This is a genomic window from Microcoleus sp. BROC3 (assembly GCF_036702515.1).
Lineage (GTDB): Bacteria > Cyanobacteriota > Cyanobacteriia > Cyanobacteriales > Microcoleaceae > Microcoleus.
On record NZ_JAUBTQ010000013.1, the window covers coordinates 1 to 115,343 of the forward strand.

102 protein-coding genes, 1 tRNA gene and 1 other RNA gene (1 of these 104 running past the window's edge) are annotated in these 115,343 nt (G+C 46.5%); 53 read left to right on the plus strand and 51 right to left on the minus strand.

Going from position 1 to position 115,343, the window contains the following annotated elements; translation table 11 throughout:
- Window positions 1-95: 95 nt before the first annotated feature.
- The 9 genes from QUB30_RS10555 to QUB30_RS10595 all read right to left on the minus strand — a co-directional run bounded on the left by QUB30_RS10555 (window position 96) and on the right by QUB30_RS10595 (window position 6,417).
- A complete protein-coding gene (locus QUB30_RS10555) occupies window positions 96-326 on the minus strand; it encodes a hypothetical protein (RefSeq protein WP_333332923.1) in 231 nt (76 codons plus the stop codon).
- Window positions 327-641: 315 nt separating this feature from the next.
- Window positions 642-983: a DUF6283 family protein gene (locus QUB30_RS10560; RefSeq protein WP_333332925.1), complete on the minus strand. Its 342-nt coding sequence runs from the start codon at window positions 981-983 to the stop codon at window positions 642-644.
- 144 nt (window positions 984-1,127) lie between these two features.
- Window positions 1,128-1,502: a hypothetical protein gene (locus QUB30_RS10565; RefSeq protein WP_333332927.1), complete on the minus strand. Its 375-nt coding sequence runs from the start codon at window positions 1,500-1,502 to the stop codon at window positions 1,128-1,130.
- Window positions 1,503-1,590: 88 nt separating this feature from the next.
- Window positions 1,591-2,004: a DUF6876 family protein gene (locus QUB30_RS10570; protein ID WP_333332929.1), complete on the minus strand. Its 414-nt coding sequence runs from the start codon at window positions 2,002-2,004 to the stop codon at window positions 1,591-1,593.
- A gap of 58 nt (window positions 2,005-2,062) precedes the next feature.
- Entirely contained in the window at window positions 2,063-2,383 is a 321-nt protein-coding gene (locus QUB30_RS10575; RefSeq protein WP_333332931.1) for a hypothetical protein, read from the minus strand.
- A gap of 37 nt (window positions 2,384-2,420) precedes the next feature.
- Window positions 2,421-2,771: a hypothetical protein gene (locus tag QUB30_RS10580; protein WP_333332933.1), complete on the minus strand. Its 351-nt coding sequence runs from the start codon at window positions 2,769-2,771 to the stop codon at window positions 2,421-2,423.
- A gap of 24 nt (window positions 2,772-2,795) precedes the next feature.
- Window positions 2,796-4,364, minus strand: a complete 1,569-nt coding sequence (locus QUB30_RS10585) for an AAA family ATPase (RefSeq protein WP_333332935.1) — start codon at window positions 4,362-4,364, stop codon at window positions 2,796-2,798.
- A 332-nt stretch (window positions 4,365-4,696) separates the two neighbouring features.
- Entirely contained in the window at window positions 4,697-5,899 is a 1,203-nt protein-coding gene (locus QUB30_RS10590; RefSeq protein WP_333332937.1) for a hypothetical protein, read from the minus strand.
- Window positions 5,900-6,132: 233 nt separating this feature from the next.
- Window positions 6,133-6,417 carry a helix-turn-helix transcriptional regulator gene (locus tag QUB30_RS10595; protein ID WP_333102126.1) on the minus strand — a complete coding sequence of 95 codons (285 nt, stop codon included), beginning with the start codon at window positions 6,415-6,417 and terminating at the stop codon, window positions 6,133-6,135.
- A 304-nt stretch (window positions 6,418-6,721) separates the two neighbouring features.
- On the opposite strand from QUB30_RS10595, the gene QUB30_RS10600 reads away from it, so the two are divergent.
- From QUB30_RS10600 to QUB30_RS10610, 3 genes are read left to right on the plus strand one after another with little or no spacing between them, the layout of a single operon-like run.
- Window positions 6,722-7,012: a hypothetical protein gene (locus QUB30_RS10600; protein ID WP_333332939.1), complete on the plus strand. Its 291-nt coding sequence runs from the start codon at window positions 6,722-6,724 to the stop codon at window positions 7,010-7,012.
- Complete coding sequence (locus QUB30_RS10605; RefSeq protein ID WP_333332940.1) at window positions 7,009-10,416, plus strand: virulence-associated E family protein; 3,408 nt, start codon at window positions 7,009-7,011, stop codon at window positions 10,414-10,416. Before QUB30_RS10600 ends, QUB30_RS10605 begins: the two co-directional genes overlap by 4 nt.
- Window positions 10,413-10,592 carry an NblA/ycf18 family protein gene (locus QUB30_RS10610; RefSeq protein ID WP_333041339.1) on the plus strand — a complete coding sequence of 60 codons (180 nt, stop codon included), beginning with the start codon at window positions 10,413-10,415 and terminating at the stop codon, window positions 10,590-10,592. Before QUB30_RS10605 ends, QUB30_RS10610 begins: the two co-directional genes overlap by 4 nt.
- A gap of 197 nt (window positions 10,593-10,789) precedes the next feature.
- Here QUB30_RS10610 and QUB30_RS10615 read toward each other — a convergent pair whose 3' ends face one another.
- From QUB30_RS10615 to QUB30_RS10650, 8 genes are all read right to left on the minus strand, one after another.
- Window positions 10,790-11,941 (minus strand): tyrosine-type recombinase/integrase, encoded by a 1,152-nt coding sequence (locus tag QUB30_RS10615; protein WP_333041340.1) that lies wholly within the window; start codon window positions 11,939-11,941, stop codon window positions 10,790-10,792.
- Window positions 11,942-12,064: 123 nt separating this feature from the next.
- Window positions 12,065-12,138, minus strand: a tRNA-Val gene (locus tag QUB30_RS10620).
- An 87-nt stretch (window positions 12,139-12,225) separates the two neighbouring features.
- Entirely contained in the window at window positions 12,226-14,328 is a 2,103-nt protein-coding gene (locus QUB30_RS10625) for a serine/threonine-protein kinase (protein ID WP_333332943.1), read from the minus strand.
- Window positions 14,329-14,587: 259 nt separating this feature from the next.
- A complete protein-coding gene (locus tag QUB30_RS10630) occupies window positions 14,588-15,034 on the minus strand; it encodes an SRPBCC family protein (protein WP_333332945.1) in 447 nt (148 codons plus the stop codon).
- Between the two features lie 186 nt (window positions 15,035-15,220).
- On the minus strand, window positions 15,221-16,657 hold the full coding sequence (zds, locus tag QUB30_RS10635; protein ID WP_333332947.1) for a 9,9'-di-cis-zeta-carotene desaturase: 1,437 nt from the start codon (window positions 16,655-16,657) through the stop codon (window positions 15,221-15,223).
- A 60-nt stretch (window positions 16,658-16,717) separates the two neighbouring features.
- Window positions 16,718-17,074, minus strand: a complete 357-nt coding sequence (locus tag QUB30_RS10640; protein ID WP_333332949.1) for a type II toxin-antitoxin system PemK/MazF family toxin — start codon at window positions 17,072-17,074, stop codon at window positions 16,718-16,720.
- A 4-nt stretch (window positions 17,075-17,078) separates the two neighbouring features.
- Window positions 17,079-17,333 (minus strand): hypothetical protein, encoded by a 255-nt coding sequence (locus QUB30_RS10645; RefSeq protein WP_333332951.1) that lies wholly within the window; start codon window positions 17,331-17,333, stop codon window positions 17,079-17,081.
- A 128-nt stretch (window positions 17,334-17,461) separates the two neighbouring features.
- Complete coding sequence (locus tag QUB30_RS10650) at window positions 17,462-19,105, minus strand: DUF6930 domain-containing protein (protein WP_333332953.1); 1,644 nt, start codon at window positions 19,103-19,105, stop codon at window positions 17,462-17,464.
- Between the two features lie 245 nt (window positions 19,106-19,350).
- Between QUB30_RS10650 and QUB30_RS10655 the strand changes: the two genes are divergently transcribed.
- From QUB30_RS10655 to QUB30_RS10665, 3 genes are all read left to right on the plus strand, one after another.
- Window positions 19,351-19,704 carry an iron-sulfur cluster assembly accessory protein gene (locus QUB30_RS10655; RefSeq protein ID WP_333332955.1) on the plus strand — a complete coding sequence of 118 codons (354 nt, stop codon included), beginning with the start codon at window positions 19,351-19,353 and terminating at the stop codon, window positions 19,702-19,704.
- An 87-nt stretch (window positions 19,705-19,791) separates the two neighbouring features.
- Window positions 19,792-20,208 (plus strand): tetratricopeptide repeat protein, encoded by a 417-nt coding sequence (locus QUB30_RS10660; protein WP_333332957.1) that lies wholly within the window; start codon window positions 19,792-19,794, stop codon window positions 20,206-20,208.
- Window positions 20,209-20,404: 196 nt separating this feature from the next.
- Window positions 20,405-20,602 carry a hypothetical protein gene (locus tag QUB30_RS10665; RefSeq protein ID WP_006632682.1) on the plus strand — a complete coding sequence of 66 codons (198 nt, stop codon included), beginning with the start codon at window positions 20,405-20,407 and terminating at the stop codon, window positions 20,600-20,602.
- Window positions 20,603-20,774: 172 nt separating this feature from the next.
- Here the strand turns inward: QUB30_RS10665 and QUB30_RS10670 are convergent, their stop codons facing one another.
- The gene (locus tag QUB30_RS10670) at window positions 20,775-22,409 is read right to left on the minus strand and encodes a DUF3352 domain-containing protein (RefSeq protein WP_333332959.1); all 1,635 of its coding nucleotides are present in this window, start codon (window positions 22,407-22,409) and stop codon (window positions 20,775-20,777) included.
- A gap of 148 nt (window positions 22,410-22,557) precedes the next feature.
- Between QUB30_RS10670 and thyD the strand changes: the two genes are divergently transcribed.
- Window positions 22,558-23,484 carry a thylakoid membrane protein ThyD gene (thyD, locus tag QUB30_RS10675; RefSeq protein WP_333332962.1) on the plus strand — a complete coding sequence of 309 codons (927 nt, stop codon included), beginning with the start codon at window positions 22,558-22,560 and terminating at the stop codon, window positions 23,482-23,484.
- Window positions 23,485-23,630: 146 nt separating this feature from the next.
- A complete protein-coding gene (locus tag QUB30_RS10680) occupies window positions 23,631-24,686 on the plus strand; it encodes a nucleotidyl transferase AbiEii/AbiGii toxin family protein (protein ID WP_333332964.1) in 1,056 nt (351 codons plus the stop codon).
- 111 nt (window positions 24,687-24,797) lie between these two features.
- On the opposite strand, the gene QUB30_RS10685 is transcribed toward QUB30_RS10680, so the two are convergent.
- Entirely contained in the window at window positions 24,798-27,545 is a 2,748-nt protein-coding gene (locus QUB30_RS10685; protein ID WP_333332966.1) for a COR domain-containing protein, read from the minus strand.
- Window positions 27,546-27,861: 316 nt separating this feature from the next.
- Window positions 27,862-28,803, minus strand: coding sequence for a glutathione S-transferase family protein (locus QUB30_RS10690; RefSeq protein ID WP_333333122.1), 942 nt, complete (start codon window positions 28,801-28,803; stop codon window positions 27,862-27,864).
- 235 nt (window positions 28,804-29,038) lie between these two features.
- Here QUB30_RS10690 and QUB30_RS10695 point away from each other — a divergent pair, with 235 nt between their 5' ends.
- Both QUB30_RS10695 and QUB30_RS10700 read left to right on the plus strand, forming a co-directional pair.
- Window positions 29,039-29,263, plus strand: a complete 225-nt coding sequence (locus QUB30_RS10695) for an addiction module protein (RefSeq protein WP_333143700.1) — start codon at window positions 29,039-29,041, stop codon at window positions 29,261-29,263.
- Window positions 29,264-29,266: 3 nt separating this feature from the next.
- The gene (locus tag QUB30_RS10700) at window positions 29,267-29,563 is read left to right on the plus strand and encodes a type II toxin-antitoxin system RelE/ParE family toxin (protein WP_190733283.1); all 297 of its coding nucleotides are present in this window, start codon (window positions 29,267-29,269) and stop codon (window positions 29,561-29,563) included.
- Between the two features lie 59 nt (window positions 29,564-29,622).
- Here QUB30_RS10700 and QUB30_RS10705 read toward each other — a convergent pair whose 3' ends face one another.
- Window positions 29,623-30,525: a hypothetical protein gene (locus tag QUB30_RS10705; protein ID WP_333332969.1), complete on the minus strand. Its 903-nt coding sequence runs from the start codon at window positions 30,523-30,525 to the stop codon at window positions 29,623-29,625.
- Between the two features lie 332 nt (window positions 30,526-30,857).
- Between QUB30_RS10705 and QUB30_RS10710 the strand changes: the two genes are divergently transcribed.
- From QUB30_RS10710 to QUB30_RS10725, 4 genes are all read left to right on the plus strand, one after another.
- Entirely contained in the window at window positions 30,858-31,793 is a 936-nt protein-coding gene (locus QUB30_RS10710) for a class I SAM-dependent methyltransferase (RefSeq protein WP_333332971.1), read from the plus strand.
- Between the two features lie 288 nt (window positions 31,794-32,081).
- Window positions 32,082-32,420, plus strand: a complete 339-nt coding sequence (locus tag QUB30_RS10715) for a hypothetical protein (protein WP_333332973.1) — start codon at window positions 32,082-32,084, stop codon at window positions 32,418-32,420.
- A 490-nt stretch (window positions 32,421-32,910) separates the two neighbouring features.
- Complete coding sequence (locus QUB30_RS10720) at window positions 32,911-33,294, plus strand: Mth938-like domain-containing protein (RefSeq protein ID WP_333332975.1); 384 nt, start codon at window positions 32,911-32,913, stop codon at window positions 33,292-33,294.
- A 10-nt stretch (window positions 33,295-33,304) separates the two neighbouring features.
- Window positions 33,305-33,445 carry a hypothetical protein gene (locus tag QUB30_RS10725; RefSeq protein WP_333332977.1) on the plus strand — a complete coding sequence of 47 codons (141 nt, stop codon included), beginning with the start codon at window positions 33,305-33,307 and terminating at the stop codon, window positions 33,443-33,445.
- Window positions 33,446-33,454: 9 nt separating this feature from the next.
- On the opposite strand, the gene QUB30_RS10730 is transcribed toward QUB30_RS10725, so the two are convergent.
- The 6 genes from QUB30_RS10730 to QUB30_RS10755 all read right to left on the minus strand — a co-directional run bounded on the left by QUB30_RS10730 (window position 33,455) and on the right by QUB30_RS10755 (window position 40,585).
- Complete coding sequence (locus QUB30_RS10730) at window positions 33,455-34,342, minus strand: methylated-DNA--[protein]-cysteine S-methyltransferase (protein WP_333332979.1); 888 nt, start codon at window positions 34,340-34,342, stop codon at window positions 33,455-33,457.
- A gap of 266 nt (window positions 34,343-34,608) precedes the next feature.
- Complete coding sequence (locus tag QUB30_RS10735) at window positions 34,609-35,115, minus strand: MogA/MoaB family molybdenum cofactor biosynthesis protein (RefSeq protein WP_333302386.1); 507 nt, start codon at window positions 35,113-35,115, stop codon at window positions 34,609-34,611.
- An 83-nt stretch (window positions 35,116-35,198) separates the two neighbouring features.
- Window positions 35,199-35,534 carry a photosystem II reaction center protein Psb28 gene (gene psb28 / locus QUB30_RS10740; protein WP_333332981.1) on the minus strand — a complete coding sequence of 112 codons (336 nt, stop codon included), beginning with the start codon at window positions 35,532-35,534 and terminating at the stop codon, window positions 35,199-35,201.
- 251 nt (window positions 35,535-35,785) lie between these two features.
- Complete coding sequence (locus QUB30_RS10745) at window positions 35,786-37,246, minus strand: DUF1565 domain-containing protein (RefSeq protein WP_333332984.1); 1,461 nt, start codon at window positions 37,244-37,246, stop codon at window positions 35,786-35,788.
- Window positions 37,247-37,561: 315 nt separating this feature from the next.
- On the minus strand, window positions 37,562-39,307 hold the full coding sequence (locus QUB30_RS10750; RefSeq protein ID WP_333332986.1) for a hypothetical protein: 1,746 nt from the start codon (window positions 39,305-39,307) through the stop codon (window positions 37,562-37,564).
- A gap of 252 nt (window positions 39,308-39,559) precedes the next feature.
- Window positions 39,560-40,585, minus strand: coding sequence for an SMP-30/gluconolactonase/LRE family protein (locus QUB30_RS10755; RefSeq protein WP_333332987.1), 1,026 nt, complete (start codon window positions 40,583-40,585; stop codon window positions 39,560-39,562).
- A 224-nt stretch (window positions 40,586-40,809) separates the two neighbouring features.
- Here QUB30_RS10755 and QUB30_RS10760 point away from each other — a divergent pair, with 224 nt between their 5' ends.
- The 6 genes from QUB30_RS10760 to QUB30_RS10785 all read left to right on the plus strand — a co-directional run bounded on the left by QUB30_RS10760 (window position 40,810) and on the right by QUB30_RS10785 (window position 49,022).
- Window positions 40,810-43,926, plus strand: coding sequence for a BTAD domain-containing putative transcriptional regulator (locus QUB30_RS10760; RefSeq protein WP_333332989.1), 3,117 nt, complete (start codon window positions 40,810-40,812; stop codon window positions 43,924-43,926).
- Between the two features lie 187 nt (window positions 43,927-44,113).
- On the plus strand, window positions 44,114-45,322 hold the full coding sequence (locus tag QUB30_RS10765; RefSeq protein WP_333332991.1) for a flavin monoamine oxidase family protein: 1,209 nt from the start codon (window positions 44,114-44,116) through the stop codon (window positions 45,320-45,322).
- A 245-nt stretch (window positions 45,323-45,567) separates the two neighbouring features.
- Window positions 45,568-46,089 carry a DUF4242 domain-containing protein gene (locus QUB30_RS10770; protein WP_333332994.1) on the plus strand — a complete coding sequence of 174 codons (522 nt, stop codon included), beginning with the start codon at window positions 45,568-45,570 and terminating at the stop codon, window positions 46,087-46,089.
- 151 nt (window positions 46,090-46,240) lie between these two features.
- Entirely contained in the window at window positions 46,241-46,984 is a 744-nt protein-coding gene (locus QUB30_RS10775) for a hypothetical protein (RefSeq protein WP_333332996.1), read from the plus strand.
- Between the two features lie 98 nt (window positions 46,985-47,082).
- Window positions 47,083-47,832 (plus strand): peptidylprolyl isomerase, encoded by a 750-nt coding sequence (locus QUB30_RS10780; protein WP_333332998.1) that lies wholly within the window; start codon window positions 47,083-47,085, stop codon window positions 47,830-47,832.
- Between the two features lie 116 nt (window positions 47,833-47,948).
- Window positions 47,949-49,022: a class I SAM-dependent methyltransferase gene (locus QUB30_RS10785; protein ID WP_333333000.1), complete on the plus strand. Its 1,074-nt coding sequence runs from the start codon at window positions 47,949-47,951 to the stop codon at window positions 49,020-49,022.
- A 327-nt stretch (window positions 49,023-49,349) separates the two neighbouring features.
- On the opposite strand, the gene QUB30_RS10790 is transcribed toward QUB30_RS10785, so the two are convergent.
- Window positions 49,350-51,074 carry a zinc metalloprotease HtpX gene (locus QUB30_RS10790; RefSeq protein WP_333333003.1) on the minus strand — a complete coding sequence of 575 codons (1,725 nt, stop codon included), beginning with the start codon at window positions 51,072-51,074 and terminating at the stop codon, window positions 49,350-49,352.
- A 226-nt stretch (window positions 51,075-51,300) separates the two neighbouring features.
- On the opposite strand from QUB30_RS10790, the gene QUB30_RS10795 reads away from it, so the two are divergent.
- From QUB30_RS10795 to folB, 4 genes are all read left to right on the plus strand, one after another.
- Window positions 51,301-52,584 carry a glutamate-5-semialdehyde dehydrogenase gene (locus QUB30_RS10795; RefSeq protein ID WP_333333004.1) on the plus strand — a complete coding sequence of 428 codons (1,284 nt, stop codon included), beginning with the start codon at window positions 51,301-51,303 and terminating at the stop codon, window positions 52,582-52,584.
- A gap of 130 nt (window positions 52,585-52,714) precedes the next feature.
- On the plus strand, window positions 52,715-53,833 hold the full coding sequence (locus QUB30_RS10800) for a formylglycine-generating enzyme family protein (RefSeq protein ID WP_333333006.1): 1,119 nt from the start codon (window positions 52,715-52,717) through the stop codon (window positions 53,831-53,833).
- Between the two features lie 423 nt (window positions 53,834-54,256).
- On the plus strand, window positions 54,257-55,624 hold the full coding sequence (locus QUB30_RS10805) for a serine/threonine-protein kinase (protein ID WP_333333008.1): 1,368 nt from the start codon (window positions 54,257-54,259) through the stop codon (window positions 55,622-55,624).
- A 134-nt stretch (window positions 55,625-55,758) separates the two neighbouring features.
- A complete protein-coding gene (folB, locus tag QUB30_RS10810; RefSeq protein WP_333333010.1) occupies window positions 55,759-56,115 on the plus strand; it encodes a dihydroneopterin aldolase in 357 nt (118 codons plus the stop codon).
- 98 nt (window positions 56,116-56,213) lie between these two features.
- Here the strand turns inward: folB and QUB30_RS10815 are convergent, their stop codons facing one another.
- On the minus strand, window positions 56,214-56,546 hold the full coding sequence (locus tag QUB30_RS10815; RefSeq protein WP_333333012.1) for a DUF565 domain-containing protein: 333 nt from the start codon (window positions 56,544-56,546) through the stop codon (window positions 56,214-56,216).
- A 356-nt stretch (window positions 56,547-56,902) separates the two neighbouring features.
- Between QUB30_RS10815 and QUB30_RS10820 the strand changes: the two genes are divergently transcribed.
- The 12 genes from QUB30_RS10820 (at window position 56,903) to QUB30_RS10875 (ending at window position 70,907) form a co-directional block, all read left to right on the plus strand.
- Window positions 56,903-57,481 carry a hypothetical protein gene (locus QUB30_RS10820; protein ID WP_333333015.1) on the plus strand — a complete coding sequence of 193 codons (579 nt, stop codon included), beginning with the start codon at window positions 56,903-56,905 and terminating at the stop codon, window positions 57,479-57,481.
- A 274-nt stretch (window positions 57,482-57,755) separates the two neighbouring features.
- Window positions 57,756-59,783, plus strand: a complete 2,028-nt coding sequence (locus tag QUB30_RS10825; RefSeq protein WP_333333124.1) for a glycosyltransferase family 39 protein — start codon at window positions 57,756-57,758, stop codon at window positions 59,781-59,783.
- 42 nt (window positions 59,784-59,825) lie between these two features.
- Window positions 59,826-60,353, plus strand: a complete 528-nt coding sequence (locus QUB30_RS10830; protein WP_333333017.1) for a GNAT family N-acetyltransferase — start codon at window positions 59,826-59,828, stop codon at window positions 60,351-60,353.
- Window positions 60,354-60,490: 137 nt separating this feature from the next.
- Entirely contained in the window at window positions 60,491-60,733 is a 243-nt protein-coding gene (locus QUB30_RS10835) for a hypothetical protein (RefSeq protein ID WP_333333019.1), read from the plus strand.
- Window positions 60,734-61,056: 323 nt separating this feature from the next.
- The gene (locus tag QUB30_RS10840; RefSeq protein WP_333333021.1) at window positions 61,057-63,603 is read left to right on the plus strand and encodes a DEAD/DEAH box helicase family protein; all 2,547 of its coding nucleotides are present in this window, start codon (window positions 61,057-61,059) and stop codon (window positions 63,601-63,603) included.
- A 148-nt stretch (window positions 63,604-63,751) separates the two neighbouring features.
- Window positions 63,752-65,530 (plus strand): serine/threonine-protein kinase, encoded by a 1,779-nt coding sequence (locus tag QUB30_RS10845; RefSeq protein ID WP_333333023.1) that lies wholly within the window; start codon window positions 63,752-63,754, stop codon window positions 65,528-65,530.
- 223 nt (window positions 65,531-65,753) lie between these two features.
- Window positions 65,754-66,144: a transfer-messenger RNA gene (ssrA, locus tag QUB30_RS10850) on the plus strand.
- Between the two features lie 503 nt (window positions 66,145-66,647).
- The gene (gene nuoH, locus QUB30_RS10855; RefSeq protein ID WP_333333025.1) at window positions 66,648-67,766 is read left to right on the plus strand and encodes an NADH-quinone oxidoreductase subunit NuoH; all 1,119 of its coding nucleotides are present in this window, start codon (window positions 66,648-66,650) and stop codon (window positions 67,764-67,766) included.
- Between the two features lie 103 nt (window positions 67,767-67,869).
- Window positions 67,870-68,445 carry an NAD(P)H-quinone oxidoreductase subunit I gene (gene ndhI / locus QUB30_RS10860; protein WP_333042046.1) on the plus strand — a complete coding sequence of 192 codons (576 nt, stop codon included), beginning with the start codon at window positions 67,870-67,872 and terminating at the stop codon, window positions 68,443-68,445.
- 116 nt (window positions 68,446-68,561) lie between these two features.
- The gene (locus tag QUB30_RS10865; RefSeq protein ID WP_333333027.1) at window positions 68,562-69,185 is read left to right on the plus strand and encodes an NADH-quinone oxidoreductase subunit J; all 624 of its coding nucleotides are present in this window, start codon (window positions 68,562-68,564) and stop codon (window positions 69,183-69,185) included.
- Window positions 69,186-69,308: 123 nt separating this feature from the next.
- The gene (gene nuoK, locus QUB30_RS10870; protein ID WP_333333126.1) at window positions 69,309-69,614 is read left to right on the plus strand and encodes an NADH-quinone oxidoreductase subunit NuoK; all 306 of its coding nucleotides are present in this window, start codon (window positions 69,309-69,311) and stop codon (window positions 69,612-69,614) included.
- A 129-nt stretch (window positions 69,615-69,743) separates the two neighbouring features.
- Complete coding sequence (locus QUB30_RS10875; RefSeq protein ID WP_333333128.1) at window positions 69,744-70,907, plus strand: glycerate kinase; 1,164 nt, start codon at window positions 69,744-69,746, stop codon at window positions 70,905-70,907.
- A 207-nt stretch (window positions 70,908-71,114) separates the two neighbouring features.
- Here the strand turns inward: QUB30_RS10875 and QUB30_RS10880 are convergent, their stop codons facing one another.
- Window positions 71,115-71,480, minus strand: coding sequence for a hypothetical protein (locus QUB30_RS10880; protein WP_333333029.1), 366 nt, complete (start codon window positions 71,478-71,480; stop codon window positions 71,115-71,117).
- A gap of 327 nt (window positions 71,481-71,807) precedes the next feature.
- Between QUB30_RS10880 and QUB30_RS10885 the strand changes: the two genes are divergently transcribed.
- Window positions 71,808-72,335, plus strand: a complete 528-nt coding sequence (locus QUB30_RS10885) for an orange carotenoid protein N-terminal domain-containing protein (protein ID WP_333333031.1) — start codon at window positions 71,808-71,810, stop codon at window positions 72,333-72,335.
- Between the two features lie 442 nt (window positions 72,336-72,777).
- Here the strand turns inward: QUB30_RS10885 and QUB30_RS10890 are convergent, their stop codons facing one another.
- Window positions 72,778-74,646, minus strand: coding sequence for an ATP-binding protein (locus tag QUB30_RS10890; protein ID WP_333333033.1), 1,869 nt, complete (start codon window positions 74,644-74,646; stop codon window positions 72,778-72,780).
- A gap of 398 nt (window positions 74,647-75,044) precedes the next feature.
- On the opposite strand from QUB30_RS10890, the gene QUB30_RS10895 reads away from it, so the two are divergent.
- Window positions 75,045-75,764 carry a response regulator transcription factor gene (locus QUB30_RS10895; protein ID WP_333333035.1) on the plus strand — a complete coding sequence of 240 codons (720 nt, stop codon included), beginning with the start codon at window positions 75,045-75,047 and terminating at the stop codon, window positions 75,762-75,764.
- 485 nt (window positions 75,765-76,249) lie between these two features.
- Window positions 76,250-77,902, plus strand: a complete 1,653-nt coding sequence (locus QUB30_RS10900; RefSeq protein WP_333333037.1) for an alpha-amylase family glycosyl hydrolase — start codon at window positions 76,250-76,252, stop codon at window positions 77,900-77,902.
- A gap of 187 nt (window positions 77,903-78,089) precedes the next feature.
- On the opposite strand, the gene QUB30_RS10905 is transcribed toward QUB30_RS10900, so the two are convergent.
- Window positions 78,090-80,741, minus strand: a complete 2,652-nt coding sequence (locus tag QUB30_RS10905) for an EAL domain-containing protein (protein ID WP_333333039.1) — start codon at window positions 80,739-80,741, stop codon at window positions 78,090-78,092.
- Between the two features lie 401 nt (window positions 80,742-81,142).
- Window positions 81,143-81,949 (minus strand): DUF2267 domain-containing protein, encoded by an 807-nt coding sequence (locus QUB30_RS10910; protein ID WP_333333041.1) that lies wholly within the window; start codon window positions 81,947-81,949, stop codon window positions 81,143-81,145.
- A 551-nt stretch (window positions 81,950-82,500) separates the two neighbouring features.
- Between QUB30_RS10910 and QUB30_RS10915 the strand changes: the two genes are divergently transcribed.
- Complete coding sequence (locus QUB30_RS10915) at window positions 82,501-82,959, plus strand: response regulator (RefSeq protein WP_333333043.1); 459 nt, start codon at window positions 82,501-82,503, stop codon at window positions 82,957-82,959.
- Here QUB30_RS10915 and QUB30_RS10920 read toward each other — a convergent pair.
- The 4 genes from QUB30_RS10920 to QUB30_RS10935 all read right to left on the minus strand — a co-directional run bounded on the left by QUB30_RS10920 (window position 82,928) and on the right by QUB30_RS10935 (window position 85,571).
- Window positions 82,928-83,344, minus strand: a complete 417-nt coding sequence (locus tag QUB30_RS10920; RefSeq protein WP_333333046.1) for a DUF2294 domain-containing protein — start codon at window positions 83,342-83,344, stop codon at window positions 82,928-82,930. The genes QUB30_RS10915 and QUB30_RS10920 overlap by 32 nt on opposite strands.
- A gap of 355 nt (window positions 83,345-83,699) precedes the next feature.
- Window positions 83,700-84,077 (minus strand): BON domain-containing protein, encoded by a 378-nt coding sequence (locus QUB30_RS10925; RefSeq protein WP_333333048.1) that lies wholly within the window; start codon window positions 84,075-84,077, stop codon window positions 83,700-83,702.
- 255 nt (window positions 84,078-84,332) lie between these two features.
- On the minus strand, window positions 84,333-84,569 hold the full coding sequence (locus QUB30_RS10930) for an alpha amylase C-terminal domain-containing protein (protein ID WP_333333130.1): 237 nt from the start codon (window positions 84,567-84,569) through the stop codon (window positions 84,333-84,335).
- Between the two features lie 3 nt (window positions 84,570-84,572).
- Window positions 84,573-85,571 (minus strand): alpha-amylase family glycosyl hydrolase, encoded by a 999-nt coding sequence (locus QUB30_RS10935; protein WP_333333050.1) that lies wholly within the window; start codon window positions 85,569-85,571, stop codon window positions 84,573-84,575.
- A gap of 691 nt (window positions 85,572-86,262) precedes the next feature.
- Between QUB30_RS10935 and QUB30_RS10940 the strand changes: the two genes are divergently transcribed.
- Entirely contained in the window at window positions 86,263-86,511 is a 249-nt protein-coding gene (locus QUB30_RS10940) for a hypothetical protein (RefSeq protein ID WP_333240385.1), read from the plus strand.
- A gap of 160 nt (window positions 86,512-86,671) precedes the next feature.
- Here QUB30_RS10940 and QUB30_RS10945 read toward each other — a convergent pair whose 3' ends face one another.
- Window positions 86,672-87,517 (minus strand): cyanophycinase, encoded by an 846-nt coding sequence (locus QUB30_RS10945; RefSeq protein ID WP_333333052.1) that lies wholly within the window; start codon window positions 87,515-87,517, stop codon window positions 86,672-86,674.
- A gap of 376 nt (window positions 87,518-87,893) precedes the next feature.
- Window positions 87,894-88,091 (minus strand): hypothetical protein, encoded by a 198-nt coding sequence (locus tag QUB30_RS10950; protein WP_333333054.1) that lies wholly within the window; start codon window positions 88,089-88,091, stop codon window positions 87,894-87,896.
- A gap of 351 nt (window positions 88,092-88,442) precedes the next feature.
- Here QUB30_RS10950 and QUB30_RS10955 point away from each other — a divergent pair, with 351 nt between their 5' ends.
- The 5 genes from QUB30_RS10955 (at window position 88,443) to coaBC (ending at window position 95,559) form a co-directional block, all read left to right on the plus strand.
- Window positions 88,443-90,353 (plus strand): ATP-binding protein, encoded by a 1,911-nt coding sequence (locus tag QUB30_RS10955; RefSeq protein ID WP_333333056.1) that lies wholly within the window; start codon window positions 88,443-88,445, stop codon window positions 90,351-90,353.
- A gap of 380 nt (window positions 90,354-90,733) precedes the next feature.
- Window positions 90,734-92,845, plus strand: coding sequence for a CHASE domain-containing protein (locus tag QUB30_RS10960; protein WP_333333058.1), 2,112 nt, complete (start codon window positions 90,734-90,736; stop codon window positions 92,843-92,845).
- 374 nt (window positions 92,846-93,219) lie between these two features.
- Window positions 93,220-93,846, plus strand: coding sequence for an alpha/beta hydrolase (locus QUB30_RS10965; protein WP_333333060.1), 627 nt, complete (start codon window positions 93,220-93,222; stop codon window positions 93,844-93,846).
- A gap of 45 nt (window positions 93,847-93,891) precedes the next feature.
- Window positions 93,892-94,104: a protein IsiD gene (gene isiD / locus QUB30_RS10970; protein ID WP_006632739.1), complete on the plus strand. Its 213-nt coding sequence runs from the start codon at window positions 93,892-93,894 to the stop codon at window positions 94,102-94,104.
- A gap of 255 nt (window positions 94,105-94,359) precedes the next feature.
- A complete protein-coding gene (gene coaBC / locus QUB30_RS10975; RefSeq protein WP_333333062.1) occupies window positions 94,360-95,559 on the plus strand; it encodes a bifunctional phosphopantothenoylcysteine decarboxylase/phosphopantothenate--cysteine ligase CoaBC in 1,200 nt (399 codons plus the stop codon).
- Between the two features lie 16 nt (window positions 95,560-95,575).
- Here coaBC and QUB30_RS10980 read toward each other — a convergent pair whose 3' ends face one another.
- Both QUB30_RS10980 and QUB30_RS10985 read right to left on the minus strand, forming a co-directional pair.
- Window positions 95,576-95,971 (minus strand): transcriptional regulator, encoded by a 396-nt coding sequence (locus QUB30_RS10980; RefSeq protein ID WP_333333064.1) that lies wholly within the window; start codon window positions 95,969-95,971, stop codon window positions 95,576-95,578.
- Window positions 95,943-96,287, minus strand: a complete 345-nt coding sequence (locus QUB30_RS10985; RefSeq protein WP_333333066.1) for a type II toxin-antitoxin system RelE/ParE family toxin — start codon at window positions 96,285-96,287, stop codon at window positions 95,943-95,945. The genes QUB30_RS10980 and QUB30_RS10985 overlap by 29 nt, the downstream gene beginning before the upstream one ends.
- A 150-nt stretch (window positions 96,288-96,437) precedes the next feature.
- Here QUB30_RS10985 and QUB30_RS10990 point away from each other — a divergent pair, with 150 nt between their 5' ends.
- On the plus strand, window positions 96,438-96,911 hold the full coding sequence (locus QUB30_RS10990; protein ID WP_333333068.1) for a hypothetical protein: 474 nt from the start codon (window positions 96,438-96,440) through the stop codon (window positions 96,909-96,911).
- 73 nt (window positions 96,912-96,984) lie between these two features.
- Here QUB30_RS10990 and QUB30_RS10995 read toward each other — a convergent pair whose 3' ends face one another.
- The 5 genes from QUB30_RS10995 to QUB30_RS11015 all read right to left on the minus strand — a co-directional run bounded on the left by QUB30_RS10995 (window position 96,985) and on the right by QUB30_RS11015 (window position 101,887).
- The gene (locus QUB30_RS10995; protein ID WP_333333070.1) at window positions 96,985-97,320 is read right to left on the minus strand and encodes a transcriptional regulator; all 336 of its coding nucleotides are present in this window, start codon (window positions 97,318-97,320) and stop codon (window positions 96,985-96,987) included.
- The gene (locus QUB30_RS11000; RefSeq protein WP_333333072.1) at window positions 97,292-97,636 is read right to left on the minus strand and encodes a type II toxin-antitoxin system RelE/ParE family toxin; all 345 of its coding nucleotides are present in this window, start codon (window positions 97,634-97,636) and stop codon (window positions 97,292-97,294) included. Before QUB30_RS11000 ends, QUB30_RS10995 begins: the two co-directional genes overlap by 29 nt.
- 53 nt (window positions 97,637-97,689) lie before the next feature.
- Window positions 97,690-98,760 carry an aromatic ring-hydroxylating dioxygenase subunit alpha gene (locus QUB30_RS11005; protein WP_333333074.1) on the minus strand — a complete coding sequence of 357 codons (1,071 nt, stop codon included), beginning with the start codon at window positions 98,758-98,760 and terminating at the stop codon, window positions 97,690-97,692.
- Window positions 98,760-99,446 carry a class I SAM-dependent methyltransferase gene (locus QUB30_RS11010; protein ID WP_333333076.1) on the minus strand — a complete coding sequence of 229 codons (687 nt, stop codon included), beginning with the start codon at window positions 99,444-99,446 and terminating at the stop codon, window positions 98,760-98,762. The genes QUB30_RS11005 and QUB30_RS11010 overlap by 1 nt, the downstream gene beginning before the upstream one ends.
- A gap of 440 nt (window positions 99,447-99,886) precedes the next feature.
- Window positions 99,887-101,887: an FAD-dependent oxidoreductase gene (locus QUB30_RS11015; RefSeq protein WP_445300479.1), complete on the minus strand. Its 2,001-nt coding sequence runs from the start codon at window positions 101,885-101,887 to the stop codon at window positions 99,887-99,889.
- A 293-nt stretch (window positions 101,888-102,180) separates the two neighbouring features.
- On the opposite strand from QUB30_RS11015, the gene QUB30_RS11020 reads away from it, so the two are divergent.
- On the plus strand, window positions 102,181-102,405 hold the full coding sequence (locus QUB30_RS11020) for a hypothetical protein (protein WP_333333078.1): 225 nt from the start codon (window positions 102,181-102,183) through the stop codon (window positions 102,403-102,405).
- A gap of 344 nt (window positions 102,406-102,749) precedes the next feature.
- Here QUB30_RS11020 and QUB30_RS11025 read toward each other — a convergent pair whose 3' ends face one another.
- The gene (locus QUB30_RS11025) at window positions 102,750-102,896 is read right to left on the minus strand and encodes a hypothetical protein (RefSeq protein ID WP_333333080.1); all 147 of its coding nucleotides are present in this window, start codon (window positions 102,894-102,896) and stop codon (window positions 102,750-102,752) included.
- A 117-nt stretch (window positions 102,897-103,013) separates the two neighbouring features.
- Between QUB30_RS11025 and QUB30_RS11030 the strand changes: the two genes are divergently transcribed.
- Both QUB30_RS11030 and QUB30_RS11035 read left to right on the plus strand, forming a co-directional pair.
- Window positions 103,014-104,273 (plus strand): CHAT domain-containing protein, encoded by a 1,260-nt coding sequence (locus tag QUB30_RS11030; protein ID WP_333333082.1) that lies wholly within the window; start codon window positions 103,014-103,016, stop codon window positions 104,271-104,273.
- Window positions 104,274-104,401: 128 nt separating this feature from the next.
- Entirely contained in the window at window positions 104,402-106,489 is a 2,088-nt protein-coding gene (locus tag QUB30_RS11035; RefSeq protein ID WP_333333084.1) for a hypothetical protein, read from the plus strand.
- Window positions 106,490-106,547: 58 nt separating this feature from the next.
- Here QUB30_RS11035 and QUB30_RS11040 read toward each other — a convergent pair whose 3' ends face one another.
- From QUB30_RS11040 to QUB30_RS11050, 3 genes are read right to left on the minus strand one after another with little or no spacing between them, the layout of a single operon-like run.
- The gene (locus QUB30_RS11040) at window positions 106,548-107,492 is read right to left on the minus strand and encodes a hypothetical protein (protein WP_333333086.1); all 945 of its coding nucleotides are present in this window, start codon (window positions 107,490-107,492) and stop codon (window positions 106,548-106,550) included.
- Between the two features lie 9 nt (window positions 107,493-107,501).
- A complete protein-coding gene (locus tag QUB30_RS11045) occupies window positions 107,502-109,112 on the minus strand; it encodes a glycosyltransferase family 39 protein (protein ID WP_333333089.1) in 1,611 nt (536 codons plus the stop codon).
- 5 nt (window positions 109,113-109,117) lie between these two features.
- A complete protein-coding gene (locus QUB30_RS11050; protein ID WP_333333091.1) occupies window positions 109,118-109,408 on the minus strand; it encodes a hypothetical protein in 291 nt (96 codons plus the stop codon).
- A 793-nt stretch (window positions 109,409-110,201) separates the two neighbouring features.
- Between QUB30_RS11050 and QUB30_RS11055 the strand changes: the two genes are divergently transcribed.
- Complete coding sequence (locus QUB30_RS11055) at window positions 110,202-112,271, plus strand: iron uptake porin (protein ID WP_333333093.1); 2,070 nt, start codon at window positions 110,202-110,204, stop codon at window positions 112,269-112,271.
- A gap of 149 nt (window positions 112,272-112,420) precedes the next feature.
- Here the strand turns inward: QUB30_RS11055 and QUB30_RS11060 are convergent, their stop codons facing one another.
- Window positions 112,421-113,674, minus strand: a complete 1,254-nt coding sequence (locus QUB30_RS11060; RefSeq protein WP_333333095.1) for an FIST N-terminal domain-containing protein — start codon at window positions 113,672-113,674, stop codon at window positions 112,421-112,423.
- Between the two features lie 469 nt (window positions 113,675-114,143).
- On the opposite strand from QUB30_RS11060, the gene QUB30_RS11065 reads away from it, so the two are divergent.
- Window positions 114,144-114,380 (plus strand): Calvin cycle protein CP12, encoded by a 237-nt coding sequence (locus tag QUB30_RS11065; RefSeq protein WP_333244407.1) that lies wholly within the window; start codon window positions 114,144-114,146, stop codon window positions 114,378-114,380.
- Between the two features lie 939 nt (window positions 114,381-115,319).
- A protein-coding gene (locus tag QUB30_RS11070) for a DUF3177 family protein (protein ID WP_333333098.1) crosses the window boundary here: on the plus strand, window positions 115,320-115,343 show its 5' portion. The gene runs 597 nt beyond the window's last position; the window shows 24 of its 621 coding nt (coding positions 1-24); the start codon lies at window positions 115,320-115,322; its stop codon lies off the right edge, out of view.

The following is a 115,343-nucleotide window of genomic DNA, read 5'->3' on the forward strand; positions in this document are numbered from 1 at the left end:
CCAGTTATTCGATCGAGCCGTTTCAAAGACTTTATCAACCTCTTTTTGAATTCTTGCAGCTTCGTCTATTACTTCTTGTGAATGCTCCATGATTTTCACTCCAATTTTTCTACTACTTCTGAAACTTTGATGCTTCGTAAAGCACAACCGTATATCTCGATATAGATATAGGTAATGATTCGACCTTCCGTAATCGAATCTTGAGCTGTTTTACGATTAAATAAGAAGAACATTTGCCACCAAGTCAAGAGCATTGGGGGTTCTTCTAAAACTTCTGTTGTTACTTTCTTTCCATCAATGACTTCTAAGACGACAATGTGTTTCATATTGTTAGTAATTTGACAGGAAAACTATCAATCTTAACTATTTCCCTGAAGCCTTGAAGCGAAGCATTGACTTGAGTTTATTCATTAATCATGGTCTGACAAATCAATTGAATCGTAACCTAACTGTTGAACTAATCTCAATGCTAAGCTACCAGGTTCTGTCTCGTATTTACTTTGAGTTGTTCGTGTAGTAATCAACAAGGCATCTGCTGCACGATCGAGACATCTTATAATCTCAATAAAATCGTTTATTTCAAGCACTACATTGCTGCTTTTTTGGTTGGTTGTAAAATTCCAAAGCATAGTTTATCTCCTTCAATCTTTTAGAGTTTCCGCAAAAGTTGCCCGTTGTGCGCCATCAATTTCAAGGTCTTTTATCTGGTTTGATCGCATCAATATCAATCGCAGAGGTAGATTATTGTTGCGAAGTTGGTTATAAATCCAGCCGACACATTCAAGCAGTTTTTCATCAGTAGAATAGTGACAGCCCATTGCGATTTTAGGACTTGTCAACTGCTCAAACAAATCTTGATGTGGATTAGCGATCGTCTCTTTTAAATCTTCATGATTCTCCCGGTTATAGCCAGGAATTTCACTCAAATCTCGGTCTTTTTTCCAGGGACAGTCAGGGCATTGTTTGATTTGTGTCAGTGGCATGATTAGTATTTGATTGATTTTATTCGATCGAATTCGTCTCTGATAATTTTGGGACTTTTGTTTATATGACTCCCACAGTTTCGGCAAGTATAATGCCGTAAGTAGCCTAACTGACCAAGAAACATTAGTTGACCGTTACAGATTTTACAAGTCAAATTTGTCATTTTCCTTTTCCTCTTTCATGGTGTTGTTGGTAATCAAACCTTGATTAATTAAATCGACTGCACGTTGTGCGATCGATTCATTTTTTTCAAAAGTTCCGTTAGCTAGATATCGCATAAATTCCAGCAATTGATTACCCTCAAAATGGGTACTGTAGCGAATCATGCGACAAGCTATTGCTACATAAGCATCTTTTTCTAAGACTGCATTTACCCAAACTTCAATTGCAAACTCAAGCGTATTGAGTTTTCTTTTCATTGCTTCAGCAAAGACTGTATCAACTTTTGTCTGTAATTCTTCCAGTTGTTTTTGCCTTTCTTCGAGTGTAACTTCGGGAATTTGTTTGTTGGGAGTCATTCGATTTTCTCCTAATATTAGTTGAGTGATGTACTGCGAAAGTGTGTCTTGTTCTCCAGATGTGGAGAACAAGACACACTCTTAGGGCTTAATTTTCGCTTGGCAGCAGAAGGACTTTCTCTTGTAGGAAAAGCTTGATTTCTTTCAATGGAAAATCTGTCATTGGTATTTGCTGACTAATCGCAGGTTGAGTTTCCTTGGTTGGTGTATCTTCCCAACAAGTCAAAACAGCATCATTGTCTCCTTTAGGCTTAATGAATTCATGTGCATTTCCGACATGAAGAAACCAAAGCTGAAACTGAGTTAAGCTCTCTTTTCTCCTAGCACGGGGCTGATGGGAGGCGATCGCATCAATCAACCAATAAGCTTGAGCATTATCAGCCAAATATTTGACTCCATCGGTGTACTGAAGTCCGAGCCAATGTTTGAAATATTGCTCAGTTCCACAGAAATGTTTCAAATTCTTTTCCAATGTTTCAGCATCCATCTTTACTTTTGGCATAACCTTACTCACAAAATGAAGAAATCACTTCCTTACAGCGAAGCATTACACGACTATTTCATTTTTCTGTTTCTGTTTGTGAGTTTGGTTCTAAGTTTTCAAATGCGTCCTCTAATTTGTTTTCGATCGCAAAGGCAAGAATGGCGATCGCATCTCTCATGGCTGCTTCATCTCCCTGCTTAGAACGCAGAATCAGTAACGGAATTCTGCTTTTATCAGGAAATACCTCATTAACCATTATCAAAGCATTTGCGTTGCCAGCGAGGGCGGTTGACCAAATCACTGACGCGAAAGCCCAATTATTTATTACTTCTTTTTTGCCTTCATCAGTATCAATGATTTCGATCGATGAGAGAGGGTGAACATAATGTGGTTGCATATTTCTCACTTTGGTTTTGTTTAACTTTAAAGTTGCATTAAACTGTCCAAGTAGGACGTTGATCATTCTTGTCCCATTCTTCAAGAATTTGCCGAACCCGTTGTAAGGCTATTTCTTCAGACTGTAATTCCAAACAAAAATCAGGTGAGTAATAGCCTGCATAATTTTCTAGCCATAAAAGACCGTAATTAGTTCCGTATCTGCCATAACTCCACCAACCAATAGGACGTTTATGTCTCCAAATTAGTTTTCTGAGAAGGTATCCGTCGTTTCTAACATTGGGGTTAGCAAATACTTCGCCTAGTTTAATTTCATCATCCATCTCATTTTCACACTCAGTTTTTGAGTAATGATTTGTTTCATAAATCAGCACCAAAAAGCGAAGCATTTATACTTCGCTTTTTGATAATGATTAATTCTCGTCAACCTCAAGAGGTGAAAGATGAGAGTAGGGAGTTACAGGTGTTTCATTCCGATCGGCAATGCTGGCGGATTTAGCGCCCGATCGAATTGCCCAAGTTTTTAAATCGTCAATTTGTTCTTGAGCAATCCGTGCCAGAGGAACACAGCCGATGATTGCTACGCTCAAATCTCGCTCTGTGAATTCCCGTCCGGCACTGAAGGCCGTTTGCATTCCATCAAAAATAACTTGCTCAATTTCTGCACCGGACAGGCAGGCTGACTGACTTGCCAACATTCCACAATCGAAGTCTCCCAACTTCACTCGATCGGGACGGATGCGGCTGAGGTGAACTCGGAAAATTGCTTCCCGCTCTGAGTGGTTTGGCAAGTCAACCCAGAAAATTTCATCGATCCGTCCCTTGCGGATCAATTCGGCGGGGAGGACTTCGGCGCGGTTGGCGGTCATCACCACGAACACTGGCGCGGTCTTTTCTTGCATCCAGGTCAGCAGCGCGCCGAATACCCGCTGGCTCGTGCCAGAGTCGCCATCCATACCAGACATAATGTTGGCGAACGCTTTGTCTATTTCGTCTAAGAATAAAATACATGGTGCGATCGCCTCTGCCAACTTAATGACTTGCCTGATGCGGTTTTCGCTTTCGCCGACCATACTGCCAAAGACCCGACCGACATCGAGGCGTAGCAGGGGCAATTTCCATTCAGCAGCAATGGTTTTAGCCAGCAGGGATTTACCTGTTCCCTGAATGCCGGCCAGCAGTACCCCTTTGGGATTGGGCAAGCCATACTCACGGGCTTCGTCGCTGAAAGAGCGCGATCGAACCTTCACCCATTGCTTGAGATTTTCGAGTCCGCCGACAGATTCCAGCCCTGACTGAACCGGGACAAATTCAAGGATGCCTGTCTCTCGGATGGTTTGCCGTTTCTCCTCGATGACCGCAGCGAGGGCCCGAATATCAACTTTTCCAAGAACTAAACACTTGGCAAGGACGCGGGAGATCCGGCACCGAGTCAGCCCCTGGCAAGCCTTTGTTAGCTGTTGCCGTTGTTCTGGGTTCAGTTTGATATTCTTGCCAACCAGTCGATCAATCAACTTCGATATCTCCTCGATGCCTGGTAAAGAGACATCTACCACCGTAATTTCTTCCCGCAGCTCTTGAGGCATTCTGAGTTGATCGGAGAGAATGACGAGACAGCGACGGTCACGGGCGATGGTCACTGCCAAATTTTTCAGTTCGCGGACGATCGCTAGCTGGTTAACAGCAATCTGTCCATTGGCACCGGGGGCAATAAGAGTCGCGATGTCTTTCATGACAAAGACAGTGACTTGTTCCATTGTCGGCGCTTTGCTGATCCGCTCCAAGGCTTGCATCGGATTTCCCTTGGATGTACCCGAATCCGTCCAACCACGGGCAAAATCCCAGAAGTAGATTTGCCCTTCCTTAGCTTTTGCTATATCACACAAAATTTCTTCGGCGGTTTCCTCTTCTGGGCTTACTACCCACAACAAAGGAAATCGTGCCATCAACATTAGCTGAATTTCTTTTTTTAGGTCTATCATATTTCTATCCCCTGATTAAGTAAGTCGGCGCTTTAAAACGCAACTATGTAAACGATGTAAAGTTTCCAAATGCTTTCTAATGGCTAACTTAAGCCTATTTACATACGGTTACATTAGTCGTTTTAATCCCGTCTATCTACTTACTACCGATTACCAAGTACCGATTGCCAATTACCCTATTACCGCTTGACGATTACTGGTTGATACGAGAGTGATTTTGAGTATTGAGTTTAAGTCCTCACTTAATACTTAAAACTCCAACCCCGCAACCCAAATTTTCTCAGTAACAGTTGTTCAAAGCTGTTACTGAGTTTTTGTTTCTGTTTCTGTTTCTAGTGAACAAGAGCAAGTTTTGGTTTCTTGCTTTTACTGGGAGGTTTTTCAGAAACGTTATCAAAAACGTTATCAAAAACGTTATCAGAAACGTTATCAGGAATGTTATCAGGAATGTTATCAGGAGTGTTATCAGGAGTGTTATCCGATGATAAATTAGCCACGATGCTTTTCAATTCTTCAATTTCTTTGAGAGCATCAGACAAATCAGCCTGGAGTGTTTCATTTTCAACCATAAGCTGAGCATCGGTAACTTGATCTGAATCCTCAAATTCTCGATCGACTTCTAAAGCCCCACTGATTTTTTGTTGAGTTTGCAGGTTAGTGATTGTTGTCGAAGCTTCTTTAAGTTGAGCTCTTAGCTGTTCTATTTGAGATTCTAGGACTTGTTTCTCACCAACTTGTGATTGCAGAGCTTGGATTTGAGAATGGAGACTGGACACTTCTCGTTCCCGTGCTTCGATTTGTCCATTAAGCTTAGATATCTCACTGAGTCGATCGCGAGAAGCATTTTCAAATTCTGCAACTTCGAGCAACCGTTTTTCAGCAAGTGTCAATTTGGCTTTCAATTCATTGTTTTCGGCTTGAAGCAAATCTAACTGCTGACGAAATTCTTCAGAATCGGTCAACTTTTGTTTGTTCAGATTCATGTACGCTTCCCGAAGTTCGTTTCGTTGGCGTTCATACTCTGCTAGATAAAATTTCAACTCCATTTGATTTTGAGGAAAATCTTTGAGTTGTTGACGCATCAGCTCATTTTCCTGAGCTAACTGTTTCATCCGATCGCCACTCACGCTGGTATCAGCTTTTTGATAAGCCAGTCTGTAGAACGCGATCGCCATTTGATGAGAAACCTTGAGAATATCTTCAGGTATTTCGGAGTCCTCCAGCAAACCATCGTCCGCTGCTTCCAACAGTGCTGTTGCTAAATCCTTCTCTGATTTTCCTTGCTTCATCAGCGACAGATTATCTGTACGCCATTCTTTCAGCAATTTGCAGATAATATCGGTGCTCCCTCCGATTCCGTAAATTTCCTTGAGCGCTGCACCCACACTCCGAACCACAATGCCTATACGATTTTTGTTAAGCACAGCACACGTAAAATCAATCATTTCTCGACTAATTCCTGTGTATTGTTGAGTTCGATCGACCTCAAATCCTGTCAAGTCAAGCGTTTGAAACGTTGTGGGTAGTTTTGGCATGGTTTTTTTAACTCGGTAATTTTGACAAAAAGATTCCGTACTTCTTTCTGAAGCAATTTTGCTTTTGCAATGTCCTAAAAGTTGAATCGCGCAAGCCTTGCGTCACATTCCTAAGCAGATCGTTGATTACTGAGGCTGCTGGTTCTCAGATTTTTGGGGCTGTTAATTTTGGCTTGTGCGATTATCATACCACTTAATAAGACATTATGACAAGCCATTTTGTCTTGTTCAGGTTAAGCAAGCATTTCGTAGTTTGTTTCCTCCTCTACTAAATCTGACAAATCCCTGGGAAGCTCTTCCCAATGAACATTGAGAGCATCACAAAGGTCGATCCAGTCGCCCCGAGTAAGAGCTGGCTCTTTCCCCAGCGTCTCCCATCGCTGCAAAGTTCGCACTGCAATCCGATTTCCCAAACGTGCTACTAATTGCTCCCTACTTAGTCCCGCTTTTTCCCGTAAGTATCGCAACACAGTAATTTTCCTAGTTTCTAAGGATTGATCTTTAGGTCTTTCTGTCATAATATCAATTACAGGACAAATTGGCTATTTATTTTGTCTAGCCAGTTTGTCTCTTCTCGTAGAACAACTAGCGATCGAGGCCGGGGGCTAATTCGACCTCGATCGCTAGCACTATTCTCGCAGCCATCTCAACAAATTCACCCATGTTGAAAATCCGTAACGAAAAACCACGCACCCCAAAGCCACATTTCATACAGGCACAGTTTTCCAGAAAACAAAATGCGGTAATTCCATACGGATTTGGGAAACAGCTAACTCAGCTATTGGCTAACTGAAAAACTGCCCTAAAAAATCAGTACAGAACATGACCCAAAACGGATGGTGTCGATCGAATTATCACAAGGACGGCAAACGATGCTTCGGCTTATTAACGAATGGGCTGTGTGCCGAGTGCTATTGGTCAGATCCAGCCCAAGGTACTTTCCCAGCTAGCGAAATTCAAGCAAATGAAAGTCAAAAAATCACACGACTGAGAGAAAGAATCAATGATTTGGAAGAAAAACGATCGTCGGTCAATCAGGAAATCTATCGTTTGCGCCAACAATTGCAAACTTTAGTCGCAGCAAAATCAAAATCAGGAGTCAGAAAGCAATGAATATAGATCGTGAGCTGGCACAAAAGCACCTGAATTACTTGGGCTATCAACCGGGCGAAGCTTTGTTGAGGTTTTTCTATCATAGCTCTGATGAACGCAAGAAAAAGGATAAAGGTCGCAAAAGTTCTGAGCTTAACTGGCAACAGATTGAGCAGTATCAAGCAGACAAGCGCGGTGTTTATGTCGTGGTTAATGGTGCAGGCGCAGGTACAGCCGGACATAGCGATGCTGAGATTAAGCAGTGCTGTGGTATTTTCTGCGAGTGGGACGATATCCCGTTGGCAGAACAATTTGAAAAATGGAGCGAAGTAGGTTTTGTTGAACCAACTTTCACCATATTTAGCGGTGACAAGTCGATGCAACCGTATTGGCTTTTTGATGAGCCGATCGCACAGGAACAATGGCGGGAACTGCAAGTGCTTCTGATCGAAGTGATGGAAGCAGACGAGAGCAACAAAAATCCCAGTCGTGTTTTTCGGCTCGCGGGTGCGTGGCACGTTAAGCCCGATCGCGAACCCGTTAAAACCGGTTTTGTTGAAGAGTCCGGCACTCGCTACAGCTACAGTGATTTGCGCGATCGACTTCTCATTCTCTATCAAGAGTTACTCGCTCGGAAACAACGAGAACTTGAGGAACAGCACCAAGCTTTACTGCAATTTTCTACCACTGCTACTGCGACTGCCACCCACAGCGCTACTGTCTTAGACAGTGCGACTGCCACGACGGCGCGCACTGCCACCGCAACTCTAACTGCGACACCGGAGGAAATATCTCAACGGTATAAAGACATCACTGTTCCGGTGCCGGTGCCAATTTCTCTACAGTGCGGTCTGGGAAAGCCCAACAAGGAATTTTTGAATGGAGTAGCGACTCTCAGAAATACCTCAATGGCAACACTGGCACGGGATTTAATTGGAGTTCAATCTGAGTTCAGCCGACTCGGACAAGTAACCAATGAGGATGCCTACACTCTATTTCTTGATGCTTGTCGGCGTTGTTCTCCCGGCGGTGGCTGGGATCAAGAAGAGTGGGATCAAATCTGGAATTACGCAGTTAAGTCGAATCCGATCGCCAGCATCTCTAAATATGTTAGTGATGGGATTGAAAGCTGCATTAAAGGTGAATACTGGCGATTCATTAAGTCTTTGCAACCCGATCATTTAGTTTCGCGAATGGAGGCAGAGGCTGAATCTGATTTGGGTAACTCTCCTAATTCTGCTGCTAGCTCTGATTCATCACCTGAATTTAATATTTTAAATTCAGATAACAGAATGATTCAGGATTACCGAAAAATTATTAGAAAATTTGGCAAACGGCTTCGTTTGAATAAACTCAGCAAGCGAATCGAAATTGACGGTACACCAGTATCACTCGATCGAGTGCGAATTCAACTCGCAATTAAACACGGAATTCTCGTAAAATCCAGTCGAGAAGATGTTCAAGATATCCTGACAGAAATAGCAGTAGAAAATCAGTATTCACCAATTGAAGAGTATCTAAATTCTTTGCCACCAGCACCAGATACTTCGTTTTTAGATAGTCTCGCTGAAAAATATTTTGGTGTCAACGATCCAATTTATGAAATGTTTGTCCGAAAAACATTAATTGGTGCTGTGAAACGAACGTTTGAACCAGGATGCAAAATAGACACAGTTCTGATTCTGCAAGGGAAACAGGGCTATAGAAAGTCAACTTTTTTTAAGGTGCTGGCGGGAGGCAAATATTTTGACGATTCCCTGGGAACTGTTTCTGACAAAGATGAACGGCTGAAATTGCACCAAGCCTGGTTTGTAGAATGGGCAGAGCTAGAGAGTGTTTTCAGACGGCGCGATGTCAGTGCAACCAAAGCTTTTTTATCCACCGGAACAGACAAAATTCGACCGCCATATTGCCGAGATATTGAAGACTTCAACCGACCCAGCATCATTGTCGCAACCACCAACAAGCAAGAATTTCTCGCTGATGAAACAGGCAACCGGCGATTTTGGGTAATTCCGGTCAAGCACCGGATTGATACTAAATTGCTTAAGAAAGAACGAGATGCGATTTGGGCTGCTGCGATGCTGGCTTACCAATCTGGCGAAGAACCTTGTCTTGACTATGAAGATGAAGAAACTGCCGAACACATTGCTCAAGAGTTTCAGTCATCAGATCCCTGGGAAGATGTCATCGAAAATTTTATTGAACACCGCGAATATATCCGACTCAGCGACCTTCTCACTCATCTCCAAGTTGACCTGAGCCGACAAGAGCGATCGCATCAGATGCGCTGTTCCGCCATCCTCAAAAAATTTGGGTGGGAGCGAGAGTTTCGATCGATATCCAGCAAACGAGTTCGAGTTTGGTGCAAAACTGAACCCGAACCCGAACCTGTCTCCCTCCCTCTTGAGCTTGCTGAATCCGACGCCGAATTTGACGCCGAATTTGAGGCTGATTCAATCCCTGTTGAGGCTGCTGATCAACCTCAAGTTTTGAAAACCCCCTTAAAAAGGGAGGTTGATCACGAGGTTGATCACCCTGCTACACAAGGATTTGATCAACCTGATCAACCTGATCATCCTATTTCTGAAAAAATACTAAATTCTGATCCGACCTCGAATCCGACCTCGAATCCGACCTCGAATCCGACCTCGAAAGGAACAGTAAACTGGATGGCTGCTTTGGCTGGCAGTAATTCCACGGCAGCGAAAGATTTTCCTAGTTTTGGTAACAAGGTTGATCAGGTTGATCAGGTTGATCAATCCTTTGCACAGCAAGGTGATCAACCTAGCGATCGACCTCAAAATTTGGAGCCATTTTCAAAAACTGAGGTTGATCAGCAGCCTCAACAAAACGCCGAAACAGGGGATCTTGTCGAATATATTCGGCTAGCGATCGAAGCCGGCGATCGAGAAACAGCTCTTGATATTCAGACCATGCTCAAGGAAGTTTGCAGCAAAGGCGCAGCCGATCGCCAGAAAGTCTGGAACTCCCTTACCGCTGATGAAAAAACCGCTTTTAATGGATTGATTTCCCCAGACCCGACACCAACTCCGGCACTAGCTCCAACGACATCGGAATCGACAATGCCAATAGTAGAACCGACAACGGAGACAACGGAGAGAACGGAAGAACCAACACCCGAACCAACACCCGAACCAACACCCGAACCAGCAGCTATCTCCGGGGGAATAGATGAGAAGGATGCTGAAAAACTAAGAGAGATAGCTACTATTTGGTGGCCCGAATACTACCCAGAACACTTGCAAAATCTACTGACTCAGATGTATGGATGGAAAGCGCCAGGGACTAAATACCAGAGAGAGGTAATAGTGAATTGGCTGACTGGAGAAACTGCTGAAGTTCGCGATCGAATCAACCTATTGATTGCCGAAAAAGATCGCACTGAGAAAATAGAATCATGACAACTATTGACCTCACACTAGAGCAACAACTTCGATTAAGAATCTACGCTTCTCAAGCTCAATCACTTTCAGTAGAAGAAGCACGAGTCCTCTTAGTTGAACTAATGCGACAAAACATGATTAAAGACAACGTAATCAAAAGTTTACTCAATTCAAATCAAAATCCAAATGAATAATTTCTGTGATGCAAAGACTGCCTGCCAAATTCTCAACTGCTGCGATCGAACCTTAATGCGATACCGACAACAAAAAAAACTTATAGAAGGGATTCACTGGGGACGCAACCCAAGCGGGAAAATTCTCTATAATCCTATTTTGTTGAATCAATTAATAAGTTGTAATGGGGATATTAATCATCCTGAACATCTGAGTTTTATTCAGAGATATCAGATGGAATTACCACAAAATCAGCATCTGAAACCGGGTTCAAAACCGGGAAAAAATCAGGCAATTGTGGTGAGTTGACCAATCCGGCATAGTTTTCGTACAGAGTGCGAACATTGTGGCCAGTGAGGGATGCGATCGCCACGGGATTCATGCCAGCTTCCAAGCCGTGAGAAATTAGCGTGTGCCTGGTGTTGTAAGGTTTTCGGTAATCAATTCCAAGGGATGCAAGCGCAGGTTTCCAGTAGCGGTTGCAGAAATTTTTGGAGTCGATCGCTCTACCTTCGCTACTGGTGAAAATTAAATTGTCGGGCAGCGTCTCAATTGGTCGCCGATCAAGTAATAGCTGTTGCAGCCTTGGTGTTAGCGGCACCGTGCGCGCCTTGTTAGTTTTGGTTGATTTGCGAGAGCCACCATTACTCAAACTTTCTCCGATCCAGATGCGATCGCATTCAGGTGAGCAATGTCGCCATTGCAGCGCAGCAGCTTCCCCGGTGCGAAGACCGACGCCAAATTTAAACTCCACATAATCCGCGTAGTTACTGAAGTTTGAGTCAGAACGAAATTTATGAACGATGGCGCTCATTTCTGTAAGGGTGAACGGTTCGGGGCGCTGTTTTGGCGGGACTGAAACCTTAACATCAGCCCAAGGATTTTCGAGAACCAGCTTCTTTTTGTGTGCCCATTCCCAGCAAGCGTTCATCATGATAATCCGTTCGCGTACCGTCACAGGTTCAAGGGAGCGATCGGACAATAACCAATCTCTAAAATTTTCAGCAACACTTTCAGAAACAGAAATTGTTGTTTTGCTTTTGAAAAACACAGAAACGTGTTTCTGAAAGGCAGTATATTTAGCAAAAGTATCAGCCTCAATTTTACGGCGTTTATATTCGACAAATTGGTCAAAAAGCTCAGAAACAGAAATAGATTCTTGTTTCTGGGGCTTGTACTTGGCGAGGGAGGGGTCAAAATTACCACTAGCAATGTCTAGCTCGATTTGGCTGGCTTTCATAGAAGCGACTTTACGATTGACGATCGTATCAGGCAAACCAATGTAGAGCCAAAAGCGTTTACCTTCCCACGACCACGCTAACCGTAGCCGATCCTTGAAAACTTCTACATTTACAGAACCTTTGGGCATATCGCAGATTTATCGCATTTAATGTCTGGGATTGTCACTTATTGTCACCCCTGATTGAGAATACTATAGCAGCCCATTAGGTTATAGAAAACTCAAAACCCGCCTAGAAAGCGGGTTTTGGGATGGACACAACTGGACTCGAACCAGTGACCCCTACGATGTCAACGTAGTGCTCTAACCAACTGAGCTATGCGTCCTCACGAATTCCTAATGTAGCAGAACATTCGATCGCCTGTCAAGCATAAATATAAGAATTTTTTAAGCAGGCACTCTTGACATCGCTCCTAATGCCCAATCCCCCGCCAAATCTTCACAGTTCGATCGCCCGCACCGCTAGCCAAACTCCCCCCATCAGCACTAAACGCCACCGACAAAACCTCCCCCCCGTGGCCCGTCAGAATTTCCAGCAAACCCCCAGTACCCGCATCCCACAAATAAATCGTGCCATCCCGACTCCCCGTCGCCAAAACCCGACCATCGGGACTCAACGCCACACACAAAACATCCCCAGAATTGTCCCTCATACTCCGCAACAGCGTCCCTCGCCCCTGTGCATCCACCCGCCACAGCTTCGCCGTACCGTCCCGACTGCCGCTGGCCAAAATCAATCCTTCTGCTACTCCCCCCTTTACCAAGGGGGGGCTGGGGGGGGTTTGACCGGCAGGGGACACAGAGGAAGTCAATCCTTCTGCTACTCCCCCCCTTACCAAGGGGGGGCTGGGGGGGGTCTGACCGGCAGGGGAGTTGGGGGAGTTCGCAGCAAAAACGATCGCCCGCACCCAATCCCCGTGCTCTGCCAGAGTACAAATCGATCGACCATTTTGCCAATCCCACAACTGCACAGTCTTATCCCGACTGCCACTAGCCAAAAACTCCCCGCCAGGACTAAAAGCCACCGCCTCCACCCCGCCAGCGTGATCCGTCAAAGCCGACATCCGCCTTCCCTTGTTCAAATTCCACAACTGCACAGTTTTGTCCCGACTGCCGCTAGCCAAAACCTGACCATCCCGACTAAACGCCACAGCAGAAACCCTGTCAGAATGACCAGCCAAAGCGTACCACCACTTACCCTTATTCAAATCCCAAATATGAATCATTTTGTCCCGGCCGCCACTAGCCAAAGTCGCGCCATCAGGACTAAACGCCACACAAGTCACCCAGTCAGAATGACCCGTAAGAGTGTACCACCGCTTACCCGCATCCAACTTCCACATCTCAATCGTCTTGTCCTCGCTGCCGCTAGCTAAAGTCGCGCCATCGGGACTGAAAGCTACCGACGTAACAGCATTGGAATGCCCTACCAGAGTATGAACACACCTCCAAGTGGGCGCGCGTGCGGGCACAACCCGCTGCATCCGCGGCACAGGTATAATTGTGCCTGCAACCGTTGGCGGCACTGCATTCTGCACCGCAGGGGTTCTCTGCGGCACGGAAATTTTAGGCGCTGGTAGGGGCGGTGTCCCCGTTCCCGCCCCCGCCGACTGCGGCTGCAAATCTTTCAATACCTCAGCTACAGATTTGTAGCGGCGACTGAGACTCGGTTCGATCATTTTGTCGAGGATGCGACTTAATTTCGGATCGATTTGAACCTTCAAAAAGTCTCGCCAAACCCAAGCATCTCGATTGATATCGAACAAATCAAAAGGAGATATTTGAGTCAGCAAATAAATGCAAGTTACTCCCAAACTGTACAAATCGCTGGCATAAACCGCTTGACCTCTAATTTGTTCCGGCGCGACGAATTCGGGAGAACCGATGACTGTACCGGTTTCTCTCAAACCCTCCACAAGTTTTGCAGCGCCAAAATCAACTAAAACTAATTCCCCGGTTAATGTGGGGTAAGTATAAATGATGGGAGTTTGAGAAATGCGGCGGCGGATAATATTGGGGGGTTTAATATCTCGGTGAATTACACTGCGATCGTGCACGAACTGCAATACTGGCAATAAATCCTTCAGCAGACTGAGAATCTGACTTTCGCTGAAAGGCCCAGTCCGCGCCAACTCTTCCTGTAAATTCTGACCTTCTATAAATTCCTGTACCAAATACTGATAGCGTTCCTGCTGAAAGTGCGCCAACAGTTCGGGAATTTGCGGGTGTTTCCCCAACTCGTCCAGCCGCACTGCTTCTCGGTTGAATAATTCTGCTGCTTTCTCGCTGCTGCTGGTACCTTGAGATAGGGGGAAAAACTGTTTAATTGCACAGCGCGGTTTTGAGGGTTTGTCTTCGTCTACTGCTAAAAAAGTGCGGCCGAAACCGCCGCGCCCGAGGGGTTTGATGGCGCGGTAACGCTCTCTCAGCAAGAGTTTGGAGCCGCAATTCAGGCAGAATTGGGTACGATCGGCATTTTGCGGGTTTTGACAGGCGGGGTTTAGGCAGTAACTCATAACTGAAGCGAGAAGGAATCAGCAGCATATGTCTATGATACTGAGGCAAAAGGGCGATCGACTCTCGCATTACAATTATAGTTCTGGGCGCACGGGCGAGCAGAAACTGGGTTTTTAACCAAAATATTTGCTTAAAACTTTCAATCTCGGTTCAAAAACTCGGTTTTTTGGTTCTGGTGCATAAGTCCTAAATTAGAACTTAAAAAACTAAAGTCATGGCTACTAACCAGTGTGTATTCATGACTTTAGTCGTTATAATTTAAGATGTCGCTTTCACATTCAGAGCGTACTCTTTAAACCTTTCCAAGTCAGCCTGAATTGTCGATTCAACCACGCGGCCGAGAAATAGGTTATCCATTAATTTTCCCAACCAGCCGGGAATTCCGTAAGCAACTGTCAGCTTGACGATACTGCTGTCTTTGCGATCGTAAAATCTTACCGCACCTCGATTTGGCAAACCGTCAACCGATTCCCACTGAATTATCTGATGCGGCACTAATTTGAGAATCCGAGAAAGCCAGCTAAATTCTAACCCGCCAGTTGCGAGTTTCCAGCGAGACAATTCTGGATTTTCTTCGAGAACATGAACAGATTCGATCCACTTCATCCAGCGCGGCATTTGCTCTAAATCTGACCAGAGTTGCCACGCTAATTCGATGGGAATTGCCACTTCTACTTGGACGCTGTGTTCTAACCAATCAGTCATGCGATTTTAGATTTTAGATTTTAGATTTTAGATTGAAGGAGTGTTTCTCGTTACTAGGCTCTGCCTGGTAACGCATTTCTAGAGGCTCTGCCTCGCGTTTTCTGTCTAAATACTGGAGGCGGGGCCTCCTGATAGGCATTCCCAGGCAGAGCCTGGGAACCAGAGAAAACCAGAGACGACTAATGACTAATGACTGTAAGCTTCGAGAATTGCCTTAGCCGCTTGATGGCCTGAAAGTGTCGCTCCTTCCATGCTATCAATGTAGTCTTGCTGAGTGTAACTTCCTGCTAGAAAGAAATTGGCGATCGGAGTTTTTTGAGCAGGGCGGAAAACATCCATTCCCGGTGCTTCGCGATACAAAGATTGAGCGAGCTTAACTACACTGTACCAAGTCATGTTTAATTCCCGCGCTGACGGGAATAAATCCTGAACTTGCTTAAGTACGTGTTGGGCGATCGCCTCATTGCTTTGTTTAATAAACGGATCTCCCGGTGTCAGCACCAACTGCAACAGCGAACCTTGTCCTTCTTGATAATAATCCTTGGGACTTGTCAGCGCCAAATCTGCAAAACAAGAAAAATCTGCATCTGCTGAATATAGCAAATTATCGATTCCTACAGCGTGGCTCAACTGTTTGCGCTTGGCTTCGTCTTCGAGTTCCGTTACCCAACCGTCGAACCGCAATTGTACTGTAGCAACCGGCACCGCATCTAACTTATAAATGTTGTCAAATTCCGACCATTTGCGCCAAGCTGGGGGCAATATTTTCTGAATTCCCGGCACGTCGCAGGCGAAAACGTAAGCGTCGGCGGTAATCTTTTCTTCTGTGTCGCCGTTAGCTACTACCAAGCCTGTCACGCGGGTTTCTTCGACTTCTTCAAACTGAATTTCTCGGACTCTGCGCCTCGTGTAAATTTTTGCTCCTTTTTTTTCCAAATATTCCACAATTGGTTTGTGCAAATATTCGTTGGGAGAACCAGCCAGCATCCGCATGACAGAGGCTTCGGTTTTCGATGCAAAGAATTGGAAGATTGTCAACATACACCGGGCTGAAATATTTTCAGTGTCGATAAAACCCAGTGCGTAGGCGATCGGATTCCACATTCTTTTGAGCGAGTTTTGGTTGCCACCTTGACTGCGGAACCAGTCAGCAAAGCTAACTTTATCCAAATCGCGGATAGTTTTCATTGCCCCGTCAAAGTCTATCAAACCTCGGACGATGGGGCTAGTTCCCAGGGCGATCGCATTTTGAATTTTGTCTTGTACCGATAGCTGGGATGTCGTAAAAAATGCCTTCAATCCGTGAAACGGAGCACCGACGGGGAAGCGAAAATCTAAAGAACCAGTTTCGCCGCCTCGATTGATAAAAGTGTGGACGTGTTCTTTGAGGAGCAAATCGTCAAATGCTCCCACTTTTTTCATCAGGGCAAATAAGTTATAATAACAGCCGAAGAAGACGTGCAAACCCATTTCAACGTGATTGCCGTCGGGATCTACCCAACTGCCGACTTTGCCGCCGACAAAAGGGCGGGATTCAAAAATTTCTACTTCGTGGCCGGCCTCCACTAAATCGACTGCTGTCGTCATTCCAGCCAGTCCCGCACCTGCGATCGCAACCCGCATTTTACCTATCCTTTACAGTATTTTTACCAATTGTAACAAAAATTATAATTTCCGAAACATTCAAAGTTCATAAATGCCGATCGACACTTGTATAGCCCTCTGAATTCTTGCTAGGACATCGGCACTAAGTTGACCGTAAGGGCCTTGTTCCAGATAAGTCTTTTGGACAGTTATAATTTGCTCGCAGACAGCCAGCGAGTCAGATTCTAACCCTCCTTCACCAGCAGGAATCAAAACCCGAGTCGGAGTTTCGCCCCCTCTCAAATCGCTAGTAAAAGGGACAATCAGTACAGTACGGCTTAATTCATTCCGGCTTTCTATGGAAACGACAGCAACAGGACGCTTTTTGGTATCTCCGATCGTTCGCAAAGCTCTAACAAGATAAACTTCGCCTTGTTGCGGATAAGCTTCTGTCATTGTCTCAAAGACCTTCCTCTATTAAAATTTCTTCCATTTGTTCCTCGGCAAAGGTTGCCCATTCTTCTTCAAAGTCAATATCTTCTTGGCTGCGGTTTTGATAAAACTTCCGCAACTTATCTTCTATTTGCTTAGCATACCAGAGACGGAGAGCCTGCTCGATCGCCTCCGTCCAATTATCAGTAAGCTGGTCTATCTTCTCAGCGAATTCGGCATCAAGGGCGACTAACACTTCTCGCTTTTGAGTAGAATTTGACATAATCATTCTCCTGAATAATTCACACAGTAGGGTGCGCAATGCGCACCTTACAAATTACTTTTACCTCTTTCTTCTCAAAACAGTCAACAGTCAACAGCCAACAGTCAACAGTCAACAGTCAACTAACTTCAAAACATCGGCATCAACTGAAGCGGCCCAATTCCCAAGTCTTTAGCAGACACCCAGCGCACCTCAAACAAAGCGACCATATCCTTAAACTGAGGCTGACCGCGAGAAGCACCCATCAAGCCTTTAGCAATCACCAAACCGCACCAACCGTTCGTTAATTTACAGCGGCGCTCCCACTTTTGGCGAGCTTCCTGATGCACCGGATCGTTTTCATTAAATTCCCCAAACAAATACAGATCCCCATTTTTAGTTTGCAAAATACCCAAGTCGTATTGCTCATCTTGAAAAGGATCTTCGCCCGGATTAAAACAAATTGCCTTCACTCCTCCAGCTTCCTTCAAATCTTGAATCATAGTTTTCGCCTTCGGATGAGAAGTTTGGATCATCACCACCGGCAAACCATCTCCGGCGGTATTAATATCCATTTCTGCACCTTGGTGAAACTGGGCAGTTGCGCGCAGAAATTCTACCGTTCCCCAAGGTACGACGCCCAGACTCAAAAATGAATTTTGCGGCACTAAATCGTCCCGCAGCAGCGGCATTTCAAATTCATCATCATCCTCATCATCATCGCTATCACCGAGCATCTCTAATAATTCGTCGGAGACCTCGGGCATCGTCGAAACTTTAACGGATACCTGTTTAATTTCTCCGTCAGACTGCGGAACAGGGATGCGGTAGCGGCTGCTAAGACTGGGAAAGGTCTCTGCTCCCAATTTCCGGCGGCCGTTGCGGAAAAAGCGGTGAAATGCTTCGAGAGCAACTAACATCGTGAGGGCTTCTTCTTCGTAAAGAATCGATCGCAATCCTTCTAAAGGATGGAGGTTGCCGAAATTTGGTTCAATTTCCGATGGAGGCAAATCGGCTAAATCAATTTCTTCATCGTCGTCCTCATCAATATCTCCTGCACTTTCAAAGGTGAGAAACAAACAGTCTTGCCCTAAAAAAGCCTGTTCTAAATCTTCAAAAGATTCATCGTTGACGACTCGTTCTCGAAACCGCTTCAAGGATTCTAGAGAACGGTACAGTAAAACTCCGTAATCCATTCGGCCTTGCCCCAGTACGGAAACGTAGAGGCTGGCGACATCCCACTGATTGATTTCAATAGATATAATTTGGTGTTCGCTCAAAGTCCGCCACGGAGCGTCGTGCCAAATTTGAGCAGCTTTTTCCATTAAAACTTCAGCATACTGAGGGGGTAACTCAGGAGGTCTGTTGATCGCCACCTCTTCCATGCCGCGAAATATTTCGTCAATTAGGGGCAATTCCGGCACGTAGTCAATGGAAATGCCTAAATCTTGAAGTACGCCCCGCAGATAAAATTGAATTTCTCGGTTTTTAACTACTATTTTTTGGGGACGGACTGCGGGAGCCGGACTTTGGGGATGTTCCATTGCCCGTAGCAGGGCCCGGACGATCGCCTCTGGGCCAGCATCTGGGCCTACCATGTCCATAGCCCTCACGACTCCTTCGGAGCCATCGACCCAGAGAATGCACTCGCCACCAGCTTCTAGAACGTCATCGTCATCTAGTATCATGTGCGAGTCAGCATTAGATAAGGGTCGGCGATCGCCCTCCCACACGCTGGGAATTTGAGGTAAGTTTTGTAGCCGACGAAGAGTAGAGCGATTCAGCGCTGCCATAGAGTAAGCCCGTTGAGTGAAGCATTGTTGCGGTGCCGGTAGCCGGTCAACCGCTGCTTCTCAATCATAAACCCTATAGGGGGAGAGGACATCGAGCTTGGGAACGAGGCCCCAAGGGAATTAAAAATTAAAAGCTAAAAATTCTGCCTTCACCATCTAACCCAATGCCTTCTGACGAATGCCTGTACAATGGATGAATAAGATGAAACTCTTAGCATTAAACAGTATCAGGAGTTCGGCAAATTATGACTCAAGCCATTTCACAAAAGCGGGGCATTCAAATGACGGACTCTGCTGTCCGTCAAGTTTTAGCTCTGAGAGAAAAACAAGGTAAAGACCTCTGCTTGCGGGTAGGGGTGCGCCAGGGCGGATGCTCTGGAATGTCCTACGTGATGGATTTCGCAGACCCCAGCACTGTGAAAGCCGACGATGAAGTGTTCGACTACGAGGGTTTCCAAGTAGTTTGCGATCCCAAGAGCATTCTTTATCTCTACGGTTTGGTGCTCGACTTCAGCGATGCTATGATCGGGGGCGGCTTTCAGTTTACTAACCCCAACGCCACTCAAACTTGCGGCTGTGGCAGTTCTTTTTCTACATAAATTGGAAAATTGGGCATGGGGCAGAAAGTTGTTAACTGACCCATGCCCTTTTCCGTTCAACATCCCAAATCCCAAATCAAAAATCGAATGACCCCTGAAGAATTGTTTAAAGATGGTTTCGATCGCTACCAAGCTGGCGAAGCCCCGGCCAACCTAATCCCCGTGTTTAAAGAAGTGTGCGAGAAAGCTCCCAAAAATGGCAATGCCTGGGCTAGCCTCGCGTGGCTCTACCTGTTGGAAAATAAACCCGCACCGGCTCAAAAAGCAGCGAAAACAGCCGTTAAATTGAACCCTCACGACCCCCAAGCTCGCATCAACCTCGCAGTCGCCATCCTCGACCTCAAAGAAAAAGGGGTGCGCCCCCACGTAGAAGTCGCTCAGCAACTCCTGATGGCTTCGGAAGAGTTACTAGAGGAAGTTAAAAAAAATTTTGAAGAAGGATTAAGCAGAAAACCGGACTGGAAGAGTCTCGCCCGCGTTAAGCAGTGGCTGTTTGAGCCCTAACCGCGCAAACAAGTCGATTTTTGGGCGGGGATCGAGGAAATCGGCTTTGCGGTTTATTACGACATCGTAATAAATCAATAAATAACTTTATGGAAAACTCAGGAAGTCAGTGCTAGTATTTGAAAACTTAGACGATTGACAAATCCGCTCAGCGGTTTTCATACTTCACTACGATAATACTAGGAGTTGTAAAGACATGAGCACTGACAGCCACGTTAACATCAAGCCAGCAACCCGCAACCACAAAGGTTTCTTTATTCAGCCCGCTTCTTACAAGTTGATGAGCATCGATAAATCCGGCTGGGCATTGATTTGCATGGACAAAGCAGTTTGTCACTATGTAGATCCGGATGATTTGCAATTGCCGAATAAGTCGGGAATGTCTGAAGGTTAATTCTGAAGTTTTGAGAGACTTTAAGATGCTTTATTTGAGTAGCTGCCCTCCCCAGAGAGGCAGCAACTTTTTTTTGAGCAACTTTTTTTGTCAGAAGGAAGTTCGCCAACTCGCAGTGTAAGGGATTTAACGGATAGAAGGATAGGAGGAAAAATTATTGATTCCCGATTAACTAATTGTTAGATTTCTTCAAGGCAAAAAGCATCTCAAGCTGAGCATTTGTCGGTTGTGTAGAAGCTGTGGCTACGCTAACTCCTCGGAGAGAATTGAGCAATTCAGCGACGGGCGGCGAAACTAAATTTGGCTGTACAGCGAGCAAATATTGGTTAGCCCAAGACATGGTTTTTTCCATATCTATATAAAAGTAACCTTGGTTGGCTTGCGGCAAAGAAGTGGCGATCGCCTGAAAACTCGGACTGCTGCTTAGCGGTTGCGGTGGCGTCGAAGTAATCACATCAACTAAAGGCCCGCCGAAAGCTACAAACACAGAATTTTCATTCAGCCAACCGTGCCCGAATAAAGTGCCTTGCTGGGGTATTTGCCACTCCGTAACCTCTTTGCCCTCAACGGTTCTAGGGGCGACACTGACTGTAGGATTGCTTTTGGCGATCGCATCGAGTTTTTTCAAGGTTGCTTCGGCTGCAGGGCGATCGCTTGTTTCAAAAATCATCGCCGCCCCCACGCCCAACTGAGACAAAATGCCTTGATTGGAACCGATCGCCCCGATCGCAAATTCCCCGTTCATCCAACCAAAAACATCACGATCGGCATCCAAATCCAACCGCTTAAAACTATCCCTCACCTGCTGAACTCCCCTATCAACTTCCGGGCTATCTTGTGCCTCAGCGGTTGCTTGCGACCAAATTTTATCGATTCCCTTGCCACCAATTAAAGCAATAGTTTCATCCGGAAATCTGGGCAACAATTTCGAGGCAAATTGTGGATTTTGCTGAACGAATTTAGGGTCTAACTGAGCAATAGTTTTTACCCTCAATCCCTCACTATCCGCCCCTATTCCCGCCACCAAAGACTTGACCTGTTTGAACTGCGAAAAAACTGTCCAAGGCAACTGGATATCTGCGGGCAAATTAGCTTTCAATTGCTCAATTGCCGCAGGATAGTCAGCAATATAAACAGTTGCGATCGGATTCTTGACACCAGCACTCTCTGCAAAAAACTTAGTTGTGCTCTGCTGCGTAGCGAGGGAGGGTTCTCCTTTAAAAGTATCGATCGCCAATTCCACAGGCTTTTTCAAAGGAGCCATCACTAATTGGTCGTTCAGCAAAGCCACACTGTAGCGCTTGCCAGTTGGCTCTGCAATCTCATAAATTTTAACTCCTTTATACTCGGTTTCTTGAGTAGTTGCACCGGGCTGAGATTTTAATTTATTAGCAAAATTCCAAGCGCTAATTTTATTGTTGACGCTGACTACAACCAGCAGCTTAGGAGGCTCGGTTTTCGCCGCAGCATCAGGGGGCAGCAAAGCGACCATCACCCCCCCTAACCAAGGCTTTAAGTCCCTGTCAAAGTCAATTTGAGTGCCTGCCAAGCTTTGTTCTTGAAAGGTCTTCAAACCCTGACCGACCAACTTTTGAGCCCCTGCCGTGCCAAATCGCTGCAACTGTGACAGCGCTTGGGGGTTGGGGGAGATGAACGCGGCCATCATTGCTTCGTCGGGCACAACTTTGGCGCTGTCTTGAGGGTTGGATACTTGTTGGCTCAAACCCTGGAAGTAAAAGTAGACCGCAGCGCTACCTGCTGCGACGGTGGAGGCAGCAATTAGAAGCTTTGATTTTTTTGCAGGCATGGTTTGTGTTCCTCGTGTCCCATATCAGTTTAATCAAAATACAGAAAGCTTGTGGGGAGGCGATCGGGCTGGCTCTCTAGTTTTGTATAATCAAAGACAAGTTTGGACGATCGTCTAAACTACTGTTGATGTGCATTGCGGGTAAAAGATGAAAGTAGCGATCGCGGGAGCAACGGGATTTGTAGGTAGCCGGCTGGTGGAAAAGCTGCAAGCTGCGGGACATCAAGTGGTAGTTTTGAGCAGGGATGCGGCGAAGGCTGGCCGAGTTTTTCCCGCTTCAGCTTATCCGAATTTGGAAGTTGTCGCCTACACTCCAGCGGAGTCTGGTGATTGGCAAAAGTCGATCGCGGGCTGCGATGGTGTTGTCAATTTAGCTGGGGTTCCGATTGCTGAGGAAAGGTGGACGGAGGCACGCCAGCAAGCAATTCTGGACAGTCGCAAACTGACGACGGCAAAATTGGTCGAGGCGATCGTCAATGCTAATCCTAGACCATCGGTGTTGGTTAGCGCATCGGCGATCGGCTATTACGGAACCAGCGAAACCGCTGAGTTTGACGAAACGAGCCTCGCGGGAAACGATTTTTTAGCAGCAGTGTGCAAAGACTGGGAAGCAGCAGCCCAACCTGCAAAAAATGCGGGAACGCGGCTAGCAATTTTGAGGCTGGGGATAGTTTTGGGAATGGGAGGCGCGTTGGCAAAAATGCTGCCACCTTTTAAACTATTTGCTGGTGGGCCGCTAGGCACTGGGAAACAGTGGTTTTCTTGGGTTCATCGCGAGGATGTGGTTGATTTAATTTTGTACGCTTTGCAAAATCCGCAAGTTGAAGGCGTTTTGAATGCGACAGCACCGAATCCGGTGCGGATGAATGAATTGTGCCAAACTTTAGGGGAAGTTTTAAAGAGGCCTTCTTGGTTGCCGGTGCCAAGTTTTGCTTTAGAAATGCTTTTGGGAGACGGGGCAAAAGTTGTTTTGGAAGGGCAAAAAGTTTTGCCAAAACAAACTTTAGCTAGCGGTTTTCAATATCAATATCCGACGCTGAAATTAGCACTCGAAGAGATTTTATCGGAAAGCTAGGAACCTACGGAATAGAACCCGCCGAATAGAATTCGGATGCTCCACAAACAAAGTCCGCCTGCGCGGATTGGAAGAAAATTCCTCGTTACCAGGCTCTGCCTGGTAACGCAGTTCCAGAGGCTCAGCCTCGCTTTTGCCGAAAGCAGATGAACAATCAAGAAATAGCAACCGCATTTAAAGTTCCCGCAGAACTTCCATTTCTTCAAGCTATCTGCTGGCAAATTGCGGATGTCAAAAAATTGAGTTTCAAGGAAATGCTATGTCGCTACGAATCCGGCTGGCAGTATTGGGGAGTTTTGGGAAAACCTAGCTCCGAGGAACTGGCTTTTATTCAACAAATCAGCCAACAGCATCAATCTTGGTTAATAGCGGAACTGGGAAGCAGTTGCCCGCCAAACACTCCCGAAAATGGGGTAAGTTCTCAAGCAATGTTTAAACGCGAAATTCATCAAAAGATATTAACTGTACTCAGCCACTTGAATGTCGAATTTCTACAGGAATATCGGGCGTATTTTGGCGGCGGAACGTTGGTAAGTATGGAACACGGAGAATATCGGTTGAGCCAGGATATTGACTTTATGTGTCCGATGGATGATGGCTACCGTCTCCTGCGCCGAAAAGTTGCAGATGGAGGCTATGATGCGATTTTTGCTAGTCGCGATACCCTTGGGGATAGCTTCGCTTCACGCATTGTTCTCCCGAACGATATTCAAGCCAACCAGTACGGGATAAGATTTCCAGTTATTGTTAGTGGCACTACTATTAAGTTCGAGATGGTTTGTGAAGGGCGAATTGAGTTTGGCGAACCAAATTATCCAAATTGGTCGCCTGTTCCTTGTTTGAATCAGATTGATAGTATAGCAGAAAAGTTGTTGGCAAATGCGGATCGATGGCCGAGCGATCGGGTAAATTCTAGAGATTTAATCGACTTGGCTATTCAAAGGTTAGCGACTCCGATTCCCCAAGAGGCGATCGACAAAGCGGAAGCAGCTTATCAAGTTATGGAACCGCTCGAGCGAGCGATTCAGTATTTTCAAGATCGTCCCGATTATCGGGAAAAATGCTATGAGGTTTTGAGTATCGCAGAGCCAAATAAAGTTATTGACGGTATCGATTTACTAGCTCAGGATTTAGGCCAAGAAATAACAGGCAGGACATTTAGCGAGACTATTTCCTCGTTCCCAGGCAGGCTTGAAGATTAGATGCTTAGATGCTGGATTTGGTCTTGCTCTCCTTCCAGGCAGAGCATGGGAACTTGAGATTTCCTGTTTAAATTATCACACGATCGTAATAATGGTGTCAAGATAAAAATCTTAATACTCATCTATAAACTGCTCGTGAACCCACAGAAATTCGCGGCGTCTGTTCTGCACCCGCACCAAGCCACCAAAACCAGGATCTTTTGCTTTTAGCAGCGCGTGTAATTCTCGCAAAATCGAGCCTTGGGCGCGGATGGCTGCTTCGCCCTGTTGCCAATCAGGGGCATCACTTTCGGTAGACAAATTAGTCGCTAAATCGCTTCCTTTCAAGGTAGACTCGATGCTTTTTTGTCCGAAATCGAGTTCCTCTTCAATGCCTTTGTAGGTGGCTTCATCTAGCATTAGCTTGGTTGCCGAGGCTGCGACAGGTAAGACTAGACTCAGAGTTCCTGTCAAAATTTTGAGATAGGGGGCTGCTTTGGTAAACCATTCGCGCGACACTTCCAATTCATAAACTCCCTTCTTCTTGTCGTTAGGATTTAAGGCGGGAAGCGGTTGACGAGAGTGTTCGCACCAGAGGGTAATTTGCAATTTTGTACTTATCCATTTGGGGCGATCGAAAAAGCTTGGATCGACGGGCTTGAAACTGAACAGGCGCGGGCCATCTTTGGCTTCATCGGTGAGCATTTGCATTAGCGACGCAAATTCCTCATCGACTTTGCTGAGAATGATCCGCTGATCCTGAGACAATGACTGAAAGCGTTCTTCACCTCGACGATCGACAATCGCTAAATCTTTGCGGATGATTTTTAGCTCGTCTTTGACAATATTTCGGAACTGCTGAATGCCTATTTGTTGCGATGGGGGTTGAGCAGTGGGGGCGTTATTCAGCAGACAATCGATGTTTTGCCATTCACCACAGCCTGAAATGGGACAGGGATACTCATGACGATTCTTCTTTTTGCTCTCAATTAGTTTCTCTACCTCAAATAAGCCGTTTCCCGGCGCATTCATACCGCAAGGCGCAATGCAGGGAACCATCACATTACATCGCAATCCTTCCCAGAAATACTCGACTACCCATTTAATCTCTTCCGTGAGATAAGACAAAAACCGTTCTGGATAAGCTGCCCGCACGGTAATTTTTACATCAGTGTCAACATATTCCAGCAAAGCCCGACCGTTGTAGTCGTTGTCAAGCATCAAACCCCGTTGCCAATGGATACTTTTTTCGTAATTGCACCGCCCCAGTGAGTATTTGTGCAAGCGCACAATCAATTGATAAAACAATCCTTCTGCTACTGCAAGTTGTCGTCGATCGTCCACAATCCGGCAGATTTGCACTTGTTGTCTGTCTCCGGCTTCGGGTTGCTGTCCCCAATTGGGCAATTCCGGGCGTGTATCGCGTACAAGTTGAGCAATCAAGCTGGTATTGCTGGGTTTAGCTGGGTCGAGGACAACCCGGTAGGACAAATCGAAGCGTTCCATCAGCTTGAGAAAGATGGGATGTAGTTCTTTCGGGTAGCCGTCCTCGCCTGGAAACGGGGGATTACTCCATAATTCGCCCAGATGCTCAAAATCTACTAAACCGTTGCGGCGGCGGGTTGTTTCATCATCGAGTACAAAGCTGATTGCCTTTGCTAGCCAGTCGGGTTTGAGGATGACGATATCCCGCAGTATTGGATCGTAATGGTAATGGATGAAATGCCCCAAGGTATGGGAAATGCGAAGGAAAAGTTCTGCTTGTTCTTTATCGATTCCCTGTTGAGCGCAGATGGCAAGAACATCATCGTAGGGCAGATAGGCTTTGTCGTTTGTCTGCAAGATTTCCCGCACTCGCTGCCACTTGGCGGGAACGGAACGTCCCATTTCGGGAAGAGATGCGGCGACACTAGCAATCTTTTGTTTTAATTCTGCCAGCCCGGTGCAGGAGTTCTGAAGCTCAGGTTTGCTGTCTACATGGAAGAAGTCAAGCACCGTATCGCTGCCGAATCGATCCTGAATTTCCTGTCTGTCAATGTCGGGTTGTCGCTGTCCGGGGCCGCCGTGGGTTGCGACTACTAGCACCTTGGCATCCGGTGCGCGATGCTTGATCAGGGTAATCCACTCTTTGACAAAGCCCTGCTGGGGGCCTTCTCGCGGCTTCCACACCACCAGATACACGGCTGGTGCACTGAAAAACAACTGGTGTGTCGATCGATAAACCGGTTGACCGCCAAAATCCCAACCATTGAGCGATATCTCTGTGCCACTGTCGGGATGGGTGACAATAACTGGCTTAATTTCAATGCCGTGAGTGGTGGGACGACTTTCTAGCCATTCATCCTCCCGCAATGCGCCCAACAGACAACTCTTGCCCACCTCGCCTTCACCGATCAAAATCAGCTTGGCTTCATTCAGGGTGATCTTTGCTTCTGCCTTTGCCTGCAGGTATTGCAAGACGGCTTTAGTGCCTTGCTCATAGGCAGCAGCGAGGTCAGGATTGAGAGGGTTGTTGTGCAACCTAAGCCCCCTCCATTCCAAATTAGTAAGAGATGCGATCGACTCTGGTAGTTCCCTCAGTTGGTTGTTGCTGAGGTAAAGCGTTTGCAACTGGGTGAGGGAGGCGATCGCCTCTGGCAGTTCCGTCAGTTGGTTATCGGAGAGGTTAAGCAATTGTAACTGTGTCAGGGAGACAATCGCCTCTGGTAGTTCCCTCAGTTGGTTGTTGCTGAGGTAAAGCACTCGCAACTGAGTGAGGGATGCGATCGCCTCTGGCAGTTCCGTCAGTTCCAGGTAGCGAAGATCAAGTGCTATTGCTCCCTGTCGCCGTGCCTGTTCAATGCGCTGCCGTGCTTCCCGATCGCCCTTATTTCCTAACATTGCCAATTCCTTGTTTGGATTTTTGTATATAAGTTACGATCGCCTTTTGAGATGACTCGGGCGATCGCCAGACATGATTTGATTTTGAATATTGCTTAATCTCACTTCAAAATAACACGAATATTTTGTCGATCGTGAGGTTTGAGTAAAGGAGAGAATAAAGCGTTTGTTAGAGGGTTAAGGCGAGGCAGAGCCTCTGCATATGCGTTACCAGGCAGAGGCTGGGAACGAGCTAAACCTGGTTTTTGACTCCCCGCCCAAGCATCCTAGAAACCCGGTTTCTGCGATAATTCTGGCATCTTCACGCCCGATTTTGTTAAGAAACCCGGTTTCTGAGTCCTGCGCGATCGTGAGCTTTGAGCAAACTCGCCGGATCGGGTCCAGCGGGGATAATGCAGCCGGGATTCAGCGGGAACAAATTGCCGTAATAATCGCGCTTCACCGCCTCCAAATCGCAAGTGCCAGCAACTCCCGGTAACTGATACAAATCGCGCAGATAGGCTCCCAAATGCTCGTAATCTTGAATGCGGCGCACATTGCATTTGAACAAGCTGTAGTAAACGGCATCAAAACGGAATAGAGTAGTAAAAAGCCGCACGTCTGCTAAAGTCACCCGATCGCCACAAAGATAACGACTCCTCAAGAGCGATCGATCGATCTCGTCTAAAACAGCAAACAATTCACTGCAAGCCGAGTCATAAGCAGCTTGAGATTGCGCGAAACCGCAGCGATAAACGCCGTTATTCACCGATTGGTAAATCTTCTCATTCCACTCGTCAATTTGCGATCGCAAATCCAGAGGATAAAGATCCATTTGAGGATTGCTAGCAAACTCGTTAAACTCCGAGTTTAGCATCACAATAATTTCCGAACTCTCGTTATTGACGATCGTCCTTTTCGACTCATCCCACAGCACCGGCACCGTACACCGCCCCTGATAGCCCGGTAAAGCCAACTGGTAAAGTTCCGGCATCGTGTTGCAGCCAAAAGTCTCCGACTCCATCACCCACATTCCCCCTTCAGAGGGATAGACAATCGACACCGATATCGCATCTTCAAGCCCTTTGAGCGCTCTCGTTACCAGAGTGCGGTGCGCCCAAGGGCATCCCGTACCCACGAAGAGGCGATACCGTCCCGCAGCGGGTTGGTAAGGGTTATCTGGTGCTGTGCTGACAAAGTTGCGGAAACTGCTGGTGGGGCGAATGTATGCTCCCGTGCGATCGGGCGGCGCTAGTTTTGACATCATTAATTGCCACATTGATGTCCAGACAAATTTGCCTAGCTTGACTGTTACGGATGAAGGAAGCGATTTGTTTTTCACAAGGCGATTAAAAGAGGTTTGCTAAACATAATTTGCTTATTTTAACTCAAGTTTGTTCCCTCGCTCCCAGGCAGAGCCTGGGAACGCAGATCCAGAGGCTCTGCCTCGCTCTGTTCGATCGTGGTTTTGAGTTATAATAATCTACTAAGTCCTTGGCGCTTAACTCAAATTTATGGATTTCACAGGCACATTAAATCAGATCGTCGCCCTCAGCGTTCAAGATCGGATTCGTCTTGTACAAGCAATCTTAGACAGTATAGCGGCAGAACAAGTTCACCCAGACCTGACAGACTTTCAAAAGCAGGAACTAGATCGCCGAATTGATGATTCTGAAGCAAATCCTGATAATGTGCTGACTTGGGAAGAAGTTAAAGCTTCCGTCAAAGCACGAAAATAAACTATGAATTATGCGTTAGTATTCCGTCCAGAAGTTCGTGAAGAAGTGGATGAAGCATACACTTGGTATGAAAGTCAGCAACTAGGACTTGGTGACGAGTTTTTAGACTGTATTGACGAAATGCTCGATCGAATTTGCCAGATGCCGGAGTCCTATCCCGTTGTCTATCGCGATGTTCGGCGATCGGTGGTGCGTCGCTTTCCCTATGCTGTGTATTATCGCATTGTATCAAGCCGAGTGATAGTGACCGCCATTTTTCACGGTAGCAGAGACTCAACAGCATGGCAAACGCGAACCTAACCAGTTCCCTCGTTACCATGCTCTGCCTCCCTCTGTTCCCTCGCCTGGGAAGGACTTTTCTAGTCTCTGCCAGAGGCTATTTCAGCATAAGCTCGATCGATCACTCGGCGAGCAACCGTCTGAATTCCCGTATGTTCGTAATAATTGGTAGTCATGTCTAAAAACGCCGCCACATAATCCAATTTGTCATCGGCAACATCAATGTATTGCTTGAGATGGCCTAAAACTATGGCGGGAGTTAAGCCGCGAGACTGTACTAAATTGTTCATCCAACCTTGCGCTGAGGCGAAACTTGCTGTCATAAATCCGAACTTTTGTGAATTATTTGCGCCGGGAATTAGGTTGCTGATATTTTGGAATGTTGAGTTTTGCTGCAAGGTTGAAGGATTCAATCCGCCTAGGGTATTTTGTGCTACTCTAATGAAGTCGGGGCCAAGGGGAATTAAACCGTCAGCACAAACTAAAGCAGCCATCCGCATCAGAGATTCGCCTTTGTAATGGGATAAATAATTACCAAAGCTTCCCACATTGTCAAGGGAAATATTGTTAAGTTTGCAGAAGGCCATTAACTCGATCGCCACTTTGACGCACAAGTCGATCGTTTGAGTGGTGTCAGCTTTGGGAGTGAGGCGGTTGAGAAAAGAAAGAAAGCCGATGTTTTCGCCGATTTTATTTGCCATAGCCGTTGCACCTAACGCACTGTCGGCGCTGTCTGCTAACTGGTAAAGCCTGACTACGCCTTGATACGGCTCGTTGGGGTTAGCGTAAAGCTCGATCGCGCGATCGCGAACTTTCCCAACTAACTTGCGCTTTGTTTCCCCTGTCAGCGCTTGAATAGTATTATCAAAACCCACTAGATTGTTCCACTCCCCCGGAACCACAAAATCGAGAGATTTTAACATCATCACAGTGACGCCACCAGACGGCAAATTATCAACCAATTCCACAATAGATTTGCTCATCACAAACTCCTAAATAGCCAGATTTAAAGTGTTCTTCCAAATACTCCAAGTTCGGAAAATCCCATTCCCGATTCCTTTGTAAATTCCCCAGCACTAAGTAGGTAAGCACAAAGAAATATTATACCACCCGAACCACTTTTGCCCTACTCCGATCTTTTCTCTCCTTTCTAACTCTGCGTTCTCTGCGCCCTCTGCGGTTCATTAAAAAAAGTCTTTTTCACAAAACATTTGCATTTCACTCGGCCTCACAAAGTTAAGTTTCATTATATAGACCAACTCAAAAGCGCCGCAACGTGGTAAAATAAATGGCGCAAAATAGAAAAAACTAAAATATGACTGTTGCAGTTAACAAAACTCCGGGATTAGCCTCGCGCTTAGTAAATGGCGTAATCTCCATCAAGCCTTTGGCTAATCTAGCCAAGCACCAAGCGCGGGAAATGATGATGAAAAGAGCCGCAAAAATCGGAGTGCATTGGCGACAAGAAGTCCAAGCACTTGTGTCCCGGAATTGGGATGCAGAATTGCTCAGCGTGCAAAATCCCAATCTTGTTTACCCGAAATATTACCTCACTTCATTTCATGGCTACGAAAAGGGTCATATGAGTTGGGAAGCAGCGACAGAATTTGAAGTAGCCGCCCGCACTGTTCACGCCGGAATTTGGCCGGAAGCGGGTGCAGAAGGCGATGCTAAACTCCGCGCCAGCTATCACGAAATCATCCAATCTCAAATTGCTTCTTCACCGCAAGATATTGTTGATTTGGGATGCAGTGTGGGAATGAGTACGTTTGCTCTTGGGGATGTTTACCCGGAAGCGAAGATGACTGGGGTGGATTTGTCCCCTTATTTTTTAGCAGTTGCTAAATACCGTTCTCAACAGCTAGAATCGGAATTTTTAAATCAAAAATCTCCAACTTGGGTGCACGCTGCAGCTGAATCTACTGGTTTGCCTGCGAATGCTTTCGACCTAGTTTCTATCTTTTTAGTTTGTCACGAATTGCCGCCGAAACCTACTAGAGAAATATTCCGGGAAGCGAGGCGTTTGCTGCGTGTTGGCGGACATTTGACAATTATGGATATGAATCCCCAGTCGGAAGTTTATGCCAAAATGCCTCCTTATATTTTGACTTTGCTCAAGAGTACGGAGCCTTATTTGGATCAGTATTTTGGGTTGGATATTGAGCAAGCTTTGGTAGATTCCGGTTTTGCACAGCCGACAATCACTTGCAATACCGTCCGACACCGCACTATTGTTGCTGAGGCAATATAGCGCTTTTCAGTATAGTGAACTACAGTTATCGGGTAGGACACGGCACTGCCGTGTCTAAAGCTGTCTTTATTTAATTCGATTGAAAACTGCTATAAATAGTAAAGTTGCATAGATATTATTCAGTCCTTGGGGCGGTGCGTGAGTGTAAATAGTCTAATCTGTGGATTTAAAGATTTCTGCAACCGCGCACCCTACCGATAAATAATTCCCATGCTACCGGATTTGATATTAGACCGCCGTAGGAGCTATTAGTAGCGCCATTTGTTACACATTTTGATAAAACCCTCAATGAAGGACATCATCATGAACCCGACAGCCCCCTCTCAAAACGTCATCGATTGTTTGCAGGTTATTTTGGATGCGACAGCATCGAAAAATTACGAGCTTTTTAGCACAGTGGGCGATACAGGCTACAAAACGAGCATTACACAAAAAATGTTTGACGATGTTAGCGAGCAGATTGCTTCACGTCTGGAAAAGGGATATTCAATTACTTATTTTGGTGAGCTAAAACAAGGTAATTGTCAGATTTTTTTGTGGAAGCTGAGTTTTGAAGATGGTGGAGATGAATTTGTCATACATATGACGATGAATGGAGACAAAGTTGCTGGGATTTTCATCGAATAACCTATCTTGCTGGATAGTAATTCCGGTTGCACGAGCGAGATGACTGTTGGCTTTTGAGTGTTGAGTAAAAGTATGCTTCCTGACAACTGACTGTGGGGATATTTGAACAATACTGATGCAACCGGAAACAATATAATTAGAAAGCTGGCGAAACACACTATTTCTAGTGTAGATTGACCTGGCACCCTGAAATTTATTTGCGGTCTATCGACATTGCGTAGAAACCGGGTTTCTGAGCGTAAGTCACACCAGAACTATGAATGGACAAAACACCAGTTGGTAGAAATGTTTGCACCAATATCTCGAAAGTGGCGAGAGCAATGCTTAACTCAAGGACTTGATGTTTGTAAACTAGCCTTGATTGACTCAACAGAGATAATTTCAGTTAAGCTAAAGTTACTGGCTGCCGCTCAATTTAGCCGTTAGGCGCTCCTATCTACATTGCCTCAATCTCTTTTGTCCATCTTTTTATGATATAAAAAACAAGATAATGAGCAATTCTCAGAAAAGCCTGATTAGTCATATCTCTTGGGGACGTATTAAAGTAACCACTGACGGCAAAACTTGTCAATTCAAAGATTGTAAAGTATGGTCGGGAGGTGCTAAGGAATGGGATTGGAAACTCACAGGTACTCGTCACCAACCAGGTATTCAACCTGCTGATATCGAAGAAATTTTAGAGCAAGGTATAGAATTTATGGTTTTGACACGTGGTATGGAACTCATGCTACATACCTGTCCTGAAACTGAAGAACTGCTGCGTCAAAGAGGTATTGAGTATTATATTGGGCCTACCAAATTGGCTGTAGACCTTTTCAACAATTTAATCCAACAAGGTAAGAAGGTCGGGGGAATATTTCACTCAACCTGCTAACGCGGTACCGATGCAGCAAGGAAATTCTCTGGAACATTCGCTCGGAGAAAGATTGAAACAAGCAGCTAGCCATGGCAATTTGCAGCAGATTCAAGGGGTTGTATCTCTCACCTCCTATGGATTCCCCGGTGTATTCGCGTCGATGGTGTAGCCATGTAACTTAAGCTTTTCTGGCCGATCGATCGCAGATTGTACGGCTAGCTTCCCAACCTAACATGACTGTTTTACGCTCTACTCCCCAGCCATAGCCACCGAGTTCTCCAGATTCTCGAATGACTCGGTGACACGGAATTAGATAGCCGATCGGATTTTTACCGATCGCATTTCCTACAGCTCTAGCAGCAGTTGGGCGCGCTACCAGTTGAGCTATAGTTTGATAGGTGGCGATCGCCCCAAATGGCAATTGCAAAAGTGCTCGCCAAACTTGAATCTGAAAGTTAGTGCCTTTTACCAAGAGCGTTAGTGGTTTTTGCTCGCTGAGAGTTTCTGAATTGAAAATCAGGTCACGCAATGATTGAGTGGCTGGCTCATCACGAATGATTTCAGCGTTTTTCCATCCCAATCGCAGTCTTTGTGCGGCGGTTTGTTCGTCTGTTGTCTCCAAGAAATAAAGATTACAAATACCACGGGCAGTTGTCGCGATTAGAGATTTGCCAAACGGGGTATCATGAATACCATAGCGAATTTGTAAACCTGCTCCGCCTGCTTTGAACTCCCCTGGTGACATTGCTTCTAAGTTCACAAATAAATCGTGCAATCGTCCGGGACTCGATAGCCTCACGTCCAATGTTAGGTCTAGAAGGCTTTTAGTCTGAGTGATTTTTGACTTGGCATATTCAACTGTCAGATATTGCAAAAACCGCTTCGGGCTAATGCCGGCCCATTGAGTAAATAGCCGTTGAAAATGATATTCACTCAGTCCTATCTGTTGGGCCACAGTTGCCAGATTGGGCTGGTTTAGGTGGTTTTGTCGCATAAAGGCGATCGCCCGAGCAATCCGGTGATAATCTTCGCTAGCATAGACACTCGCATTCTGCATGGAAATCATCTAGTCTAAGTCAAGGGAATTTTGATGTTTCCTCACTTTAGCCATAGAGTAGGCTCAAAGCCACCCGTTTCTTGCGGTGAATGCAGCCAGTCGATTTTAGATTTTAGATTTTAGATTTTAGATTGAAGAGATTGAAGAAAGCGACCTCACCGATAAAACCGGGGGCTTGCGATGAGGATTCAAAGCTTTTTTCTCACTCCACGGATTCCTCGGACGATTTGTAACCAAATTTCTTGATTGTGAGTCAATTAACCGAACTTTCGCTCTCACCCACCGCGCAACTGCGTCACCAAGTGAACTAATTCCGGTAAAATTAGCTTTTCCACAGCTAGTTTTACGCCATTGCTAGAGCCCGGAAGAGAAAAGACTAACTTGCCTTGATACACGCCTGCAACGGCGCGAGAGGCGATCGCCCTGGAACCAATTTCTTGATAGCTCAAAAACCGAAATATCTCCCCAAATCCCGGTAAAATCCTATCGAGCAAACTCTCCATCACATCATAAGTCGTATCTCGGGGAGCGATGCCCGTGCCGCCGTTAAAAATGATTGCATCCACATCTTCACGCTGGGAAAACGCCTGCATTTGCAATACAATTTTGGCCGCATCATCTTTAACAACAGTGTAAGCTACCACAGAGTGACCCGCATCTTTTAGCAGCCTCTTAGTTAACAAGCCGCTATTGTCTGTTTCAGCCGAGCGCGTGTCGCTAACAGTAATGATAGCGCAATTTACGGTTATTTTAGATAAGTCGGGGTGAGGAATTTGCGTCATAGTTTCTTCTTCTAAGCAATCGGCAACCGGCAACCGGCGATCGGCTGATTACCAATTACCAATTACCAATTACCACCTACCCATTATGCCTTGCTAAATCCTAAGCCGTTTGCTTCCGAGTAGCGTTCCATGAAACGCATAAATCGATCCCATTCTGCGGGACTTTTCATTATATAAAGAGCTTCCAAACCCGCAGGCTGACCGTTGATGAACTTAGCCTTAACCTCGCGAGTGAGCATTTCGCCTTCTTCGTCGATCATGTACATTCCAGTAATGTCTTCGGTACTGGTGCTGCTGAGAGCTTTGGGATTTTCAAAGATAAACGTGGCAGTGCCTTGATCTCCGCTTTTTGAACGGGTTAGGCGCACTTGGGGCACAGAATCTTCATCCATACCCCGAGAAAATTGAATTTTAGCCATAATCTGACAGTCGAACCTAAAGGATTGCTTAATTTCTTAATGTTTAATCATAAAACGATTCGGGTACTCGCAAATCAAGACTTGGGAGACTGGGAGTGGGGCAGAGTGGGGAAATCGGAGACAAGGGAGAGGGGAGATGGGTTGGTTCTGTGTACCTGATATCGTTTCCGGGTGCATCGGAATGATACCGAGGACACGGGGCACTCGCCGTGTCCTGACTGTGAGTAATATTAATTCCGATGCTAGCGGACTTAGACGATGTAGGGAGAGTTAATTGGCTCGGCTCGATTTGTGGCTGCGAGAGTTTGATAGATGAGCGCGGATATCTCGCCCCGGGTGATATCGCGGGCGGGGGAAAGTTTTTCGCGCGCGGGATAGTTGACCACGATTTTGCGCTCTGTGGCGGTTGCTATCTCGTCGGTGGCAAAACTGGGAATCAGAGCTCGATCGACATAAACGCTCAAAGAATTGGGGTTGCCGCCCGCCAACTGCAAGCCGTTTACCAAAGATACGATCGCCTGAACTCTAGTCAAATTCTGCTCCGGGCGAAACGTGCTGTCTGGATATCCCACCAAAAACCCAGCTCGATTAGCTTGGACGATCGCTCCCTGCGCCCAAAAATCCGCCGCCACATCCTTAAAAACCGTCGCCTCACGGCGCGGCACCAATTCAAACGCCTTCGCCAACATAGCCGCATACTGAGCTCTAGTTACACTGTCGTAAGGTTGAAAAGTGCCGTTGGGAAACCCGCTAACAATATTCATCTTTGCCAAGCGATCGATAAAATCCTTGGCCCAATGCGTGCTGATGTCGCTGAACTTTAGCCCGCCAGGAGTCGGAGTTGGCGTCACATTGCCCAAATCAAATAAACCTTTCACCCGCGAAGAATTGAGCTGATTGCCCACCGCAGAAATCTTAACCCCAGTCGCGTTTTGCAAGTCTAATTCACCGTTATTCAGAAAAATATTGCCGCCCAAATCTTGAGCCGTACCAATATCTGGCAGCGACTTCCCCACCGCAGTCAAACCGTCTTCGGTATTTTTTTCAATGCGATTCTTGCGCAAAATCGGCTTAGATTCCCCCGCTAAAACGATACCGGAGCGATTTTCCAAAATTTGGTTATCAGCAATCAAAGGAGCCGACTGAGCTTGCAGAGAAATGCCGAAACCCGTCTTTTGAAAAATATTGCGCCGTATTACTCCCTTAGCAGTTCCCGCCGTAATTATGCCAGCCGCTGAGTTTTCTACAAATATGTTGTCGAGAATCGCAGGATTAGCGGTTCCCGTGGCAAAAATGCCTTCGCGCTTGCAAAGGGTGAAAGTGCAGTTAGCCACAGTCGGAGAAGTTGACTCAATCCAGACTGCCGTGCCGCGACTATCGAGATTGGTGACAGTTACTCCGCGCAATTGGGAATTAGTTGCTAGCAGTATAGTGATATTTTGGCCCGCAGCGGTGGGACTTACAAATTTGCCGCTGCCTTGAATCAGAATGCCTCTACCTTTGTTAGCTTCATTGCCAATAACTTTTACTCCCGAGGGAATTTCCAAGGGGAATTGTTCGGCACTACCAACGCTGTAAGTTCCCGGTGATAACTGAATCGCAGTTCCCGATGCAGCGCGGGCGATCGCGCGGGCGATCGTTTTGAATGGAGCCGATTGGGTGCCGGCTGCGGAATCGCTGCCTGTTTGCGGGTTGACGTAAAGTGTTGCCATGTTTTTGTTAAAGAGATAATTGGCGATCGAGCCTTTATGCACTTTTCATTCTCTACCAACCTGACCCCGGATCTCTATTCACCTTTGATTTAGGAGATTATTTAATTGCACCATATCCGCAAAATCACCGATCGGGAGTGGCAATCGCAGCGGGATTGTCACTATAAATCACTAAACTACTAATTTTAGGGTCGCAAACCGGGTTTTTGGCCTCCGGTGCAACCGGAAAACCGAGATTTTTAGTCAAGAAACCCGAGTTTTTTCTGGTTCCCAGTCACAGGATGGTAACGGATTTATTTCTGGCTCCTATCGGTCTTAATTCCCGATCAATTTTACAATACAAGACGCATCCAAAACCACTACAACTTCATTTTGAAAAACAGCACAACTTGTGATTGCTGAAGCTAAGGCGGGAATTTTCCCTTGTTTGAAAGAAAGCATCGCCTCTTGTGTAGTATCAAACTGATCGAGCCAGCCGTAACCCTCTAAATACTGAAGAGTCAACGCATTGCGATTGAGCATCCAAAAATCAAGTCCATAGCTATTAATGAAGTTTTGCAATACAGCTCGATCGGGAGTGTACTGAGCGCGAATTAAATCCCTAACTCGCTGCCGATATCTGCTGTAGTAGCCTTTATGAAAAGGCACTGCATATTCCTTTGCCACCAAAACCGAACGCTGACTAAATGTTGGCAAATGATCCGTATCTGCCGCGATCGAAGCAATCAGGATATCTTTAGGTTGTTGCTCAAAAAATTTGTACAAAGCCGGCATTTTACCTTCTATATATCCGACTGTGGGAAATTTTTCCACCAAGCAGGGATAAAGCACCACTGCGACAGCGATAATCGCTGTCGTCATTAGGGCAACTTGATTTTTAAACTGAAATGTTGTTGCGGTTTTTGATGCCCAATGACCGACTCCATCAATGATTAACGTTAGGGCGATCGCACTTATTAAAACAACAATAAATCGCAAGCTGTAGGCAGTATAGCGACCTGGGTGATACAGCTTAAAAAGGGTAGCGTGAGCCGCAAAAAACATCGCCGAGGATGCTAAAAATAGCTGAAGCAAAAGCCAGATTTTGCTTTGAATCTGATTTGCTAAGGGAAAAGCCGATCGCAAAAACAGCAGCAGCGGAAATAACAATCCGACACAGTGAGTTACAGGCGTAAACAGCGACTTGGGAAACATCCCGCTGCCCCGCCCTGTCAACCAATAATCTTTGGGATTTGGACGAAAAAAAGCATTTCTGCCGTCTGGTGCAAATTCGGCCATTTGCTTCGCTTCTGCTGCGGTATAAGTTGGGTCAAATTCAGAGTTATCTAACGCATAGGGCAGCATTACTAAAAAGATTACTCCCAAACCTGTAGTGCAAAATAGGTAATTAGTTCGATCGCCCGACAAGCGCAAACCGCCGTTTTCCCAGCATACCAGGCGCAAAACTAAAATTCCGGCAGCAACCAAGGCGTAAGGAGGATAGAATAGTCCGATTAGCGCGATCGCTCCTAAACAAGGCAGCAAGGAACTGCGGGACAAATAATATAAAAAGGCCAGAAATATCGGATAGACAAAAGCTCTTGGCGTTGTGGAAGCCAAATCATCGGTCATCCACATATGCTGATTTAACAGCAAAGATGCAATAAATCCAGTCATCGGCACTGGCAACATTTCTAGGCAAAGGCCAAAACAGTAATAAGTGGAGATTAAGCCTAGAAATAGTGGCAATATTTTGTGAAAAAATAGCGGGTGAATGCCAACAGTTGCTGCTAATTTGTAGAGCGTACTGTATCCTGCGGGGGCGACAGATTGAAAGTAATTAGCAATGAAATCGTTGGGGAATAATTCAGGATCGACAAACCGCATCATCCAGAAAACGTGCTGCCTCGCATCGTCTTGCACCATATACTCGGCGCTAAAGACTTGCTTGAGTCCTAAAATAGCATAAACTGCGGCAAATGTCAAGCTCAGAGTTAACCAAAATATTGTGCGCGATCGGGATTTTTCATCCACAGTCGCAGTCAGAAATTTATGCAAGCGGGCTATGAACATCGCAGTCATTCGATTTTAGATTTTAGATTTTAGATTTTGGATTGACCCCACGGATCGAGTCGGGGGCTTGAGGATTTTAGATTTTAGATTTTGGATTGATTCCACGGATCGATCGCGTGGCGGGTACCATCAAAAAATTCTCGGTCAAAAAATGTCTTAAATAAAAGTTCGCAGCAGCGCTGAAGAACTACTACAAACAAATACTTTATATGAGATTCGCCTACCAATGCCGCTTTACTTTCAATTTCGCCCGATTTTAGATTATTTTCCAGGCCGCACGCCCGCAATTTTAAGCCGAATCCGATACAGACTTGTATTTGCCGTAATGTAAAGCGTTTTGCGATCGCTTTCTCCCCAAGCCAAATTAGTCGCCGTCTCAGGCACAGAAATCTTCCCCAAAAGCTTGCCACCTCGCGAAAAAATCCACACTCCCCCCGGCCCGGTGCTGTAAACATTCCCCTCTACATCAACTTTTAGACCGTCGGGAACTCCGCCTTTACTGGCATCTTTTAAATCCGCAAAAAGCTGCTGGTTGGTAACAGTTCCGTCCGGTTTTACATCGAAAACGGCAATGTATCCCGCTTCCGAATTGTTGACATAAAGTTTTTGCTCGTCTGGTGAAAATGCGAGGCCGTTCGGCAGCACCAAATCCTTAACCAGCAGAGTTAATTTTCCGTCGGGTGCCAGCCTGTAAACACCGTAAAAACCCAATTCTTCCTGCTCTTTACTAACACCGTAGGACGGATCTGTAAAATAAATGCTGCCGTCGGATTTAACAACCAAATCGTTCGGACTGTTGAGCCGCTTGCCCTCGTATCTATCCGCCAATGTGATAACTTTGCCGTCCTTTTCTGTGCGGGATACGCGGCGATTTTCGTGTTCGGCAGTAAGTAAGCGATTTTCTTTGTCTAAAGTATTACCGTTGGCTTTTCCCGAAGGGCGGCGAAATACCTCAACTTGCTGATTTGAGGCGAATTTATAGATAATATTGGCTGGAATATCGCTGAACAGCAAAAAGCCCTCTGGATGCCAAATCGGGCCTTCTATAAATTGGAAATCGCTAGCTAGTTTTTCTAATTTTGCGCTGTCATCGAGAATACTTTGCATGGTATTTTTTTTGTCCTGGTTTTCCGTTTGGGCGGTCAAAGTTGTCAAATCAGATGTTAATTGGTTGGACAAATTGCTGTCAGTGAAAGGTTTTAACAGATGATTTTTGAAAAGCCTGTTGCTGAATGCTAGAGTCAAAACTATAAACAAGAGGCTGAGGGTAGCAATTTTGGCGATCATGTTTGCCTTGTTAATTGCATTGAGTGAGAGTAGTAGTGAAATCGATCGTACCGCATCTATATTACATTTATATTAAAAATACAAAAGTGGGCCTAGTTCAAACAGATTGCCGCACGGATAACATAGTATAGTAATGTCATTTAAATTTGCGATCGCCACCTGCGGACATTCCTGAAGTTAACACACCGGAGCATGGATTAAAATCACAAATAATATCTAGCTATATGCTTTCTACCTTAGATATCAAACTACTAGGCGGATTCTGCCTTTCCTGTGCAGACAAGCCCGTTGTCGGTGTCACCACAGAGCGCCCGCAAGCTTTGTTGGCTTACCTGGTACTGCATCGCGATATCCCGCAAACCCGTCAGCGGCTTGCCTTTCAATTCTGGGCCGATTCAACGGAGGCCCAAGCTCGCACCAACTTGCGCCGGGAATTGCATCACCTGCGTCAGGGACTCCCCGATGCCGATCGCTACCTGCTGGCGGATGCCAAAACCCTACAATGGAATCCCCATGCACCTTTCCTGCTGGATGTGGCTGAGTTTGAACGGGCATTCGCCGCAGCAGAAGCAGCGGAACGAGCCGCAGATGTTAACGGTGCCAGAACTGCCTGGGAGCAAGCGATCGCGCTTTACGGCGGTGATTTGCTGCCGAGTTGTGAGGATGAGTGGATTTTTCCAGAACGCGAACACCTGCGACAGAAATTGCTCCACGCACTCGAATCTCTGACTCGCCTGTCGGAAGCTCAGGGTGATTATCGGGCTGCAATCCGCTCTGCACAGCGCTTACTGGAGATCGATCCGTTGCACGAAACCAGCTACGCAGCTTTGATGCGATCGCACCATTTGAACGGCGATCGCGCCAATGCACTGCAAGTCTACCACCGCTGCATGACTTTGCTGCGCGAGGAACTAGGAGTTGACCCTAGTGCGATCGTTCGCAAGCTCTACGAGCAACTGTTGCTGGAAGACGAAGCGCCCGACATTCAACGCTCCTCTGACTCCGCTGGGCCACCCCAAACGAATTTGTTTCCCTCGCCTTTAGCTTTGTCGCCTCTAGTGGGACGCGATCGCGAATGGGCATCGATTCAGCAGTGGGCAAAGCCGATACTGCTTGCGAACTGCGGCGCGATCGCCAGCGCTGAGGCATCGCCAGTGCTCTTGCTCGCGGGCGAACCCGGAATCGGCAAAACTCGCTTGCTGGAGGAGCTACGAGCCACGGCACAGGCGGTTCAAGTGCTGTGGGGACGCGGATTTGCCGCCGAGATGGTGCGACCCTACGGCATCTGGATTGATGCGCTGCGATCGATCGTTATTCCCCCCGCCCTCAACATTCCGCCGGAGCTAGGTTTCTTGCTCCCAGAGCTCGCTCAACCTGGGAAAGCTCCGCCCGATCGCAGTCATCTGTTTGATGCGGTGGTACAATTGCTGGCTCAATCTGCCAGTGAGGCTGCGTTAATCGTCATTCTGGATGACATTCAGTGGATCGATGAAGCCTCATCGGCATTGCTACACTACGCCATCCGCTTGTTGAGTCACAAGCCGATTTTATTCGCCTGCACCGCCCGTTCCACGGAACTAGAGGAGAATGCGGGCATGGAGCGGGTGGTGCAGGCTCTCAGACGAGAACGACGGCTGCTAACGCTGGAATTGCATCCTTTCGATCGACAACAAACGGCTGAATTGATTCGCAGACAGCAAGCGGTTAATCCGTTAGAGCTATCTCCAGAAGCGGTCGAGCGCGTATTTATCGATAGTGGGGGGAATCCCCTGTTTGCGCTGGAAGTTGCCCGGGCATTGTCCCAGGATCGGTCTACTCCTGCTGATAATTTAGAGGCTTTGATCCGCGATCGCCTCCAGCAATTGGATGACATGGCTCGCGAATTTTTGCCTTGGGCCGCTGCATTGGGGCGGAGCTTCAAACCGACAGCGGTGGCTCATGTGGCAGACTATCCGCTGCCGAAATTGCTGATGGCGATCGAACAGCTCGAACAACAAACCATTATCCGTCCCAGCGCCTCTGTCGGTGACGAAATCGGCTATGACTTTGCTCACGATATTGTGCGTCAGGCTGTCTACCGGCAGTTGTCACAACCGCGCCGCCATTTGATACATTTGCAAATTGCCCATAAGTTGAATCAACTCTCCACACCAGACGGCGCCTGGGCTGGCGATATTGCCCGTCACGCGGCCATCGGGGGCGATCGACAATTGGCAGCGTCTAGCGCCTTGTCCGCAGCAGAACGTTGCTTGAAAGTGTTTGCCTACGCGGAAGCATCAGAATTGGCTCAGCTTGGGATTGAGCAGTGTCAAGGACTTGACGATCGCACTCGCATTCAATTGCATTTAAAATTGCTGCGGGTTAGCGCGATCGCAGGCGTTACGGGCGATCGAGTTTCTCAACTCGACAGCGATGTGCACCGCTTAATCGATGAAGCAAATGCTCTCGGTTTAGAAGAAGCAGAAGCCACGGGACTTGAAGCATTGGTGATCTTGCATTTCGATCGCAGCAACTTCGCCAACGTTCATCAACACTCGCTGCGCGCAGCAGAGGTAAGTCGGGCATCCAGTCCAGCTACTGCCGTGCGATTGCTGGCCTATGGCGGGTCTTGCTTGGCGGAAATTGGACGGGAAATGGCGCGGGCAGAAGCATTGTTGCTAGAGGCGCAGTCCCTGGCTGAGAGAGTTGGTTTGAAGAACATCGGAATTGACCAAGGGTTGGGTGCCGTACAGCGCCATCACGGGAACTATGCCCAAGCGCGAGTTTTGTGGCAACAGGCGTGGCGATCGGCCGCGGCCCAGCAGGATCGCTGGTGCGAGTGTTATAACCTCAGCTATTTGGCGATGACGGAACTGGAAGCGGGCGATCCGGCGGCGGCATTGCCTTATTGTCAGGAAATGGCGATCGTCGGAGCCAAAATTAAAGGCGAAGGCAGTGAAGGGGCGATCGCCAATGCACTTTTAGCTTTAGCAAACTATCAGCTTCAGCAAACTGAAGCCGATGCTGCTTTGGAGCGGGCGATCGCGACTTTGCAGCAGGTGGATGCCAAACGGATGCTGTCTTACGTGCTGATTGGGGCCGCTCAAGTGGATTTAGAGTGCGATCGACCTCTTTTGGCAACAGCCCGCGCTGAAGCTGCTTTAGAAGCCGCTCAGACGGTCGATCATCCCAGCGAGATTGCTCTGGCTTGGGCGATTTTGATTGAGGCTGCTTTAGCTTTGGGCGATCGAGAAGGGGCGATCGCGCGGTTTGAATCGCTGCGCGATCGCATAGATTGCCCTGCGCTGAGTTTCCGCGCCCGCACTGCTGTCGATCGGGCGATCGAACAGATTAGTCATTAGTTATTAGTCATTAATTGTAGCGAACTGCAATTAGGGATGGTGTTCATCACAGGGAACTTTACTTTACTTCATATCGCCGATCTAATTTTTTAAACTCTTCAGCTTGTTTGATAATTGCTTCATATTCTCCTTTTTTGCTAAATTATGCAAAACCTTTAGTATTACTGTAATTATTGGCTAGAACGCTATGTTTAAAATGAATCGCCGTCAATTTCTATTAAGTAGCGCTGTAACGTTTGGTGCGGTAATAGCCCATGCTCAAGTTAAAGCCCAAAACTCCCGAACTCCAGGAGCATTAGAGAAAGGACTATCCTCTCAGAAAGTGATCGTCGTCGGAGCGGGGTTGTCTGGTTTGGTTGCCGCTTACGAGTTAGCAGCAGTAGGTCATACAGTAACGGTTTTAGAAGCCCGCGAGCGAGTAGGAGGGAGAGTTTTGACCTTGCGAGGCAATTTTAGTGATAATCATTTTGTAGAAGCGGGAGCAGCAAGAATTCCATCCGATCACAATTTAACACTTGGCTATGCTCAACATTTTGGTTTGACTCTCAAGCGTTTTTTACCACCGGATGGGCTTTACATTTCTGTGAAGAATGGGCAACGTCTTCTGATTCCTGCTGATGATTTAGCTAAAATTATACCGGGAGGAGACATATCAAAAGTTGCTAAAATTGCTCAAGGTTCAGATAGATTACCACAAGCATTTGCTACCGCTCTAGTTGATAAAATTCATCTAGGATCTGCGGTTACTCGCATTGAACAAACTTCTTCAGGGGTTCAAGTCTTGTGCCAATCAGGACAGCAATACACTGGAGACTGCGTAGTATGTACTGTTCCCTTGCCAGTCTTGGGACAGATCAACTTTCAGCCTCCACTATCACCTCAAAAACAGCTTGCTATCGCTGGGGGTTATAATTATCGCGCAGCGACACGAATGTTTGTTGAATTCTCCGAAAGATTCTGGGAAAAAGAAGGATTGAATGGTTGGGGTTTGTTTGAGGATCGTCCTGAAGAACTGTGGCAACCAAGTTGGGATTTTCCAGGAAAAACAGGTATTTTGGAAGCTTATCTGAAAGGGGAAAATGCCATTGCTATGGATGCCCTCGCCCCAGAGCAACAATTGCCTCAATTACTACAGCGATGGGAAAAGATTCTCCCTGGTGTAAGTGCTTATCAGGGCAAGATGACCAGTTATTCTTGGGCTAAAGATCCTTGGTCGAGGTCAGGTTGGGCATACCCGACTGAAGAGCAAGAAAAAAAGTTTTTTGATGAACTTGGAAAGTCGGAAGGTAAAGTCTATTTTGCTGGAGAACACACTTCTACTACGAGGGGATGGATGCAGGGCGCATTAGCATCTGGATTGAGGACTGCTCAAGAGATCCATCAGGCAAGAACTTAATTTTCTGATATTTTTGTACGATCGCACTATCATTTACAGATTGGTTGAGAATGCGATCGTAGAGCAGACTTTACCCACGTTTATACTGGGGGGGTGACAACTCGCTCACTTTGTCCACTGCGAGGCGCTGAAAAAATTCGGGTGAGAGTGAGGAAAATCATCAATCGCTACAATTAGTCATGAGTCAGTAGTTAACAGTCAACAGTGACCAATCAACAGTCATTACTAATTAAGAGGAAGTAATTATGTCTCTTATCAAAGTTGAAACCGTTGCCGATCGACCCATCACCGCAGAAATGTTAGCTGATACGCGAGTTTTGGATTGTCTTGGGGCAAGAAATGCCAAGTGGTGGTACTCTTTACTCTCAGCCGATCGCGATCGCATGATTTGCACCTTTGAGGCACCAGATGCAGAGTCTGTGCGACAAGCTTATCGCCAAGCCGATGTTGGATTTAGCAAGGTTTGGACAGCCCAAGTTATTGAACCTGAAGGTGTGCCACCTGTATGGAACGAACCAATCCTCAAGGTGTTGGAGGGAAGCTATCCGAATGGCTTTAGCGATGAAGAGTGGAACGAAGCCCAGCGATTAATTTTAGCCTGCTATCAGGAACGGGGTATTGAATGGGTGCGTTCCTCTGCGTCGCTGGATAAAACTCGTGTGGTGTGCGAACTGAATGCACCCGATGCGGAAGTGATTCGAGAAGCCCACGGTAAAGCGGGAATTCCCTTCGATTGCGTTTGGTGTGCGGAAGTTCTCAAACCTTAAATTCGTGCGGCAGATCGGGCTTTGATGCTTTGGGAACGCTTCGAGAACGCTTTCGGAACGGTTTCGGAACGATCGCCTCGTTAGATTGATATCAAGTTAAGCAAACAACCAGCAAATTAACTAATCCCTTTACACTTTAAGGAGAAATAAAATGGCTGAATTTAACCTTGGTACCTTGCCATCTAATAGTGCCGTAGTAGTTCCGCGCCGCACTATCAGTAATCTCAACAGCAAAGACACCTACAGTTTCCGTCTGGATAGCGATAAAAATATCAACCTTGGGCTGGTTGGTATGACCGACGATCTGAATGTTCAACTATTTCGCGATTTCAATGGCAATGGCTTAGTTGATGGTAACGATAAGCAAATTGCTATTTCCGATCGATTGCGTTTGGATGAAGTAATCAACTTGTCCTCAGCAGTTGCTGACGTTGATGCAGGCAATTACGTGGTGCAAGTCAATCGGAACCGTGCGTTCAACGATACTCCCTACAATTTGAGAGTATCGGCTGACGCGATCGGAACACCCAGCAAAGTCCTCGCCGTAGAAGCTGATTTCGGTGCCGTCTTTTCCAACGACAAACCAAGAACTCATCAAGGTTCTGTGGGTAACACCGACACCACCGATACTATCCATCTGGCTGTCAATACCCAGGGATTTTATCACTTTGGTCTCAATAATCTCAGCGCTGATGCCGATCTCCGATTGATTCAAGACAAAAACAACAATCGCGCCGTCGATGCAGGTGAGGTAATTGGAAGTGTGGTTAAGCGAGGCACTATTTCCGAAGGATTTGTCCAAAACTTGGCTCCTGCAACTAACTACTATCTTCAAGCCTCTCAATTCACAGGTAACACTAATTACTCTGTTACCTTGACTCCGATTCCCAACTAGAAAATCCTGGATGTAAAAACTCTATCTGTAGGGTGCACACTGTGCACCTTACCCTATCAATTGTTCGTTCAAATGGCTTTAATTGAAGCCAGACAGCTATGACCGCAGTTTTATTACAAATCCGCAATCGCACCCTCTCTGGGGAGGAGATAGTTCCTCGACTTGCCAGCTACCAAATGCTGCCCCAATTATACCGCGAGAGCATCATTGATGAAGCGATCGCCCCCATTGATTGCACCGCCGAAGAAATCGCGAATGTCCGCCAGCAGTTCTACGAACAAAATCAACTGAGCGACGAAACCACACAACAGATTTGGCTAAAACAGCACGGGATGAGTCGGGAATTTTTAGAGACTGTTTTCATTCCAAGGCTGCTCAAAATTGAGAAATTTAAACACCAAACTTGGCATCACAAACTAGAGTCATATTTTCTGCAACGCAAGCGATCGCTAGATCGAGTCATCTATTCTTTGATTCGGGTTAAAGACGCAGAAATGGCGCGCGAACTGTATTTTCGGATTCAAGAAAAAGAGCAATCCTTTGCCGAACTGGCGCGCGAGTATTCCCAAGGCCCAGAAGCTCAAGTCAATGGAATCGTTGGCCCGGCGGAACTCGGCACAATCCACCCGAATTTGGCGCATCTGTTGGCGATAAGCGGGCCCGGTCAGCTTTGGCATCCTATGCCTGTAGAAGGATGGCTGGCGATCGTCAGATTAGAAACATTGATTCCGGCTCAGTTTGATTTAGCGATGCGTCAACGTTTGCTGCGCGAATTGTTTGAAATTTGGGTGCAAGAACAGATGCGTGAAATCAATTCCGGTAACACCGGAATGATTGTTGACGGTTGACGGTTGACGGTTGACGGTTGGTTATTTGTTTGTTCTAATAACCAATAACCAATAACCAATGACTAATGACTAATGACTTTTGACTGATGACTTTTGAATACCATCACCATTAAATTATGATGACACAAACATTCGATCAAACCAAAGCAGAAGCATTCGCCGAACGGATGCTGGACATTCTCAACAGTGGCGCACTATCAGTCATGATTTCGATCGGGCATCGCACCGAACTGTTTGACACAATGGCAGAATTGCCGCCCTCTACCAGTCAACAAATTGCCGATGCTGCCGGATTGAACGAACGCTACGTGAGGGAATGGCTCGGTGCAATGGTAACGGGTCGCTTAGTGGATTATAATTCGATCGACAAAACCTACACTTTGCCGACAGAATATGCAGCATTCCTGACACGGGCTGCGGCTTCTGACAACATTGCCCCCTTTGCTCAATTCATTCCGGTGTTGGCATCGGTGGAAGATCGGATTATTGATTGTTTCTACAAAGGTGGCGGTGTACCCTATTCAGAGTTCAAACGTTTTCATGCCGTGATGGCAGAAGATAGCGTACAAACCGTGGTATCTGCTCTATTTGACCATATTCTGCCACTGATTCCCGGACTTACCGAAGCGTTGCAGCGGGGTATTGAGGTGCTAGATGTCGGCTGCGGTAGCGGGCGAGCACTCAACAAGCTGGCTGAAGCCTTTCCCAATAGCCGATTCACAGGCTATGATTTTTCGGGAGAAGCCATCGCCACTGCCAACACCGAAGCGCAATTGCGGAAGTTGAATAATATCCAGTTTGAGGTGAAGGATGCCGCCACATTGGATGAATGCGATCGCTACCATTTCATAACCACATTTGATGCAATTCACGATCAAGCCAGACCCGATATTGTCCTGCAAAACATCTACAAAGCGTTGCGTCCCGATGGTGTTTACTTGATGCAAGATATCCGCGCCACCACGGATGTCGGCGGTAATCTAGACCATCCCTTTGCCCCCTTCCTCTACACCATTTCTTGTATGCACTGCATGACAGTTTCTTTAGCCTATGGCGGCATGGGATTGGGCACGATGTGGGGTCAAGAAAAAGCGCTGCAAATGTTGAGTGAAGCTGGGTTTAGCAGCGTTGAAATCAAGCAACTAGCCCATGATTTCCAGAACGACTATTATATCATCAAAAAGAGCTAAAATCATGTGCAAAATTTGTGCGATCGGTCAACAATTGCAGAAGAAAAAACAGCTTAAAGCCGGGTTGTTGGATACCAGCCAATTTTCGGTATTTATCGATCTGAAGCAATTGCGTTCCACACCGGAATTCAAACCAGATCAACCACTTAACAGCGATAGGTCATCAGTTAAGCCCCTGGTTTAACACCCAGGGATTATACTCAGGAAGAGGTTAATCTGTCAACTGTTGAAGTTGATACTAATGGTTGAGTCCTTAACCCTGACTTAAGACGAATAAAGTCTTCACTATGAACCTGTTTGTAGTAAGGACTTTATTCCTTTCAACTTTTAAGCAGCAAATGATATAAATAGCGAGGCAATACCGATCGCGATCGCACCGATACCCATCACAAAAGACCAGAAGCGGTGATAACTCTTAACCGTCGTACCGCTATCGCTTTCAAGCTGAATCAAATCCATCCAAGGTGCAACACCCCGGCGGAACCAACCCAATGCGCTAACATCCATTCCAATCAAACTTTTAACCCGTTTCATGCCAAACATAAAATTACCAATAGGCCCAAAACGAGAAGCATATCGCAGATAAATCATTCCCGTTCTATCTTGCAATTTCAAATCAGAACCGAAGGTATAACCCGCATCGCCGCGACCAATTAATTCGCCTTGCAGTTGTGCCGGTTGACCCCGCAAAGGACTTGCATAGGGGTCAGACATTAAGGTTAAAACATCCAAATGTTCTGCTTGTTGGTAATTCGGGAACATCACCATAGTTTTGAGCAAAATTCCCACGCCCAAACCGATTAAAGGACAAGCCACCATCATCATCGGGTTTACAGCATACAGGGAAATGCCGATCGCAAAACCCACCGCTAACCCCAGAGTTTCTGCACTGTACAGCAGTAAATCGAACACAAAATTGCCGTACAATCTCCGCTTGCTCAAATCGTTGCCTTCGCCGACAATCCGACCCATGTCAAACTCAACATCCAAGCCTAATTGTTCGGCATAAGTGCTCAAAGCACGAACTCGTTTACCAGTCAGCGGGTGAGTAGAGTTCAACTCCATCCACCAACCCCACGGATTAAACATATCCCACAAAAACACTCGCCCAATCTTTTCTGGTTCCGAAGAAATCCGGTAAGCGGTACCGGTAGATGTGGCAGCTTTCGCATCGTAAATGCCTAAAGCGCGAGTTCCTTCTAATAAGCGGCTGGGTTCGGTGGCTCTTTGTCCTTCTTCCAAAATACCGTAAGCAATTTTTACCAAAGCGCGAGACAAAGCGTTGGGGTTGCCAGTAGTTTCGGCAGCAAAATGGTCGGCAAAATATTCTCGCGTCCGCGACAAATACAGCAATAAATAAGTGCCTGCGATGTAAAACAAATAAGCAACAGCAGCTACCGTACCGGCCGCATCTTTAGCTTTTTCGCCACCACTTCGACCCATTCTTTGAGCTGTTGTGTAAATTAAATAAGTAATCTGCACCAAAGTCGAAGCTAAAGTCATTACTGCAAAGTCCCAGTGGACGATGTGACCGAGTTCGTGGGCGTAAACAGTGGCAATTTCCTCGTCGTCTAAATAGGTAAAAAGACCTTGACTGACGACTAAGCGAGCGCTGTTGGGAAATGAACCGTAAGTAAAAGCAGTAGGGTTTTGGTCGTCGATAATTCCTAAACGCGGAGAAGAGAGTTTTTTCTGCTTGCAAACCTTCTTAATAACTTTTGCTGTTTCGGGACTTAGGCTTTCTATTTCTGCTAGGGAAACCCAGCGAGTATGGTATAGCCAATTTTGGCTTAAATCCATCAAGTAAGGCGATAGGAAAAAAGCAGCGATGTTAAAAATCAGAGTTATGGGAAGTGCGATCGCCAATCCGGTGACTGGATCGGGACTGTTGAGAATTAAAACTGATGCTAAGGATAGCGCTAGCACCATACCAAACAGCAGGCTGATGGTGACGCCGGAAGCTAAAACGAGATTTCCGCCCGTTTTCTGTATCAGTTTAACGCCGGCTTTGGCGGCTCGCCCTGCCTTGCGTAAAGGGGCGTGAGATGACATAATAATCTCCAAAGGTTATTGACAAATGGAAATGACCGTGGGATTTTATCTATACTTCACTGTTTTAACCTGTTAATGCGGATTGCTGTAAGGGGTGTCAACAAAAATATAGAATTTCCTCTAAAATTGTTAAGACTGAAAACCGCCCCGAAATTTATTTGTGCGGATTCAATTCAAAACTCAAAATTCAAAATCCAACAATCAAAACTATTTGAAAGTTACTGCCATGTCTATTATTGAAATTGCCCAAAAAACGCGCGTATCTGCTAGAAAATTGGCAGTTTTGTCCGCTGATGCCAAAAATCACGCTATTGAGGCTATAGCTAAAGCTTTAGAAGCTGCTGCGCCGGATATTGTGGCGGCGAATGCTGCTGACTGCAAGGCGGCTGAGGTGGATGGAATAGCGAAACCGCTGTACGATCGCCTAAAGTTGGATGAGAGCAAGTTGAAAAGTGCGATCGCGGGCGTGCGCGACGTTGCGAAACTCCCTGAGCCGATCGGTGTCGTGCAAATTCACCGTGAATTGGATACAGGATTAATTCTGAAGCGCATCACCTGTCCTTTGGGCGTTTTAGGCATTATTTTTGAAGCGCGCCCAGAAGCTTTAATTCAGATAGTATCCTTGGCAATTAAATCCGGAAACGGCGTCATTCTCAAAGGAGGCAAAGAAGCAGTCCGTTCCTGCGAAATTTTGACAAAAGTGATACATCAAGCATTAGCAGAAACCGCAGTTAATCCCGAAGTTGTGCAGTTGCTGACAACGCGGGAAGAAACAATCGAACTGCTGAAAATGGATGAATATGTAGATTTGATTATTCCCAGAGGTTCTAATTCCTTCGTGCGGTTCGTGCAGGAAAATACTAGAATTCCCGTGTTAGGACACGCCGACGGAATTTGTCATTTGTACGCAGACAAAGCGGCGGATATTCAGAAAGCAGTAGAGATTTCTGTGGATGCAAAAACTCAGTATCCAGCCGCCTGCAATGCCATTGAAACCTTGTTAGTTCACAGTGCGATCGCCGCCAAATTCCTGCCTGCTGTCGCCGCAGCTTTGCAGCAGAAAAAAGTCGAACTGCGGGGAGACGAAAAAACTCGCCCCATCCTCGAAAATATTGCCGAAGCGACAGAAACCGATTGGTCTACAGAATACAGCGATTTGATTTTGTCAATCAAAATAGTAGATTCTGTCGAAGAGGCAATAAACCATATCAATACATACGGTTCCAGACATACCGATGTCATTGTTACCGAAGATAGCGAAGCCGCCGAAACTTTTTTAAATGGAGTCGATGCGGCCGGAGTTTATCACAATTGTTCGACTCGATTTGCCGACGGCTTCCGCTACGGTTTCGGTGCAGAAGTAGGGATTAGCACGCAGCAAATGCCGCCTCGCGGGCCTGTCGGTTTAGAGGGGTTGATTACCTATAAGTATCGAGTTGTTGGAGATGGCCATATTGCGGCTAGTTATGTAGGGAAAGAAGCTAAGGAATTTACACATCGAGATTTGTAATACAGGAGTTACGCAACGGGCATAATTAGTAGGGTGCGTCAGAATCCGAGTTCCTGAATAATCACCCTAGAACTGCGTCTGACGCACCCTACAACTCGATAGAAGTGTGACACCTATGTAAGTCCCGATTATGACAGAAAATCCAAATCAACCCAGAGAATACGATGCCGTAAAGGGCGGTGAATCTCAAGCACCATTCGATGCCGCCGTTTTAGGCGGGGTTCCCGGCGTTAAAAGTCGTTTGGCATCACCCGCTGTGGAAGTCAGAATCACCGCACTTTCAGAAGCGATTAAATATGGAGAAACTGGCTTAGATTTAATAATTGGCGCACTGCAAGATGAATCAATAAAGGTCAAATTTGCAGCCTATTCGCTGCTGAAGCATAAAAATCAACTAAATATAAAAGGGCAGTTCCACCACTATTTGCCGACTTTTGACTTTGATGTCATAACAGTTGATGCTGAAGGAAAAGACAACAATCACCACCATCATTATGCTCACTTTTTCCCCGAAGACTTAGGGAACTCAGTTGTGCTGGAAATGGTATATATTCCCGGTGGCACATTTATGATGGGTTCGCCACAAACAGAGAGATTTAGATGGGATAATGAAAGTCCGCAGCATCAAGTAAAAGTACCCGCTTTTTATGCCGGAAAATACCCGCTCACTCAAGCACAGTGGCAAGCAGTGATGGGAAACAACCCATCACATTTCAAAGGTGAACAACTTCCTGTTGAATGTGTATCCTGGTATGATGCTGTTGAATTCTGTGGAAAACTTTCCCAACAAACCAAGAAAAAATATCGCCTCCTGAGTGAAGCAGAATGGGAATACGCCTGTCGTGCTGGTACAACAACCCCATTCCATTTTGGGGAAACTACCTCCGCTTTAGTCAATTGTGAGCTACGATTGCCCGAACACTCAGGCAGACCAATACTGGGTACATTCGGACGAACAACTGATGTCGGGAGCTTTCCCCCCAATGCCTTTGGGCTGTACGATATGCACGGCAATGTTTGGGAGTGGTGCAGCGATAGGTGGTACAAAAACTATCAGGGCGCACCAACTGACGGCAGTTTCTGGGAAACTGGCTGGGAAACTGGCACAGATCATTTGCGGGTGATGCGTGGTGGCGACTGGTGCTCCTATTTGGATGAATGCCGCAGTGCCATGCGTAATTGCGTTTCGGTGGACGGACCCGTACGCTACGGTTTTTACGGTTTTCGTGTTGCTCTGGTTTCTGCGTAGTCTCCGGTTTTCGGTTATGTGCTTTAGTCTTCCCGCGAGAACTCTTCTCTACCCTTGAATTCTCTGCACTTTTTCTTTTTCCATGAAGGCCGGAGGGCGATCGAAATCGAATTGTACCTAAATTTTAAAATAGAAAGCTGTTAGAAGCTTTCAAAGAGCATAAGTTAGCAGAAAAAGTAGGTGAATAAGTGCGATCGCAGTAGGGATGATTTTAAGAGTGCGCTGTTATATTATTGTTTGTTTCCGACATAGATGGCTGGTAAAACCCACCCAATAGCCTGTAGATACTGCATCTTAAGCAAAGTGTCCCTTCTCCTTCATCCATCCCAAAAAAAGCGATCGCCCTGACATTCAAACAAACTTAGCTACAATAAGCTATACTGTGCTCGGCGACTCCCCAACTCGAACAATTTGCCGTGGTTTATGTCTAACTCTTCCCTCCTCGCCCCCGGTTCGACTCTCGAAAAACGCTACCGCATTCTCCGCGAATTAGGTCGCGGTGGCTTCGGGCGCACTTACCTCGCCGAAGACATCAACCGCTACAACGAATCTTGCGTACTCAAAGAGTTTTCTCCGGTAGTTCACAGCCCGAAAGCTGCCGAATTGTTCGATCGCGAAGCGAGTATGCTTTACCACCTCCAACACCCGCAAATCCCCAGGTTTCGAGAACTCCTGCGAACGGATTTGGGCGGGAATCCATCTTTATTTTTAGTGCAAGATTATATCAAGGGTCAAACCTACGAAGAAATATTGATATCGCGCCAGCAGCAAGGTAAAAATTTTACCGAAGCCGAAGTTACTCAACTGCTATTTCAGCTTTTACCAGTTTTAGAATACATCCACTCAAAAAATTTAATTCACCGCGATATTTCCCCGGATAATATTATTCAGCATGATGCTGACAAACTACCATTTTTAATTGATTTCGGTTCAGTCAAGCAAATCGCAGCCAATGCCGTACTTCAGTTTAACGGACAATCGGATACGGCGATCGGCAAACAGGGTTATTCGCCGGCCGAACAAATACGACTGGGGAAAGTTTCTGCTGCTAGCGATTTGTACGCTTTAGCCGTCACGGCTTTGGTACTGCTAAGCGGCAAAAAGCCTCAAAAATTGTACGATATCAATAATAAAACTTGGGATTGGCGATCGCACGTCAGTGTCAGCTCAAATCTCGGCACAGTGTTGGATAAGATGTTAGCTGAACAACCGGGCGATCGCTACCAATCTGCAAAAGAAGTCCGCGAAGCACTCAAAGATCCCAAACTATCTCAAATTGGCAGTATAATTTCCCAAATGGTGACAATGAACTTTGTCGGCCGCCCCTTCAAACACAGCACTCAAACTGCTACTAATAACAATATGCCTGTGGGGCAGAACCCTCAAATTGTTAACAGCAACACTAGCAAAATTAAGCTAATTCCTTGGAAAACCCTCGGGACTTTAAGTGTGGTTTTATTGCCGGGAATTCTAGCTTTTAGTGCAGTCAAATCTGGTTTTACTCTCCCAAAGTTACCTGAACTGCCAAAAATTCCCGAACTTCCGCATTTTCCAGATAAGTCTTTAGATGCAGAAATAGCTAGGCAAGAGAACATTGGCAAGCGTCGCAAAAATCTTAATATCGAGCCGGAGATTTTTTATAATAAAGTAGATGAATTATTTTACAACAAATATCCAGAATTACAAGGTCGTACATTGACAGACAAGCCCGAAGATGCAGAAATTAGAAAGAAATGGTATCAAGTTGCTGAGAATTTTTTGGACAAGTTGGAGAAGGGAGGGCAGTTTTGAAATTTAAGATAGAATAAGAGTGATTGAACCGCGAATGGCGCAGAGGGCGCAGAGTAAAGAGAGAAAAGAGAATTATAATTTGATCTGGTTCAATGTAAATTGGTATATGCAATGCAGTTTTAGTTTATTTCAAAATGGATTCAATTCAACTTACAGGAATTCGCTGCTACGGCTACACTGGGTATCTGCCAGAGGAGCAGGTCTTGGGGCAGTGGTTTGAAGTGGATGTCACTCTCTGGTTAGATTTATCCCCAGCAGGAAAAAGCGATGATATCGAACATACCCTTGATTACCGAAGTGCAATTACTCTGGTTCAACAGCTAGTCAAAAACTCGAAGTTTGTATTAATCGAACGGCTAGCAGATGCGATCGCCCAAGCACTTTTACAACTGCCTTTAGTCGAAAAAGTCAAGATACAGCTCTCAAAACCGGCCGCTCCCATCCCTGACTTCGGCGGCAGAATTACTCTAGAAATTACCCGAAGTAATTAGTCTATATTCTTAGCGTGGGGAGGGCGGGTTTGGGTAATCGTAAACTTGCTTGATTGCATAGATCCTCACTCCACCCGCCCCTATAGATTCAAAATTTTTTAAGAGCCCAGTTTGAAAGCTTCCACAAATAAATTGTAAGTCAGGCCAATTTTCAGAGAATTGAGCACCTCCACCCACAAATAACCGGCTGCAGGCCTCTTGCCGCCGTAAACCAGTCGGTTCGTCAACTCCGTCAACAACACCAACAGCCCGGCCGCGACAATATCCCAATCAGCGGATTGTCCGGCAATCGTCGAAATAGCTGTTCCCAAAAAAGTGCCCGACAGCAGGCTAATTACCAGGATCGAAATCCGTCGCCAAGGATTGCTCAGCCAGCGTCCGAATTGCTCACCCAGAACATCAATCAATCTGTTAATTCGGGTATTCTGCATAGAAGTTATACCATTTTAGATTTTAGATTTTAGAATTGGGAATGACTGATGACGATCGGGGTTTGGAGCACGGGCCTACAGTTGCATCTTTTTTTAAACTGGTATTAAAAGTTATACTGATGAGTCAAAAAATGCTGCTTCAGACAAACTCCAAATCTTGGCCGGGGTTAGTACGCCACCATCTAAAATCTAAAATTTAACATCTAAGATGGTATTGAGCGATCGCCGAGTTATTGTCCTGAACAGTCAGGTAATTAAGTGTAGCTGTATCTTGTGGCACCGCAGCCCCGGGTTCTACATTAAGGATAGTTATGACTAATTGCGGGTGTGCAGTCTATCCTTTAAGCATAAAATTTATGAAGCTTAAAATTTACCAGATCGTAATTGGAGTGACGATCGTCCTAATTACAGGAATGTTTATAGGACGTTTTGAAATCACTATCTCCAACGGTTCAAATCGGTCGAGCGATTGGCCCTCACAAGCCACCGCACTCCCCCCCACACCCCCCGTTTCCCCAGTCGCCACAGCTTCTGCAGGCACCACCAGCGAACCCAAACCCGACTCAATAGCAACCCCCCCAGAGTCAGAGGAGGAATTGCTTTCCTCAATCCCTGTAAATGCTAAAGCCTCCGGTAGTCTGCGCGTCAGCAACCGCAGCGAACACCCAGTGCGAGTGGCCCTGCTGTCGAAACGGCAAGCCGAGAAATCCTACAGAAAACCCGCGCACTGGGATTTTGCGCCCGGGGAAGGTGGCGACAAGGGACTGATGCTATCGCTGCCGGACGGCAAGTTACAAGTCCAAAAGGGAGACATTTTGGTTGTTTTTGCTCAGGATGGTTCTCGCCGCTATTGGGGACCTTACGTCGCCGGGGAGACAGCCTCGCCCGCTTGGAACAGCACAGCCAGAGAATGGCAATTAATTTTGCAGCCTTGAACCCTTAGCAGCAGGTGCGGAGATTTTGGTCGAGAAAGCCGGTCGATCCGGTCTTGTTGAGAATGGTGCCGCTATGTGGGAGGTTAAACTCACATAGCGGCATCATTATAAATAACAGGCTTTTGGGCCTGTTTCACAAAGAGTGAATTTTCTTGTGGGGTGGGCAGGAGAGCCCGCCCATGAAAGCCTTGTTGAGAATGGTGCAACATCTCAGTTGAAGCGGATTCGATCGAATTGGGAGTTTCGAGAATGCGAATCTTTCGGTAGACTCTCTATGCGAGCTAAAATTTTAAATCTAAAATCGCAGGAAGTTTGGGTGAAGGAAGTTATTAAAAATTTGTCAGAGTTTAGGAATCGCCCGTTAGCGTTAGCGCAGCGATCCGAAGGAAAGCCCGCCCCTACGGGGGCTACGCCAACGAAGAGGATCGCACCAAAGCTGCTGTCGCTGTTGTGGCTGTGCGCGATCGCCTCGGTGGCTTTTTTGTGGAATCTCGGCAACATCGGTTTAGTTGACGAAACCGAACCGCTGTTTGCCGAAGCCGCCCGTCAAATGACGGTGACAGGGGATTTCATCACTCCTTATTTCAACGGTGAAACCAGGTTTGACAAGCCGCCGTTGATTTACTGGCTGATGGCGGTGGCTTACCGCACTCTGGGCGTTAACGAATGGGCCGTGCGTCTTCCTTCGGCTTTGTGCGCGATCGGTCTGACTTGCCTCGGATTTTATACCCTCTCGAAATCGAAGGAAGAAGGAAGTTCGGCAACGGATTCTGTAACGGATGTAACGGATGTCAGGAAGCACGAAGAAGTTCGATGGAAGCCGGAAGAAGAAACAGAGAATAACAACTCAAAACTCAAAACTCGCCGTCTTCCGCTCTTTTTTTCTGCTCCTTGGATTGGTGCTGCCCTAATAGCTTTAAATCCCCAAACTATTGCCTGGGGACGGACTGGCGTTTCCGATATGCTATTAGTCGGTTGTATGTGTTCGGCACTCCTCGCATTTTTTCTCGGTTACACTCTAGAAGAACAGAGAGACAAAACAGAAATTTCTACGGTTTCCGCTTCCCGATTTCCCAATAAGTGGTATCTGACTTTTTACGTACTAATTGCCCTAGCGATTCTGGCTAAGGGGCCTGTGGGAATTGTCGTGCCAGCGCTGATTGTTGGCAGCTTCGGGCTTTATTTGGGAAATTTTCGGCAACTTTGGCGCGAAATGCGTCCGGTGTCTGGAATCTTAATTATTCTGGCGATCGCCCTGCCGTGGTACATTTTGGTTATTTTAGCCAACGGTCAAACTTATATTGACAGTTTTTTCGGCTATCACAATTACCAGCGTTTTACTGGAGTAGTCAACAAGCACTCTGCCCCTTGGTATTTTTACTTTTTTGTAGTGCTAGTTGGTTTTGCACCTTGGTCGATTTATTTGCCCGTGGCGATCGCCCGCACCCGTTTTTGGCAGCGGAGTTACTGGCGCCGTCAACCGCGATCGGCTCAGTTGAGTTTATTTGCCCTATTTTGGTTCGGCTGCATCTTTGGCTTTTTCACGATCGCCGTGACTAAATTGCCGAGTTATGTATTGCCTTTAATCCCCGCCGCTGCGATTTTGGTAACACTGCTGTGGAGCGATATTATTGCAGGTAACGAACCAGAAAACAGGCGGATAAATTTAGAAAAAAAACCGATTTTTTTACCGCGAGGACTGTTAGTTACATACATTTTCAATGTCATATTTTTATTAATTGTAGCCGGAGCAACTTTCTACTGCTACAACTGGCTCGGAGATGACCCGGCAATGCCCAATTTTCCCCAAGCAATTCAGCAGTCGGGATTGCTGATTGTCGGCGGTACGATTTGGATAATTACAGCGGTGGCGATCGCGCTTTTACTCTGGAAGCGGCAACAGCGCTGGATTTTGGTTGCTAACCTGATCGGGTTAGTAGCATTTATCATCTTTGGTCTTACTCCCGCCTACAAAGTGGTCGATATCAACCGCCAGTTACCTCTGAGACAGTTAGCCCAGGTTGCGGTTCAACAAAAACTGCCGGGGGAAGAGTTTATTATGGTTGGTTTCTGGAAACCAAGTCTGGTTTTTTATACCCAAGAGCCGGTGACTTACTACCGAGCTGTCCAAAAGGCGATCGACTACATTAAGCAATCTAAAAACGCAACTTCTCCCTCTATTTTGCTGCTGGGATATCCAGAGAAATTTGTGCAATTAGGATTGCAGCCCAATCAATATCAATTGTTGGAAAGTCGAGGCGCTTACCAACTCGCAAGGGTTCCGAGACAAGCGTTTCGATAGTGCCTATACTGTGAGATCATACTTGTTAAAGAAGGTAGAAAAATGATTACAACTAAGAATCTTCAACTACTTGCCGTCGAAAGGATTCACATAGAAGCTTTCTTACGAAGTAAAAGCGAGCTTGCAGCAACTTTAAAGGTCATAGTGCCTAATAGCTGGCCTCTTTTCCCGGAAGCATTTTCCCTCCCTGCTGACGAAGCTTGCGAATCCAATCCGCCTCCAACTGACTGGCACAGCTACTTCTTTATTCATCCAAAAAATCAAGTGCTTGTCGGCAATGGAGGTTTCACAGGCTCACCTGATGAGTCGGGGACTATAGAGATAGGTTATGAAATTGCTTCCGAATATTGGAATCGTGGATTTGCAACAGAGGTGGCACAGGGAATGATCGATTATGCTTTCGCTCACGAGGAGGTGAAAGCAGTCATCGCTCACACTTTAGCTGAAAAAAATGCCTCGAATAGCGTGTTGCAAAAAGTGGGAATGAAGTTCATTGCAGAGGTGGACGATCCTGAAGAAGGCAAGATATGGCGATGGCAAATAAGCAGGGATGAATATCATCCGACTTGAACTGTAACGCCCTTTCGCTGTTTAAGCCACTGGTTTTGGCGGTAATTTGAAGGTTCTCGGTTGGAGCATTAAATCTGCCAGATTGAATAAAAGCTATAATCTACTCACTACCTAAAACCCGAAGCTCGGAGCCTACAATGGTTTCAATTCTCAACAAACCCTCCTCGTTAATCCATGAGATTTGCATTGAAAAACTCGATGGGTGGAAGTTGTTCAAATTTAGTGAATCGCTCCAACAGCGCATGGAAAATTTGTTAGAGAAGAAGAAGGCAGACCAACTAATGGCAGAAGAGGTAGCGGAACTCGACGCCATTGGGGAACTAGATCGTATCTTTACCCACATCAATGCAATGATGGTGGCTCAAGATGTCGATCGGTGATCCGACGAGACAGGCGGTTCGAGAAAGAGCGAGGTATTGCTGCGCCAATTGATACTCTGATCAGGTATGATGTTGGAGTTGCGGTACGATTTACTCGACTTAGAAACATAACTTTGGCGATCGGGCGGTATGATATTTCAATGGGAATGTTAGATCGCAGTTGCACTCAAATTAATACTTGTATGGCTCAGGTTGTCTGTGGGGCAGTAGTCTGAGAATTTTTTGTAAGTGTTCAGTGAATGTTCAATTTTAGGCTGCAACATCCAAAGTGCTGCGGTATCCTTGGTGGAAGCTCTCACGACAATAAAATCAGGACTTCAGGTATGGATTTCTCTCAACTTAAACGACCAGCACGTAAGACTAAACCGTTAGATCCGATAGCTATTTTCGAGCGAAGACCCAGCTTACCCAATACTCCAAACGATCTTTGGAGGGGACAAACTGAGGCATTGAATGAATGGCACAAAAATCGTAGAAAATCTGACGTATTCATTGCTCTGAACACGGGTGCAGGAAAAACCCTGGTTGGTCTGTTGATTGCTCAAAGTTTAGTGAATGAGGGTATCGAAAACGTTACGTATGTTTGCGGAACCAAAGATCTTGTGCTTCAAACTCAGCGAGAAGCTACCAAACTTGGTATAGAATGTACCTTGCGGACTGGTGGTGACTTCAGCAACTCGCTCTTTGAGACAGGAAAGGCATTTTGCATTACGACTTATACCAGCTTCTTCAATGGGTTAAGCGTTTTACAGCGAAAGCACTTCCCAGGAGCGGTAATTTTTGATGATGCTCATGTCGCCGAGCGAATGATCCGTGAAGCATTCACCTTAAAAATTGCAGCACCAGGTCAAGCAGAGTTACTCAAAGATATCAAATCTCTTTTTGAGCCACATTTCAAGGAATATGGCAAACTTCCTTCCTTGGAAAGTGCTATAGACAGTCCTTTTGAATCCCCGATCATGGCGAGTCCAAATGCTGTCAAGGAGAAAGCTGAGCGACTCTACAGCTTATTAGTTGATTCTGGTATTAACAATGACACTAATCTCAAGTATTCATTCAATCACCTTAAAGAAAATCTAGGACATTGTGCTGTTGTCTTTGGCTATGGAGCAGTAGAAATTGCACCTCCATTCTTGCCTCTCTTCAGCCTGCCAGTTTTTCTACGAGACGTTAGAAGAATATATCTCTCTGCAAGCCTAAACTATAAATCTGATATTGCCAGAGCTTTTGGACGAATTCCAGACCTTTCTATTGAGCCTAAAAATGACGCGGGTAATGGAGAGCGCCTAATCTTATTTTCATCGGAAATCCATCAAAAAAAGATTGATTATAGGTTTGTAAAACCTCTATCAGAGAAGCATAAGGTTCTGATTGCTGTTCCATCGTATCGCCAAGCTGAAGCATGGAATAAAGTAGGGATTCCACCTTGTTCAGATGATTTTAGTGAAAAGCTTCAGGATTTCCGCGAAGCCTCATCTGGGACTTTTATTTTAGTTTCGAGAGTAGATGGGATTGATCTTCCACATGATACCTGCCGTGTCATGATTTTGGATGAGTTACCGACAGGTGCATCCATTTTGGAAAAATTCCAATGGGATACTCTTGATATGAAAAATTTCCGTGCTACCAAGGTTAGCAACCAAATCATTCAACTGTTTGGACGTATTAATCGGGGACGCAATGACTATGGAGCCTTTATTATTAATGGTAGCAGTCTTACTAACTGGCTGAAGAATGATCGCAAACTTGCCTTATTACCAGAACTGTTGATAAAACAGGTTCTACTAGGACTATACCTTCACGAACAACAGAAGTTATCAGACGCATCTCAACTCGTTGACGTGATTGATTCGGTCTTAAGCCGGAATCAATCTTGGATTGATTTTTATGGTGAGATCATTAACGAGATGGCTTTAGACGATGAAGCATTTGAACGAACCCAACACATCGAAGAACGGATGACCCAAGCTGCTCTAGCCGAAGTGCGATTTATCAGCGCCCTTTGGGAGCGAGATTATGCTAAGGCTCGTCAGCAGCTTGAAGCAGTAATTCAAGAAACTGCACGAGCAGATGAAAAGCTTTCCGGATGGCACAATCTTTGGCTGGGGATGTGTCTAGAATACGAAAAGGATTACGAAGCTGCTCAGGAAGAGTATTTCCGCGCTTATCAACGACTTTCAAAGAAGGTCATTGTGCCCAAGACTATCAACGGGGACTCTCATGATGCGGCGGCCATATTACCAGCACTAACAGATTTTGAACGGCAAATTTCTCTAATTGCCGAACGTAAATCACCAGAAGGCTATCAAAAAACCTTGAAAGGTTTTCGTACTTCTATGGCAGCACTTGATGACCCAAACGCCTCCAGCACGCAACAAGAAGAAGCTGTCCGTGCTTTGGGCGAATATTTAGGTTACGCTTCAACTCGCCCGGACAATGATGATGGAACTGGACCTGATGTGTTTTGGGTCGATGACAATGCCCAAAAATGCCTCGCGTTTGAACTCAAGACGGGTAAGAAAGTAGAGCCGATTTATTACAAAAAAGATGTTGAGCAAGGACATGACCATTTAGAGTGGATTCGGCAAAACTGTTCAAATTGTTTATGTTTGGGCTTGGTTTACGTTGGGTCACACGGGAAACGAGATAGAGCAGCTAATCCATCCTCAGAAATGTACTTGTGCGATATATCCATTCTGGCTGCTATCAGGAATCAGTTAATTTCAGGCATCGCAGATTTACGAGAAATCCCACCAAATCAACGGAGAGGCAAGGTGACAGAGTTTTGTTCGGGGTGGCAGTGGAAACTTGAAGGCATTGCGTCAAAAGTCAAGGTATATTCTATGCAGAATCTTGAGGTATCAAGTTGATTATCTCGTCTAGCGTCATGCAGCCCAACAACCCCGTTGGAGCGATCTGTCCAATTGCACTACAACAGTATCATGCCTTGCTAATTGTTTACGCCCACTAGACGTGCCATAATCAGCCATATTATCTGGTACGCGATCGCCTGAACCTATGGATGCGCTAATCGGCAAAACTTTACAGGGTGGAAAGTACACCCTCGAACAAGAATTGGGAAGAGGCGGCTTTGGAATAACCTTCAGGGCAAATCACCGCTATTTAGGACAGCCTGTAGTTATAAAAACCCTCAACGAATCTCTGCGGCAGCAACCCAATTTTGCTGAGTTCGATCGCAAGTTTCAAGACGAAGCGAGGCGGTTGGCTTCCTGCGTTCATCCGAATATTGTCCGCGTCAGCGATTTCTTTGTGGAAGACGGACAGCCTTACATGGTGATGGACTACATAGCCGGTCAGAATTTGGGCGATGTAGTCGGTTCAAATAATCCGCTGCCAGAAAATCTTGCAATTCTCTACATCACTCAAATTGGCTCTGCTTTAAAAGTTGTTCATCAAAAGGGTTTGCTGCACCGAGATGTCAAGCCGCAAAACATTCTTTTGCGCCAAGGTACTCAGGAAGTCGTGCTGATCGATTTTGGCATTGCCCGCGAGTTTACTCCCGGTGCAACCCAAAGTCACACTAATATGGTGTCCGACGGCTACGCGCCGCCAGAACAGTATTTTGCCCAAGGAAAATATACGCCCGCCACAGATGTTTACGGTATGGCGGCGACGCTTTATACTCTGCTGACAGCACAGGTGCCGGTGGCTGCAATTTTACGCACCAGCCAACCGATGCCATCACCCCGCGACTTGCGGCCTGAGCTAAGTGCGGCTGTCAGCTCTGCGGTGATGCGGGGGATGACGGTTGAAGCTCAAAATCGCCCTGCTACCGTCGATGAGTGGCTGTCGCTGCTGCACGGGCAGCCTCCTGGTGCAGCGTCGCCGAGCACCGGGCCGACGGTGGCGGTGATTCCGGGACACGGGCCTCAGTCGCCTGCGGGTTCCAGAACAGCGCCTGCTGTGGTGTCTTCTGGGGGAGGCAACCGCAAGGTTTGGTGGATTTTGGGGTTCGTGGCGATCGCACTTATTGTTGCAGGTTTGGTCGGTATTGCTAGGGTTTTCCTCAACCGGCCGTCTTCGGAACCCGCACCGGTGGCCCAGGACGATCGCACTTCGGCCCCTGCAGATCCACACGCGCGCTCAAGCCCCACACCAATTCCCGCGCCGACACCAACGCCAGCGCCGATTCCCAGAGAAACTCCGCCACCTGCTGCTGAAACTCCGCCGCCCGATGCTGAAACTCCAGCGCCGGCTGCTGAAACTCCAGCGCCGGCTGCTGAAACACCAACACCCGCCCCAGCGCCAACACCAGCGCCTTCTCCCGAGGCTGTCGAACCTACACCAACGGAAAAACTTGTTGACAAAGAGTTGCTGCCAGATCGATCGCCCGCACCCAGCGAACAACCGGGAACCAGTTATCAGAAGACTCCCACAATCCCTGGGTATGCGGTTGGTACGGCGGAAAGTCAGATTTTATCGGAATTGGGAGAACCCACTGACTCTCAAGCTCGGGGCTATTGGCCGAATACTCGCACCGCACTTTACGAAATATTGCCAAATCGGATTACTCTCGGCTACATTTACGATCGCGATTCGGGCGAGCTAGTACAAACAGAGGGTTCTTTTGCCCAGTCGGTGGACGATTTGGTAGTGCGAACCGCCTTAAACGGGATGGTGGGCGGTGCCAGCCGGGAGATTTTGCAAGGCTTGGGCGACGTGCAGCAGCGCCGGAGTAATCGGTTTACGTTTAGGAAGGGTTCGCTTGAAGGGACGATCGAACGCAACGAGCGCGATCGGATTTACATCGGCGTCTGGGACGACAACTTGCATTAAACTTGGCAGCGCTGACATCCTGCACCCTTGTCAATAAACCTGGGCAGGATCTTCGGCCCACCCCACAGGAAAACTCAACTCTTGTGGAACAGGCATCTTGCCTGTTCAAGAAAATGGTGCAAGATGTAAATATTCCCCACTCAGCTTTGTGCCAAAATCCAAAATCTAAGATCCCTTGACTTGACGCCACACGAAATATTGTCTATCATAAAAGAACACACGAGGGGCTGTAATGGTTTCGACAGGGTGGCGAAAGCTGCTCCGTGATGCAGGTCGAGAGGGAGTCTACTCTCGTTAATATCGGCTCAAAAAAAATAGTAAATGCGAACAACATCGTTCCTTTCGCTCGCAAAGCCGTAGCTGTAGCCTAAAAACTTCTTGAGCTTGGTTTAGAGTGTATGCCACCTAACTCCGTTAACGGTAGCATAACAACCCCCAACGGATGCCCTAGCTAAACGTTTCTAGTCGGCTAGCTAGGAAAGCAATCACTAGAAAATCCCCCCATTTGGGATAAAGATGGTTCCCGCCCTGAGGATTAGAAGGGATAAACCTGTGAACGATCGGAAGGTAAATACCCGCTTTGGACGGCAGTTCGATTCTGCCCAGTTCCATAAAAAAAGTAGCGTAAAATCAATGGTTTAAACCATTTGAAAGTTACTTTAAAGCATTAAAAGGGCTCAGAGTTAAATCTGAGCCCTTTTGTTTGGGCTATATCTCGCTTATAGCTGAGTCTAGATCCCCCTAAATCCCCATTAATAAGAGGGACTTTGAGTTCTCTTGTCCGCCCCTCTTATTAATGGGGCTAGGGGAGATCGATGTTTGAGACAGGAGAGTGCGTAAGTCCAGATTGATTGCTGACTCAAAATCGATCGACCAATCAACAGTCAACCGTCAACCGTCAACCGTCAACCGTCAACGATAATTTACGAACCCATTAGCTACGCTGCAGGCTCATATAATTAGAACTTCACCCTGTCTGTGCGTTCTTGGAGCCTGTCGGGCGATATACTATTAGGCGGTAAAGCATTAAAAATCTTTACAAAGACCCCGATTTCTAAGCCTACTCCTACAAAGGACGGGTGAAAAATTATATGCTGAGCGCTCAAAAGCTGGACAAATGAACCCAGGAATTGACTTACAAGGAAGTTTCGTAGAAGCCCTCATGAATTTGGGCTTACCGGCGGACATCGCCCAAGTGCTTTGGCTACCGCTGCCAATGTTGCTGATGATTGTCGCTGCCGTCTTCGGGGTACTCACTAGCGTCTGGCTGGAACGGAAAATTTCCGCCGCCGCTCAACAGCGGGTAGGCCCGGAATTCATCGGCCCTCTGGGAGTTTTAGCACCCGTTGCTGACGGTCTGAAGTTGGTATTCAAAGAAGACATTGTACCGGCAAAAGCTGACGCGCTGCTATTTACCCTAGGCCCGGTAATTGTGGTGATTCCAGTTTTTCTCTCCTACTTAATCGTGCCCTTCGGAGAGCATATGCTGATCGCCGATATGGGGACAGCGATATTTCTGTGGATTGCCCTGTCTAGCATTCAGCCGATCGGCTTGCTGATGTCCGGCTATGCTTCAAACAACAAATACGCCCTCCTCGGCGGACTCAGAGCCGCGGCTCAATCCCTCAGCTATGAAATTCCCCTAGCTTTGGCAGTATTGGCAGTCGTGATGATGTCTAATAGCCTCAGTACGATCGACATCGTACACCAGCAAGCCGGCTACGGCATTCTCGGCTGGAATATCTGGCGGCAACCAGCAGGTTTCCTGATTTTCTGGATCGCAGCACTAGCAGAATGCGAACGGTTGCCCTTTGACCTCCCGGAAGCAGAAGAAGAATTGGTAGCAGGATATCAGACTGAGTACACAGGCATGAAATTTGCTTTGTACTATATCGCTTCCTACGTTAACCTCGTCCTTTCTTGCCTGCTAGTAGCAGTTTTGTACCTCGGCGGCTGGGAATGCCCGATTCCTGTCGAAGTGCTGACAAATGCCCTGGGATTGAGCGAGACAACTCCTTGGTTGCAGGTAATTACCGGCTTGCTGGGCATTACGATGACCATGTTGAAAGCCTACTTTTTCCTGTTTCTGGCAGTTCTGCTCCGCTGGACTCTGCCGCGAGTTCGGATCGACCAATTGCTAGATTTGGGATGGAAGTTTTTACTTCCTGTTTCTCTAGTTAATTTGCTATTGACCGCAGCTTTGAAACTTGCCTTTCCCTTTGCTTTTGGCGGTTAATTAATAATAGGTAAAGGGCAACAGCTCAACCAAAATAGCTGTTAACCAATTACCTATTATTAATTATCAATTACCAAAAACTCAAGTACAGAGAGAGAACACCATGCTAAAATTCCTCAATCAAGTAGGCGAATACGCCAAAGAGACTCTTCAAGCTGCTAAGTATATCGGTCAAGGGCTATCTGTTACTTTTGACCACATGAGACGCCGGCCGATTACGGTGCAGTATCCTTACGAAAAATTAATTCCTTCGGAACGTTTCCGGGGTCGGATTCACTTTGAATTTGACAAGTGCATCTCCTGCGAAGTCTGTGTTCGGGTATGTCCGATCAATTTGCCTGTGGTGGATTGGGAATTTAACAAAGAAACTAAGAAGAAACAACTCAAGCACTACAGTATCGATTTCGGAGTGTGTATCTTCTGCGGCAACTGCGTAGAATATTGTCCGACTAATTGTTTGTCGATGACAGAAGAATACGAGTTAGCCACCTACGAACGTCACGAACTGAATTTTGACAACGTAGCCCTCGGACGTTTACCTTACAAGGTTACAGACGATCCGATGGTGACACCGATGCGGGAATTCGCTTATTTGCCGAAAGGTGCGATCGACCCCCATGAAGTTTCCTACACCGATCGCCGCGCCGGTCTCCGTCCAGAGGAAATTATCGAAAAGTAGGTAATTAGTCATTAGTCAGCAGTCATCAGTCATTAGTGAAATAACTAATTATTAATGACTGCTAATTAATGAATAAAAACGAACGATCGAAAACTAATGATTGAGGATTAAAAATTGTGAATCTAGCTGAAGGGGTTCAAATTGTTTCATTTGGCATACTGTCCGTAATGATGATTGGAGGAGCATTAGGAGTAGTGCTGTTATCCAATATCGTTTACTCAGCATTTTTGCTGTGCGGCGTATTTACCAGCATTGCGGGTATGTACTTGTTGCTGAATGCTGATTTTGTCGCAGCAGCGCAGGTGTTGATTTATGTTGGTGCTGTTAACGTCTTGATTTTGTTTGCCATCATGCTAGTAAACAAACGAGAAGACTTCCGCACAATTCCCAACGCTTGGGTGCGTCAAGTAGCAACTGCACTGGTTTGTGCTGGTTTATTTGGGCTTTTGGGTACAATGGTGGTGTCTACTCCTTGGGCTATTGTCGCGACCACGGGAGCACCTGCAGAAAGTTCGATCGTGACGATCGCCAAACATTTCTTTACCGACTTTTTGTTGCCTTTCGAGTTAGCATCAGTGTTTTTGTTGATGGCAATGGTAGGGGCAATTGTCTTGGCACGCCGCGATTTCTTCCCTGATGAACTTTCAAAGAAGCTATCAGAAACACCCGCTTTGAGTTTGCCAGAACGGCCGCGGGAATTGGTTTCTGCGGGTGATGTTTCTTCACCCGACACCAAGTAACAGCAGTAACCGTAGGGTGCGCAGTGCGCACCTCAGGCGAAAAACCTGGTTTCTGTTGGCAATTCCTCTATCTGCCTGTTTTGTAGTAATTTTGACTGAGAGAAACTCAAAAAATTTATGCAACTGCAACTCCAGTATTTCCTGTTATTAGCTGCTGCACTGTTCTGTATTGGCATTTACGGTTTAATTACCAGCCGAAATGCAGTGCGGGTGTTGATGTCGATCGAGTTGATGCTGAATGCAGTCAATCTCAACCTGATGGGTTTTTCTAACTATCTTGACCCCGTACAGATTAAAGGTCAAGTATTTACGGTGTTTGTAGTTACGGTAGCGGCTGCTGAAGCAGCGGTGGGTTTGGCGATTGTTTTGACGATTTACCGCAACCGCAATACCGTAGACATGGAAGAATTTAATTTGCTGAAGTGGTAATTAGTCCTTAGTTATTAGTCGCTTGTAGGGGATTGTAGGGGCTTGTAGCGGCGGGTTTAGGGTCAAATATGTGTCGGTTGCAGATAGTATTTGGACAAAACCCGCCCCCGCATAGAGAGTTTTGAGAATATGGATCGATCGACTGTAACCCCTGTTGAAATTTTACACCGGTGGCAAGCGGGCGATCGCCCGATCGCTCCCGACTTCGATCTACTGACTGTTTGGGAACTTGCCGATGATGTGCGATCCTCTTCGAGGGCAACGCTTACGCGCGCTTTTGGCATTACTCCTGAGACTGTAGCCGATGTTGTCCGCTGCAAAACCGATTTATTCTTTTCTATTGTTGGCGAACTGCATACTTTCCCTCTAAAGTCAACTGTTTTTCTCGAAACTTTGTGGAATCTTTGGCTGCCGCTGGCAATGCAATTATCGACTGCAAAACAAAGTTTAAACCGTCCTCTAATTCAAGGAATTTTAGGAGGGCAAGGAACGGGAAAAACTACTTTATGCCAAATTTTGAGGCTGATTCTGGGAAAATTGGGATATTCTACTGTCAGCCTTTCTTTAGACGATATTTATAAGACTTATGCCGATCGCCAACAACTCCAAAAAGCAGACCCGCGTTTAATTTGGCGCGGCCCCCCCGGCACTCACGATATTGACTTGGGAATCGCAGTTTTAGACAAGTTGCGCGGTTCTCTAACTCACAATTTAGCAGCAGTTGACAATCCCAAATCTGATGCCATCAAACCGGATTTAATTAATAAAAATATAGAAATTCCCAGGTTTGACAAATCAGCCTGGGGAGGTGCAGGAGATAGAAGTCAACCCGAAATTATTTCCGGTGCGGATATTGTACTTTTTGAAGGTTGGTTTGTCGGTGTGAATCCGGTAGTTGATGCCAAATTAAACGAGTTTTTGGCAGGTGCACCGTTTCCGATTTCCACAGAGGGCGACTGTCAGTTTGCGCGCGATATGAATGCGAAGCTGCACGACTATCTGCCGCTGTGGAACCGATTAGATCGGTTGATGGTTTTGTATCCCCAAGATTATCGCCTTTCTCAAGTCTGGCGCAATCAGGCGGAACGGGAAATGATGGCGGCGGGGAAGTCGGGAATGTCAGAAGCCGAAATTAATCGGTTTGTCGAATATTTCTGGAAAGCGCTGCATCCCGAGTTATTTATTAAGTCGATGGTGGAGGGGGGCGACCGCGTGGATTTAGTAATTGAAATTTTGGGCGATCGCACTGTAGGCAAAATTTGTCGGGCGATCGACTTAAAATTAAGCAATTAGCGAGACTTTAAATTAACCCTTTAAGTATTGCAGCCTTTAAGGACACAACATTGTTGTGTCCCTACGCTATTGCAGCTTATCGTGCAATCAATTGAGAATTCAGGGATCGTGCCAAAAAGTGGTTTTACGCGCGAATTATAGGAATAAGGCGCGCCATCAGCACCCTACAATATAGAGGTTGTGCATCGAGGATGGAGAATTGCTAAATTAACTGCCGGGAGTACCAAGATCGATCGCTTTCTGGATCAAATCGTCGGTAACATCGCCCGGTGTACCTGCGGGCTTAATTTCCTCAGCAATCGAACGAAAATCAGTGGGATTGCCACTTGAATCACCGGGTTTTGCGATCTCTTTAGGACTGGGAATAGCAAATTTAGGTGCAGTTGCAGCGGCGGCAGCTTGAGCGCCGGCACCCGTGCGATCGATTTCACTAACACTAAATTCTTTGGAAGCTTCGTAGTCTGCTGATACATCAACCGTCGGCAACTTCTGTTCTCCAGCTTCCACGTTTTCATTTATCTGCTGAGCGTCAAAGCTTTCAGTGTTATTTGATTCTGTATTTATTTCAGACATCGCCGACTCCTTTCTAGTTTTATTTAACAATTCACTGTATTTATTCTTATTCAATTCCGTTGCTTTTTCATCTACCCGTAGATGTATCGCGGGCTTCTATCTCAAGGCTGATTTATTCTAATGTGGCTGGTCAAGATTACGCGACTTTCCGAAACTAACGCAACTGTATGCAAGCTCCAAACCCATACATCATCTGTCATTTCCAATTCTTTAATCTAAAATCTAAAATTTAAAATCTAAAATCGTATTACCTCTCGGGGAGGGTGACTTGTACTTACAAATCTTGATATTTATATATTCTGGAAGCATTTTTAAGGAACTTTATTTATGAACTCACCCGCCGCGACCAATCCCCACTCTCTCTCCAACGACACTCAAAACATGGTTCAGACAATCAACGGGTTGGGTACAGATGAAAAACTGGCGCTGCTCTACTTTGTTTATGAAAAAATGGGAGAGTCAATTACACCGGCCGCTCCCGCCGCCGCCGAACCACAATTAGCTCCCGTGCTGCTAGATGATTTTTACAACCTTTCCCACGACGAACAACTGAATATAATGCGAGGTATTGTCAACCGCGACGACACCCCCTATTCTCACGCTTACGGAGCTTTAACTGCCAACAATCAGTTGTTGGTTTGGTATGCTTGGGCTGTTGGTATGGGAGAAAAAATTGTCGATATCCCCGAAGGATATGAGGCAACTGAGGCTGTTAATGGCGTGTTAGGTCAAATTGAAGGTCTTGATTTTGAACAGCAAATTTCGGTGCTGCGCGACGTAGCTAATAATATGGGCTACACCGATGTTAAACCAATTGCTACTCAAGCTCAAGTAGGGAAAACTTCTAGTCTTTAGATAAAACTCGGCGGTTCAAACCGCTGCATAGAGTTAAACAAAGTCCGCCTCTGCGGACTAAATTGTGTAGCTTATCGCTATTATTCGCACCTCAAACCCTTTTTTGATTGACTCGTGTATGTGTAGGGTGCTCTTCGGCGCACCTTACCGCTATAATTCGGGAGTCAAACAATTTTTTTGCCTGATTATCCTTGAATCTGCCACCAAAGATCAGCACAATTTTCAGTTTTCAGGCTCACAGTCAACAGTCAACAATCATTCGGGTGCAACCGGCATCGATCTCAGTCCTGTTGATTATTTAGTCTCCGATCGTCGAGGCCCAAAAACCGGGTTTTTTACCGAATCTGCGGTCGAGAACGAGTCTTTTCGTAAAAAAACCCGGTTTCTAAAAAATCCTGCGTAATTCCTAATATCTAAAAATAGATATAAAAAATGTTTGCCATCAGGAAGTAAGTTTTTTCTGGTAAATTTTTCTCGGAAATTCCATCCGAAATGTCGAACCTTTTTTTAGTTTACTTTCGGCAATAATTGTGCCTTGGAGTATCTTGACTAAAGAGCCACAAATAGCTAGTCCTAAACCGGTGCCTGGATAGTGACGGGTTGTGGTTTGGTCGGCTTGGCGGAACTTGTCAAAAATGTGGGGAATATCGGTTTCACAGATGCCGATTCCTGTATCCTGAACGCTGATAATTAGCCGATCGCAATTTAACTCCCGCGCCTCAATGCAAATGCTGCCCCGATGGGTGAATTTAACCGCATTGGAAACGAGATTGACCAACACTTGCCGCAGGCGCAACTTGTCATTAACTATAAACTGATTCTGCAAGCACACGCTGACGGACATTGCTACATTCTTTTCGGTGGCTTGATTTCCGAATTGCAGGGCCACATCCATTACTAAATGCGCTAAATCAAATTCTTCAGTTTCTAGTTCTGTGCGGCCACTCTCGATTTTGGAGAGGTCGAGGATATCGTTAATCAGCCCTAGCAGGTTTTTGCCGTTATGTAAAATGCGCCCCACCATCTCTGTTTGCTGCGCGCTCAGCAGTTGTTTGTGCTGGCGCAGCAGCACTTGGGAAAAGCCAATAATCGCATTCATGGGAGTTCGCAATTCGTGGGAGATGGTGCCCAAAAATTGCGATTTTAACTTGGCTGCTTCTAGCAGTTGCAATTTTTGCTGTTGAATGCGCCGGCCCTGATTTTCCAGTTCTTCCTGCTGGCGAATTAGCAGCTCGTTTTGCAAGTCTAAAAGCTGTTCCTGCTTTTTTAATATTTCGATCGCCCGCGCGCTGTTAATCGCCATCGCAGCTTGTTTCCCCATAACCGCCAGCAGTTGCTGAGTTTCCCCGTCAATCGCCGTGCTGTCTTTCCCGTTGCCGATCGCCAACACGCCCAAACGCCCGCTTTCCCCAGACTCGATCGCCGCTGCACAGGCCGCCGCCGGCAGCCAGCCGTCGCACTCCGAGCGCCACAGTACAGGCTCTCCCGTCGCAAATGCTTTCCACAGCAGCTTGTTTTGCACGTGCGGGGTTTTGCCGGCACGTGCAAAGTTTTCCGCGCCCCCGACAGCACTGAGTTTGAGGCCCCGGCAATCGCATTCCCGGAGAGCAACCAGGCAAAATTCCGCTCCGGCGATCGCCTCTACAGTCGCGTCCGCGATGGCTTGCAACAACTGGCACAAGTTACCCGCGCGCTGGCTCAACAGATTTGTAAATCGCTCGATCGCGTGCAAATCTCGCTCCTGGTTCCTTACCGTCCCGGCTTCGCACAAATTTTCTGCTCTGAAGTTGGCTTCCGAGCGCGCTTGAGGCGGCAGAAATTCTAGTTCTGCTTGGGGATCGGCTTGAGTTTTTTCGATCGCGTCCATATCTGTGTAGGTTCCCACCCACTCCAAAACTTCCTGATTGTCTGGATTGGCGGGCGTTCCTGTGGCCAGATTCCACCGATAAGTGCCCTCCCGCGTCCGCAGACGAAATTTTATTTCGTAACTTGGCGGCGGGAACTCACAACTGCGCGAACTCGCCAAAAGACGAGGGCGGTCTTCTGGGTGGATCTGCGCCAGATAGCCAAAACCCAAAGCTGCTGCTACTGGTACCCCCGTATATTCCTCCCAGCGCTGACCTAAATAAGTCACCCAGCCGTCGGGATAGGCTTTCCAAATTATGTGAGGAGTTGGCGACCACAGGCGATTGTCCTGAGTTTCGCGCTCGCAAACTTGCTGTTGGGGGGATGTTATTTCAGATACTTTGTGTAGTATTTCCGCGTCGGAAAACTCCGAGGGAAAAGACTTATTGCTGTGATAGGGAGTCATAACTGGTTTTATAAATAAGCAGTGAACTTGAGCCCTAACACCGGCTCTCGACTCGTGCTGCTAGCTTTATTGATTTTGACGGCCTAAGTGCCTCAAAATTTTTTATACTTTAAACTTATCGGGGTAGTGGTATCTTTACCTCTATCAAGGGGCGGACAATGAGATAATTCAGTTAAAATGTTGAAACATTGAGAGCTTACCTGTCCCGATGAAGGCTCGTGCAGACATCGCCGCAAAATAACTTAAAAATTAACTTGCTTTCTTGGCGGCTGCATGAGTATGCTTAAAAATGATGTGCGGCCTGTCAAACCATAAATCAGGACACATTCTCACATTTACTCAGTTTGGCTGAGTGAGTTGACGATATTTTAAAAGTTTAGCGGACTATTGGAAGAAAGATGAGTAAAATTCGCGTTGCTTTGATAGAAGACCACGACCTGACAAGAGTCGGCATCCGCACAGCTTTACAACAGCGTGACACGATAGAAGTTGTCGGCGATGCAGCTAACGCTACAGACGGATTGAAACTGCTTCAGTCTTCAAAACCAGACGTGGCAATTGTAGACATTGGCTTGCCGGATTTTGATGGCATTGAACTTACACAAAAATTCAAAAAATCGGTAGCGGAGTCCGATCCAGATACAAAAATTTTGATCCTGACTTTTCAGGACAATGAAGAAGAAGTTCTGGCAGCTTTTGCCGCCGGAGCTGACTCTTACTGCATGAAAGATATTAGCTTCGATCAGTTATTAGATGTAGTAAAAGTAACTCACGAAGGTAACTCTTGGATCGATCCGGCGATCGCCCGCATCGTCCTGAAACAAGCTCGCACTAAAGAACCTGTACCGGAAGAACCGAAGGCTGAGGGCAAAAGAGTCACAATTAAGGCTGCCGAACCCGAGTTCAGTCACATCATTGAGACTTACCCTTTAACCGAACGGGAATTAGAGGTTTTGGAACTGATCGTCCAGGGTTACAGCAATGCTGCAATAGCCGAAAAGCTTTACATTACTGTCGGTACAGTCAAGACTCACGTCCGCAATATTTTGAACAAGCTGTGCGCTGATGACCGGACTCAGGCAGCCGTTCTCGCCCTGCGTTCTGGCTTGGTTGGATGAAGCGTTATCATCAGGCAAAATCAAGTTAAAAGTAGGGTGCGCAATGCGCACCTTACAGCCGAAAAAGTAGGGTGCGTACTGCCACGGGCTGACTAATTTTTGCCAAAAATGTAGGGTGCGCACTGCGCACCAGTTGGCGAAGTGTTTTCGGTTTAAAAAAGCTATAGTTTAAATCCGCATCTATCCCAGTGCAGATATTTTAAATAAGATTTTTATAAATAAATTAACCTTAAGATAGATGCTAAAAAAAATCTCATGCTACTAATACTTAGGGTTGAGCATCGCAAGTTAGATAAATTTCGCTCGCACTGCCGATATTGCGCGATGTCTATTCATAAAATGCGCTGACCGTGACAAGATTACCATACTTTTAGGAATAGTTAAGCGTTAAAAAAATTATATCTGCGGAGTGATGCCTGAGTTCGCTTAAATTTGGGAGATTATAAAGTATCAACTGCTACTGAAATATTTTAGAAAGAGGTATTATGACCGCTCCAATTGAATTCAAGTTATTTGCTCCTTACAACAAAGGAGCTGTCTTGATTGGCTCTTTTTCTAATTGGGAAGAGATCCCGATGGAAAAGGACGAAGAAGGTTATTTTCGCACGCGAGTTGAGTTGGAGGATGGCGTTTATCAATACAAATTTCGCGTTCAGTCGAAAAGCTGGTTTCTGGAAGCGGATCAGTGGGTAGATGTGGTCGATCCCTACGCGACTGACATCGACGATCCCACTCAAAACGGCCTGGTTCGGATCAAAGACGGCGCGCGCATTGTCGATACCTACGTCTGGAAACATGACGACAAACCGCTGCCGGCCGATCGGGAATTAGTGATTTACGAAATGCACGTTGCCGACTTTTCCGGCGGCGAAGCCGATCCCCTCGCCCGCGGCAAGTACAAGCACGTCGTCGAAAAACTCGATTACCTAGTCGAACTCGGCATCAACGCGATCGAACTCATGCCCCTCAAAGAATACCCGGGCGACTACAGTTGGGGCTACAACCCCCGCTACTTCTTCGCTGCCGAGTCCAGCTACGGAACCACAGAAGAACTCAAAAACCTGATAGACGAGTGTCACGGGCGCGGGATTCGCGTCATCATGGACGGGATTTACAACCACTCGGAAGCGTCGAGCCCCCTCACTCAAATCGATCACGATTATTGGTATCACCACGAACCCCGCGATCCAGACAACAATTGGGGCCCGGAATTTAACTACGAATTCTACGACGAAAATTTAGGAACTTTCCCGGCGCGCAGATTTGCTGGCGATACAGTCCGCTTCTGGATTCAAGAATATCATCTCGACGGCATTCGTTTCGACGCGGCGCGACAAATTGCTAACTACGATTTCATGCACTGGGTAGTTCAAGAAGCCAAAAATGCCGCCGGCCCCAAACCGTTTTATACCGTTGCCGAATACATTCCCGACGAGCCCAGCATCACGAATCTAGACGGGCCGATGGACGGCTGCTGGCACGACAGTTTCTATCACTCCATAATTCCACAACTCTGCGGCGACAATTTTGATTTAGAACGGCTCAAAGAGGTAATCGACTGCAAGCGGCAAGGTTACTTGGGTGCTACCAATGTAGTCAATTATCTGAGCAATCACGACCACGATCGCGTTTTTGCCGAATTGGGCGATCGCGGGATTTTGGATGAAGCAGCATTCAAGCGGGCGAAGTTGGGAACCGTGCTGTTAATGACAGCAGTTGGCGTGCCGCTGATTTGGATGGGCGAAGAATTTGGCGAATACAAAGCCAAAACAATCGAGCAATCTAAAATTGACTGGACGCTGCTAGGAAATGACCTGAATAAAGGTTTGTGGGAATACTACAAAGGCTTGATTCACCTGCGCAAAAATAACCAAGCACTTTACACAGAAAACATCGAGTTTTTCCACGAAGACCCCGACTCGAAAGTTTTTGCTTACACTCGCTGGAACGATGAAGGTTCGAGAGTTGTAGTAGTGGTGAATTGGTCGGAAAATTATCTAGCTGGTTACAGCGTTCCCCACTTCCCGGCAAACGGAACTTGGCACGAATGGACGGGCAATTATGATGTGGAATCGGGCGATGACAATATTATAATTGACTTGCCGGAATACGAAGCGAAAGTGTTTGTTTGGCAGTAAGATCGAATCAGGTCAATTACCTCTAATCAAGGTGTTTGTACTGAGGACTAAAGTCCTCCTATTTTGATGATGACTTTAGTCCTCAATCTTATACCAATGATTAAAAGCCAGCCGTAGGGACACAGCAATGCCGTGTCCTAGACCGATCGCCGGAAACGGCGAAAGCCTTTGTCCCTAAAGATATCGCTCAAAATAGAAGCTCTTTTTTGTTGCCCGTTCGATTTTCTAGGTACAATTGAGTTACGGCAGCCGCCGGTATTGGTTTGCTAAAGAAGTAACCCTGACCCATATCGCACTGAAGCGACTGCAAAAATGCCAACTGTTCTGCTGTTTCTACTCCCTCAGCAATCACCTGTAAATTCAGGCCCTGTCCCAAGGCGATCGCCACTTTGACAATCGTAGCACCGCTGCTGCCGTTCACCAAATCGGCCACAAAGGATTTGTCTATTTTTAAATTATTGAGCGGAAAGTTTTTCAGAGACCAAAGCGAAGAATAACCGGTGCCAAAATCGTCCAGAGAAATTTGAATTCCCAATTGCTGCAACTGCTGCAATACCGACACGGTAAAATTCACATCTGTCATGGCAATGCTCTCGGTAATTTCTATTTCTAAATACTCGGGATTTAATTCTGTTTCTGACAATATTGCAGCGATGGTTTTTACCGTGTTAGCTTGCAGAAACTGGCGGGCTGATAAATTCACAGCTATCCGCATTGGCGGCAATCCCAGTAACTGCCACGCTCGATTTTGCAAGCAAGCAGTGCGCATCACCCATCCGTCAATTTCGCAGATGAATCCTGTTTCCTCAGCTAAGGGAATAAAGCGATCGGGAGAAATCAAACCGCGCTCGGGATGCTGCCAGCGAATCAGAGCTTCCATGCCGACTATTTTGCCAGTCTTTAAGTTTATTTGCGGTTGATAGTGCAGCACAAACTCGGATTTTTTCAGAGCTTTGTAAAGATGATTTTCTAAGTTAAGATCCTCGGAGACTTTACTGCCGATCGCCCGCGTGTAAAACTGATAATTATTGCGACCTTTCTGTTTAGCTTTGTACATCGCAGCATCAGCATTTTTCAGTAAAGTTTCTGCATCTTCTCCGTCGTAAGGAGCCAAAGCAATTCCCAAGCTAGCTTTAGTATAAAGTTCCAGACCTTCAAAATCAAAAGGACTGCTTAAAGTCTGGATAATTAGCTGGCAAATCTTAGTTGCTTCATCACGACTGTTGATATTGTACAGCAGCACAGTAAATTCATCCCCGCCCCAACGGGCAATCGAATCCCCCACGCGCAAACAGCTAGTCAAACGCTGAGATACAGCTTGCAGCAACAAATCGCCCACGGGGTGACCGAGAGTATCATTAACATTTTTAAATCTATCCAAATCTAGAAAAATCACCGCCAGCATTTCTGCGTTTTGGTGAGCGGTAGCTAAAGCTAAAGACAGCCTTTCATTAAACAGCAATCTATTAGGTAAACCGGTTAATTGGTCGTGAGAAGCTTGATGTCTGATCATCGCCTCGACGCGCCTCTGCATAGCAGCCATGTACAGGTGAGTTCCTAAAGATTTTGCTAGCTTCTGTTCCTCGCTGCTCCAATTTAGAGCTTCGCCGGTTTTGATTTCTTTCCAAGCTGCAAAAGACTTTCGGGGACGATCGTTCCGGGCGTCGGAAGTGCAAGGGCCCGCCCACAAAATTTCGGTTTCTATCGGGCTGCGAAAAACGGTGAGACAGCCGATGCACTGTTGGCCGTATTGCAGCGGTACTGCTAAAAACGATCGAATGGAGGCTGCGAAAAAATTGGCAGATACAGATTTGAGTTGAGGTTCTTGAGAAATATCAGAAATCGCGTACAAGCGCGGTACTATTAAACTGGAAATAGTTGTGTCAAGTGAAGTGTAATGCTGGGAATATAGATTTTGAAAAATACCTAATTGGCTGGTACGATCTGCACTTTTTGCTCGATCGCCTTGGTTGGCAAAGCCCATGATTTGCTGCCAAAACGGGCTGAGTTCAAGGTCGATCTCCGGGGGCTGGTGGCCGCAGGTATAAAGTAAAGCGGGCCGATCGCCAAACTCGGCTGCAATGTACAGCCGCCCTCCCGAACCCTGCAAATGCTTGACTGTTTGTTCCAGAACTGCTTTGCGAATTTCGTTTAGTTCCAGAGGAGAATGCAGCAAACTGCTAATTTGGTTGATAACGGCTTCGTCGCGCGCTTGCTGTCTAGCTTGACTGAGTAGAAAAGATTGGGCGATCGCAATTGAAAGTTGATCCACAAGCAACTGCACCATTTTCAATTCTCGATCGCTAAACCGTTTCGGTTGGCTGTGGTGACACACCAACAGCCCCCAAAGCTGATTTTGATGCAAAATCGGCACCGTCAAAGAAGAACGCGCCCCCATAGCCTTCAGATATTCAGCGTGACAGGGGTCTACGGGACAATAGCGAATATCTTCAACTGCTAAAGCTTTGCCGGTTTCGGGACAATCTAACCGATTAATTGTTTGATGCTTTAATTCCACATCTACAATCACTCGCTGCCGCGCTTTGACAAACATTTCGCGAGCACTATTGGGAATGTCGCTTGCTGGAAAGCGCAAACCCAAAAGAGATGGCAAGTTGTCGCCGTTGATGGACTCAGCAATGACCTCACCGCTAGCGTCGGCTTCAAAGCGATAAACTTTTACCCGATCGCTAGCTAAAAAACTGCGGATTTCTCTGGTAGTTGTCGTCAAAATCTCTTGCAGTTCTAGAGAGTTGCGAATGCGATTGGTAATTCGATTGAGTAAAATCTCTTGTTCTAGAGTCGATCGTGACATTTGTCTAACTTTGGTGCGGGCCATCCCTTTTGATCTCCAGGGCTGTTAACAGCATTTTTGCGAGCCACGGTGTTAACTCGCCATGTATTATAGATTACAACACTTTTGTGGCATCTATGGGCTTGACCCAACCCGGGAGCGAGAAACTTGGTTTCTGAGGATGTTTCTGGTTTGCCTACAATTTCGGTTAGAAACCGGGTTTCTCACCGCAGTTACAAGGCAAGAAACGAGCGATCGAACAAGTAGTGAGGACTCAAGTCCGAGCGAGTTTTACCGGGACTCAAATCCTCACTACACAACAATTGCAGAGTTACAAGGCAAGAGGTATACAGAAACCGGGTTGATGAGAAAAGCTTCTGGCTCTAGAGGGCAGAATGCTGGTTCGTCAACCCGGCTTGTAAGTATTTATACCCGAAAAAATCTTGTTAAGCCGACTCCCAAATTTCCCGAATTCTGTCCGGCAAAAAGCCCGCTATTTCCTGAATTCGCTCCTGGGACAACTCATCCTTCGTGGCAGAAAATACAGCCGCGATCGCAGTTTCCGGTTTAACTCCCGGAGGAAGTCCGCCTTCTAGTTCCACCCTCCGTGCAAACAAATTGCCATCGATCCCCAAAGGTGCAGGCTCGCCGGTCAAAGGCCGACGCACCCGGCTCAGCAATCCCACCAGCGGATTGGTATCTTTCCAGAGGTCTGCTATTTCTTGCTGCAGGGTTTTGTCGTCCGTAGGCAAAACTTCTTTGTGCAGTTCAGCTTCCACGCGATCGGACGCTTCTGTTGTCATCACATCGCGCATGATCCGGTACACCAATTCGGTAATGTCGCGGGCATCAAAAATATCCTCCAAGTGACCTTTTAGCATCACTTTTTCCAAAAACGGCATATCCTTAGAAGCGATAGGAACTGCCGACCCTTCTTGGTGGAGGGACTTGGGAGGATTCGTCTCCATTTTCTGTAACAGTTTCTGGCCTTTTTCTGTTAAATCAGCTTCTTGAAATGCCACTAAAGGCGGCAATAACTCAGTGCCTCCGTAAGGCTCTCCACTAAACTCCGCTTTGATAAATTCCCTTTGGTTGAGGTAGTCCAAATGACCGAGCAATTCCGCTTCCGCAACTTCTCGACCGACATATTCTTCGGCTGCATTCCTAATTTCCGACTCACCCCCGCTGCCTTGGGTGCTGCCAATCTTTTTGAGCAAAATGTAAGTCAGGTCGTCTCTGATTGCAATTGTCATCAAAATCTCCTAGGTTGAAATCGGGTTAAACCAAGTAAAAACTGATATTCTTACTTGCTAAAATTGCGATAATTACTACTTAGAAACATTGAAGTATAAACCAGACAAACAAGTATCTCTCAGCAGGTGGAAGTTTTTTAAATTAAGTTTCGGATATAATCTGCCTTGAGATAGATTCACGTAGGGCAATCGGCGTCTACTTGTGGTAGTATCCTGCAAAAGATACCGCCACTCTTCAAAGCAATTAAGCTAGCATTATTTCTTAATAAGATTTTTCTTATTTATCGCGTGTTGTTACCAAAGCTGACGCACCTGTAGGGCCTAAGTTGGTAATTGGCGCTGGGATAGGTAAAAATAGGGAGATGTTATGGCATCGATCGACTCGTGCAGCCAGCGATCCAGCTTGCATGGATATTGTACAATCGAGCTAGACTGAAGACTAGCCCTGTGAGAGCTACAAATACGAGCCAATCTGTTTCAAGTGCCGGAGCGCCACTTGAGGAATGCCTCGGGGACAACTTTTTTGATCGAATTAATTTCGATCGGCATTTATGAACTACCCTACTTGGAAGAATAATTTGGAACCCTCGTCATTCAATAGCGGTCAACAGGCGGTTTACAACCGTCCTTTAGTTTTGGCGGTAGACGACAATCACGACAACTTAGAGCTTCTGACACAAATACTCGATTTATTCGGCTGCGAATGCGTGGGCGCAGTTGACGGGTACGCAGCTCTTTCAGCAGCAGTCGATCGAAATCCCGACCTAATCGTACTCGACATTTGCCTGCCAGATATAGACGGTATAGAATTAGTAAGCCGCATCAAACAAAACCCGGAGCTCGTAGATATTCCGATTGTTGCTATCACAGCACTAGCAAAAGCAGAAGACCGCGATCGGATTCTCGAAGCCGGGTGCGTTGCATATCTATCCAAACCTTTTAACATCAAGGATTTAGAAGCAATTATCCGCTACCACCTCAAGTCTCAGCCGTTTTTGGTTGAGTTTTAGACTTATGATTAGAATCGCGAAATTTAGGTGCAAACTCCAAAATTGCGATCGTTGCTGTGCGGCCAGTCTCCAAGGTCGCATCGGTGAGCAAATCAGTCACTCGCACGCCCAAAACCTCTTTGATTAAGTCTTTCAGTTGCAATTCTAGTACCGATTCTAGTTGTACTCGCACCTGCGAAGCCAAGTCTTCCTGACCGTTCTGAGCCAGCAGTTTTTCTGGTTGAGTAATCGCATTTTCGATCACAATTATCAATTTGTTATCCAAAAGATTGCAGAGCGCCTGACTCGTTTGGTGTCCGAGTTGAGAGCGGTACAAAGCTTGAATTCCCTGGGCAATAGTCCTTTCTAATTTTCCGCGAGTAGGTTGTAATGTTTCCCCGGTCATATTTTTTTACGTAAAGCAAGATAACTCAAAAAAATAGTTACAGAAGAAGGAAGAAGGAAGACAGAAGTTGCAATCGACCGCATGGGGAAAGTGCAATTAAGAACGCCATAATCGTCAGGGCGGTTGCTAAGCGCTGGCCCATCTAAAATTTTACAGTCAATATAGCGCAAGATGCCCAACAGCTTATAAACGTTAACTGCTAAAATAGGACTTACGCATAGGGAATCAGAAACCGGGTTTTTTACGAAAATATTTCCTTCTTGCCGGCCGACTCGCTACAAAACCCGGTTTCTAGGCGTCGGAATGCGTAAGTCCTGTAAAAGTTAACCGTTAACCGTTATCAACAACCGTCGGGCTAGCCGACAGTAACTTGATTAGTTTCCACCCCAGTTGCACCCTTAACACCTTTAGCAATTGTCACCAACTTGTTGACAATTTCCTGACTGGGAACTGTACCTTTGAGAACCACCGTTGTACCCAGTTGAGCCACATAAACAGTCTCAATATCTGCAACATCAGGATTTGCATCAAAGGCCTGAGCCACTCGTTTAGCTAAACCGCTTTGATCGTATTCTCCATTCAATCCCATGCGTTCCGGCGGGATTGTCTGAGTGCTCCCAGCAGGTTGAGCTTGAGTTTGAGATGGAGCAGCAGGTGCTTGGTAAGCGGGAGCTTCAACATTTTCTTGATTTTCAAGTTTTTCTAAACCAAACAGTCTTTTTAGCCAGCCCATAGAGTTTGTCCTCCCACAAGGTTTGTGTTAATTGACAGTTGGCACGTCCCCGTGCAATTGTGATTCTCAATACCAGGAATTACGATCGCACGGCGTTGACGCAGAAGCCGGATTTTTCTACAAAAAAGTATCGTTCCAGCCATCCGCCAGGGTAGAAAAACCCGGTTTCTTGAGTTTGGTTCGCCAGTCCTAACTACCATTTAATGTTGTACAACTGTACTTATCATCTGCCTGGAGACATAAATTCTCCTGCTTTCAAACAAATACCTGCGCTGACCATTCCGGCAAATCAAACTTAAAGCCTTCTTCCCCAACTTCTACGATTTTATTGTACATCAACTCGTGCCAAGTTCCCGCCGGAAAGTTAGGAATGCTGTTAGCAGATAGATAAGTATCCGAAAAATTCGCTACAACCACAGCTCGCGTTCCCGCATCGCTCCAGCGGTAGTAAGGCAGCACTTTGGCTTCGGGATTTTCGTGGATAAATTCAATATTTTAGGTATAAAATGCCGGCAAATATCGCCGCAGCCGGCTCGCGTGTTTGTAGTATTCCAACAACTCATGATTTGGCTGGTTTTTTAACAAATTCCATTGCAGTTTATTCTGCTGATTCGGAGTTTGGCAACTCCACCCGCCAAACTCTTCACCCATCCACAGCATCGGTATTCCTACTGCTGTTACTAACAAAACCGCTCCCAATTTAGCGCGTTTAAAAGCAGTTTCTCGGTCGAGAATCCGAAAGCTTGCTTCCGCCAGCAAGTGGTCGCGATCGTGGCTGGCTAAATAATCGCTCGCATTAGTTGTATTTTGATAGCCTTGTTGTTTGCCATCCAGAACTTGCTTGAGCTTTTCGATATCGAAAGTCTTCCCCGCGAGATTTTCTATGGCAAAAATGCGAAAACTTTGGCATTCGTCAATCAATTGCTTCAAATCTGCGGTTGCACCGTAGCTTGACTCTACGGCAAAGAAATCGCGGACTTTGTAGCCCCAGCTATAATCGCCCGGATATTCATTAACTGGCATTAGTTCGATCGCATTTATCCCTAAATCGCACAGATAATGTAATTTCTCGATAACCTGCTGGAATTTACCGCCACTTTCGGAACCATCTGCGCCGGAAAAATCAGCAACGTGCAGTTCGTAAATAACTAATTCTTCATTTGGTGGGAGTTCTTTGTCATCGTGCTGCCAAACATAGGTATCAATAATTCGTTCCCCGGCTTTGATGCGAACTGCACTTGTATGAGTAGTGCGGTTAATTTCAGTGGCGTAGGGATCGTTGACTTCTACCCATTCGTCCAGCTCAAAATAGGGACTTTGCGATTGAACTCGGAATTTGTATTGATAAATACCGTCTTCTAACTGAATTTTAGTGCGGAAATAACCTTTATCATTTTTTTGTAAGGGAATTTCATCCCATTTGGAAAATGAGCCGATCCGTGTAGCTGCTTTGTTGTTGGGAGCGAAGAGTTTAAATTCAATTGCAGCGGCCATGAATATCTTATTTGCAGAACTTATAGCTGTGATTAGTATTCATTTTTACAATTTTGCAAATCTGTCGCCATCGTTCTTAAGAGTTAAACCTGTAACTCTTATGTTGTAAGGTGCTTATGGGGCACCCGCAGGATTTAGTAAGATGCGCCTACAAGCACCCGGAGGTCAGATTTAAATCTAAAATGTAGTTAAAGTCACTAAAAATTATTAAGCGCTGTTTGTGAAAATTAATTTAACTTTTGATAACTAGATAAATCGTGACAAATATTTAATAATTGTAACTAAAGGAACATTTTTTAGCTGACAGAGCTAATACTGTAGAAAGATGTCATTTTAGGCGGAAAGGGCGAGGATCGGCTTGTAATTATCAGGCAAGGGAAACCAGAAAAATGAATGCTTTATGCAACTGGATTTTCGCGCGATCGACTTTAAGTCAAGTTTGAGCCGAGAATAGCAATGATTATTTTTGCTTATGCCTTGGCAGGACTTGTTTAGTAGTCTTTCACTGGCCAACTTTGTAGAACCCAAATCAGCTTTAACGACTGCTGCTACCTCAGTAATTGGTAATCGGTGAAAATCTCATCCGTCCCTGTTACCCGTTAGATATTTCGAGCAGTGGGTCTAAGGCTCTAAAAGTTTAATGTGGGATGTTGGCGAATTACCGTTACTGTAAAACTCTGGAGGCTTAAAAATGCTAAAACAAATGTGTTGGTTGCCCAGATTGGGAGGCAATGGAGAAAAGATATTGCACTTGCGCACCGAAGCCCGTCAAGCGTGGCGGCCTTACACGGCTTTTCCGCAGTTCGCTGCATCCGACTACCGGGAACCTGGCGGTTCTAAGGGATGGGCAACATTTCAGAAGCTGAAAACTCAAGGGTGGAATTTAATATCGACTGAAGAAGGGCAGCAGTCGATTTTTGGTGAACAGAAAAGTGCTTAAAAAAACCGAAACCGCCAGAAAAAAGAAGAGGTAAAATCCTCTTCTTTTTATTAATTTTGGACGCATAAACGGGGTTTTTAACCATCGTACTTCGTTGCAGCGGTAAAGTGCGTACTGCCCGCCCTACATAATGTTGAGATGTTTGCCTGTAGCAAGTAAATTAGGCGATCGCCGTTTCCCTGTCTGCTGTAAGTGGTACGTTATTGAGCACCGGCTGGTGAGTTTTCAAGTTAAACCGATATCCGTGGGGGAGGATGTGCAACTTGGCGCCGCAAATCGCTAAACCCTCATCCTTCAACCGTCCATCTATATTGTCGTGGAGTTTTTCCGACTCGTCGATGATTGTTACAGCGCTTTCGCCAATAACTTCTAACTCGTCACCGCTGACTAAAATAGCTGTATTTTCGTCAATACCAAATCCCAACACGGCCGGTTGCAGCAAGAGTGCGGTAACTAACCGTCCCAGACGACCTCGCTGGGCGAAATGCTGGTCGATGACAACTCCCGGAAGGAAACCCATTCCCGGGCCCATTGCTACCGCATCAACGCGGGGATTTGTCTCGGAGTCTCCTTCAATAATCATCATGTCTGGCATCATCGCCGCGCCGGCACTCGTGCCGCCAATGATAATCCCTTCCGAGTAGCGTTTGTGCATAGCTACGTCGAGTTTGGTGTCTTTCAAGCAGCTAATAATCCGCGCTTGATCTCCGCCGGTAAAGAATATGCCAGTGGCTTGTTCGATCGCTTCTAAATACTCAGGATTTTTGGCATCTTCGGGTGTCTGGGTGTCAACCACTCGCACATCTTCAGCGCCGAGTCGCTCAAACACTCGGATGTAATTATCTCCTACTTCTCCCGGCAGGCTTGTCGCAGCCGTCATGATCACAATGTGGGCTTTAGTGCCTCCGGCGCAGCGCAAGAATTCCCGCAGAATTTTACACTCCCCCTCTTTGTCTTCTGCGCCCCCAATAATTAGCAACTTCCCCTGATTTTCGTTGCTGGCCATATTATCTCCACTTTTAATTTATTAAATTTCACTAAAACACAAAATTCTTTTTTCTGAAAACTGCCAAAAGGTATAGATAGATACACAAAATTATCTGAATTTTCTGAATTTGATGATTCCTGGACGCACAAAACTCAATGGTTCTGGGGTTTGTTTGCTCGGGTCGCGGGCTGTAAAGATCTTTTTGCTAAAAAAAACTTAACCCCCTCTACCCTAACAGGATAGAGGTGGGTCAAAAAATGAGTTGAATTTATCAGGACTTACGCGCGCGGGGGGCATAAACTCGATTTCTGACTGGATGTTTCCCTCATAAACCTCTTATTCCTCGTAGAAACCGGGTTTATGAGCGTAAGTCCTAAATTAGTCCGATCGCCCCTTAGTGCGATCGTTCGATCAAATTGCTCAATATTGTACGCGCCCGTTCTAAAGGTAGGTGTCTGGGTTTGCCGTTCCAGACAATCTGATATTCGTTGCTGTTTTGACCGTCGCCGTAGCCAGAAATCAGCTTCCGATGAAATGCTTCCTCAGCTAAGTGGTGAACTTTATCCCTGAGAGCAGTTTGTGCTATCTTCATGATTTGCTGCCTCTTAAATTCTCTTTCACATTGATAAACAATTTAAGTGGGCGCTGCACCTCTCAAAAGTTATAGGTTTTTTTTGTGAACTGGGAAAAAAGTAGTCATTAGTCATAAGTGCTTAGTCATCAATGCTGAGTCAGAGGTTGAAGGAAGAAGGAATATTTTCTCGCTCTCCCCCTCTCCCCATTCCCCCATTCTCCCACTCTCCCACTCATCCTCTCCCGCTATGCTGAAGGCAAAATTGGTCGCAGTATTTGTCTGACTGCTGCAATATCTATGCCCGCAGGTAGTATCCCATGAACCGACAAGAGACTTACCGTAAAAAGTTAGCTCAAAGGAGGTTAGAAAATGCTGCAAGAAAAAAGCACCGAAACAGCCCGCGTCAATGCTCGAAAAACCGATATTTTTGATGTTTTCAACTTCAAACACTATATCGGGCCAAACCCTTATTTAGACACCGCGGCTTTAGTTTTTGATTTAGCGGTGACGGGCGCGAGGGAACCTTTGCCGATCGCACATTACCAGAAAATTATTGGCGATCGCTACCCGCAACTCCTGCAAGAAACTTTCTCGAACCACGCCCAACTGTTCGGGCGTACCGCCTCAGAAGTAGCAAAACTCGACATGGGTTTGCATTTCCAACACTGGAACGTCAAGCCGTTTTCTCACTTTAACAGAATCAGCATAGAATCACTTCACGCCCGCAGCGCCAGAGCAGTAGTTTACGCTGTTTGGGATTGGTTTGAAGCCATCAATCAAAATCAAGACTTTCCCTTGGAAGCACAAATGGGCGCGCTGCAAAATATGTTCCGGCAGTCAGTTTACGGAGGCCCGACAGTTTATTCGTTAATGCGATCGGCATCCCAAAAAGGCATTCCCGCATTTTATTTGTGGGATGAAGGACTAATGCAATACGGGTACGGCAAAAAACTGGTTCGCGGCTCTGCAACTACCTTTGATTCTGACAGCCATTTAGACTCAGATTTTACCACGCGCAAAGACGATTGTAAAGCTTTTCTCGCTACATTAGGATTTCCTGTTCCCAAAGGCGATATCGTCTCCACAGAAAACGGAGCTCTGGCAGTTGCTAGAGAAATTGGCTACCCAGTTGCTATCAAACCAGTAGTCGGTCATAAAGGAATTGGCGTCACAGCAGATGTCCGAGATGGTGAGGAATTGCAGGCAGCTTTTAAAAGAGCAGTTAAGGCAATTCCCGAAACAGATCCGGTGCGAGTAATTGTGGAGAACAGCATCAAAGGAGCGGATTTTAGGCTGCTGTGCGTTGACGGCAAATTTGTTTCTGCAACTGAACGCCGGCCCGCTTGGGTAACAGGGGACGGCGACTCAACAATTCGCGAATTGATCCGCCGCGAAAACCGCAAACCAGAACGTTTGGATACGCCAACTTCGGCCCTGAGCAAAATTCAGTCCGACGAAGCGATGGAAATGTATCTGGAAGAACAAGGGCTGTCATTGGATAGTGTCCTAGAGGGCGATCGCACTGTGTCTCTGCGCAAAGTCGCCAATCTTTCTGCAGGCGGCGTCAGCATCGACGCTACCCGCACTATTCACCCGGATAACATTGTTTTGGCTCAAGATATCGCCCTACATTTTCGGTTAACTTGTTTGGGGATTGATGTGGTAACAGAAACTCTCACCAAATCTTGGAAAACAGGCAATTTTGGGATTATCGAGATCAATGCCGCGCCGGGAATTTTCATGCACCTCAACCCGGCTGTCGGCGAAGGTGTTGATGTGCCTTCGCATATAATCGAAACTTTCTTTCAATCGGGAAAATCCGCCAGAATTCCGATTATTACTTTCAACCGAATTTCGGTGCAAGAACTGCAAGAAACCATCGACCACATTCTGTTGCAGCATCCCGATTGGACAATCGGTGCTGTTTGTCGCGGTGGACTTTTTGTCAACCGTTCTGAAAAAGTTTTGAATAAAAATTACCATCTTAACGTGCAAAGTTTGCTGCGGCATCCCAAGCTCGATTTGTTAATTGCTGAATATCCCGAAGATATTTTGGAAGATGAGGGAATGTTTTATCGGGGCAGCAATATGGTGGTGCTGGACAATCCGGGAGAAACTGAGATGATGTTGGTCAGAGAAAGCACTGATGACGATACTGTGGTGGTGAGGGAAGGAAGTAGTATTTCTATTCGCCGCCAGGGATTGATCGAACAGTATACTCTGGGCGATGATGAACCGTTTACACGGGTTTATTTGAAGGAAATAGGGACTGTTTTGTAAGCTGTTCTGGATTTAACTTTGCTTTGTAGGGCGGGCCAGGAGTGTCCGCCCTACAAGATTTTAAATAATTTTTCTCGTTCCTGGGTTCTTCCGGGGCAGGAAGTTGGGGAGCGCCCAGATAGGAACTCGCTTCGTTACAGTTAGTTACAATTGGTTTCAATTCCTCAGTCGTGGATGCACTATTCGTAAGAAACCGATTTCTTCCCCGATTTGCCGTTACCACACCAATATTTTGGTACAAATCGCCTTTCTCAGGGTAAGTCCTATTCGTGCGATTATAAGTTTTTAGACAATTTAGTTTCTGCGCTGTCCTTCGTGTTATCAAGGAATTTCACAAGTATTTAAACGAATTACACTCCGGTGGCAGAAGGTTTGAGAATATGAATGTTGCGAGCAATTGGTTTAATTCGGTGACGGAAATTTTACTGTCTCACCGTCGCTACATTCCAGCAGCGCTGACTCTTTGCACCGGTACAAGCTTGTCCTTGGCAGCCGCAGCAGTCGTTTGGGATGGGGAAAACCAACGAATGCAAGCTGAATTTCATCAGCAAGCCGATCGCCTGAATGTGGCATTGCAGCAAAGCATCAATAAAAATTTAGAATTTCTGTACTCACTTGAAGCATTCTACAGCGCATCTACTGAAGTTACCAGACAAGATTTTAAGCAATTCGCTCAACCTGCACTTTCCCGAAATTCTGCTATACATTCTGTTAACTGGATTCGGCGCGTGCCTGCTGCCCAAAAAGCAGCTTACGAACGGACAATTCGAGCCGAAGGTTTTCCGGCATTTCAAATTTACGAGCGAGCTCCTGACCAACAGCCGATCGAAGCAAAAGTGCGATCGGAATATTTTCCAATTACCTACAGAGAAGCACTAGAAGAAGATAACAAACTGCTCGGTTTTGATGTTGCCTCCAACCCCGAGCGCAAAGCAGCTTTAGAGAAATCGGTGAATACCGGGAAAATAGCGGCTTCCGCGCGGATTAGATTAGTCAGCAACAATCAACCGGGATTGCAAGTATTTCTACCAGTACCCAGCCGCACAAATTCTGCAGATAACTCGGTCAACAGCCGCCAAAACCTGATGGGAGTTATTGCGGGTCTGTTTCAGATTACCAATATGGTCGATTTCTCTTTAGAATCGCTAAATTTAGACAACATTAATTTTTACCTCTATGACAACTCTGCTATAGAGAAAGAACGCTTTCTGGTGCGATACGACTCACAAGCTAAGCAGTTGATAGATAACCCAAAACACGAAAAGCCAGAGTTAGCTAATTTGCGGGGAAAAATCTGTCAATATCTGAGTGCTTGCACTCGCTTATTTAACGTAGCAGACCGCCAGTGGATGCTGCTAGTTTTGCCCGGGAATGGGTACAACAGTCTGAGGACGCATCAGGGTTCGCTGGCAATTGGCGCGATCGGACTATTGATGACTGGCAGCTTGACGATTTACCTGTTGATGTCTGTAGAACGTACCGCAAAAGTAGAACAGCAAGTGTACGATCGTACAATTCAACTAAAAGAGCGCACCGCTGAACTAGAAACGGCACTGAAAAATTTGCAGGCCGCTCAATTGAAACTCATCCAAACTGAAAAAATGTCCAGCTTGGGGCAGTTGGTGGCTGGAGTTGCCCACGAAATTAACAATCCTGTCAACTTCATCTCTGGCAACCTGATCCATACAGGCGAATATACTCAAAACTTGCTGGAACTTGTAGAAATATACCAGCAGCAATATCCGAACCCAACACCCGAAGTGCAAGCGAAACTAAAAGAGATCGAATTGGATTTTATCAGTCAAGACTTGCCTAAAATCCTAAAATCTATGAATTTGGGAGCTGAACGCATCCGCGAAATCGTGCTTTCTCTGCGGAATTTTTCGCGCTTGGATGAAGCTGAAATGAAGTCGGTTGACATTCACCAAGGCATTGACAGCACCTTGATGATTTTGGATAGTCGGCTGAAACCTAAAGCTGATTTTCCGGGCATCCAGGTCATCAAAGAATACGGAAATTTGCCCTTGGTGGAGTGCTGGGCTGGACAATTAAATCAGGTATTTATGAATGTTTTGACTAATGCTATTGATATTTTATATGACGAAGCAAATCATTGTTTTGCTGTCGTGCAAAATCAATCAAATTCTGCCTTTTTACCTACTATTCGGATTCGCACTGAACTTTTAAGTTCTAATTGTGTATGCGTGCGAATCGCTGACAATGGAGCGGGCATGACGGAAAATGTAAAAAAACGTTTATTTGAGCCGTTTTTTACTACCAAACCTGTAGGGAAAGGTACTGGATTGGGATTGTCTATCGGCTATCAAATAGTGGAAAAACATCGCGGTTCGCTCAGGTGCGTATCGGCTCCGGGAGAGGGAACTGAATTCTGGATTGAGATACCCATACGGCAACAGTTCGAGCAATCTGTTTCTAAGGTTTCACCGGCAGTAGGTGTCAATTTGAATGAGCGGGAGAAATCTCGGTTTTAGCTGAGTCTTACTGGGAGCATCTCAATGAAAGCAGCCCAGCTATAAATTGGAGACAGGAGGCAGGAGACAAGAGGCTCTCTTGCTGCGGGTAAAGAGTCAGAAAGAAGGAGCCAGAAGAAGTGTTTTTACAAATATGAGAGGCTCCCTAATTCCTGTTTAGAAAATGTGAATTATCCGAACTCTACCTGGGAAAGTTTCGGATTTCGCACTCTACTTTCAACAGTCAACAGTCAACAGTCAACAGTCAACGGTTATAGTTCTTCGCCAGCGCGTGCTCATTTCCAGTCAAATCTCACCAAAACAAATATCTGGGGTTTTAGCCGCCGCGACAATTTATAATTGTAGCAATGCCAGATTACCAATTACTAATTACGATGTCTTTACAATCTATTAGCATTCCGCCCACAACCGATCGCAAACCTGTCGCTTTGATTGTCGCTTTGCACGGATGGGGTGCTAATGCTCGGGATTTGACTTCCTTAGCACCGGCTTTCAATCTGCCGGATTATCAGTTTGTGTTTCCCGATGCCCCGTTTCCCCATCCCCACGCAAGGGGCGGCAAAATGTGGTATGACCTTCAAAATCAAGACGCTCAGGGATTGGTACAAAGTCGGCAATTGCTGAGGGAATTTTTGCTGTCTTTGGAAAGCAGCACGGGTGTGCCTTTGTCTCGCACAATTTTAGGCGGTTTTTCTCAAGGTGGAGCGATGACTCTAGATGTGGGATTGACTTTGCCCGTAGCCGGTTTAATTTGTCTGAGCGGTTATTTGCACCCGTCGATTTCGCCAGTTGCGGGGAGTGTTTTACCACCTGTTTTAATCGTACACGGTACTCAAGATACTATTGTGCCCGTTAGTGCTGGTGTGCGATCGCGCGACAGTTTGACTGCTTGGGAAGCTGCGGTGCAGTATCAAGAATTTAACATGGGACACGAGATTCTGCCGGAAGTTATAGATGTAATGCGAAGTTTTGTTGTAGAAACTGTGTCGAAATCTGATTAAAGGTTTAATATATAGTATGGCGGAAGTCTCGGGCAGGGGAAAAAAATGAAAACTTTAACCAAAGCATCGCGCGATATTGCTGTACTTACTTCTCAGGACGTGGCAGAATTGGCTGTCCGTTTGGAAGTTGACGATTATACAGATCCTTTTGAGGGATTGAATGATTGGCATTTGTTGCGATCGCTTGCCTTTCAGCGGCCGGAGCTGGTTGAACCTTATCTCCACCTTCTGGATATGGAAGCCTACGACGAAGCATAGACTTAAAAATCTAGCTGAAAAATTTCGACGGAATTGAGGAAGAAGTTAGCAGCATATTTTGTTGCAGATTAAACAGATGAGTGAGGGATTTGAGTCTGTTGTTATCTTAATTTCTTTCTTGATTCTTTTTTATGATAAAATGACACCCGTTTCAAAAAAGAATGTGAATGTAGGCCAGCTCTCAACCCTGGTATTCATCAGTCATTCCCAATTTAAAATCTAAAATCTAAAATCTAAAATCTAAAATGGTATGACATGAAGGGCAGACGAATTTTAATCGGCGTTAGTGGCGGGATTGCGGCTTACAAAGTTTGCGAAGTAGTTTCCACTTTAGCGAAAGCTGGATCTGAAGTTAAAGCTATTCTTACTGATGCGGCCGCAGAGTTTGTAACGCCTTTGACTTTTGCTACTCTTTGCCGCCATCCTGCTTTTACTGACAAAGATTTTTGGCAAGCAAATCACGGCCGCCCCCTGCACATTCAACTGGGAGAATGGGCGGAAGTTTTTGTTATTGCTCCTTTGACAGCTAATACTTTGGCTAAGTTGGCGGGGGGTTTTGCTGATAATTTGCTGACTAATACTGTCTTAGCTTCTACTTGCCCAATTTTGCTGGCACCGGCGATGAATACGGATATGTGGGAACAGCCGGCGGTGCAGCGGAATTGGCGGGAAGTGTTGACTTATCGGCGCTATCATGCTGCGAATCCGGGGGCGGGAATGCTGGCGTGCGATCGCGCGGGTGTCGGCCGGATGGCAGAACCTGGTGAGATTTTGCCTCATATTGAATCGCTGTTGTATGCGAAGGGCGATCGAGATTTAGCGGGGCTTCGGGTGTTGATCAGTGCGGGAGGAACGCGGGAACACCTCGATCCGGTGCGGTTTATCGGCAATCCTTCCACGGGCAAAATGGGCATAGCTTTAGCGCAAGCTGCACAGCACCGCGGCGCTACAGTGACGCTGGTACACAGTATAACTGGCGAATTGCCGATCTCAGGTGTGCGGGCGATCGCAGTTACCAGTGCACGAGAAATGCGGCAGGCGATGGTGCAATGCTTTCACGATGCGGATTTGACGGTGATGGCGGCGGCGGTAGCGGATGTGAAACCGGCTGAGTACAGCAGTGAGAAATTGCCGAAGCGATCGCTTCCGAATAGTTTGCCTTTGGCACCGGTAGCGGATATTGTGGCAGAGTTGGGAAATTTGAAACAGCCGCACCAAAAATTAATCGGGTTTGCAGCACAAACTGGGGATATTGTCAAGCCGGCTGTGGAGAAATTGCGGGCGAAGAAACTAGATGTAATTGCCGCAAACCCGATCGATCGAATAGGTGCAGGTTTCGGCAGCAATACCAATCAAGCAATATTAATTAATGCCGCCGGCAAGCAAGTAGAAATAGCACCTTGCAGCAAGCTAGAAATGGCTCACCGATTGTTAGATTTTGTGAGGGAAGGGTGAGCGCGCGATTTACTCATTAACTGGGATTAATTACTACTGGTTCGGGCGATAATCCTGATTCCCCCAAATCCTTTGATTCCGAGTCAGCCGACAACTCACTATCTGCGACAGTAATTTCTAGTTTAAATCCTAATGCTTCGAGCAATTCTACAAAGCTGTAAATTTCCGAACCGCCACTTGCTGTCAGCATCTTGTCGAGTTTTTCGTGATGCTGTTTTGCTGACTCCGAAAGAGCATTCATCCTGATTCTAGCCTCAATAACCTTTCTGATGGCATTTCTCAAAAGTGCGGGTTCAGGGTCTTTTTCTTCCAAAATAGCGCCGATAAAACCAGCAGCTTCTTCCGGCTCTTTGAGAGATTCAATTAGGTACTCGCGGTAGCTATCACTTGTCGGTGCTTTCACGTTTTTCATAATCTGTCCAGTATTCTATAGCTTGTCGAATGTCCTGTTCTTGGGTGCTTTTATCCCCAGCTATGAGGATTACCACAATTGTCAAGCCGACTTGTCCGAAGTAGAGGCGGTAGCCCGGGCCATAATTAATTCTGAGTTCAAAAACTCCTTGTCCCACTGACTTGAAATCTCCGAGATTACCTTGCTCAACTCGGTCAAGCCTAGATTTGATTCTAACTCTAACATTCCGATCGCGGAGGGCATCAAGCCACTCGGTGAATGGTGCCCTACCCTCTGCTGTAGTGTAACGTCGAATTTCCCTGGGTTGTACTTCCATGATTTTATCGTACTTGATTAACAATTTCTATCGTAGGGCGATCGACAGTGCATTAAGTGGGCAAATCATACTTAAGACAGAGGCATTTGCTCGACAAAATAGTAAACCTTGTTTGAGGAAACAAAGTTTAAATCAAACAGGGCATTGTGAATGAATTTTAAATCGATCGCAAAAACCAATCTACTATTCGGCAGCCTGATAATTAGCCTCGGATTGCAAGCACTTCCAGCCACAGCGCAATCAGTCACCGACGCGCAAGTTTCCGCCCTCGTAGAAGCAATGCGACAAGCCGCCCCGCCACAAGCAGCAAATGACGGAATGTACAGTCAGTGGCAAGTTTTACCGGGCAATATTTCCCGCTGGGCAAAATTCTGTACCAAACAAGATTTAACACCCCAACAATTTGAAGCCGACGCGACAAAAGCCAAATCAATTGTTACCTGTATCGTGAGCGATTTGCTGCGCGACGAATACAAAGCTAGCAGCAACAATGAATTAACCGCTGTACGCCGCGCCGCTTGCTGGTGGATGACAGGGGACTCCGCAGCTTGCAAAAGTGGCGCAACTGCTACTTATGCGGATAAGGTTGTCAGCGTTTACCAGCAGCAGCGGCCTAAAAAGTAAAGTTTTTGCTGCGGAATTTAGATTTTTTTACCGCTGATGCACGCGGATTAACGCAGATGAATTGCGCTCGGTTTCATTCCCCGATCGCCAATTCATCTTCTTTTAAAGTAACTCTTAGTCTAAATCCTAGCGCATCCAATAACGCGATCAAAGTGTAAAGTTCAGAAGCGCCACTTTCCGAAAGCATTTTATCGAGTTTCTCGTGATGTACTTGAGCTTGCTTTGAAAGATTGTTCGCCAGCAAACGTGCATCAATTACGTCTTGAATTTCCGCCCGCAGCAGTTGAGAATCCGGTGATTCTGCTTCTAAAGCCACACTCAGGTAAGCCGCAGCTTCTGCGGGGTTTTTTAGAGATTCAATTAGTGCATTCAGCCAGCTATCACTGGTTGGCGCTATCACGTTCTTCATATTCTGCCCAATACTCCTTAGCCTTGAGAATGTCTCTATCTTGAGTGCTTTTATCGCCCCCGCAGAGGAGAAGCACAATTGTTAATCCGATTTGTCCGAAGTAGACGCAGTAGCCTGGCCCCCAGTCAATTCTAAGTTCAAAAACCCCTCCTCCTACTGAGCGATAATCTCCCAGATTGCCAAGACTTACTCGTCTCAGCCTATTGTTAATTTTAGCTCTGGTATTGCGATCGCGCAGGGAATCTATCCACTCAGCAAAAGGAACTCTGCCATCACTTATAATATAACGCCGAATTTCCCTCGGTTGTACTTCCATGATTTTTGTGAAATATACATATTAGCCTGGGCAGATTTCAATCTGTGACTGAATTATTCATTTTCCGCCTGACTTCTCATCAACTTTTGCACGCTAGCTAAAGCCCGATTTAATTCATAATTTTTTCTTTCTGAATTATGCAAAAAAGCCTGCTGTTCTTCTTCAATCATTAACACATCCTGCCGCACCAAACCATCTAATAATTTTTGAGCAGCACCGAAACAACTATCTTTGATAAACTTGCGAAACCATACAGGCAATTTGTGCAGCCGCCAAAACGCATTTAATGAGGTAAAGTGAATTAAATAAGCCCGAGTTGCTGTCTCGCTCACCGGACAAACCAAGCAGTAAATCTTAAAGTCGCTCCCCAAAGTTGAAACCCAGTGCGGGTAAACATAACTCACCTCTAGCGGTTCCGGGTGCAGTCGGCGCAGAGACTTAAAAAACAACTGAGAAATTGACCAAATTTTATCTATTTTGTAATAACTTTGTGCCTGATAGCTAGCAGTTACTTGATGCTCGTTTTCTTCTAAAGTATCTAACACCGGATTTGCCCAAGCTTGCCAATCATCGTGCAAGTGTCCGTGGTACATATCCATCAAGTTTTCAATTAAAAATGAATAGTGTGCCTGACAGTCGATGACTGAAACTGTGGCAATATAATTTAGATGTTCCCACTCTGGCAATTCCAATAAATCTATTTTTTCGGCTTGGGTTTCGTCGCCGGGAAACAGCCAGATAAAACCGTTTTGTTCTTTGACTGGATAGGAGCGAATTTTGCAGTTAGGTAGCTTTTGATTTTCTGCTAAATAATCGACTTCGGCGCATTCTCCCCTTGCATTTAACCGCCATCCGTGGTAAGCACATTCGATCAAATCGCCTTTAACTTTGCCGTGGCTGAGTTTAACTTGCCGGTGCGGACATCTATCTTCTAAAGCGTTGATTTTACCTGCACTGTCGCGGAAAAGTACGATCGCCCGATTCCAGATTTTTGCAGCTAGCGGCTGAGTTTGCACCTCGGTGCTGCGGGCGATGGCATACCAGCGATCGAGATTAATGCCCAACTGGCGGATATGAGTTTTTTCTCCCCTTGCAGATACCGATTTTATCGCGTTGTTTTGCATTACAAATGTTCCCAAATTACGCCCATAAAACAACCCAATTTTACAAAATAACAGCCCGGAAAGCAACGACCGTAAATTTTTCTAAATCTCCCTTCTGACAAATACCTGTCGCTAGCTAAATGCTTCAACCAGCTTGGCGAAACTCTAAATCTTAATAATCTTGAAGCATTGCGAAATCCGTATTTGGAACAGTCAGGAATAAAATCTCTTGCTGCACCTAATATGTAGCCTACTGTAGCAGGTGTTTCGACTTCCGATATATTATCTAAAAAGACGATTTTTCCGTGCGGATTTAACATTTTTTTAATTGCAGAGAGGGCTGCGGGGAGATTGTGCAAGTGGTGGAAAGTAGCAGCACTAACTATTAAATCAAATTTGCGGTCTAACACTAACTTACTGGCATCCATTTGGATGTATTCGATATTAGGAGCTGAGCGTTTTTGACGGGCTATAGCTAGCATTTTTGCTGATAAATCGACGGCGACTACATTATCGTAATACTGGGCTAATTCAAAAGCAAGAATTCCCGAACCGCAGCCAATATCTAATGCTGCACCTTTGCTAGTCGATAGGTTTTTAATAAAGAAATCATTCTGGCTTTGCAAAGTGGCGGCGAAATCGTATTCTGTTGCAAAAGCATCAAACATTACAGATTTATTGCGAATTTTGCAGTTACTCTTCAGCATCTATTATTGCTTTATACTTATTGACTATTTTAACCGCAGATGCACCCAGCTCAACGCAGATATTTTTTTTCCAAGCTCTGCCTTTTCTTCTCAGCGAAACCACACCCACAAACCATAACTTATCTTAAAAAAAGAATGCAACTGTAGCAAACCTCCAAACCCTTATTGAATCAGTCAGTCGATTTTAGATTTTAGATTTTAGATTTTAGATTTTAGATTTACTCCACAAATGAATCTGGGAGGTTGAAATAGGATAGCAAATTTTTATCTCTCCACGACAGGAGTACGTGGCACGGTATCCATTTTGGGGCGGGTCATTCCCAATTCTTCAATTCTAAAATCTAAAATCTAAAATCTAAAATGGTATGGCTGGGGGCGGTTTTCACCGAGAATAGCAGCCAATAATTGACGATTTATAAAACCCGCCCCCGCTGCAAACCTTAGATTTTTAACACGCCTTCGGGATTCACCGTCAAGAGCGATCGCCTCTGCAAACCCTCCTGATATAAAATAGCATTAGCGGCCAACAAACCGCTGCTCACTGCCCTTTCCATTAAACCGCACGGAAACGGCATTTTCACCCAATCTCCCGCAAACAACAGATTGGGAACAGCGCAGCAAGTCTCCGGTCGTTCTGCATAGCTACCGGGCGGATATCCAGAGAAATTCTTTTGATTTACCAATTCCCGGTGCAGCATATTTGCCTCTTTTAATTCCGGTACAATTTCGTACAATTCTTGCTCAAAAGTAGCAAGCAAAACTTCCTGGTTGGGAAATTCCTTCTCCTTGTAACAATAAGCGTGCAGTTCCACTACACTACCGCCAGTTTTCTGATTCCACTCGATGAACTGATCCTGAATTCGGTGGTAAAGCGTGATGCTGTCAGTCAGTTTGTAGCCGGAAAGCGAACTGAAATTGCTGTGTTCCCAGGGAAATTCGCGATCGAACCAAAAACGGCCCACCGCAAACGGATCGGCTATTTTCAAGCTCTCGATTCGGCTGTGCACCTGCGGATTTACCTCACCGCTGGTCAAACTAAACAAATGCTGCATCCCCGGAACATCGGCCGCAAAAACATAGTAATCAGCCTTCAATGTTTCTACCAATTTTTGCGGCTGCGATTGGTTAACCGCGGCTACTAACTGTATTTCATCTGCTTTTTCATCGACTACCTTAAATCGAGGCAAATCCCGCTGAGCAGGCCCGCTGACAACCCGTCCTTCGGCATCAAAAACTGCTCCGTGACAAGGACAGTGAAATTGACCGTCGTTTTGTTTATGAACTGTGCAGCCTTGGTGAGTGCAGCTCAGAGAGATTGCCTCTTTACCCGACGGTGCAGCGGCAAATACGCTGTCCCCAGCGCCGAAATATTCGGTAGAGTTGCTGTCAGTTAACAGCGCGTTTCGCTTCACCCAAAAAGGTATTTTAGTTTGCACGTCTCCAGACTGGTAAGTCAAAGAATCAATCTGACCGTTTTCCCAGCGAATGTCACTGACTGCGACATCCGTTAATACTTTGCCGCCTTTGCTTTCAATGGCTTTGGCAATAGGCTGCACCAAACTCGTGCCCATATCTTGCCGCGTGCCGTTGAAAGCCAAACCCTCTGGATTTCCGAAAAAGTAAAAGTGGAAAAATTGCATTAATTCTCCCGCGCTCAATTCGTCGGGAGCGTTGAGGCTGGACTTGGCAAAAGGCAGAAAATACAAGTCATAAAGTCCGCGCGGAAATTCACCTTTTACCCAGTCGGCAACTGATATATTGTCGAGACGATCGAAAGTTTTTTGAGTTTGAAAACCGCCGATTTCTCGAAACACTTGCCAGTGAGCGGGTTTTGTCAGATTGATTCCCCACTTGAGCCGATTGGGAGAAGATATCCCCAAGTCAACTATATTCCAGGGAAAAGCTGAATGGTTGGGACGGAAAACTTCGGGTTTGTATTTGCCGTCTCGAAACACAACGGCGTAGGATTCTAAAGATACAAAGTTATCGGTAATTTCTAGTTCTTCAACCACACTTTTGAGGTTGTAATATTGCGGAAAAAAGCCGTGGAAACCGTGTTCCATCATAAAAGTTTCGTTCCCGACTTGTATCGGCCAACTAGCAATTTTGCCGCCGAGTTGGGGCGATTTGTCGAGCAATGTTACGGCGAAACCCCGCTGGGACAGTTCGTAGGCACAGGCGAGCCCGGCCAAGCCTGCCCCTACAACTGCAACGGTTTTGCGCTGATTCAGCATTCGCGGCAAGTCAAGAGAATCTTGCACAAAAATGGTGGGCTCTGGCTTGGAAAATCGAGAGTAGCCCAGCAGCCCGCCTGCGGCACCGACTCCGAGGAATTTGAGGGCGGTTCTTCGAGAAACTGGTTGGGATAGCGGTGAATTGGTTGATTGACTCATCAGCGGTACGCGGTAACGGGCTTTAAACACAAATACGCCATAAGGCATATATCATAGACCGAAAGCAGGATATGTGAAGAAATACTAAGACACATTCCCCAGTCCGATCGCACTTGGCACGGTGCGATCGCACACAATGTATAGCGGAAGGAAGCAGGCTTCAGTTATCGTCGCGAGAGAACCAAGAATCAACAAGGAAAAAGCGATCGACCGCATAGCGTAAAATCCTCTAAATAATTAGGTGTTTTTATTGATAACTTAGGGGTGTGAGTGATATATGCCACACTTATTGGATCGGGAAAAGTGCAATAAATTTTAGAGTTTTTAACCGCAGAACGATCGTGCCACTCAAAAAAATCGAACAACCCGCATTAATTTATGTTGCTCAACTCTGGGCAACCGCCACCAATGATGCTAAAAAATTAGGAGATTTGCGGGCAAAATCTTATGCCAAAAGCAGTCTCAGTGAATTGTACGAAATAACCGGGCAGATATCCGAGGCAAAACAATTAATCAGTCGAGCTTTAAGTAAGTTGGCGCGAAAAAACCTAACTATTTTAAAATAAGTAAATACATAGAATATATCTACTGAAGTAACTCAATATATCGGCGCTCGATTCAGGGTATTCCTCACTCAACACCAAGACAAAACCCGATTCAACTTGAGAACTGCAGATGTGCGACAAAAAGTCAAAGACGCCCGTAGAGATAATGCCGGTTAAATGTACCTGGCTGTTATGTAGAAAACAGGACTTACTTGAAGAAACCGGGTTTTTGCGTAAGTCCTGTTGATGCAAAACTTCTGCCTACTTTACAAAAGTTTACATAAATCGCGAATTTCTTGGCGCGGCGACTCTGTTGGTGCTGGTGTACACACCCTACGGCAGATATCTCCAATTTGTCTTGAATGCTATAATTGTGCGGCGATCGCCAGCACAGTCAAATATTCCCAGCCACATCCCAACTTTTGCCAACTGCTGCCGCCAACTGCGCCCTCAACCGCCCCAAAACCATGCACTATCAATCCCCGCAGCAACGCCAAAAACACGCGACTCATAAAAAAATTAAAAAAGCTATTTTTTACTGTTTGACAGCAATATTTTTCTGCTGGAGCACGGCGAACCTCGCTACAATTGCCCAAAACACAGGCCAGGGCGGGCTTAACGGGCAAGAAATGAGAAATTTACTCGATCGGGGAAACCTCACCGAAGCCGTAACCAGAATCGAACAAGACTGGGAAGAAGACTATCAAAAATACTTTGAACAAGACTTTAGTACCCGTGCGAAAACCGCCCAAGCAATATCAGAAACTCTCTCCCGCCTAGCAGTTCAAACAAAGAAAAAACCAGCTTTAATTTACGCTATCCCGCGTACCGACCAACTAGAATTAATCTTAATATTGCCCGATCGCCCGCCCATTCTCCGCAGCGTCCCGGAAGCCAAACAAGAGAAACTGCTCTCAGCAGTCAAAGAATTCAGCAGCGAAATCACCAACCCCGTAAAAATCAACACCACCAGCTATCTAGAACCAGCCCAACAACTCTACAAATGGATAATTGCACCCCTAGAAACAGATTTGCAAACAGCAAGAATTGAAACCTTGCTGTTCTGCGTCGGCGAAGGTTTGCGAACCGTACCCCTAGCAGCAATGCACGACGGACAGCAATTTCTGATCCAAAAATATAGCCTCGCCCGCATCCCCGCCTTCAAATTCACAGACAGCAATTACACCGACCTCAGAAACGCCCAAGTCCTAGCAATGGGAGCATCAATTTTTTCAGAAACGGCGAACAAAGAACCGCTGCCAGCAGTGCCGTTAGAATTGAGCGCGATCGCCCGACAGTGGCCCGGTCAATCCTTTCTCAACGAAGATTTCACTATAGTAAACTTGCAATCCCAGCGACTGCAACAAAGATACGGAATCATCCACCTTGCCACCCACGCGGAATTCCGCCCCGGAACCCCAAATAACTCCTACATTCAATTTTGGGACACGCAACTTAGACTAGATCAAATGAGAGATTTAAAATGGAACAATCCGCCTCTTGAACTGTTAGTATTAAGCGCCTGCAGAACCGCCTTGGGAGACAAAGAAGCAGAACTCGGATTTGCCGGTTTAGCGCTGCAATCGGGAGCAAAATCAGCCCTCGCCAGCTTGTGGTACGTCAGCGATGCGGGGACTCTAGCCCTGATGAGTGAGTTTTACCAGCAGTTAAAAATCCGCAGGCCAAACGACCCTCCAATGATTAAAGCGGAAGCTCTCAGGCAAGCACAAATTGCCGCGCTATCAGGCAAAGTGACGATCGAAGGCGGTCAACTGCGAAGTGCGCGAGGCGACATTCCCTTGCCCCCGTCCATCCCCAAACTCGACAGCAAAGATTTATCCCATCCCTATTATTGGGCAGCTTTCAGCATTATCGGCAGTCCTTGGTAAGTGGGCCTCTTGACCGACACAGGTGATAGGCTATAAAACATAAAGTAATTCAATGCCTGTAGCTGTCGCTCAACAGCCCGCTGCCAAGTTGTGACGAATCAAGCGGGAGCCTTCAAGGGGAAAGAAAGATGAAAAAATTAGAATTTTTGCTACAGAAAGAGGGCGATCGCGCCTGGTTGCCCCTAGAAACCTCCGACGTGGAAATTCTAGAAGGCAAATACCGTGTGGTTGCTCGCATTCAGCACCCCAACACCGACATCGAAATTCGCGTTACCCATACTTCCTTCGACCAAGGGGCGCAGCGGAAAGTCCAAAGCCGATCGGCCCGCACCAACCCCGAAGGATTAGTCGTGATCATTCCCTACACCAGGCTCAAGCCCGGACTGTGGGAACTCTCCTGCTTGCCAGATCCCAAATCAACACCAGCAAAACCTTGGCAGTACGGCGTTCAGTTGGAAGTATTGCCCGCAGAATCGGAAACTTCCGAACCCCTACCGCCGATCGACCAAACTGAACCCGCAACTTCCGCCGCAGCCCCACAAATTGCCGCACCGGTCGATCGCGCAGCCCCACAAATCGCAGCACCGGTCGATCGCCCCGCACCAACCCAACTCCCACCAGCCGATTCAGCACCGCAGCAGACCAAAATCTACCAATTTCCCATTCCCCAAACCCCCCAACCTAAACCCCACGTCAAACTCGAACTCGTCCTCGATCGAGAAACCTTCGTCACCCAACTCGGTCGCCCCTTAATCATTTCCGGCAAAATCGACATTCCCCAACCCCCCCAAAAAACCAGAAAAACAGCAACTCTCATCCCCGAATCCGAAGCGCTAGAACTCAAGCAACTCATCGGTTCAGCACAACTGCAAATTTACCTGCGCGACCCCCAAACCTCACAAATTCTCGCAGAAATCCAGCAGCCGATGCCAGAACAAGTTCCCCCCTGCATCTTTGGCTGCGTCACCTACATCCCAACCGAGTGCAAAAGCCGCCTAATTTTAGGAGAAGCAATACTTACCAGCGGCAGCATTACCCTAGCCACCAAACTATTCACAATTACAGCCCGTTTAGAGCACCTGCTAGAGGAAATTAAAGACAATTTCATCGAAGAAAAGCATCAAGCCGAACCCTCCCCAACAGCCTCAAAACCGCCTCGCAGCGCCAAAAATGTATCCTTCCTCAAGCTAGTAGAAAAATCTTTAGACCCTCCATCCCCCGCCGAAACCCCAACCGCTGAAGCCCTACCCCCTCTACTGGCTTCACGTCACACCCCAAGTGCCGGCGGCCTAGAACTGCCCGCATTCGGTAACAAACTGCCCGACAGCAGCCGATCGCAATTGCTGTCGGAAATCTCCAATTCGCCTCGAACAGCCGCAGAGTCGATCGACCCACAAACCAAACCCTCAGACATCCCAACTTCCCCTAAAACAGCGGAAATCGGAGCGATAGACCAAAAACCCGAAAACAGCCCCGAATTAGAAACAAGGGCCCCAGAAACCCAGCCAGCACCCACAAAACAGGCATTTCAAACCTTAAACGTCGAAAGTCGATTTTGGTCGCGACTGAGTTCCTTAGCCAGCAACGGCGAATCCCCCGACTGGCTGAAAGCAACCACCCTGTCGCCCACTGCAAAAACCACCGCCAATAGCAGCGAGGCAATTGCCGTTGTCGAAGAAAGCAGCCCCACCCAGCAGCAAGCCGAAACCAGCGAAACAATTTCCGACCCCAAATCCACTAGCCCGGAAGCCAGAGAATTTGTGGTCTTTGACGAACCCCCGCAGCCGAAACAAGTTGCTCAAAAAACCGCAACTGTCGCAGCAGAAGACACTCCCCCGATTCCCTACGTTTTGCCAGAAGACGAGTTAGTACCGATGCCCATTTTGGAATTGCCGCGCGCCGAAATCCTCGCCGGCGGGCCCGTAAAAGTGCAAGTGCAACTCCCGGAATTAATGCCCCGGATTTATGTGAAAGTTTGGGTTTACGATCGGCAAACCTACCTGATTCTCGACGGGCCGCGCTGGATTACCGAATTTAAATCTAACGGGTTGGGAAACGTCCGAGCAAGTATCGAGTTAGAGATTCCCTACGGCTGCATGGAAGTCGAATTTGAGGCGATCGCCGTCGAAATGCAAACTCAGCGGGAAAGCCACAAAGTAAGCGTTCACCGCCAAGTTTTACCCCCAGCCGGGCCAACTTTACCACTCGATGGGTAAGCCCAAATCCGCGTGCATCCGCGTGCATCCGCTGACATCTGCGGTTAAAAAATTCTGCTTACTTCCCCGCCAACTGGCGAAACTTCTTCTTAAACTTATTCTTATACACGTAGATCGATCGCTGTAAATCCTCAACTTGCAGCGACATCTCCGCCGCCAAACCCGTCCGGTTCCAAACATCCTCCTGACACTTGCGGCGACAAAAATTCATCGGTTCCGAGTAAACTTTCCCACTAGATAAAGTTGGCTTCGGCCCGCACCAGTGAATCACAGTCGCCTGAGTGCGATCGGCTCCAGGCCCGCTTTCTTCCACCGGAAAACGCTTCTTCACCAAATCCCGGTCAAAATCCGGCACCAACAACTGCATATCCACACTCTGCACCCGCAGCCGATTTTCTTGGGCCGCCCGGAAAATCATAAAGTTCAAAAACCCCATTTCTCCGTACTTAAATATCCCCGGATTTGCCACCGTAAAATCTAAAATTTCTACGTATTCTTCCAAGCTAAAAACGCCGCGCTTTGCAAAAAAGGTACCAGTGCAGAAATAATTGGCTCGATATTTCGACCAGTTAAAAGTGGGAAAATGCTTCTCAACGCCCGGAATGTCAAAGAAAAATTTTGAAATATCTGCATCAGAATTTTCCTGACAAGGTTGGTCTACAATAAAATCAAATTCTTGAAAATTAGCCAACTTGAGAACATCGCCCCAGACGATCGTATCGGCATCCAAAACCATAAAATTTGACCAAGGACTTTCCCAGAAAGCAATCATTTTAGTTTTTCCCCAACCAAAACTTCTTTTTCTGAGAACCTCTTCAGAAACGGTTGTGCGATCGATCACTCGCACCCCATAAGACTTTTCCAAAGCACTCACAGAAAACGTACCGTCAATCAACAGACAAATCGGCACATCTCCCAGAAAATATCGGATGCTAGCACAGCAACCTTTAGCAAACAGATAATCCTGGTCGCAGCAGGCAATAATAATACCAAAATCTTCCATAAACCCTCACTATTTTACTAACTTGCCTAGCCACAGCGTTTCGGTTTTTTGTTCTGACAGCAGCTCGATTTTTAAGTTTTGCATTTTCGCCAGCTTAGCACTAAACTTTTGCGATCGCCCGTAGACAAAAACATCGCTAAAACCGCTAGGAATATTGGGTATAGTTGGTCTGTCAAACAACAGAGCTCGACGGCGCGCTTCCGGGTCAAGCAACACCAATTGCAGCCGCACTTTCGGTTCTAACAAATGACTCATTGACAGTATATTTCCCAGACTGACTTCCGAGATATCACTGACAAGCAGCGGCTTTGGGGCACGATCGATCCTGCGAGCAATTTCGGGATTTTCCCGGCCCCATTCCTTAGTCCACCAAGTCTCGGCTTGAGAACTAACGGCATTCGACAGCAAGCCGCCCGTTAACAGTACAACTGTCAAAACTTTCCACATTTGCCGTTTCCAGCTTGGCACGCCCAGGGCGGTAATTTTAGTCGCTAACAGGTAAGCAACAGCGATTTGCATCCCCAAATAAGTCGGAAATAGGTAGCGAGCTTTAGTCGATCGGATTCCTCCCAATATAACATCCGGCAGCACGAGTGCCAGTGCTGTCACCGCCATCATCGTCACCACAAACAGCCAAACCTGTTTGCTCGTCTCCGAACACAGAAAATAAACTGCATACCCTACGATTGCCACTAAAATTAAAGTAGCTGCCATTAAAGCAATAAGATATATCGATATAGCATTAGAAGTTAGCCCCAAATCAAAAAAAACGCGACCGATATTTCCGGCCCAATTCTTAACTAAAGATAGCCTCTGACTTTCTAGATTTGCCCAACTTGTAGCCCCGGATGCTGCGCTTTTATTTATCAGTAAAATTACCATCCAAGGCAGAAATGCTAGCAACGACACGGCAATTGCGATCGAGTAACTCACTAGCTTTTTATTCAACGTAAAACCTTGAGTTCCTATTAGATAAATTCCGTGTCCGAACGCAACTAACAAGCTAAATAAATGAGTATAAAATCCCAGAATATTTGCTACTGCGTAAATGCTCCAACTCAGCTTTGTTGGCAGCCGCATTGCTCGTAGCAGAGACGCACAAGAAAGCAAAATCAGCGCCGGCCACAAACTGTAGGGACGTGCTTCTTGAGCGTAAAGCACGTGCAAGGGAGAAACTGCTAGCAATCCCACGGCTATCCACGCAACTTCCGGCGATGCAAACAATTCTCGGCACAGCCAGTACAGGGCAGGAAACGCTAACAAACTCATCCAAACTGAGAAACTTCTGATCGCCGCAGGAGAATCACCGAATAGTTTTGCCCAACACTTGACTGCCAGAAAATACAGTGGTGGCAGTTGAGGTTCTTCTATGGCCAAACTTTTAACAGTATCGCCAAAATTTTTTGTCGCATTCAGGCGCTGATATTTCATCAAATCTTGGGCTGCTACTAACTGACCGCTGCTTATTTCATGAAGAACTTCTGTTTGCGTGTATCCAGAAATCCGCAGGGAAGTAAATGCTTCATCGTACCAATAAAACTTGGTGTCGATGTTGACGAAGCGAAAGAACAATCCTAATAGCAATAATACCACTACTAACAGCCGCAGTTTTGTTTTCATCCCAGTCAGAGATGGTGTCTAAAAATATAGATGGTACGCATCAATTTAACATACCATAGAAAGAGCGAGTGCATTGCCCAATCTATAGGTTGTTCGATCGCCCTCCCATAACTGCCGACATTTACTTGTGTTCTTAGCAAATTAAAACCGTCCTGGATGCACTCCTTACTCTCATAAACCCGGTTTTTTAACTTCGAGCGCTCGCCTAAAAGCAAGTATTTGCGTTCCTCAAACCCGGTTGATGCGTCCAGGATGCCCGGAGAATCAATGGATACTTTGGCAGTGGCATAAATCACAGAGAAAATGTGCTTTGAGATCCCGAGGCTGTGCCAAAAAAATAACTGGTTGTCCAACGCAAGACAGCGAGGCCACAAAACTATAATTTCAGCTAACAGAGATTCAGTCGGCTGCTGCTGCCAGACCGCAAAAAAATTGTGTTAAAGTAGCGGGAAATTAAATCCGCCGACGGCCCGTCTCAAAAAAGGCGATCGCGCTGGCAAGTCGAGACTGCTGGGGCTATCAAAAAACCCAAATTGGTCAAGCCGGAACTTTGGTTTGGACGGGGTAAATTTACCAACCTTTAGCTCTGAGTTCCCCACTCTTGGCTGGAAAATACCCCCTTCCGCGCCGCGAGGTTTAAAGTTAGCTTAAAAAGCTTGACATTCTAGGATAGAAAGCTGTATAAGGGATGCGACAAGCAGCCACAATCCTACCTATAACTGTCTGTTAAGTCTGGCGTAACCGAGGGCTGTGGGCAGTTGTCAGTTAGAGGCAGATTGTGGTCGAACCCGTAAAACCAGTTGTCGATCGCCCGCAGAGCAAGTCAAGCAAGTCTGGCGATCTAGAGATGAAATTAGCAGGTGATGGTATAATCAACTGTAATGAAATGTGGGCTTGACCTGAATTGATGCCTGGGCCGTACAAGGGGCCAGCCCCCTACGTTCAACCAGGAACTAGACACGCCTACTGTGAATCAACAGTTATGGATAGGTTCTATTTTGGCAGTTATTGTCAACAGGCAAGCAACCACAAAAATTAGCAGTTGGGAATTGCTGATCGAGTTGAATAGAGTGTGAAGGTGTGAGGAAAATGAACAGAACTTTTTGGAATTTACTGCTAGTATCCCCGACAATTCTGGGGTTATCATCAGTCGTCAGTGCCGCTGCGATCGCAGCAGAAGCTCCAGCAACCGCTGAAGCCAACCAGCTAGCTACAGCTCAGTCATCTGAGTCAAAAATTGCAGAAATAGCTGCAGAAATAGTTGCAGAACCAGTTGCAGCAGCCCCTGCTGCCCCAGAAAAGCTGGCTTTAAACAGCAGCGCTGAAGCTGCCCAAACCCCGGTCGCCAACTCTGCCGACGCTGAAAAACAGCCTGAAAAACTGGCTGCAATCGAACCAGACACCAGCGCAGCAGCACTCGAAACCACAGCGAGCGAAATCGACTCAGCAGCCCCAAGCGCTCCCGCCAGCACAGCAGCAGCGACTGAACCCGTAGCAGCAGCCAGCACAGTCGAACCGTCGTCGCCCCAAGCATCAGACTTGGCCTTACAAAGCAGCCCGACAGACACCGCTGCGAAAATTGAAGTGCCAGCAGTCGCCAGCACCCCAGCTACTACCCCAGCTACTAAGGTAGAAATTGCTCAGACAGTACCCGGAGGAATGGGCGGCCCGATCGTCCCAGCAGCTCCCCAAGCACAGCCGACTCAACAGTCGGGAACCATGTCCCAAGTGACATCTGTCTCTCAGCTCTCCGACGTGCGGCCGACAGATTGGGCATTCCAAGCCCTGCAATCCCTAGTCGAACGCTACGGTTGTATCGCAGGCTATCCCGACGGCACCTACCGCGGGAACCGCGCCCTGACTCGCTACGAATTTGCAGCCGGCGTCAACGCTTGCTTAGACCAAGTAACCAAGCTAATTGGCTCGTCAACAGGTACCTTCGTCACCAAAGACGACTTAGCCATCTTGCAACGCCTGCAAGAAGAATTTGCAGCCGAACTCGCTACCCTGCGCGGACGAGTAGACGGCCTAGAAGCTCGCACCGCAGAACTCGAAGCCAACCAGTTCTCCACCACAACCAAATTGGCTGGAGAAGCCATTTTTGCCGTCAGCGACACCTTCGTCGGAGATGGTATCAACCTTGAGGACGATAGAACAGTCACCAACCTCGGCTACCGGGTGCGGTTGAACTTCAACACCAGCTTCACCGGTCGAGACTTACTCAGAACCCGCTTGCAAGCCCTCAACGTCGCCAACTACTCAGCAGCAACCGCTACGGGTACTAACATGGCTCGCCTAGCCTTTGATGGAGCGGAGAACAGCAATTTCACACTAGACGAGTTGTACTATCGGTTCCCGATGGGTGGCGCTACAGTCTTTGTCGGTCCTAAAGGACTTGACCTAGATGAAATTGCAGACCAGGCTTCTACCTTTGGTAACTCTACGAGTAGTGGTTCACTTTCCAGATTTGGAGTTCGCAACCCGGCCGTCTTCCGCGGGCCACAGGGAGCAGGCGCAAGTGTGACTTTCAACTTGGGCAGCCTCCGAGCTACCGCAGGCTATCTGGCCTCCGACGGCGACGCTCCCAACCCAGCAGACGGCCGGGGCGTTTCCGACGGTTCTTTCAGCGCTCTGGGTCAGATCGGCTTTTTTAGCAGACCGTTTGACTTGGGCTTGACATACACCCGGAAATACAATCGGGCAGGCGATGTTAACCTCATGGGCGGCGTCGGCAGTGCCTTGGCTAACCGGCCCTTCGCTCAATCACCCACCGCATCAGATAACTTTGGGGTGCAAGTTAACTTCAAACCCAGCAGTCGCTTTCAGATTGGCGGTTGGTACGGTTATACGAAGGCTGAACAACTGCGGGGCGGCAACAATGACGCTACCATCCAGAATGGTGCTATCACTGTGGCCCTGGGAGATTTTGCCCGACAAGGCAACGTCCTCGGCTTCGTCTTCGGTGTACCGCCAAAAGTTACCGAGAGTGATGTCGCCAGAAACCGCAACACCTCTTATCACTTAGAGGGTTTCTATCGCTTCCAAGTCAATGACTTTATCTCGGTGACACCGGGCGTTTACGTGATTCTGAATCCCGAACACAACAACAACAACGAGGATATCTGGGTAGGAGTCCTGCGGACTACCTTTAGTTTCTAAGGTTTCCAGACATTTAGTGACAGCTAAAAGCGGCAGGCGACTGCCGCTTTTAGTTATTGGTCATCAGTCGATCGATTTTAGATTTTAGATTTTAGATTTTAGATTTTCAACAGTCAACAGTCATCAGTCAAGAGTCAACAGTTCAGAAATTATGAATTTTGGCGGCAAATCCCGAATACGGAGGTGTAGCCGTGCAGAAAGGTGCTGCCGCCGACGGGGCCGATTTCACCATTGCAGAAAAAGCCGCTCAGAGGGATGTTTTTGAGGTATCGGCCAAACAGTCGGGAGTCAAAGTTCGACTGGCCGTAAAGCCCTTCACCGCGCCCCAGACAAGAGAACATCAAGGCCCCGGCACTGGATGTACCGCTGTACTCGGCGGCCCGCTGATAGCGATCGAGCAGCATTTCTAGGTCTTCTGCGGAGGTGCGGGCATCCCGCAGGTGAAATTGGATGCGCTGTCCGGGACGGACTCGATCGCCGATCGCAATCGCCCCCACTTTCGGATCTACTCCCAACAGATTGCGGATTAAGAAATCTCCCGGCTCTAGTGTCAGCTTGAATTCATCGCTGACTAAGCCTACAAATAACGAGTGCTGGGCTAATTCTCGGTCTTCTTCGCTCAAAGTTTGGACTAACTCTCGAAGTGCCTCTAAGGGCGATCGCTCGATGCCCCCGCTGCTGCTATCGTCGGTTTGTTCTTCGAGTTTCAGCAAAATATTGCGCTCTCCTTCCGTCACCCGATAAGGATGCCCGATCGGCCGGCAGCCTTGAGCGACTATTGTTTCCAAAACTATATTCCCGCTCAAAGCCACTCCAACCGTCCCTTCTCGATAAAGCTGATAGTTGCAAAACAGCGCTGCGCCCCTGCCCGCACCGTCCCCGCCGGCGAGTCCCCCTACCTTCGCCGCACCCGGATAGGCATAATCTAGCCCTTGCAGCAAATCGTTAATTTTTGCCGAAAATGGGTCGGCGAAAATAATAAACTGCGGTTCTTCCCGGGCCGGCACGCCCAAGAGATCCACCCAAGTATCCGGGGGACTGTCTAAGTCCGGCAGTTCTTCTGCACCGACGTGAAAAGTTCTGACGTTCACTCCCGGCAAACGGGCCAGACTCAGGCTGACTGCCGGAGATCCCTCGACTTCTTCGGTGAGGCCACCCCGGTTCGTGCCGATGACTCCTCCCCCGCCGCAGCCCAGGATCGCTGGCACCGGCAGCAGTTCTCGGAGTAAAGGCATCAGCCGAGAATACTCGCTGGCAAAGGCAGACGAGATAAATATCAGGGCTAAATCGGCCCGGCCTTCTAAGGTTCGATCTGCTTGTTCTATAACTTCTTTGAGGGCGGATTCCAAAGAGGGGCGGGTTGATAAAGCGCTGACCCACTGCATTTTGTTTTCGGTGTACATACGGCGAACTTCTCTATAAAACTATCTCTATACATTAGGCTAACCGCAACTGGCCGCTGGCGGGACGGTATTCTCGGGCGATCGATTCCCCCAGAAGGCGGTTCTTGTGTTAACATAAGTTAACATGAGGGTCGAATAAATCTGTTTGGTGTTAAATGTCGTCTTCAGCTAAATCTTAAAAGATAAAGCTCAATACAGTTTGACACACCAACTTCATGTAATGTTTTGATCGAAAGTAAGGTCGGCTCGACCTACATTGATGCCTGGCGACTAAAACCCGCCAACGGGATAGAGTAAAGCAGGAAGTAGAGACACCTGCTGCAACCGCAGTTGATGGATGGTTTCTATCTGGCCTGCTGCAACAGTAGGGCATCTCCAGCTACTATTAGCCTGGTCGCCAGACTGAAACTGCCAATCCAACACAAACTAACATCCAAAAAGAAAACCTTTCTTACTCAATAAGGTGACTATGACAACAACACCCGCAGGCAACATCCAAGAACAAATTGCAGAAGAACTAGAAAGCGCTCGTAGCGTCTGTGACCTCAAGGGCGCCACTTCCGGGGAATGCGCGGCGGCGTGGGACGCAGTTGAAGAACTGCAAGCAGAAGCTTCCCACCAAAAGCAAGTCAAACCTAAGAATTCCTTTGAAAAGTATTGCGACGACAACCCTGACGCTGCTGAGTGCCGCATCTACGACGAATAAACGAGCAATTTAGCTCTACGCCTACCCTCCCGCGCCTCCGTCTAACTTTGGGCGCGGGAGGATTTCACGGGTTCAGCCTCCAAGTAATGGCGAGATTTTCCCTCTATCCTGTCTCAAATACGAAATTGGAAAGCGCGCCAAGTCAATTTGGCAATCCTTGCAGCAGCAACTGGAACATTAAGCAGAGTGTTCCAGTTGCTGATTTTTTGGCATGGCATAATTGCGGGATGATTTTGATTGTTGTGTGGGATGAGCTCTCGTATCCCGATGGCGTGTATTTTCAAAGCAGGCGAGACACCTAACCTCTACTCCCTATAAGCCAATACGGTTCAGATAAGACCGATCCCCCCTAGCCCCCCTTTTTAAGGGGGGGACAAGAAGTTGCTCTTGCGTCCCCCTTCTTAAGGGGGATGCGAGGGGGATCTCCGGGGAATTAACAGTGTTAACTGAACCGTATTGCCCTATAAGCATCATCCTCAAATTGTGCAACGCTGATTTTTTAGCATTTTTATAAATACTGGAGGCGGAAAACGATCGAGACTTTAGTCCGGTTGACTTGAGCGACACTTCTGGAGTTGGGTCAAGAGTGTTCGTGAGTCTTGTACTAGGCGTGATACGATCGTTGTCGTAGGTTGAAAATTGAGTATAACTAGACAACGTAAAAACTCGCCCTCTTATTGTTGAGTGCGCAGTCACGCTTAACGTTGTTGCTGTCTAGGAAAACTTGCATTTGAACCAAAATCTAACTACATACAGACAACCGATCGAGTACGGTAGGGCATACCGGAATTAACGCTTGGGGAGAAGACACCTCTACTTAGGCTGGAGAAATCCTGTCGCAAGCAAGTGACTTCGTTGAACCAAGAATCTCAGTCACCAAGAGTGTACAGAGTGTCAAAGTAGAATTTGTCATAAATAAGTGAGTATATTTTCCCAAAGATGTTGAGTCTTTTATTGGCAGCC

Excerpts from the sequence above, each read along its gene's own strand:
- QUB30_RS10910 (WP_333333041.1), bottom strand. The coding sequence starts at position 81,949 with ATGACAATTGCAATCAGAGACGACCTGACTTACATTTTGCTCAAAAAG.
- QUB30_RS11040 (WP_333333086.1), bottom strand. The coding sequence starts at position 107,492 with ATGGAAGATTTTGGTATTATTATTGCCTGCTGCGACCAGGATTATCTG.
- QUB30_RS10950 (WP_333333054.1), bottom strand. The coding sequence starts at position 88,091 with ATGAAGATAGCACAAACTGCTCTCAGGGATAAAGTTCACCACTTAGCT.
- QUB30_RS10770 (WP_333332994.1), top strand. The coding sequence starts at position 45,568 with ATGTCTCTTATCAAAGTTGAAACCGTTGCCGATCGACCCATCACCGCA.
- QUB30_RS10715 (WP_333332973.1), top strand. The coding sequence starts at position 32,082 with ATGAAGGACATCATCATGAACCCGACAGCCCCCTCTCAAAACGTCATC.
- QUB30_RS10985 (WP_333333066.1), bottom strand. The coding sequence starts at position 96,287 with ATGGAAGTACAACCCAGGGAAATTCGACGTTACACTACAGCAGAGGGT.
- QUB30_RS10570 (WP_333332929.1), bottom strand. The coding sequence starts at position 2,004 with ATGCCAAAAGTAAAGATGGATGCTGAAACATTGGAAAAGAATTTGAAA.
- QUB30_RS10630 (WP_333332945.1), bottom strand. The coding sequence starts at position 15,034 with ATGACTGATTGGTTAGAACACAGCGTCCAAGTAGAAGTGGCAATTCCC.
- QUB30_RS10580 (WP_333332933.1), bottom strand. The coding sequence starts at position 2,771 with ATGCTTCGCTTTTTGGTGCTGATTTATGAAACAAATCATTACTCAAAA.
- QUB30_RS10575 (WP_333332931.1), bottom strand. The coding sequence starts at position 2,383 with ATGCAACCACATTATGTTCACCCTCTCTCATCGATCGAAATCATTGAT.
- QUB30_RS10560 (WP_333332925.1), bottom strand. The coding sequence starts at position 983 with ATGCCACTGACACAAATCAAACAATGCCCTGACTGTCCCTGGAAAAAA.
- QUB30_RS10840 (WP_333333021.1), top strand. The coding sequence starts at position 61,057 with ATGGATTTCTCTCAACTTAAACGACCAGCACGTAAGACTAAACCGTTA.
- QUB30_RS10945 (WP_333333052.1), bottom strand. The coding sequence starts at position 87,517 with ATGGCCAGCAACGAAAATCAGGGGAAGTTGCTAATTATTGGGGGCGCA.
- coaBC (WP_333333062.1), top strand. The coding sequence starts at position 94,360 with ATGAAGGGCAGACGAATTTTAATCGGCGTTAGTGGCGGGATTGCGGCT.
- QUB30_RS11045 (WP_333333089.1), bottom strand. The coding sequence starts at position 109,112 with ATGAAAACAAAACTGCGGCTGTTAGTAGTGGTATTATTGCTATTAGGA.
- QUB30_RS10845 (WP_333333023.1), top strand. The coding sequence starts at position 63,752 with ATGGATGCGCTAATCGGCAAAACTTTACAGGGTGGAAAGTACACCCTC.
- QUB30_RS10960 (WP_333333058.1), top strand. The coding sequence starts at position 90,734 with ATGAATGTTGCGAGCAATTGGTTTAATTCGGTGACGGAAATTTTACTG.
- zds (WP_333332947.1), bottom strand. The coding sequence starts at position 16,657 with ATGCGGGTTGCGATCGCAGGTGCGGGACTGGCTGGAATGACGACAGCA.
- QUB30_RS11015 (WP_445300479.1), bottom strand. The coding sequence starts at position 101,887 with ATGCCTTATGGCGTATTTGTGTTTAAAGCCCGTTACCGCGTACCGCTG.
- QUB30_RS11065 (WP_333244407.1), top strand. The coding sequence starts at position 114,144 with ATGACAACAACACCCGCAGGCAACATCCAAGAACAAATTGCAGAAGAA.
- QUB30_RS10695 (WP_333143700.1), top strand. The coding sequence starts at position 29,039 with ATGGATTTCACAGGCACATTAAATCAGATCGTCGCCCTCAGCGTTCAA.
- QUB30_RS10625 (WP_333332943.1), bottom strand. The coding sequence starts at position 14,328 with ATGAGTTACTGCCTAAACCCCGCCTGTCAAAACCCGCAAAATGCCGAT.
- QUB30_RS10605 (WP_333332940.1), top strand. The coding sequence starts at position 7,009 with ATGAATATAGATCGTGAGCTGGCACAAAAGCACCTGAATTACTTGGGC.
- QUB30_RS10805 (WP_333333008.1), top strand. The coding sequence starts at position 54,257 with ATGTCTAACTCTTCCCTCCTCGCCCCCGGTTCGACTCTCGAAAAACGC.
- QUB30_RS10955 (WP_333333056.1), top strand. The coding sequence starts at position 88,443 with ATGCTGCAAGAAAAAAGCACCGAAACAGCCCGCGTCAATGCTCGAAAA.
- QUB30_RS10585 (WP_333332935.1), bottom strand. The coding sequence starts at position 4,364 with ATGATAGACCTAAAAAAAGAAATTCAGCTAATGTTGATGGCACGATTT.
- QUB30_RS10990 (WP_333333068.1), top strand. The coding sequence starts at position 96,438 with ATGAATTTTAAATCGATCGCAAAAACCAATCTACTATTCGGCAGCCTG.
- QUB30_RS10880 (WP_333333029.1), bottom strand. The coding sequence starts at position 71,480 with ATGTCTGAAATAAATACAGAATCAAATAACACTGAAAGCTTTGACGCT.
- QUB30_RS10750 (WP_333332986.1), bottom strand. The coding sequence starts at position 39,307 with ATGACTGCGATGTTCATAGCCCGCTTGCATAAATTTCTGACTGCGACT.
- QUB30_RS10615 (WP_333041340.1), bottom strand. The coding sequence starts at position 11,941 with ATGCCCAAAGGTTCTGTAAATGTAGAAGTTTTCAAGGATCGGCTACGG.
- QUB30_RS10700 (WP_190733283.1), top strand. The coding sequence starts at position 29,267 with ATGAATTATGCGTTAGTATTCCGTCCAGAAGTTCGTGAAGAAGTGGAT.
- QUB30_RS10690 (WP_333333122.1), bottom strand. The coding sequence starts at position 28,803 with ATGTGGCAATTAATGATGTCAAAACTAGCGCCGCCCGATCGCACGGGA.
- QUB30_RS10980 (WP_333333064.1), bottom strand. The coding sequence starts at position 95,971 with ATGAAAAACGTGAAAGCACCGACAAGTGATAGCTACCGCGAGTACCTA.
- QUB30_RS11000 (WP_333333072.1), bottom strand. The coding sequence starts at position 97,636 with ATGGAAGTACAACCGAGGGAAATTCGGCGTTATATTATAAGTGATGGC.
- QUB30_RS10590 (WP_333332937.1), bottom strand. The coding sequence starts at position 5,899 with ATGCCAAAACTACCCACAACGTTTCAAACGCTTGACTTGACAGGATTT.
- QUB30_RS10665 (WP_006632682.1), top strand. The coding sequence starts at position 20,405 with ATGAGCACTGACAGCCACGTTAACATCAAGCCAGCAACCCGCAACCAC.
- QUB30_RS11010 (WP_333333076.1), bottom strand. The coding sequence starts at position 99,446 with ATGCTGAAGAGTAACTGCAAAATTCGCAATAAATCTGTAATGTTTGAT.
- QUB30_RS10765 (WP_333332991.1), top strand. The coding sequence starts at position 44,114 with ATGTTTAAAATGAATCGCCGTCAATTTCTATTAAGTAGCGCTGTAACG.
- ndhI (WP_333042046.1), top strand. The coding sequence starts at position 67,870 with ATGCTAAAATTCCTCAATCAAGTAGGCGAATACGCCAAAGAGACTCTT.
- QUB30_RS10565 (WP_333332927.1), bottom strand. The coding sequence starts at position 1,502 with ATGACTCCCAACAAACAAATTCCCGAAGTTACACTCGAAGAAAGGCAA.
- QUB30_RS10965 (WP_333333060.1), top strand. The coding sequence starts at position 93,220 with ATGTCTTTACAATCTATTAGCATTCCGCCCACAACCGATCGCAAACCT.
- QUB30_RS11025 (WP_333333080.1), bottom strand. The coding sequence starts at position 102,896 with ATGAGTCGCGTGTTTTTGGCGTTGCTGCGGGGATTGATAGTGCATGGT.
- QUB30_RS10685 (WP_333332966.1), bottom strand. The coding sequence starts at position 27,545 with ATGTTAGGAAATAAGGGCGATCGGGAAGCACGGCAGCGCATTGAACAG.
- QUB30_RS10925 (WP_333333048.1), bottom strand. The coding sequence starts at position 84,077 with ATGGGCTGGCTAAAAAGACTGTTTGGTTTAGAAAAACTTGAAAATCAA.
- QUB30_RS10610 (WP_333041339.1), top strand. The coding sequence starts at position 10,413 with ATGACAACTATTGACCTCACACTAGAGCAACAACTTCGATTAAGAATC.
- QUB30_RS10830 (WP_333333017.1), top strand. The coding sequence starts at position 59,826 with ATGATTACAACTAAGAATCTTCAACTACTTGCCGTCGAAAGGATTCAC.
- nuoH (WP_333333025.1), top strand. The coding sequence starts at position 66,648 with ATGAACCCAGGAATTGACTTACAAGGAAGTTTCGTAGAAGCCCTCATG.
- QUB30_RS10795 (WP_333333004.1), top strand. The coding sequence starts at position 51,301 with ATGTCTATTATTGAAATTGCCCAAAAAACGCGCGTATCTGCTAGAAAA.
- QUB30_RS11055 (WP_333333093.1), top strand. The coding sequence starts at position 110,202 with ATGAACAGAACTTTTTGGAATTTACTGCTAGTATCCCCGACAATTCTG.
- QUB30_RS10835 (WP_333333019.1), top strand. The coding sequence starts at position 60,491 with ATGGTTTCAATTCTCAACAAACCCTCCTCGTTAATCCATGAGATTTGC.
- QUB30_RS10660 (WP_333332957.1), top strand. The coding sequence starts at position 19,792 with ATGACCCCTGAAGAATTGTTTAAAGATGGTTTCGATCGCTACCAAGCT.
- QUB30_RS10730 (WP_333332979.1), bottom strand. The coding sequence starts at position 34,342 with ATGATTTCCATGCAGAATGCGAGTGTCTATGCTAGCGAAGATTATCAC.
- QUB30_RS10875 (WP_333333128.1), top strand. The coding sequence starts at position 69,744 with ATGGATCGATCGACTGTAACCCCTGTTGAAATTTTACACCGGTGGCAA.
- QUB30_RS11030 (WP_333333082.1), top strand. The coding sequence starts at position 103,014 with ATGAGAAATTTACTCGATCGGGGAAACCTCACCGAAGCCGTAACCAGA.
- thyD (WP_333332962.1), top strand. The coding sequence starts at position 22,558 with ATGAAAGTAGCGATCGCGGGAGCAACGGGATTTGTAGGTAGCCGGCTG.
- QUB30_RS10760 (WP_333332989.1), top strand. The coding sequence starts at position 40,810 with ATGCTTTCTACCTTAGATATCAAACTACTAGGCGGATTCTGCCTTTCC.
- QUB30_RS10820 (WP_333333015.1), top strand. The coding sequence starts at position 56,903 with ATGAAGCTTAAAATTTACCAGATCGTAATTGGAGTGACGATCGTCCTA.
- QUB30_RS10885 (WP_333333031.1), top strand. The coding sequence starts at position 71,808 with ATGAACTCACCCGCCGCGACCAATCCCCACTCTCTCTCCAACGACACT.
- QUB30_RS10670 (WP_333332959.1), bottom strand. The coding sequence starts at position 22,409 with ATGCCTGCAAAAAAATCAAAGCTTCTAATTGCTGCCTCCACCGTCGCA.
- QUB30_RS10890 (WP_333333033.1), bottom strand. The coding sequence starts at position 74,646 with ATGACTCCCTATCACAGCAATAAGTCTTTTCCCTCGGAGTTTTCCGAC.
- QUB30_RS10815 (WP_333333012.1), bottom strand. The coding sequence starts at position 56,546 with ATGCAGAATACCCGAATTAACAGATTGATTGATGTTCTGGGTGAGCAA.
- QUB30_RS10600 (WP_333332939.1), top strand. The coding sequence starts at position 6,722 with ATGACCCAAAACGGATGGTGTCGATCGAATTATCACAAGGACGGCAAA.
- QUB30_RS10705 (WP_333332969.1), bottom strand. The coding sequence starts at position 30,525 with ATGAGCAAATCTATTGTGGAATTGGTTGATAATTTGCCGTCTGGTGGC.
- QUB30_RS10755 (WP_333332987.1), bottom strand. The coding sequence starts at position 40,585 with ATGATCGCCAAAATTGCTACCCTCAGCCTCTTGTTTATAGTTTTGACT.
- QUB30_RS11035 (WP_333333084.1), top strand. The coding sequence starts at position 104,402 with ATGAAAAAATTAGAATTTTTGCTACAGAAAGAGGGCGATCGCGCCTGG.
- QUB30_RS10735 (WP_333302386.1), bottom strand. The coding sequence starts at position 35,115 with ATGACGCAAATTCCTCACCCCGACTTATCTAAAATAACCGTAAATTGC.
- isiD (WP_006632739.1), top strand. The coding sequence starts at position 93,892 with ATGAAAACTTTAACCAAAGCATCGCGCGATATTGCTGTACTTACTTCT.
- QUB30_RS10645 (WP_333332951.1), bottom strand. The coding sequence starts at position 17,333 with ATGTCAAATTCTACTCAAAAGCGAGAAGTGTTAGTCGCCCTTGATGCC.
- QUB30_RS11060 (WP_333333095.1), bottom strand. The coding sequence starts at position 113,674 with ATGTACACCGAAAACAAAATGCAGTGGGTCAGCGCTTTATCAACCCGC.
- QUB30_RS10800 (WP_333333006.1), top strand. The coding sequence starts at position 52,715 with ATGACAGAAAATCCAAATCAACCCAGAGAATACGATGCCGTAAAGGGC.
- QUB30_RS10680 (WP_333332964.1), top strand. The coding sequence starts at position 23,631 with ATGAACAATCAAGAAATAGCAACCGCATTTAAAGTTCCCGCAGAACTT.
- QUB30_RS10725 (WP_333332977.1), top strand. The coding sequence starts at position 33,305 with ATGCAGCAAGGAAATTCTCTGGAACATTCGCTCGGAGAAAGATTGAAA.
- QUB30_RS10905 (WP_333333039.1), bottom strand. The coding sequence starts at position 80,741 with ATGGCCCGCACCAAAGTTAGACAAATGTCACGATCGACTCTAGAACAA.
- QUB30_RS10780 (WP_333332998.1), top strand. The coding sequence starts at position 47,083 with ATGACCGCAGTTTTATTACAAATCCGCAATCGCACCCTCTCTGGGGAG.
- QUB30_RS11005 (WP_333333074.1), bottom strand. The coding sequence starts at position 98,760 with ATGCAAAACAACGCGATAAAATCGGTATCTGCAAGGGGAGAAAAAACT.
- QUB30_RS10720 (WP_333332975.1), top strand. The coding sequence starts at position 32,911 with ATGAGCAATTCTCAGAAAAGCCTGATTAGTCATATCTCTTGGGGACGT.
- QUB30_RS10895 (WP_333333035.1), top strand. The coding sequence starts at position 75,045 with ATGAGTAAAATTCGCGTTGCTTTGATAGAAGACCACGACCTGACAAGA.
- QUB30_RS10825 (WP_333333124.1), top strand. The coding sequence starts at position 57,756 with ATGCGAGCTAAAATTTTAAATCTAAAATCGCAGGAAGTTTGGGTGAAG.
- QUB30_RS10935 (WP_333333050.1), bottom strand. The coding sequence starts at position 85,571 with ATGGCCGCTGCAATTGAATTTAAACTCTTCGCTCCCAACAACAAAGCA.
- QUB30_RS10920 (WP_333333046.1), bottom strand. The coding sequence starts at position 83,344 with ATGACCGGGGAAACATTACAACCTACTCGCGGAAAATTAGAAAGGACT.
- QUB30_RS10940 (WP_333240385.1), top strand. The coding sequence starts at position 86,263 with ATGCTAAAACAAATGTGTTGGTTGCCCAGATTGGGAGGCAATGGAGAA.
- QUB30_RS10995 (WP_333333070.1), bottom strand. The coding sequence starts at position 97,320 with ATGAAGAACGTGATAGCGCCAACCAGTGATAGCTGGCTGAATGCACTA.
- QUB30_RS10790 (WP_333333003.1), bottom strand. The coding sequence starts at position 51,074 with ATGTCATCTCACGCCCCTTTACGCAAGGCAGGGCGAGCCGCCAAAGCC.
- QUB30_RS10775 (WP_333332996.1), top strand. The coding sequence starts at position 46,241 with ATGGCTGAATTTAACCTTGGTACCTTGCCATCTAATAGTGCCGTAGTA.
- psb28 (WP_333332981.1), bottom strand. The coding sequence starts at position 35,534 with ATGGCTAAAATTCAATTTTCTCGGGGTATGGATGAAGATTCTGTGCCC.
- QUB30_RS10640 (WP_333332949.1), bottom strand. The coding sequence starts at position 17,074 with ATGACAGAAGCTTATCCGCAACAAGGCGAAGTTTATCTTGTTAGAGCT.
- QUB30_RS10900 (WP_333333037.1), top strand. The coding sequence starts at position 76,250 with ATGACCGCTCCAATTGAATTCAAGTTATTTGCTCCTTACAACAAAGGA.
- folB (WP_333333010.1), top strand. The coding sequence starts at position 55,759 with ATGGATTCAATTCAACTTACAGGAATTCGCTGCTACGGCTACACTGGG.
- QUB30_RS10555 (WP_333332923.1), bottom strand. The coding sequence starts at position 326 with ATGAAACACATTGTCGTCTTAGAAGTCATTGATGGAAAGAAAGTAACA.
- QUB30_RS10655 (WP_333332955.1), top strand. The coding sequence starts at position 19,351 with ATGACTCAAGCCATTTCACAAAAGCGGGGCATTCAAATGACGGACTCT.
- QUB30_RS10785 (WP_333333000.1), top strand. The coding sequence starts at position 47,949 with ATGATGACACAAACATTCGATCAAACCAAAGCAGAAGCATTCGCCGAA.
- QUB30_RS10650 (WP_333332953.1), bottom strand. The coding sequence starts at position 19,105 with ATGGCAGCGCTGAATCGCTCTACTCTTCGTCGGCTACAAAACTTACCT.
- QUB30_RS10595 (WP_333102126.1), bottom strand. The coding sequence starts at position 6,417 with ATGACAGAAAGACCTAAAGATCAATCCTTAGAAACTAGGAAAATTACT.
- QUB30_RS10915 (WP_333333043.1), top strand. The coding sequence starts at position 82,501 with ATGAACTACCCTACTTGGAAGAATAATTTGGAACCCTCGTCATTCAAT.
- QUB30_RS10710 (WP_333332971.1), top strand. The coding sequence starts at position 30,858 with ATGACTGTTGCAGTTAACAAAACTCCGGGATTAGCCTCGCGCTTAGTA.
- QUB30_RS10745 (WP_333332984.1), bottom strand. The coding sequence starts at position 37,246 with ATGGCAACACTTTACGTCAACCCGCAAACAGGCAGCGATTCCGCAGCC.